Origin of the sequence: Pseudomonas lini, assembly GCF_001042905.1 — a bacterium.
GTDB lineage: Bacteria > Pseudomonadota > Gammaproteobacteria > Pseudomonadales > Pseudomonadaceae > Aquipseudomonas > Aquipseudomonas lini.
Genome location: NZ_JYLB01000005.1, coordinates 57,672 through 170,716, shown reverse-complemented (window position 1 = coordinate 170,716; position 113,045 = coordinate 57,672). Strand labels below are relative to the sequence as shown.

The following is a 113,045-nucleotide window of genomic DNA, read 5'->3' as shown; positions in this document are numbered from 1 at the left end:
GTCGAGGTAGCGGCGCACGTCAGCGATGTCGACTACGCGGCCGGCCAGCATGTAGGACAGCGCCGACTGGCCATTGAACGGCGCGGCGGTGTTGGGGCTGCTGACCCAGGTGTAGGCTCGCTCGCGGCTGTTGCTGAAGATAATGCTCAACGCTTTGTGGATACCCATCAAATACGAGATGCGTTCCAGGGTGTCGTGGGGCAGGCGCACGTTGGGCGGCAGGTGTTTGTACTTGTAGAAAGTGGTGTTGCCGACTTTACCCAAAAGGGTGCGTTGTTGCTCGGCGGTGCAGCCCCAGCGTTCCATTAGATTGAAGAAAAATTTGAGCGCGACTCGACCGGCTTCGGGAGTCTCGAGTTGTTGCTGTGGGCTGAGGACGATGGTTGAGGCGGGCATGGTGGAGGCCTCCTTGGATATGCGATGTGTTGATTTCAGGTTAGTACATATGCGAACAAATATAAAATTTTAATTCGCAAACGTATTAATCTCGAAAAGAGACTTCTCGCAGATTTTCCGCCCCCTGAAGACGCCGACACACGGTCCCAATACACCCGTTGACACCCGCCTATTACGGGCAGACAATTTAATCGAGAGCGCGAAACCGACTGCCATCAGGTGGCGATAGTCGATGTAGGAGCCCCGTTGATGACCTGAAAATCAGCGCTCGGGTAAACCTCTCCTCCCCTGCTTGAGGGAGCACAATATCAAGCACCTATTCATGAAAGCAGCCTGATCAGGCTGCTTTTTTTTGCGTTGGAAAAAGGTTTCGCTGATATCCAGAAAATGTCCACACATCCCCATTCAGGCCAATTTTTGACCCCGATCACCTACCCCCCACCAAAAAACCCGATCCTGTGTAAGCCTCCAACCATCGGACGCAGAATCATTTCGCTACTAAACTCGGGACAAGCATGCTCAGGTGCAGGATCATAGCCAGCACGCGACCGACGCCCACCGGGGCGATCAGGTACACAACAATAGCCAGCCCACTTTAGAGGGCATTACCCAAATGGATAGCAGAACCTTACGTAACCTCATGCGCATTGTGCAGACCGGCTCATTGTCGGCGGCGGCAGAGCATTCCTGTTTGACCGTGCAGGCATTGGCCGCGCAGTTGAACAAGGTCGAAGAGCAGTTCGGTTTTCGGTTGTTTCGTCGCTCCAACAAGGGGCTGACTCTGACAACGCAGGGCACGGAGCTCACGCCCTACATGGACAAAGTGTTGGTCGCTACGCGGCAACTGGAAGAGAAAGTCGCCGCGCTCAAGGTGCCTGGGCAGCGCACGCTCAAGGTTGCGCTTAATACCACGCTCTCGGCCGACTTCAACCGGCGCATGATCGGACGCCTTATTGAGGTGTTTCCTGATTATCAGCTGGAATTCAGCTACGCCGAGTCGATGGAAAACCTCAGCAAGCTGAAGAATGAGGACTTCGACCTGGCCGTGCTGATCGGGCCGCAGCAGCCGGGGTTACCCAGTATTGCCCTGCCCCATGTACAGGTGCAGGTGGTCGGTGCCCATTGCGGTCAGGAAAACGATCCGCTGATGCTGCTCGGCAATAAGTTTCAGGTTCGGCCTGCCGACGATTGTCCGTATTCCCACAGCTTCTTGCGTTTTCTCGACGCCGGCCTTGGTAATTACGAGTCAGGCAAGCGGATGATCTATTCCTGCAGCGAGACCCTGACCCTGTCGTTGATCACGCAAATGGACGGCCTCGGCATGGTTTCCCGTGAGGCAGCCCTGCGTAACGGCCTGACCATTTTCCCGGGTTTCGAAGATTCTCTCGAAGTGCGGTTGGCGGTCAATAACCCCGAGTTGTCGGGCCAGGCCCTGAACGACGTGGTCGCTCTGTCGCTACATGAACGATCCGAGCGCAATGTACGCAGCCGTCCCAACCGCCACACTGAGAAAGAGGTTTTTGCTGAAATACGCACATAACAACGTCGGAATCGCTGCATAGAATTCCGGGCGATCGAGCTGCACCTGTTGATCCTTGATCAACAGCGGCGTAAGGCTGATTGCAGCGACGATCGCCACCGGCAGGTATTCCAGCGCCCGGGCGACCAGGGGTGGCCAATGGTCAGTGCTCACCTGCAGCGGCAACGCGCGCGGCAGGAACGTCACGACCATCATCAGCACGACGACCAGGATCAGGAACGTTTGGTCAGGCATACACCCACCCCGCAGCCCACAAATGTGGCGATGAACACGTTGAAGGGTGAGCTGCCGATCAGGCTCAGGACACCCATGCAGGCGACCGCGGCCAATGCGGCGATCAGTTTGTTGCGGGTGTTGCACAGCGATACCAGCACGTAGAGCATCATTGCGGTGAGTGCATAGTCGAGCTGATATTTGATCAGGTGCGCCGCGTACTGCGCGCAGATCGCGCCCAGCAAACCGCCCAGCACCCACGACGTGTGGCAATACAGATTGAAGCCGATCAGGTAACGCACATTGACCGGCGTGCCCTTGCCCAGCTTGACGCTGTGGAAGGCAAACGATTCATCGGTCAGCCCGCCGGCATAACACCAGCGCTCGAGACGACTGAGCCCCATCGCCTGCAAGGCCTTGGCCATGTAGACCGACATCAGCATGTGCCTTGCATTGATCAGAAACGTGGTGAGGATGATGGTGGTCAGCGACGCGCCGCTGGAGATCAGCGCCAGGGCGGCGAACTGCGAGGCACCGGCGTAGACGAACAGGCACATCGCAACCGGCAGCCATACGGGCAATCCGGCATTGACGGCCATCAACCCGAACACAAACGACACTGTGAAGTAGCCCGCAATCACCGGGCTGGCTTCAGCGAACGTGCGCGAGGGCTGGGGCTCGACCATCAGCGGCTGGCTGCTGGACGTCTCATTCATAGGTCCCTCTCAAAGGTAGTTTCGCCGCATGGCTCGCAAAAGCCCTGGGCACTCCAAAAACGTTTGCCGGCAAGGTTAGCATCGTCAACGAACAGGAACATCCGCAGCACACCGACCCGTTTCATGTCTGCCGACGCCGCTTCAACCAGACGTTGACCAACACCCTGGCTGCGATAAACCGGGCTCACCGCCAGGTGATTGATGGTGCCACGGCTGCCGAGCATGCCGCCCAATACCGCGCCGACCACTTCGCCACAGACATCGAGCGCGAGGAACGCGGTGGTGGTTTTCTGCACCAACACACCGCGCAGGCATTTGGCGTCCTGCCATTCACAGAACGACACTTCTTCGAATTGCCGAAAGAAGCGCTCCAGGCGCTGGGCATCCTTGGCCGTCGCGCGCTGCAGCATCACCGGTGCAGGGCACTCGGCGATGTGCATGGGATCTAGCTGTTCAGCGAACAATGTCGAAAGCGGTCCCGGGCCGCGAGAAGGAAATTGCCAGAATCTGCCGATAGGCCATTTCGTGAGCGTGGGTGTTGCGTGCCGGTGTCACGTAGTGACGCATATCGCGATCGAGGAAGTAGGTGGTGTCGAGGATTTCCAGATAGGTCGTCGCCGCCAGTTGTTCCTCCTGGGCCGAATACAAACGACTCTCCGCCCCATCCACGTTGTTGCGGCCCCAGAAATGCACACCGCTGAACGGATAACCGTCGCAGTGAATACCTTCAGGGGTAATTTCCAGTTGCTTGCCTGGCTTGATTTCGATGCGGATCTGATGGATCTGGCATTGCCAGATTTCGTCGTGCAACTCTGGCGGCAATACGTTTTTGTACACCTCGAAATCCGCATCGATGAGGCTACGCATCACCGGCGAATTGATGACTTCATTGGAGAAGTCCTGGAAGTGCCGCTCCAGTCCGCCGACGTAGCTGTTGTTGGCCTTCGATTGCACGTAGGCGCGGTGTTCCAGCTGCGTCAAGTCACGGGTGACCGGGTTGTATTCAAAGTCGCTGTAACGACGGAAACGCATGCCCGCATCGGCCTGGCCGTAATAACTGTCCGGCTCCATGCTTTCCCAACTTTTGGTCAATCTGACGAAGTCGGAAAAATGACCGAAGAGATTGAAGTCGGCTCCCTGGACGTTGACATATTTGTCGCGCCGTAGCGATTCGCCAACTTCTCTGTTCAAAACGATCATTACTAGGTCTCCACTGCATTTAGCGGCTTAATCTAGTAGGTGCGGGATTTGCAGCCCATGAGAAAGAATTTCAGGCATATCAAGCGTTGATTGAAACGCGGTATGAAGTTGCTTCAATTCGACTTTTTACGATCGAAAACAGCCATTTTTCGTATTTTCTTACGGTCATGAGGCGAAAAAAACCCCGAGCCAGTCGGGGTCTTTATCGAGTTCGAACTCAGCCGATCATCAGAAGATGTTGATCGGGTAATCCACAAATACGCGCAGTTCGTTGCCGCTGACGTTGTACTCGCTGGATTTCTGCGACACGCGCAGGATCGAGCTGCGTACCTTCACGCTCAGGTCTTTGGCCGGGCCACTTTGCACGACGTACTTGAACTGGTTGAAGATTTCACGCTCGGTGCCGCCTTCGCTGGTGGAGGTGGTGATGTTGTCACCGCGCACGTAGGCAAAGTTGTAGCTCAGGCCAGGAACACCGAAGGCGCTGAAGTCCAGACCGTAGCCCAACTGCCAGCTGCGTTCGTCTTCGGCGTTGAAGTCGGACCAGTAGGAGTTCGCCAGGTAGATAGTGTTGCCGCCGTCGCCGACGCGACCTTGATCCTTCTGGTAGCCGCCGTAGGCGTAACCCAGGTTGCTGTCGCCGGTGCTGCGTTGGTGAGCGAGAGTGAACGAGTGCGGGCCGGTGGCGAAGGTCGCTGCCAGGCTCCAGATCTTGTTGTCGTCGCCGGTAGCACCGCTTTCGCGGACGTAGGAATCGTCCAGCTTGGTGCGGTAGCCATTGAAGTCCAGGGTCAGGGACTGATCCTTGTCGATCGGGAACACGTAGTTGGCGTTCACGTACTGTTTCTTCAGCACGTCTTCGACGTCGGACGCGTACAGCGCAGCCTTGAACTGTTCGGTGAACTGGTAGCTACCGCCCAACACGTTGATCGACTTCAAGCCACCGCTGTCACGGCCTTCAGCACTTTTGCGCGATTCGGCGGTGAAGCGACCTGCGTTCAGCTCCAGGCCTTTGATCTCCCTGGAGGTGATCAGGGTGCCGGTGTAGCTTTCTGGCAGCAGGCGCGAGTTGTCATAGTTCAGCACCGGCAGGGCCGGCATCTGGTCGCCATAGGCCAGCGTGGTGCTGGAGAGGCGGAACTTGACTGCCGCGCCACCCTTCGACAGGTCGTCAGCTGCGTTGCCGCTATCGCCCTGCTTAAAGAAGTCGATACCACCGGCGCCGCTGCGACCCTTGCCACCATCTAGACGCAGTGCGTACAGACCGAAGGCGTCCACACCCACACCGACGGTGCCTTGGGTGAAACCGGACGAGAAAGTACCGATGGCCGCTTGGCCCCATTCGGCTTTGTCCTGGTTGCCGTCTTTATAGTCACGATTGATATAGGCGTTGCGCAGCAGCACTTTGAGGCTGCTGTCTTCAACAAAACCCTTGGACTCGGCCTGGTCGTTAGCCATGGCCTGAGTGGCGCTCAACATCCCCAATGCGATCAGGCTGATTCGCTTGTTCAACATGTTATTTTCCTTATTACGGGTTGATACGCGCTGTGTCGAACAACTGAAATGGCGCTATCGCGCTCTTTTTTCACTCAAAAACAAAAAGGCCCGCCCACGAAAATTCGCGGGCGGGCCTTTTATTGTTTTGTGAGTCATGGCGGTTAGCCACAGGCGTGGGGCGCATCCTATCCGCGCCCTTAATAAGGTGTCAATTTCAGGAATCGTCTGTGAATAGGCGAAAATCGTCTAAGAAATCACTTGTCAACGATAGCCAATTGCACGGTGTGGCTGTCGACGAATTGTTCGAAATGCGTGACTTTGCCATCGGCCAGGGTCCACAAGTGAGCGACTCGAGCATTCATCGGGCGACCGGTGGTTTTGTAGATTCCGCTGTAATTGCCGTAGGCAAACACCTTGTCGCCCTGTGCGACGTAGTTCTCGACCTTGAACTGAAAATCTTCCCACTCGGTGGCCAGGCGCTTGAAGACATTTTCGACGATAGCGTCGAAACCGACGTAGGTCCCGGCGTAGGGGAAACCCGCCGCTTCTGTCCAGCGGGCGTCATCGGCCAGCGCCGCGGCGGTATTGCGAGCGTTCTCCTGGGAGTTGGCGCCTTCGTACGTGCTTTTGATCAGGCTCAGGTTATCCATGGTGACTCCAGCTGAATTCAATGGGCGCAGCCATCGAGGCCACAGGTTTGAAACGCGGATGAAGACTCTTTCGCCGCAAACGACTGACCCAGCCATTGGGCGAAAGCTTGCGGCTTGCCGAGCCACGGGCCGATGTCGACCAGGGTGAACTGGCCATCCTGTTCCAGCGCAAAAGTCGGGAAACCCTGTCCACCGACCTTGGCCAAAAGTGCGCGACTGTCCTTGATATGGTGCTCGATGTCGGCTTCATCAAATGCTTGTTGGAACGCCTCAGGTTCAAGGCCGGTCTGTGTGGCGAGTTCCAGCAGAACCGCTTCGTCAGTGATGCGTTGACCTTCCACGTAATGAGCCGTCTGCAAACGCCCCAGCAACGCTAACCCGCGGCCAGCGATCTGCTCGGCTGCCAGCACAGCGGCAATCGGCGGCGCGGAATCGAACACTGCCGTCTCATCGCGCAGCAGACCCTCAAAATACGCCTCGCCAAACGGCTGGCCGGTGTACTCGGCGATGCGTCGGTCATGGGGCATGACGTAATTGCGCAGTTGTGGCGAAACGGTCTGGCGGTTGGCGCCGGTCATCATGCCACCACCATGGGCGATCACCGGCAACACGCTTTGGGCGGCCTGCACCAGCGGTTTGGCGCCGTAACACCAGCCGCACAATGGGTCGTAAATGTAGTGAAGGATCATGGGAAGACTCCGGCAACAAAGTAGGAAAACTCAATGCCGGCAGATTAATCCCCAGACAGTTTCGGAAAAACGCTGGAATGGCTTTCAGTCTGTTTCATGAATCGGTCGAATGCTTTTCGTTTTCCGCCGGGTTATGGCCGTTAGCAAGATCAAGAGATCGCAGCCTGCGGCAGCTCCTACGCCGATCTATGTAGGAGCTGCCGCAGGCTGCGATCTTTTGATCCTGGCGTCATAACAAGCGCCAACATTTCCAACAGACAAAAAAAAGCGCCGCCTTCCCGGCAGCGCTTTTATCAATCCGTTGTTTTTCTTCTTATCCTTCCATCACATCCCACAGTGCTTCCAGTTCCGCCTCGCTGAATAAACCAGCGGGGTAGCGCTCGATCATCATCCGGCGCGGATCAGGTTCCCTGATCTGACGCGTTCCATTGGACTTCAACCACTGCGCCAAGACCTGGAGCGATTCGCTGTTAACTGCCAGGGGATGCATTGCGTGCTCGCTCACGACGTTCATTTCGGCGTTCATCTCAGCGCTCTCTCCTGGTTTGTGAGCGGCTAACTTATCCAAGGTTTATGACAGAACATCGAAGTTCTCTCCCTCCCCGTGTTACCCCATCGAAGATACAAGAGCTGTGCCAATGTTTTCGAAGTGTCGACAAGTGGATACAAAAAAGCCCGCGGTCCTGATGGGCTGCGGGCTTTCCGTGAAATAACGAGGTTAAATCGTTGCTCAATCGATTCTTCAATCAACTCAGGCTGTTACGACCTCACTCACTCCTTGTGCGGCGCGGGCTGTTGTTGGGTAAGGCAGTGGATGTTACCGCCCCCCAGTAACAGTTCGCGACCCGGCACCATGACCACTTCGTGCTGCGGAAACAAAGCCTGCAAAATCTCTTTGGCCGGACCATCCAACGGGTCGTCAAAGCTCGGCGCGATGATGCCGCCGTTGACGATCAGGAAGTTCACATAAGAGCCGGCCAGACGAACGGTTGGATTGCGTTCCTGAGTGCCATCCACCGGATCGACACCTGCGCACTCGTCTTCGGTGGCATACAGCGGCCCCGGAATCGGCATCTTGTGCACCGTGAATGGGCGCCCCTTGGCATCGGTGCTGTTTTGCAGCACGTTCATTGCCGCCTGGCAGCGCGGGTAGTTCGGGTCCTGCGGGTCATCGGTCCAGGCCAGAAGCACTTCGCCCGGACGCACGTAGCAGCAGAAGTTATCCACATGGCCGTCGGTTTCGTCGTTGAACAGACCGTCCGGCAACCAGATGATTTTATCCACAGCCAGATTGGCACCGAGCACCGCTTCGATCTGCGCGCGGTCCATGTGGGGGTTGCGATTGCGGTTGAGCAGGCACTCTTCGGTAGTGATCAGGGTGCCTTCGCCATCGACATGGATCGAGCCGCCTTCGAGCACAAAACCTTCGGTGCGGTAGCGCGGGCTGCGCTCGATTTCGAGGATCTTGCCCGCCACTTGGGAGTCACGGTTCCACGGCGAATACAGACCACCGTCGAAACCGCCCCAGGAATTGAAGTCCCAATCCACACCACGGACTTCGCCGCGATTGTTGATGACGAACGTCGGGCCAGTATCCCGAACCCAGGCGTCATCGCTGGACATCTCCACCACACGAATATTCGGCACATCGAGACGGGCACGAGCATTCTCGTACTGGCCGGCGGAAACCGCCACGGTCACCGGTTCGAAACGCGCGATGGCCTTGGCCACCGCTACATGCGCGGCTTGTGCCGGTTTGCCGCCCAGGCGCCAGTTGTCAGGGCGCTCGGGCCAGACCATCCAGGCCTGGGTTTGCGGCGCCCATTCGGCTGGCATGTAAAAGCCGTCGGTGCGAGGGGTGCTGTTCAAAGTGGTCATGGTTCAGGACTCCAGGGAACCGTCGAGGGTTTTGATCGCGCCGTACAGGTTCGGGCGACGGTCACGGAACGAGCCCCATGCGCTGCGGATGTGCTCCAGCTCATCGAGGTCGAAACTGTGAACCAGAATGCCTTCTTCTGTTTCGTTCAGCTCTTGGACTTTCTCGCCAAACTGGTTGGCAATGAACGACGAGCCGTAAAAGGTAATGTCGTAGCCGTCCTGCTCTTCGTTGCCGATGCGGTTGCTGGCAATCAGCGGCATCAGGTTGGCGCCGGCATGGCCCTGTTGCACGCGCTGCCAGTGGTCGCGGGACGAAATGGTCTTGTCGTGTGGCTCGCTGCCGATGGCAGTCGGGTAGAACAGGATTTCCGCGCCTTGCAGCGCCATGCTGCGGGCGCACTCAGGGAACCACTGATCCCAGCAGATGCCCACGCCGATTTTCGCGTAACGGGTGTTCCAGACTTTGAAGCCGGTATCGCCCGGGTTGAAGTAGTACTTTTCGTGGTAGCCAGGGCCGTCCGGGATGTGGCTTTTACGATAAATCCCGAGGTTGCTGCCGTCGGCATCGATGATTGCGATGCTGTTGAAACGTGCGCGGCCGGCCAGTTCGTAGAAGCTGATTGGCAAAACAACCTGCAGTTCTTTGGCGACTTTCTGGAAGTGCTTGATGGCGACGTTATCTTCAACGGTCGTGGCCAGCTGCAGGTAATCCGGGTTCGGTTTCTGGCAGAAGTACGGCGCCTCGAACAACTCCTGGATCAGGATGATTTGCGCGCCTTTCGCCGCAGCCTCACGGACCAGCTTCTCAGCGATCTCGATGTTGGCTTCAAGGTCCCAGGAACAGGCCATCTGGGTAGCGGCGACGGTAACGATACGGCTCATGAATCATCTCCTGGGCAAGTGCTTGAGGTCGAGGGTGGCATCGACCGATGACAGAAAGAGGCAGCACCGGGCGTGGTTCATCCACACCTTGGGCAATGGCGACTTTATAGCCGATAAAAATCGGCTTTTAAAGGGATAAACACTCAATCCGTAAAAAACTACTCACTTAACCCAGATAATAATCGAATTTAAATACAATCCCTGTGGGAGCGAGCTTGCTCGCGATGAGGCCAGACCAGCCAACATTGATGTTGAATGTAAGACCGATATCGCGAGCAAGCTCGCTCCCACAGGGGCCTCTGTTTACAGCCCTTCTTCGAGAACCTTCGACAGCATGTCGACAAAGAAATCCACGCTTTGACGCGACGTAACCATCGGCGGCTTGATCTTGAGAATGTTCAAGTAATCGCCAGTCGGCTGCATGAAGATCCCCAACTCACGAAGGCGATTGCACAACGCCGTGGTTTCTTCAGTCGCGGGCTCCAGGGTTTCTCGATTGCGGATCAACTCCACGCCCAGATAGAAACCAGAACCATGCACCGCCCCCACCAACGGATGCCGGTCGATCAACGCTTCAAGACGCTCCTTGAAATACCCGCCCACAACCTGGGCGTTTTCCCAAAGTTTTTCTTCTTCCATCACATCCAGCACTGCCATGCCGATCCGGCAACTGACCGGGCTGCCACCGGCCGACGAGAAGAAGTAGCCCTCCGCCTCCAGAGCTTCGGCAATTTCCCGACGGGTAATGACTGCGCCCAACGGCTGGCCGTTACCCATGCCTTTGGCCATGGTGATGATGTCCGGCACCACGCCCTGTTCTTCGAAGCCCCAGAAGAATTTGCCCATGCGGCCGTAACCGACCTGTACCTCATCGGCGATGCATACCCCGCCCTGAGCGCGGACCAGCGCATAGACCTGCTTCAAATAGCCCGGCGGCAGTGAAATACCGCCGGCATTGCCATACACCGGCTCGCAGATGAAGCCGGCCAATTGGCGCTTTTGCTCGGCGATTTTCGCCAAGTTGTGCTCTACGCTGCGCACGTAGTCCGGTGCGCTGTCGACGCCACGAAATTCACCGCGATAGGTATTCGGCGCAGTCACCGGATGCACCCAGTCCGGACGGCTGCTCAAGGCCTTGGGGTTGTCGGCAATCGAAGTCGAGACCGCATCCGCCGCCACCGACCAGCCGTGATAGGCCTCCAGCACACTGAGCATGTCGCGACCGCCGCTATAAGCCCAAGCCAGGCGAATCGCCAGGTCATTGGCCTCGGTACCGCTGTTGACCAGAAATACGCGATCCATGTTGTCCGGTGCCAGCTTCAGCAAACGCTCGGAAAACTCGGCAATCGCCGCGTAGTGAAAACGCGAGTTGGTGTTGAGCAACGACCACTGCCGGCTGGCAACGGCAGCCATCCGCGGATGGCCATGCCCCAGGACCGCGACGTTGTTGAGCATGTCGAGGTAAGAACGGCCCTGCATGTCGATCAGGTGATTGCGCCAGCCTCGCTCGATGCGCGGCGGGTCGACGTAATAGTACTTCTGGGAGCGAGCGAAACTCGCGTCACGGCGGGCCAGTAATGTCTGCGGGTCGAGTTCTTCTTCTGCATCACAGGCCAGGCCCAGCAACACGGCAGGTGACGGACACAGTGCCTGCCAGGCTGCCGCACGCGAAGGTGTGCAAAACAACGGCGCGTCTAGCTGAGCGCTTCGGCACAACTGCACGATCAACGGCCCGCTGACCGAGCCCAGCACCTGGCCTTTGACCAGCACCGCGCTACTGCGTACCGATGGGGCCACACCCCACAATCGGACGCTGAGCTCTGGACCGTCCAGTTGCAGCAGGTTCTCCCCTTCGATATGGATAACCCCGGCAAACGGCGCTTCGACCGCCGTGCCGTCGGGCACTCGCAATGCAACGTGTAACGGGAAAGTATCCGGTTCGCTGGCACAGTCCGGCCGAGTGCGGGAAAGACGATACTGGCCATATCGACTGGCCGCCAGACCGTGAGCCGAGGCGGCTTCCGTCAACAAACGCAGATCGATCCCTTGCTGCTCCCAGTTACCCGCGTCGAAATGCGGACTGAGCACACCCAGATCGATCAGCGCAAATTCACGCCCCACCAGACTCGGCAACAATGGCGCGAAGTTTTCACTGCCGATGCTCGGCAGGCTTTGAACGACGGCGGTAAGAATCGCCGCCTCCATCAATTCCAACGGCACCGACGTGGCCACACGGAAAATTTCCCACTCATGGGTCAGGTTGTCACGACTGTACTCATTGCCCGGATCGATGCTGACCTGCTGTTCGCCACTCAGCACCAGCACCGCCGAGCGCGCAACGATCAGCGGCCAGAGCGCCAGCAACTCTTCATGCTGTAACGGATTGACCGCGTGGTAAGCCCGAACCGCCGGCAAAATGTAGAACGGGTCGCCCTCGGCATGGTGCAGCAGCGCCGCGCAGGTCACCGACAGATCAGTGATCCGCCAGGTTCGGACCAGGTCGCCGAAATCGATGACGCCCTGCAACTGCCATTGCCGCTGCGAATCCCTCTGCCAGACCACGTTGTCGTCGGTGATATCCATATGAATCGCCTGCACCGCCAGCTTATCCACCAGCGGCTGCAAATGACGCTCGGCTTGTTCGGCCGCTTCAGCAATCAACGCTCGTTGCCGCTCATCCTTGATCACCGGCAGCAAATGCGCGATCAACGCGTTAGCGTGGCGGGCGTCCCATTGAAGGGTGCGCTCAAGCCCCGGATGATCGAAACCGGCCAGCGTCAGGTCCATTTCGCCGCAGAGCCGACCGAAACCGGCAACCACTGAATGATCTAGATGATCAAGGTGCGTCAGGGACTGACCTTCGATGTAATCGAGCAGGCGCACGTGCACCGCCTGGCCCCCAACCTCAAGGGAGAGCAGGTCGGCGCCGTTTTTAGCAGGGATAACTCGTGGCACCTGCACGCCTGGATGTTCAGCCAGATGCTTGAGCCCTGCGTGCTGAGCTTGTAGCTCCAGCGTCGAATAATCGCCACGGCAGATTTTCAGGACGAAACGCCCCTGACCACTGTCGACCCGGTAATTGAGATCCTGCTGGCTCCCAAGCGCCTGCAACCGCCCGCTCAGACCGTAATGCTCTTCCAGCAGCTCAAGCGCTTGCGCCGCAGACACCTGCGGGCTGGGCAGACTGGCGCGGTGAATCAAAGTGGCGAGCGGCATACAACGACCCCTGAAATTTTATTAGGCGCTTATATCGCCACTGCTTGGGGCGATACGCAACCCCCTTCCTGGTTGGCGCGAATCAAATGCCCGCGCAACTCTCTTCACCACACCACTCGCACCAACCACCACTTTGCGTGAGAATGCCGGCCATCACGCCTATAGCTGGAGAAACACCCATGAACGTAGTCACCACCGACCTGCCCGGTGTTCTGATCATCGAACCCAAGGTAATTGGTGACGAGCGCGGTTTCTTCTATGAGAGCTTCAACGCCAAGGCTTTCGAAGAGGCAACCGGCCTGAACACCCGGTTCGTTCAGGACAACCATTCCCGCTCGCAAAAAGGTGTACTGCGCGGCTTGCATTACCAGCTGGAGAACACTCAGGGCAAACTGGTCCGCGTCACCGCTGGTGAAGTGCTGGACGTGGCGGTGGACATTCGCCGCAGCTCGCCGCATTTCGGTAAATGGGTGGCGGTGCGCCTGTCCGCCGACAACCATCGCCAATTATGGGTACCGGAAGGTTTTGCCCATGGTTTCGTGGTGTTGAGCGATTTCGCCGAGTTCCTCTACAAAACCACCGACTACTACACCCCGTCGGCCGAGCGCAGCATTCGCTGGGACGATCCGGACCTGGGCATCGACTGGCAGCTGGACGAAGCACCGAAACTGTCCGCCAAGGATCAGTCCGCCGCGTTCTTCAAGGACGCTGAAGTCTTTTCCTGAATTTCTGTGTGAATTTTCACCGCCAGCGCGCACTTGATCCCAGGTGCGCAGACTGCGCCCGCAAGCCTAGGCATAATGCATCTGTACCCCCAGGCGCTTGATGCTCATGACTCCGACCCTCCCCCGCAGACCCCGCAGACCCCGCTGGCGCAGCCTGGCGCTGCTCGCGTTGTGCCTGGCGCCCTTGCTGTGGCCGCTGGAGCATCTGGCCGAGCGTTACTACCGCAGCGAACTGGCCGGGCAGAACCGTCAGACCCTCGACCTCTACGTCGCCAACCTGCTGGGCACCCTGCATCGGTATGAAGTGTTGCCGCAGATTCTCGGCGAGCTGCCCGCACTGCGCACGACGTTGGCCGCGCCCGACGAGGGCGTGATTCAGGGCAATGCCAATCGCCTGCTGAAAAACATCAGTGCCCAGACCGGCGCCGAAGTCATGTACCTGATGGACACCACGGGCAAGACGCTGGCGGCCTCCAATTGGGACAAACACGACAGCTTCGTTGGCCGCAATTTCGCTTTCCGTCCTTATTTCAGCGAGGCCATGGCCGGGCGTTTGGGGCGCTTCTTCGGCCTGGGCACGACCTCGGCCAAGCGCGGTTACTTCTTTGCGGCGGCGATACGTGATCGCGAAAAAATCATCGGCGTACTGGTGGTCAAGGTCGACCTCGACCACACCGAAAGCCTCTGGGGCAAAACCCCGGAACAACTGTTGGTGACTGACCACAATGGCGTGGTCATCCTCACGTCGCGGCCAGAGTGGCGTTTCCGCTCGACCCGCCCATTGAGCGACGCAGAGCGCGAGGCCATCACCGCGATTCAACCCTACCCGACCCGCGATCCCAAGCCGTTGAATCTCGACGCCAACGCCTGGCTGACCCAAACCCGGCAGATCGAAGAAACCGGCTGGAGCGTCAGTATCCTTGCGCCGCGTACCCTGATCGACCGCCCGGTACGCACGGTCGTGGCCATCGGCGGCGCAACGCTGCTGGTATTGATGCTGCTGCTCGGCCTGATGATGCAACGCCGGCGCCATTACCTGGAGCGGATCGCCTTCGAAGCCAAGGCCCGCCATGAACTGGAAGGCCGGGTCGCCGAACGGACCAGCGACCTCGAAGGCCTCAACCGTCGACTGAAGCAGGAAGTGCTGGAGCGCGAACATGCCCAGCAGGAGCTGGTGCGCGCTCAGGATGACCTGGTGCAGGCCGGCAAGCTCTCGGCGCTGGGGACGATGTCGGCGAGCATCAGCCATGAACTCAACCAACCGTTGGCGGCAATTCGCAGCTACGCGGAAAACGCCGAAGTGCTGCTCGATCATCAGCGCACCGAGGATGCTCGCGGCAACCTCAAGCTGATCAGCGAATTGACCGGGCGCATGGCCTCGATCATCGCCCACCTGCGCGCCTTCGCCAGGCGTGATCGCCACGCCCCGGAAAGCGTGGCCCTGCAACCGGCACTGGACGACGCGCTGGCGTTACTGGCCAAGCGTAGGCGCAGCATGGAGGTCGAGCTGATCCGTGACCTGCCGGCCGCCACTCTGTGGGTCGAGGCCGGGGAAACCCGTCTGCGCCAGGTACTCGGCAATCTGCTGGCCAATGCCCTCGATGCCCTGACGGAAAAAGGCCCGCCGCGTAAACTCTGGTTGAGTGCCGAATCCACCACCGACGGCGTCAATCTGTACATTCGCGACAACGGCCCCGGGTTCTGCCTGGAAGCGCTGGGTCGTGCCGGCGAACCCTTTTACACCACCAAGACCCGCACTCAGGGGCTTGGGTTGGGGCTGGCGATCTGCGACACCCTGATGCGCGCCTTCGGTGGTGAACTGTCGTTCTCCAACCACAAGGAAGGGGGCGCCCTGATTACCCTGAAACTGCGCGCAGGCGCACCGGGCGTGAGCCTGCAACCGTCCGAGGACCGAAGTGCATGACCATCGACAACCGCATCCAGGTCGTGTTGATCGACGACGATCCCCACCTGCGTCAGGCCCTGAGCCAGACCCTGGACCTGGCCGGCCTGAAGATCCTGCCGCTCGCTGAAGCCAAAGGTCTGGCCGGGCAACTGGAGCGCGACTGGCCGGGCGTGGTGGTCAGCGACATCCGCATGCCGGGCATGGACGGCCTCGAACTGCTGACCGAACTCCACGCCCAGGACCCGGAGCTGCCGGTGCTGCTGATCACCGGCCACGGCGATGTGCCGCTGGCGGTACAAGCCATGCGCGCCGGGGCCTATGACTTTCTGGAAAAACCTTTCGCCAGCGACTCCCTGCTCGACAGCGTGCGTCGTGCCCTGGATCTGCGTCGGCTGGTGCTGGACAACCGCAGCCTGCGTCTGGCCCTGAGCGATCGCAACGAACTCAGCGCTCGACTGGTCGGGCAATCAGCGCCGATGCTGCGCCTGCGTGAGCAGATTGGCGCACTGGCGGCGACCAAGGCCGACGTGCTGATCCTCGGCGAAACAGGTGCGGGCAAGGAAGTGGTGGCGCGCGCGCTGCACGACCTGTCGAGTCGGCGTAACGGTCCATTCGTGGCGATCAACGCCGGGGCCCTGGCCGAGTCGGTGGTGGAAAGCGAGCTGTTCGGTCACGAGCCCGGCGCCTTCACCGGTGCGCAGAAGCGCCGCATCGGCAAGTTCGAATTCGCCAACGGCGGCACGTTGTTCCTTGATGAAATCGAAAGCATGAGCCTGGATGTGCAGGTGAAACTGCTGCGTTTGCTGCAAGAGCGGGTGGTCGAGCGCTTGGGCGGCAACCAGCTGATCCCGCTGGACATTCGCATCATCGCCGCGACCAAGGAAGACCTGCGTCAATCCGCCGATCAGGGGCGCTTTCGTGCCGACTTGTATTACCGCCTGAACGTCGCGCCGCTGCGCATTCCGCCGCTGCGCGAACGGGGCGAAGATGTGCTGATGCTGTTCCAGCATTTCGCCGACGAAGCCAGCACCCGCCACGGATTGCCGCCTCACGAATTGCAACCGGGGCACCGGGCGCTGCTGCTACGTCACACCTGGCCAGGCAATGTGCGTGAACTGCAGAACGCCGCCGAACGCTTTGCCCTGGGCCTTGAACTGGCGCTGGACAACAACACGCCGGAAGGCGGCGTCGGCACCACGGTTGAAGTGGTCAGCGGCGGTCTGAGCGAGCAAGTGGAGAACTTCGAGAAGAGCCTGATTGCCGCCGAACTGACGCGCTCGCACAGTTCCGTGCGCAGCCTCGCCGAAGCGCTCGGGGTTCCGCGCAAAACCTTGCACGACAAACTGCGCAAGCATGGTCTGAACTTCGCCGACGCCGGCACCAGCAGCCCTACCGACGACCTTGATTGAGCTACCGTAAAATCATCCCCTTCAAACAAAAGGCCCGCGAATGAACCGCGACAGTCGTCACCTGGAATCGATCCTCCATTCCGACATCCCCCTCACGCGGAAGATGGGCCTCAAAGTGCTCGACTGGCACGACCAACAACTGCGCCTGCACCTGCCTCTGGAGGCCAACGTCAATCACAAGAGCACCATGTTCGGTGGCAGCCTGTATTGCGGCGCGGTGTTGGCCGGCTGGGGCTGGTTGCATTTGCGTTTGCACGAAGCAGGCATTGAAGACGGGCACATCGTGATTCAGGAAGGGCAGATCAGCTACCCGCTGCCGGTCACCATGGACGCGACGGCGATTTGCCAGGCACCGAGTGCGGCCGTGTGGAAGAAATTTTTGGCGATGTATGAGCGATATGGGCGGGCGCGGCTGACGCTGCATTCGCGGATCGTGAATACCGGGAGTGAAGAGGATGCGGTGAAGTTTACCGGGCAGTACGTCCTTCACCGGTAAAGCAAAAGATCGCAGCCTCGTTTCACTCGACAGCTCCTACACAGCTCCTGCAGGGGGCGCGTTTCGCTGTAGGAGCTGTCGAGTGAAACGAGGCTGCGATCTTTTGATCTTTTTGATCTTCAACCCCGAGCCAACGCCAACAACTTCTCCCGCCACGCCGCCTTAGCCGGTAGCGCCAGAAAGAATCCATTCAACAACGACTCCCGCGCCGGATAACAGAACGGCTCACCATTCAAATCCAACACCTCACCGCCCGCACCTTCCAGCACACCTTGCGCAGCCGCCGTGTCCCACTGCGAAGTCGGCGCCAACCGCGGATAACAATCCGCCGCCCCTTCCGCCAGCAGGCAAAACTTCAACGAACTGCCGATATTCGCCAGTTGCAGTTCACCCAGGCTGTCGCTCAACCCCGCGAGTAACCGTTCCTGCTCAGGGCTCGAATGCCGGCGACTGGCGACCACCGTGAACACTTCACCCGCAGCCGGAACCTCGCGAACCTGAATCGGCAACGGCTCGGCGCCTTTATCGCCACGCCAGGCACCCAACCCGGCACCGCCGACATAAAAGCGCCCGTTGGTCGGCATCGACACCACGCCAAACACCACACGCCCCTGCTCGATCAGCGCAATGTTGACGGTGAACTCTTCGCTGCCGGAAATGAACTCCTTGGTCCCGTCCAACGGATCGACCAGCCACCAGCGCTGCCAGCCAGCGCGCACGCTCTGGGGGATATTGGCGTCCTCTTCGGACAGCACCGGAATGCTCGGATCCAGCGCCGTCAGCCCGGCCAGAATCAGATGATGAGCGGCCATGTCGGCGGCGGTGACCGGGGAATCATCGGACTTTGCAGTCACGGCAACGTTGACGCGCCAGAACGGCAGGATCGCCTCGCCAGCCTTCAAAGCCAGTTCAACGACCGGCGCCATCAACGGATGGGGAAAATTCAGGTTCACGGCAAAAACACCCCACGTTGAGTCAGTAAGTCACGGGCCAGATACAGCGCCGCCAAGGCACGGCCCTCAGTGAATCGCGGGTTCTGCGCCAGGGCAGACAATTCACGCAGGTTGATCTTGTCCACCCCCATCGGCTCGGGCTCGTCACCCTCCAGGCGTTCCTCGTACAGGTCGGTGGCCAGCACCACCTGGATCTTCTGGCTCATGTAGCCGGGTGACAACGACAACTCGGTCAGATGTTCCAGCTGCCGCGCGCCATACCCGGCCTCCTCCATGAGCTCCCGCTCGGCCGCCGCCAACACGTCTTCGCCCGGCTCGATCAAGCCTTTGGGCAGGGACAGTTCATAGGCATCAGTGCCGCCGCAGTATTCTTCCACCAACACCGCGTGGTCCGCGTCGAGCATCGCCACGATCATCACCGCGCCATGACCGGTGCCTTTGCCGACCAGACGCTCGTAAGTACGCTCCACGCCATTGGAAAAGCGCAACTTCAGCTCTTCGACACAGAACAAACGGCTGGTGGCGACGATCTCGCGGGCGAGTACGGTGGGTTTCTGGCGCATGGGAGGCTCCTTGGCGTGAACGCGTTACTATACCCGGCCTATCCTGATTGTTTACCTCGGATATCTTTTTTACCGCTGGAGAAGTTTTTTATGTCCCTGCTGCCCTGGCGCGACATCGATACCGTTTTGCTGGACATGGACGGCACGTTGCTGGACCTGCACTACGACAACCATTTCTGGATGGAGCACCTGCCCCAGCGTTATGCCGAGCTGCATGGGGTGAGCCGGGCCATGGCGGAACTGGAATTGCAGCCGCTGTTCGAACGCAATGCCGGTCAGTTGCAGTGGTACTGCCTGGACTTCTGGAGCACCGAGCTGAAGCTGTCGGTGCGCGAACTGAAACTGGAAACCGCGCACCTGATCGCCCTGCGCCCGGATGCGGACACTTTTCTGGCGGCGATCAAACGGGCCGGTAAACGCGTGGTATTGATCACCAACGCCCACCGCGACTCGCTGTCATTGAAGCTGGAACGAATTGAACTGGCGCCGTATTTCGAGCGGTTGATCAGCTCTCACGATTACGGTTTCCCCAAGGAAAACCCGCAGTTCTGGGATGCCTTGCAGGCCGACATCGGCTTCGACCCGACGCGCAGTCTGTTTATCGACGATACGTTGCCGATTCTGCGCAGTGCGCGCAATTTTGGCGTGGCGCATCTGCTGGCCGTGAGCGAGCCGGACAGCCGCAAAGGGCCGAAGGACACGGCCGAGTTTGCGGCGGTGGGGGATTATAGAGACCTTATCGCAGGGCTATGATCCCCTGTAGGAGCTGCCGAAGGCTGCGATCTTTTGATCTTGATCTTCGGCAGCTTCAATATTGCCAAGATCAAAAGATCGCAGCCTTCGGCAGCTCCTACGGGCCTCACATTATTCGGGAATCCGCAACACTTGCCCCGGATAGATCTTGTCCGGGTGCGAAAGCATTGGCTTGTTGGCCTCGAAGATTTTGTTGTACTTGTTTGCGTCGCCGTATTCAGCCTTGGAAATCGCGCTGAGGGTGTCACCCTTTTTAACGGTGACGAAGCGCGCCGCCTGAGCAACCGGCCCAGTCACAGTGATCTGGTCATCCACGCTGCCAACACCGGCAATATTGCCCACAGCCAACAGAATCTTTTCCTTCTCTTCCTGACTCGCCACTTCACCGGTGACGATGACTTTGTCGCCCTCGATGGTCGCCTGAACATTCGGATTACCCAGGCCGACCTTGCTGATGTGTTCCTTCAGTTGCTCGCTGGCATTCGCATTGCCAGGTGTCAGCAGATCGATAAGTTTTTCGCCTGCTTCTTTCACAAAGCTAAAAATACTCATGGTGCACTCTCCTTGGGGTTTAGGTTCCAGACGCCAAAGACTAGACCAGCCTTGCGAAGCCCGGCTCCCAGCCGACCAATGACCCAACCCCGCGCAGGCGGTAGAATCGCAAACCTTGCCCACGCCCTGGAGCGAAGATGGACATCAAGCAGCTCAAATTCCTCATCGCTCTCGACGAAACCCGGCACTTCGGCCAGGCCGCCGCGCGTTGCCACATCACCCAACCGACCCTGTCCATGCGTCTGCGCAGCCTCGAAGAAGAACTCGAACTGCCGCTGGTCAACCGCGGCCAGCGCTTCGAAGGTTTTACCGCGCCGGGCGAGCGTGTGCTGGCGTGGGCGCGCACGGTGCTGGCGGCTTACGACGGTTTGCAGGCCGAGGCGGCAGCCTGTCGCGGCAACCTCGTGGGTACGTTGCGTCTGGGCGTGGTGCCGCTGTCGAGTTTCGACCCGGTACCGCTGATGCAGCGCCTGCACGCCGAGCACCCGAACCTGCGCTTCGAACTCTCGGCCCTGAGTTCCGAGCAGATCCTCGAACAGCTGGCGAACAATCGCCTCGATCTCGGCGTGTCCTACCTGGAACGCCTGGACGGTGAGCGTTTCGACTCCCTGGCCTTCAGCGAAACCCGTATGGGATTGCTTTACGACCAGCGTTTCTTCAGTTTCGGCGACGCACCCTTAAGCTGGAAATCGTTGATTGAACTGCCGCTGGGCATGCTCACCAGCGGCATGCATTTTCGCCAGTCCATCGACCATAACTTCCACAGTCGTGGCTTGGCCCCCCAACCGTTGCTGCAAACCGATTCAGTCCACCAATTGTTACAAGCAGTACACGGCGGTCTGTGTTGTGCCGTGATGCCGCTGGATGGTGGTCTCGAAAATCTCACCGATCACTTGCGCCTCCAACCCATCGAGAGTGCCCAGACCCTCGCCCGGCTGGGGCTGATCATGCGTCGCAGTGCTCCACGTTCGGCGCTCGCAGAAGCCTGTTTCGCGATCTATCAACAATCACTGACAGACTCTTGATCGACCCCATCTATCGGCAGATCAGTAATAGCAATTAGACGCGACAAGTTGACACGCCTAGGCTTAAAGCTGACCAAACCGTCGGTGATGCCTAATGAACGCCAAGCGCCCTGCCCGCGCGGCGCCTGCCGTTGAAACGCCCGCGACCGCCGCAAGCCAGACATACAGTTACTGCAACCTTGAATACACCGAGTCGGCCAGCACCGCGCTGGCCGAAGAAGTCGCATTGGCGATCGCCTATAACGGCATTAGCCAGGCGGTCATGCTGGTGACGCCAACGGACCTTGAAGACTTCATCGTCGGCTTCAGCCTCGGCAGCGGCATCATCGAAGACGCTTCAGATATCTACGACCTGCAACTCAGTGGCACAGGTTCGGCGCAATACGCGCAAGTGACCATCGCCAATCGCGCCTTCTGGAACCTCAAGCAGCAGCGTCGGCAACTGGCCGGCACCAGCGGTTGCGGGCTCTGTGGCGTGGAAGCGGTAGAGCAAGCGCTGCCCGAACTCAAAGTATTGCCCGGCGCTCCACTCCCCCCGGCCGAATGGCTGGACGGCCTGCGCCAGCGCATCGGCGAATTCCAGCCGCTGGGCCAACATTGCGGCGCGGTGCATGCGGCGGTGTTCATGAACGGCAATGGCGAATTGCTGCTGGGGCGTGAAGATATCGGTCGACACAACGCTCTCGACAAGCTGATCGGCGGGTTGATCCGCCAGAAGATTCCGACCACTGGCGGCCTGGCGATTGTCACCAGCCGTTGCAGTCTTGAATTGATCCAGAAAGTTTTACGCGCCGGCATCCAGACCCTGGTCAGCCTGTCGTCGCCCACGAGCCTTGCCGTGCAATGGGCCCGTCGTCACAACCTCAACCTCATCCACCTGCCGCAGAAAAATGCACCACGGGTCTACAGCCCAGCGTTGGAGAATCAAGCGTGAGTCAACACCGTCAAGCCGACCAGAAACCCGTCCCCCGCTACAAGCCCTACAAAGGCCCAGCCGGTGGCTGGGGCGCGCTGATCAGCGTCGCCCAGGCCTGGTTGACCAGCGATAACGCGCTGAAAAACCTCCGCATAATGCTCAAGACCAACCAGAACGGCGGCTTCGACTGCCCCGGTTGCGCCTGGGGCGATTCTCCGGAAAAAGGCATGGTGATGTTCTGCGAGAACGGCGCCAAAGCGGTGAACTGGGAAGCGACCAAACGGCGTGTCGACGGCGCGTTCTTCGCCAAACACAGCGTCAGCTCGCTGCTGGAGCAGAGCGACTACTGGCTTGAGTATCAAGGCCGATTGACCGAGCCGATGAGCTATGACGCCGAGACCGATCGCTACAAACCCATCAGCTGGGAAGACGCCTTCGCGCTGATCGGTAAACATTTGCAAGGCCTGTCGAGCCCGGATCAAGCTGAGTTCTATACTTCGGGCCGCGCCAGCAACGAAGCGGCGTACCTCTATCAGCTGTTCGTGCGAGCCTTCGGCACCAACAACTTTCCCGACTGCTCGAACATGTGTCACGAGGCCAGCGGTGTGGCTTTGGCGCAAAGTGTCGGCGTTGGCAAAGGCACCGTGACCTTCGATGATTTCGAACACGCCGATGCGATTTTCGTCTGGGGCCAGAACCCCGGCACCAACCACCCGCGGATGCTTGAGCCCCTGCGCGAAGCGGTGAAACGTGGCGCTCAGGTGGTGTGCGTCAACCCGCTGAAAGAACGCGGCCTGGAACGCTTTCAGCATCCGCAGCATCCGCTGGAAATGCTCACCAACGGCGACAAGCCGACCAACACGGCGTACTTCCGTCCGGCACTGGGCGGCGACATGGCGGTGCTGCGCGGCATGGCGAAATTTTTGCTGCAATGGGAGCGCGACGCGCAGAAGTCAGGTGCCCCGGCGGTGTTCGATCACGACTTCCTCAATGAACATGCGATCAACGTGCTGGAATACATGGGCGTCATCGACGACACCCCATGGGAGCAGATCGTCGAGCAGTCCGGCCTGACGCTGTTGGAGATCGAGCAAGCGGCGCGCATGTACGCCAAAGGCAAGAGCGTGATCATGTGCTGGGCCATGGGCATTACCCAGCATCGTCATTCGGTGCCGACCATCCAGGAAATCGCCAACCTGATGCTGCTGCGCGGCAACATCGGTCGGCCGGGCGCCGGTCTGTGCCCGGTACGTGGCCACAGCAATGTGCAAGGCGACCGGACGATGGGCATCAACGAACGTCCGCCGGTGGCGTTCCTCGATTCTCTGGAGCGCCGCTTCCAATTCAAAGTGCCGCGTGAAAACGGCCACAACGTGGTCGAGGCGATTCACGCCATGGCCGACGGCCGCTCAAAAGTCTTCATCGGCCTGGGCGGCAACTTCGCCCAAGCCACCCCGGACAGCCCACGGACCTTCCAGGCCTTGAGCAACTGCGACCTGACCGTGCAGATCAGCACCAAGCTCAACCGCAGCCATTTAGCCCATGGTAAAGACGCGCTGATCCTGCCGTGCCTCGGCCGTACCGACATCGACATCCAGACCGAAGGCGCCCAAGCGGTGACCGTGGAAGACTCGTTCAGCATGGTCCACGCCTCCAACGGTCAGCTGCAGCCGCTGTCGAACCAGATGCGCTCGGAGCCTGCAATCATCGCCGGCATCGCCGCCGCGACCCTGGGCAGCAAACCGGTGGACTGGAACTGGCTGGTGGCCGATTACAGCCGCATCCGCGATCTGATTGCCGACACCATCCCGGGCTTCCGGGACTTCAACGAGAAAATCCAGAACCCGGGTGGTTTCTACCTGGGCAACAGCGCCGGCGCACGTCGCTGGAATACCCCGTCGGGGCGGGCCAATTTCCGTCCGAACATTCTGCCCAAAGACCTGGTGCACGAACGCACCCGCGCCACCGGGGTATTGCCGGACCTGATCATGCAGTCGATGCGCTCCCACGATCAGTACAACACCACCATTTATGGTCTTGATGACCGTTATCGCGGGGTGAAAGGTCAGCGGGATGTGTTGTTCGTCAATGAGGCCGACATCATTCGCCTGGGCTTCAAACCGGGGCAGAAGGCTGACATCGTTTCGATCTGGGATGATGGCCGTGAGCGCCGGGTGAAGGGCTTCACGCTGCTGGCGTTTGATATTCCTGCCGGGCAAGCGGCCGCTTACTATCCGGAAGTGAACCCACTGGTGCCGCTGGAAAGCACCGGGGATGGCAGCCATACGCCGACGTCGAAGTTTGTGGCGATTCGGTTGGAGGCGGCGAGTGAGACTGGGTTGATCATGGCCAAGTCGGCCTGATCAAGATCAAAAGATCGCAGCCTTCGGCAGCTCCTACAGGATTGCGCACGACTGCGCTTTTGTAGGAGCTGCCGAAGGCTGCGATCTTTTAGCGATGTTGCTGACGCGACAACTATCAAACGCCCACAAAAAAGGCCGTTTCTGTACAGAAACGGCCTTTGCGAAGTAGTTAAAGACCGGCGAAAAACACTTAAGTTCCACCCAAAAAACAGTAACTTATAGAATTGTGCTCAAGTCGTGTTACTCGTCGGATTTCGGTTGTCACAACCATGACTCAGCCTCAGGATCGCGCCGTCATCCCCTTGAGGTTCCTCTATGAAGTTCTCCTCGATTCTCTTGTTGTCCCTTGGCCTGGTCAGTGGCTTCGCTTCTGCAGGCGGCACCACCGAAGCAGGTGTGGGCGGCGCATTGGGCGGGGTTCTTGGCTCGGTCGTCGGTCAATCGCTAGGCGGCAGTACAGGTTCAACCATTGGCGCGGCCCTGGGCGGTGCGGGTGGTAGCGCAGTCGGCGCAGACAAACGCAGCCGTGGCGAAGCCGCCATTGGCGGTGCGTTGGGCGCAGCAGGCGGTAACGTGGTCGGCCGCAGCATGGGCGGCACCACGGGCAGCCTGATCGGCTCCGCAGCAGGCGGCGGCGCCGGTGGCGCGCTGGGTAACTACATGGGCAACAAGAGCGATGACGATGATGATCGTCGTTCCTATCGTCGTGGTCATGATGATCGTCGCTACTACCGTGACGGCCACCCGGGTCGCGGCCATGCCTATGGTCATCGCAAGCATAAACATCGCTATCGCGACTGAGGCTTGAATCGCCCCGTTTACCGGTAGATCAAAAAATCGCAGCCCTCGGGCTGCGATTTTTTTTGCCCCTCAAACCACCAGGCGCTCCAACGCCCCGCGCAATCCGGCAGGAATCGCCACTGGTTGATTCGACGCCCGATCCACAAACACGTGCACGAACCGCCCCGCCGCACAGGCTTCATCTTCGCCTGTCTTGAACACCGCCAATTCGTATTGCACCGAGCTGTTACCCAATTTGCCGACCCGCAGGCCGACCTCGATCCGGTCCGGGAAAGCGATAGAGGCAAAGTAGTCGCAGGCCGAACTGACCACAAAACCCACCACTTCGCCGTCATGGATATCCAGGCCGCCGATTTCGATCAGGTAGGTGTTCACCGCCGTGTCGAAAAAACTGTAGTAGGTGACGTTGTTGACGTGACCGTAGGCGTCATTGTCGTGCCAGCGGGTGGTGATGGGCTGGAAGTGGGGGTAGTCGGTGCGTTGGGGCATCGGAGCGGGTCCTTTCATGATCGTTCCCACGCTCTGCGTGGGAATGCAGCCCGTGACGCTCTGCGTCACATTCAGGAGCGGACGCAGAGCGTCCATCGAGGCGTTCCCACGCAGCGTGGGAATGATCAGTATCACATGCCGGCAAACCCTTTACCCTGCGCCGCCAGCTCACCAATCAACCGCGCCGGCGCCCAGTGATCGCCCTGCTTGGTTTCAAGCTGCAACAACCGCAGATGAATATCTTCCAACCCTTGCTGATCTGCCCAGGCCATCGGCCCGCCCTTCTCCGCCGGGAAGCCATAACCGTTGAGGTAGACCAGATCAATGTCGTGCGCCGACGTCGCAATACCTTCCTGAAGAATCTTCGCCCCTTCGTTGACCAGCGCCAGCAAGCAACGCTCCAGAACCTCTTCAGGGCCGATCTGGCGACGCTGGAACCCCAACCCTTCGCTGACTTCCAGCACCAGCGCATCGACCTCCAGATCGTGCTCAGCCTGGCGACTGCCCGGTTCGTAGTGGTAATACCCGTCGCCACTCTTCTGACCGAAACGCCCCAGCTCGCACAAGCGATTGTCCACTTGAACCTCCGGCGCATCCTGACCTTTGCCAGCCAGCTCCCGAGCACGCCACTCCAGGTCGATGCCAACCACGTCGTACATGCGAAACGGCCCCATGGCGAAACCAAAACCTTGCAGCGCCGCATCCACCTGATAAGGCAAAGCGCCCTCCAGCAGCATCTTGCGCGCTTCGAGCACGTACGGATGCAGCATGCGGTTGCCAATGAAGCCATGGCAGTTGCCCGACACCACGCTGACCTTGCCCATGCGCTTGCCCAGCACCAGCGCCGCATCAAGCACCGCCGGCGCCGTCTGGGCGCCGCGCACAATTTCCAGCAATTTCATGATGTGCGCCGGGCTGAAGAAATGCAGGCCCAGGACCTGCTGCGGACGGCGAGTGGCAGCAGCAATCGCGTCAATGTCCAGTGCCGAGGTATTGCTGGCCAGAATCGCTTCAGGTTTCATCAAGCCATCAAGTTCGCGGAAGATCTTCTGCTTCAACTCGAGGTTTTCGTAGACTGCTTCGATGACCAGATCGACATCGCGGATCGCTGCGTAATCAGCAGCCGCCGTCACCTGTGCAATGCGCGCATTCGCCTCGGCCTGATCGATCCGTCCCTGACGCACGTTGTGGGCGTAAGTATCTGCCACGCTGATCAGCGCCTGCTCAAGCATCTGCGGATTGTTATCGACCCATTGCACTGGCACCCCGGCGTTGGCCAGGCACATGACAATGCCACGGCCCATGGTGCCCGCGCCGATCACGGCGGCGCGCTGAATATCGAACGGTGTCTGGCTCATGGTTGTTCTCTTGTTAGCGATCCAAAGACAGTCCTCACCATAGTCAGGCGCCGGGCTTTTTTGAAATTTATTCCTGTGATGAGCGACATTCAGGGGATGGATGTACTTTCAAAAACACCAACTCCCCCGTAGGAGCTGCCGAAGGCTGCGATCTTTTGATCTTGATTTTCGGCATGTTCAATTCCGCAAAAAAATCAAAAGATCGCAGCCTTCGGCAGCTCCTACAGTTAGAGGTGCGCCTCGGTCCACGTCCGCACGTCGCCATACGGATAATCCTCCAACGCCGCAAACCCGGGAATCGACCGCGCCTTGAGCTTGGTAAACAGCGGCACGCTGATCCCGCACAGAAATCTTGTTACGCGTTCAGCTGACGGGACGTTGCCCGTGTGCTGCTCGTGCCTGTGGATAAAATCACCACACAGCGCCTCGAAATTTTTATCCACAAGCGCTGGCAATTCCGGTGGTGCTGGCAGCCGCGCCACCTGACCGTGACACACGGAACAATGCCCACACTGCTTCGGTGCGTTTTCGTCGCCGAAGTATTCCGCTAGGCGATAGCCCAGGCAGTGGTCAGTGGCAAACAGATCCAGCATGGCGTGAATCCGTGCGATCTCGGTGCGCTCGTGTTGGGTGAAGTAGGCGTGCAATTCAGCGCTCAGGTTTGAGGGATCAAAGTTCGCTTGCTGCAGGCTGTAGACCTCAGTCATCTGCTTGCTTTCGACCTCGACCCAGCCCTTTTCCTGGAAGTAATCCAGCGCCTTGACCACCCGACTGCGCTCGGCGGAATACTGCTCATACAGCGCATCGAAATTCACCGTGGCCCAGGTCCGTGCGCGGCTGGAGGTCTGGATGATCGCCGAGACGAAGTCCTTTCTCTCACCTTCAAATCGGGCAAGCAATGCTTCGGGCTCCTGCAAATACTTGAAGCGGTATTCGGCGTAATAGGCATAACGCGGTGCGATTATTCCGCGCAACTCCAGTTGTACCAGCAAGGTCTTGAGCGGCAACTGGCGAATGTTGCTCTGATCGGCCAGCGGCCCCAGCAGAAACTCCCACTGCCCCTCGGGCACAGCGGCTTGCAACTCCTCGAGCACGCAACGAATGCCGTCCCGTTCCGGCGTGTCGCCGTAGACGAAGTTCTCCAGCACGTTGAGGCTGTCGCGGTTGGCCAGCACCAGGCAATCGGATGGCTGCCCGTCACGCCCGGCGCGGCCGATCTCCTGGCTGTAGTTTTCGATGGATTTAGGCAGATCGAAATGCACCACGTTGCGAATATCGCTTTTGTCGATGCCCATGCCGAAGGCAATGGTGGCAACGATGCAATTGGATTGCCCGCCCATGAACCGTTTCTGTATCCCTTCCCGCTGCTCATGGGGTAAACCGGCGTGATAGGCCTCGGCCTGGATGCCGTTGCGTCCCAGATGTTCGGCGATGTGCTCGGCGGTTTTCTGCAGGGTCACGTAGACGATGCTCGGCTGACCGGGACGCTGGCTCATCCACTCGACAAGGCGTCGGCGCTTGTCCTGGCCGCGTACTGGTTCCACCAACAGATTGAGGTTGGGCCGGTAAAAACCGGTGGTCACCACATCCTCGGGGGCGATGGCGAATTTGGCCTCCATGTCGGCGATCACCTTGGGTGTCGCGGTAGCGGTCAGCAGCAAGGCCTGAGGGATGTTGAACTGGCGCTGGTAGTCCGGCAGCTTGAGGTAGTCGGGGCGGAAGTTGTGACCCCATTCAGAGATGCAGTGGGCCTCGTCCACCACCAGTAGCGAGATCGGCACCTGCTGCAAAAAATGGCGGAAGCGCTCGTTTTTCAGACGCTCCACGGAAATCATCAGAATCTTCAACTCGCCAGACTTGGCCCGGGCCATCACATCGCTGGCGTCATCGCGGCTCTGGGCCGAATCGATGCTGCCCGCCGCAATGCCGTGGCGCTGCAAAAACGCTAACTGATCCTGCATCAGCGCCAACAGGGGCGAGACAACCAACGTCAGGTGCGGCAGCAACAAGGCCGGTAATTGATAGCAAAGAGACTTGCCCGAACCGGTAGGGAAAATCGCCGCCGCCGAACGCCCGGCCAACACCGCACTGACCGCCGCCTCCTGGCCGGGCCGAAACTGTGGATAACCGAAAACCTGTTCCAGGGTGTTGTGCATAAGCTGTCACTCCGTTGACCGCTGCGAAGCCCAAAGCCTAGCCGGCGAACGCAGCGAGTCGAGAAAAGGTCGGGGGCAAAAACGATACGGGATGATACAGCGGATAGAACCAGGGCATGGTAAGGCTTAAGGAAAGCGGCGTCTGTCAGATCGCTTTCGCGAGCAAGCCCGCTCCCACATTAGACCGAGTCGCCAAGCAAGAACTCGGTCAACTGTGGGAGCGCGAAGAGGCCAGCACAATCACCACAAAACTATCAGCGAACTCAGGGCACCAACACCGCCACCCGCAGTTGTTCATCCAACGCCTGCTCATGAAACACCTGGCTCTTGCTCGCCCAAACTGCATAAGCCGGGCTGATTTCGCCAGTGAACGCCGCCGCCAACTGACGCAAATCCGCGACACTTCGCACACGGGGGCAAAAGGGTTCACCGTCGCAGTTCTGACTGGCGTTGCGGTAGGTGAGCAGCAGCCGATCCCACAACCCCTCACGCACTTGCCTGACCGACTTGAGCTTCACAGCCTGCACACCCAGTCGCTGTTTCAGACCCTGTTCATCCAGCGCTTCGCTGGCCAACAGCGCCTTGCCCACCATCAACACCTCGGCGCGGGACGCAGTGTCGACGTCTGCCTGAGTGGTCAGCGCCTGTGGCCAACCGTTACGGTCCATGTTGGCGAGAACCAGCGAATGAGCGACGTCAGCAGCGCCCGCCATCCGACAAACACCAGCCCACAACAACAAAATCGAGGCCATACGCAGCCATTGCATACCTAATTCCCTTTAAGAGTCGACTCAGACGCTTCGAAACGTCCTACAAATTCTGGCGCGCACCATGCAGAGCTTTGATGCGCTAAGCCTGACAGGCCCGTAGGAATATCGACCTCTAAGGGAAAAGCTTAAAAAATAGTTGGCGTGTGCGTAGGCAAAGGCCGATAGCGCCGGTAAATCCCCTACAAAACCTGTCCATTTGCGCCACCTTGCGACGCGTCATCGTGGCCCTCTATAGTTTTCGACGCGGCTGAAAACATTGTGTCGGCCTGCCGGCGAAATTGCCCGACTTCCCACAGGACTGACCTCGATGACCACGTTCCACCCGTTAACAGACCGCTATCGCCCGCTCAAAACCAGCTACAGCGATACCCCCGTGTTGGTCATCGACACCGAAGCCAATCCTCACGAGATTCTCGACGCCTCCCTGCAACGCATCCGCGCCGCCAGCGACCTGCTCGAAACGCTCTATTGCCTGTGCTTCAAACAGGCTGACGTGAAAGACATACCCAATATCGTCAACGCACTTTACTTGCTGACCCAAGATGGCTGCGAACTACTTGAAGTCGCCAAACAGCGAATTAAATAAAAAAGACCAACAACTAACAACCCTTACAAAAACAGCAACAACTAATCACTTCACTATTCAAACAACACAAACTAACGTGCCAGCTCTTACATCAAACAAGAGCAACACAAATGACTGCACTAACTATTTTCTTCTGCGGCACTGGCTCAACTAAATTCGACGACATCAATGCAAATTACTGGGACGGCGAATTGGTGTCGACACTCGCATCCCATCATCTCGGCAGGGAGTTCGCCGAATGGATCGTGGTCGACGGCCCCGGCAGCGGTAACCTGCAAGCCGACGACCTCTTTACCAAGTCCGAAGAGTACGGCCTCAGCGGCACACTGTTCGGCAAAGGCTGGGAGCAAAACGTCCAGCACGCGATCAACATCATCAAAGGCCAGTGCGACTGGCAGCGCGAGCAACTGACCGAAGAGGAATACAACCGCCTCAAAGCGGCCGGCATCCCCATCGAAGACGTGAAAGTTGAAGGCTCGTGGTTCTGGCGCAAATACAACTATGGCGATCGCAGCGTGACCCAGCAGGCGCTGCAAGAACAGATCATCAAAACCTTCCGCAAGGACGGTGTTATTCCCACCCAGGTAAACCTGGTGGGCTGGAGCCGCGGCGGCATTAGTTGCCACATGCTGGCCAACGCCATGTTCAAGGACAGCGAACTTAAAAACATCCCGGTTAATATCTTTGCGATTGACCCGGTGCCTGGCATTGGCAACTTTCAGGATGACAAAGTCAAACTCGGTCCCAACGTCAAAGAGTATGTAGGTTTCTATGCCCGGGACGAACGCTCGAAAGGTTTCAGCTGCGTTATTCCGCAAACCGCCACTGGCACCAAAACCCACATCTACCCCATACCCGGCCGTCACGCCACCATGGCCGGTAACGCCACCTCCACCGGCGGCGTCCCCAACGGCGCCGGCGACCTGAAAATCCTGGTCGAACCCGGCCGCATCGTCCGCCACTTTGCCGAAGTCTGCCTCAAGCGTTGGGGCGTGCAACTGGACAAGTCGTTGAACCTGACCCATGCCGATCTGGAGAACCTCGGCAAAGCCATGGTCGACAACGAAGCGAAGTACCGCCTGATGCACAAATACTCTTACACCTACTTCAGCGAACTGGATCAAGGCGAACGCTACGTTTCGCTGGGCAGCCAAGGGGTCAACTTCTCGGCGGTGAAGGGTGCGATCTATGCGCCGGCGACCGGGTTGACGACTAGCGTGCTGGATGTGGATTCGTACCAGCATATTCGTTGAAGTCGATGGGCGCGGGATGACGAAAAAATACGAAAAATTGCGTCGCGGAAAATTCCTATAGAAACGGCCTAGCCAAGGCTCATCCGGTTCCTACAAGCGGGGACTCCTTGTCGTCTATCGTTGCCCGGAGCTCGCACCTATAGTCGTGACTGTCGCTGCCAAATCAGTGACTCGGGCTTGGTCACCCGAATAGAGAACTCATTTCGCTTCCGTTGTATGCTGCGGCACCTCAAGTGCTGCACGCTATATGGTGGCTGTGTTCGGGACGCCTTCGGGCGTACCGGCAAAGTGAGTTCTCACCGGTTTGACCAACCCGAACACAGTCCGCCTCCCATCGCTTGGTCACGATGGCGGCGGTTTCTCCCGATGCACTTGAGAATTCTCACTATGAATAAATGGAATCCGCTTACAGATATTCGCTACATCCCTCTCAACACCAATCTCACTGATTCCCCGCCCCTGATCATCGACACAGAGGCAAATCCCCAAGACATCCTAGAAGCCGCCCTCCAGCGAATCCGAGCCTCCAGCGATCTCCTCAAAACCCTGCACTGCGTTTGCTTCAAACACGGCGACATCGAAGACATTCCCCACATCACCCACGCGCTCTTCCTGCTGACCCAAGACGGCTGTGACCTGCTGAAAGTCGCCCAGCAACGCATGATGGGCTGGAAAGCCCCCGTCTGACGCACTCCCAGGCAGGCATCACTCGAGTAGAGCTGCCTGCCCCGAAGACCATCAATGATGTATTTCCGCCTTCCGGCAATAGGAACCGAATCTTGCAAACTATTATTGATTGCGTAGCATGTGAGCCATTGTTCAACAATGGACTCATTCTCATGACAGCCGAAACCATTGATCACAGCACCCTCACACAATTGGTCGTGAAGGGCTATGTAAACAGCGCACATATCGTCGCGAAACCAGGTGGATGGTCGATTCAAATCCCATACGGGAACAAAGAGTGCTCCCTGGCGGCGCAACGCAGCCGACAGGTTCGCCTGTTCAAACGACTAGAAACGCTGGTGACTTATCTGCAAGACATAGGCATCACCCGCTTCGATGTAGACACGTCGAACTATGATCCGCTCCAGATCAAAACCTACACTCGTCCTGATCGTTCCGAAGCAATGAAACAAGCACATGAAGCCGTAGCGTACGAGGAGTGGTTCAAGGAGCAGGTACAAATTGGTCTTGATGATTCGAGACCGACAGTGACCGATGAAGAGGCCCGCCGAATATTCGCCGCCAAACGGGATGCCATACGTCAGAGAGTGCGCTGATGAGGTTGGTCTGGCGTCAAACGGCGCTTAATGACCGAAGCAAAATCATGGATCACATCATTCTGCACAATCCTGAAGCAGCCATTGCCCTCGACGAAATTTTCGAATTGAAAGCGGAAAACGCTCGGCAGCGTCCGACCCTTTACAGAAAAGGCAAAGTCCCTGGAACGCGGGAGATAGTTGCAACCTCTAACTACGTCATGATCTATCTGATCGCAGATGAGGCAGTGGAAATGGTGAGACTGATTCATGCCAGACAAAGATGGCCGTGAAACTCTTTGGTACTGCCCATGAGCGACAGATCGAAACACAGTGATCGACGAGAGGCTCCCGACGAAAAGACTTCGCCTCTCTTATCGTGAGCACATCAAGAATTTTTTCCGCACCGCGGAGCCTTATTAAACAGTTACTAACTACCAGGCATCGCGGTAGTCGAAAGACACCTGATAGTCGTAGGAAGACAACTCAATAGTGTGAACAAAATACAACTGCAGAATCACAGCCCAGTCACCGTCGACATCGAACCCCCCATTATTGATATTGTTTTCTGACTCAATCCCGAGCTCATCCATAAACGAAGCATCATCCCCAAAGTCTTTTGAGTACTCTCGCCCTACGCCTATCTCGGTTTTTTTGTCGTACCAATTCAATCGAATCTTCAGTCCCATGGGTCCTCACAGAAATTTCTTGATGTTACGACGCGGTTTCGGATCGTCGATCCGCTCCCCCGTAACGTGATTGAAGGAACCTAAGTGGCTACCATCGCTGGCGCGATAAACTTCCAGCTCACCATGCATAGAATCCCACTCGTAAACTGTTCGACCTTTTGCATCCGTCCAGCGCTCTCGAAGCCCTCCACCACCCTGTTGAGGCGTTATTTTTTTGGCCTCTTTCAAACCTGGAAATCCAGTTATTTCTTCAATCATAGGTGAGGGGTGGTAACTGTGACCTATTCCCGGAAGCCCTTTACGTCGCACGCTCAGAACGACGTACAGCGGCCGAACCCCAGAATCCGCCGGAAATACCAGAATAAAATCCTGATACTCCGGCGGATAAACCGGGCTGACGATAATGTTGTCCGCCTGTTCCGCCGGCGGAAAAATCCAGACTTGGGGCGCTTGCGGTGCCGCTTCCAGCGCCGGAATACCCATCGTATCTGCTAGGTTTTCTGCGGGAGTCCAAATCAACTCAACCCCGCTACCAAAGTCAGCCACCTGTTGAGATCCGCGCGTTTCAAACGTCACGATAGGGACCATCTCCCAATCACGCCGGCTCTGGGTGTTATAGCCGTAGCCCTTGAGCGTTCCGTCAGCCTGCTCCTCTACCCGCAAACGAACCCGTGTTCGAGCTTGTTTGAGTGATCTGAGTTGATCGTCGGTATACAACGCACCATCGCCCAGACTCGATGGCGCAAGCAAAGCAACCAACCCCACTAATGCACCCGCAGCAACTCCGGCAGTGACGACTCCGGCGCCAGTACTTGCGATGGATGCCGGAGCAATTGCTACACCACCCAACGCCAAAGAGCCGATACCAGCAGGTAAAACTCCGCTGATTTTCTTGAGCGGTAAGCAGCCGGAATCATCGGCCTGACGACCTCCCAACAAGGTGAGCTCACCATACTCACCGACGCTGTCCGTCGGCACGAACCCGGATGGGCAGGTGTAGTCGATGATTGAATCCGGCAACTTACAAGACTTGGCAAAGACACAACCGGTGAGCGACTGACGCTTTTTCTGAAACGCCACTTCCCGGCACTTTTCGAATGCGTCCTGCCTGGCGAGCATGGCCTCGTAGGCGTTTTGCCTGGCCTCTCTCTCTGCCAATTCAGTGGTGGTCATGTCCCGTAGCCGACGGTAACCACCTCCATCGTTATCGTAGTGCTGCCACACTTGCGGTGTGTCCTTGCCCATCCGTTCCCCTCTCGGTCACCAATAAAACCACGGCTCAATGCCGAGGCCGGTGAAGTTACCGAGTGTTGGAAAGTGCGGTTGTAGGGCTAATCTGATCCTGCCGTGCGATCCTTCTTGATCGTCTATTGCGGATGATTCCGCTCCAAACTTGCCGCAAAATCCGGCCCGAGCCGACTCATCGGCATGCCCCTAATGGAAGATGCACCATGAACCTCGCCCCCAACTTCCCCGACGACCACGCCATGCACCTGCTGATGCAGCTGCTGCATGAAGAACTCGGCCTGCCTGAACGCAAAACCATCAGCCTCACCACCTCGATCAACTTCGACCTGGGCTGCGACGGTGCGGATGCGCGGCAGCTGATGGAAGCGCTGGAGGAACAGTTCGCCATCGACTTCGTGGACTACGACGCCTATCGCTACTTTCAGCCCGAAGGCTTTGATGTGTTTCTCAAGCGTCGGGCGAAGGGGCGTGGCGAGAAAGTGCCGTTGACCATTGGCATGCTCTACCAAGCGATCAAGGCGCAACGGTGGGATACGCAGGAGCTGGAGAACATCTGTCTGAACGCGTAAGTGGCATTATTCTGGCTGTTTAACGCTTTTTCAGCTGGAATATTGGCAGTTGTATTTCTGATGGTCTAAATCGCGCCCATAAAAAAAGCCGCCCCAAAGGACGGCTTTCTCATTACATCAAACCAACACTTACAACTTCGGCCCAGCAGCCTTGATCGCATCGCTCACTTCAAACTTCTTGAAGTTCTCAACAAACAACCCAGCCAACGCTTTAGCAGCTTCATCATAAGCAGCCTTGTCAGCCCAGGTGTTACGTGGGTTCAACAGGCCAGTCTCAACGCCCGGCACAGCCAACGGCACGTCCAGGTTGATGGTGTCTAGGTGTTCAGTCTCAGCACCGATCAACGCGCCGCTCTGGATCGCTGCGATCACACCACGAGTGGTCGGGATGTTGAAGCGCTTACCGACGCCGTAGCCGCCGCCAGTCCAGCCGGTGTTGACCAGGTAGACCTTGGAGCCGAAGCCGCGGATGCGTTTGATCAGCAGTTCGGCGTATTCGCCAGCCGGACGCGGGAAGAACGGTGCGCCGAAGCAGGTGGAGAAGGTCGACTTGATGCCGCTGCCGGAACCCATTTCGGTCGAGCCCACCAGTGCGGTGTAGCCGGACAGGAAGTGGTAGGCCGCTTGTTCTTCGCTGAGGATCGAGACTGGCGGCAGGACGCCGGTCAGGTCGCAGGTCAGGAAGATCACAGCGTTTGGCTCGCCACCGAGGTTCTTCTCGGAACGCTTCTCGACGTGCTCCAGCGGGTAGGCTGCGCGGCTGTTCTGGGTCAGGCTGCCGTCGGCGTAGTCAGCTTTCTTGGCGTCGTCCAGCACAACGTTTTCCAGGACTGCGCCGTGCTTGATGGCTTTCCAGATGACCGGCTCGTTCTTCTCGGACAGGTCGATGCACTTGGCATAGCAACCGCCTTCGATGTTGAACACCACGCCCTCGCCCCAGCCGTGCTCGTCGTCACCGATCAGGTAACGGCTTTCATCGGCGGACAGGGTGGTTTTGCCGGTGCCGGACAGGCCGAAGAACAGGGTCACGTCGCCCGCTTCGCCGATGTTGGCAGCGCAGTGCATTGGCAGCACGTCGGCGGCCGGCAGCAGGAAGTTCTGCACCGAGAACATGGCTTTCTTCATTTCACCGGCGTAGCGCATGCCGGCAATCAGCACTTTCTTCTGGGCGAAGTTGAGGATCACGCAACCATCGGAGTTGGTACCGTCACGCTCTGGAACACATTCGAAGTTGGCAACGTTGAGGACCTGCCACTCGTCACGACCAGCCGGGTTGTACTGGGCCGGGTTGATGAATAGGCAACGACCGAACAGGTTCTGCCAGGCAGTCTGGGTGGTCATCTTCACGGCCAGGTAGTGCTCTTCGGCAGCACCTACGTGCACGTGGGAAACGAAATGCTCTTGCGCGTTGTTGAAGGCCTCGACGCGAGCCCACAGGGCATCGAACTTGTCGGCCGGGAACTTGCGGTTGATCGGGCCCCAGGCGATGGCGTCCTGGGTGGTCGGCTCTTCAACGATGAAACGATCGACTGGCGAACGGCCGGTACGGTGACCGGTGCGAACAACCAGCGCGCCGGTATCGGCAAGCTCGCCTTCACCGCGATTCAGGGCTTCTTTAACCAGATCATCAACACTCAGATCGGTGTACACGGCGTTATTGGCTTGCGTCATGAGGTTCCCCGTCGGCCAGTGGCCGAGTGCTCCAAACGTTTTGTAGTAGAAAGTCGTGCACTACTACCGCGAAAAAAGTGGGCCGGATTATGCCAGAAAAGCCCAAAAAGTGTAGGGCCCTCCCGTCAGAACGGCGTTATTCCGGCGCAAAGCAGTGAATTTACCTGCACTGAAACGTTTTAGTGACGGGTATCTGACGGCGTATCGACCCCTGCACCCGCAAACAATTGGGTGATATCGGCCGCGTCGAACAGGTAACGTTCGTTGCAAAACTGGCAATCGATCTCCACGGCGCCACCGTGTTCGATAACGAGTGCCTGGGCATCATCCAGACCCAAACTGACCAACGCATTGCCCGAGCGTTCCCGAGAGCAGCTGCAATGGAAACGCAGGTTCTGCACGTCAAACAGGCGAACCTGTTCTTCATGATAGAGGCGATGGAGCACGGTTTCGTTGTCCAGGCTCAGCAATTCATCGGCCGTCAGCGTGCTGGCCAGGGCGGTGATGTGCTGCCAACTGGCGGCGCGTTCTTCTTCGTCTTTCAGACGGTCGGCAGGCAATTGCTGCAGCAACAAGCCACGAGCACGACGGCCATCGGCGTAGAGCCAGAAGCGCGTGCCGACCTGCTGAGACATGACGAAGTAGTTAGTGAAGCACTCCGAGAGAGTTTCGCCGTCGAGGTCGACGATGCCTTGGTAACGCTGGCCCTGAGTCGGGTCGACAGTCAGCGCCAGCACGCCATTGGGCATCAGGTCGGCGAAGGTCGCGTCGGGGGCAATCTTGTCGGCTTCGTAACGCGCCAGGCCGCGGATTTCACGCTCACTGGAGCACTCGATCATCAGCAACGGCACCGGGCCTTCGGAACGGGCCTGCAGAATCAGCAAGCCATCGAACTTCAAGGTGCCAACCAGCAACGCTGCCGCCGCCATCAGCTCGCCCAGCAGTTGTGCGACCGGCTCCGGATAGGCGTGTTTGGCGAGGACTTCGGCATAGCTACGCTCCAACCCAACCAGCTCGCCGCGGGTGTCGCTGTCATCGAAGATGAAGCGTTGGGTGTAGTCGTTATCCGATAGATTGGTCATAGGTCTGGGTATCTGAAAGGGTGACAAAAAAAGAAAATCGCGCCATTTCCGCTTTTTGGGGCGGGCAAGGTTCAGCCGTAAGGGCATTTTATGAACAATCCGGGGCTGTTCCAAGCAAGGTCAAACCTCGCTTTTCGACGAACGGCGTTTTCATTTCGCCGCGTCGAGTACACCCATATGGCTGCACGGGTGCGCGATTGCAAGTCTGCGCCCGACGGCGATCACTACTCGTCGTTGCTGTTACCGCGAAACTTGAACAGATCCCGGCGCTGCTTCTTGCTCGGTTTGCCATCGGTGCTCACGCCCAACGCCCCGGCCTTGCGCATGGCCGCAGCCGCTTCACGTATGGCGACGCTGGCTTCGGTTTCGGCATACAGGGCCTGAGCCTCCGGCGCGCCACGGCGCACGATCGACAGCGCCTGGACTACCACCGTACGCTCCTCGAAGCCGGTGCGAATCTGAAACTCATCGCCGACCCTCGGTTCCTTGCCTGGCTTGCAGCGCTCGCCCCGGCAATGCACCTTGCCACTCTCAATCGCGGCCTTGGCCAAGGCTCGTGTTTTATAAAAACGCGCGGCCCACAACCATTTATCGAGACGGACCTTGTCGTCCTCTTCGCTTTTTTGTGCCATTGGATGACCTCATTCTGAAATATCGATGAACTGTACTACCGTTTCTGTCGTGCCATGAATCACCACGCTGTGGATTAGAATGCAGGCATTCCCTCGCACATTGAGGGATGGAAATTCGGGCAGTAGATATCTGTCGCCTTTTACCCATTATTCTGCGTGAATACCGCGAATTCGGCCGCACGCGGTCTGAGCGGTTTTTGCCGGTTGAGCACTTTTGAAGACATTTGACCATTTGACCGTTATCGGTCTGCGCGAGTGGGTGGCGCTCCCGGATTTGGGAGTCGCGGGCCTTCGGGCAAAAATCGACACCGGCGCCAGCACCTCCAGTTTGCACGCCACCGACATCGAGCCGTTCGAGCGCGATGGGGAACAGTGGGTGCGCTTTACCGCGCACCTGGGCACGGTGGTGCAACTGCGGCACCGGCGCTGCGAAGCCCCGCTGGTAACGAGGAAAACCATTAAAAGCTCCAATGGCCATGCGCAGATGCGCTATGTGGTCAGCACCACCCTGGCCCTCGGTGATCGGGTCTGGCGGGTCGAATTCACCCTCGCCTGCCGCAAGTCCATGCGTTATCGCCTGTTACTCGGTTCCAAAGCCCTGATCGATGGCCAGTTGGTGGTCAATCCGGGCATTAAATATGTACAAGACAAGCCGGTGTTCCCGGTATCTACCTTCTCCACAGGTGTTGCATGAAGATCGCTGTGCTGTCGCGGAACCCGCGTCTGTATTCCACCCGTCGTCTGGTCGAAGCCGGTATGGAGCGTGGCCATGAAATGGTGGTGATCGACACCCTGCGCGCCTACATGAACATTGCCAGCCACAAGCCGCAGATCCACTACCGTGGCAAACCGCTGGAGGGTTTCGATGCAGTGATCCCGCGGATCGGCGCATCGGTGACGTTTTATGGCTGCGCGGTGCTGCGCCAGTTCGAAATGATGGGGGTGTTTCCGCTCAACGAATCGGTGGCCATCGCTCGTTCGCGAGACAAACTGCGCTCGTTGCAATTGTTGTCACGCCGGGGAATCGGTTTGCCGGTCACCGGTTTTGCCCACTCCCCGGATGACATTCCCGACTTGATCGAGATGGTCAATGGCGCGCCGCTGGTGATCAAGGTGCTGGAAGGCACCCAGGGCATCGGTGTGGTGCTGTGTGAAACAGCGACGGCGGCGGAATCGGTGATCGAGGCGTTCATGGGCCTGAAGCAGAACATCATGGTTCAGGAATACATCAAGGAAGCCGGCGGTGCGGACATTCGTTGTTTCGTGGTCGGCGACAAGGTGATCGCGGCCATGAAACGCCAGGCCAAGCCGGGGGAGTTTCGCTCCAACCTGCATCGCGGTGGCAGTGCGAGCCTGATCAAGATCACGCCGGAAGAACGCATGACCGCGTTGCGTGCGGCGAAGGTCATGGGGTTGGCGGTGGCGGGGGTGGATATCCTGCGCTCCAATCATGGGCCACTGGTGATGGAAGTGAACTCATCGCCGGGGCTTGAAGGGATTGAAACCACCACCGGGAAGAACGTGGCGGGGATCATCATTGAGCATCTGGAGAAGAATGGCGGGCCGAATATGACTCGGACCAAAGGGAAGGGTTGAGCCTGAAAGATCGCAGCCTCGCTTCGCTCGACAGCTCCTACAGGGGGATCGCATTTTTCTGTAGGAGCTGTCGAGCGGAGCGAGGCTGCGATCTTTTCAGCCGTTAAACCGCATCCCTTGGCAACATCAATCCAAGCGGCAACCGCACCCGCGCTTCCAGCCCACCACCGGACCGATTGCGCAACTCGACATTTCCGCCATGCATCGAAGCAATCCGCTTCACGATCGCCAACCCCAACCCGGTCCCCTTCCCGCCCCGGGCCCGATCGCCACGGGTGAACGGGTTGAAGATCGCCTCCAGTTCCGACGGATCGATCCCCGCGCCACGGTCCATGACGCTCAGCACCACATACGGCGCACTGGTATCCCCGGACACATAGGCCGCCACTTCGACGCCGCTGCCGGCGTGATGCAGAGCATTGCCGATCAGGTTGTTCAGCAGCCGCTTCATCGACACCCGACGCAACGGGAACGGCTGGATCGGTTCCAGGCGCAAGTGCACTTTCTCTTCGTTCTGGTTGTACGGCGCGGCGACTTCGCGAACCAGATCGCTCAGGTCCACTTCTTCCACCGACTCGTCACGCCCGTCACGAATGAACGCCAGGAACTGATCCAGAATCGCGTCCATATCTTCGATGTCGCGGATCATGTCGTCTGTCAGGTCGCTGTGGTCACCCATTAGCTCCAGGGACAGCCGCAAACGGGTCAGTGGCGTGCGCAGGTCGTGGGAGACCCCGGCTAGCATCAGTTCGCGTTCGCGCCCGGCCTGTTCGACGTCTTCAGCCATCTGGTTGAAGGCGCGATAAACCTCGGTCATCTCGCTCGGTGTATCGCTGATTGGCAGGCGCACGCTGCGGCCCTGACCCAGTTGCCTCGCGGCATAGACCAGACGTTTCAGCGGTTGATTGAGCTGGCTGACGAAGATCCACGCCGAGGCGGTGGACAGCAGACCAATGGCGAGGAACCAGCCGAGCACGTTCCAGATTTTCTGGCCGCGCAACGGATGCGGGTACAGCGGCACTTTCAGCCAACCATCGCCCAGGCTGGGCGCCCGGACCCACAGCGCCGGTGGTGAGTGCATGCGTAATCGCACTTCGGTGTCGGCACCCAGTTCGGCCTGCATTTGTCGTTGGTAGATCTCGCTGTAGGGCCAGTGCTGTTCGCCTTCCGGCACACCGGCACCCACCACCCGGATGAGGGTCGCGGCATCGGCGATTTTGGTGCGGTTTTCTTCGTCGGCGGCCCAATAGGCACGTAGCGTCAGGGCGACGCCGTGGCTGTATTGGCGATCCACCAGCACATCTTCGTTCATCAACAGATAAACCAGGGTCAGCGCCTTGGAGAACAGGACGACGATCAGCACCAGCCACAGGGTGCGGGAGAAGAAGCTCTGGGGGAACCAAACAGGGGTTTTCATGGGTAACCGCTACACACTTGCAGGAGCGAGCATGCTCGCATATTGCGGATCACGGGTCTGCGGGAAAGGTCATCTAACCCCTTGCCCGCAAGACCCGCGCCTACAAATCACCAATCACTTCGTGGCGGCGCCATCCGGAACGAACACGTAACCCACGCCCCAGACGGTCTGGATGTAGCGTGGTTTGGACGGATCGGGCTCGATCATCCGGCGCAGACGGGAAATCTGCACGTCGATGGAACGCTCAAGGGCATCCCACTCGCGGCCACGGGCCAGGTTCATCAGTTTGTCGCGAGTCAGTGGCTGACGCGCGTTCATGACCAGCGCCTTGAGTACCGCAAACTCACCGGTGGTGAGCATGTGCACTTCGTCGCCGCGCTTGAGTTCGCGGGTGGCCAGGGACAGTTCGTAGTCACCGAAGGTCACGCTTTCGTCTTCGCTGCCCGGAGCGCCTGGCACCGGTGCCGCCTGACGACGCAGAACCGCTTTGACCCGAGCCATCAGCTCGTCCGGGTTGAACGGCTTGGCCAGGTAATCGTCGGCGCCCAGTTCGAGGCCCTTGATGCGGCTAAGCTCATCGCCCTTGGCGGTCAGCATGATGATCGGAATCTGATTGTTCGCCGTGCGCAGGCGGCGGCAAGCGGTCAGGCCGTCTTCGCCGGGCAGCATCAGGTCGAGGACGACCAGGTTGAACACTTCACGCGCCAGCAGGCGGTCCATTTGTTCGGTGTTCGGTACGGCGCGGGCACGGTAGCCCTTGCTGACGAAAAAACGTTCCAGCAGGCTGCTCAGCCCAGGATCGTCGTCAACAATAAGAATTTTTTCGCCTTCAGCAATGTTTGCAGTGCTGCTCATTGGATGCTCCTTTGATCTCGGCGCGCATTATGGCGTAGCTGCCGTTATACGCACCGTGTGCATTGTTAGCAGATTTTTCCTTCCCCGCCAGAAAACCGGGCATTGTGCCTACAACCCGCGATGCCCCCGAATGGACAGAACGCTGGTTATAATGCGCGGCCTTTTGTGTCAGGCAACGTCTGATCGTTACTGTAAGCAGCCGCTTTTTTTTCATGGCGCTGGCAGTAATTGTTCGATTTCACGGGTCAACGGGAAGCCTGTTGGCTCAGGTAGCGGCGCACGCCAGGCCGCTCAACCAGACTCGCCGAGCCCTTATCTCTGCGCCTGCGAGCCTGCTTTCACAATTTGTCAGGTGGTTTTATGGACAGCATCAACAGCCGCATCGCCGAGGAACTCGGTGTACGCCCACAACAGGTCGAAGCGGCCGTCGCGCTACTCGATGAAGGCTCTACCGTTCCCTTCATCGCCCGCTACCGGAAAGAAGTGACCGGCAGCCTCGATGACATCCAGTTGCGTCATCTGGAAGAGCGTCTGCGCTACCTGCGAGAACTCGACGAACGGCGGATCAGCATCCTCGCCAGCATTCAAGAGCAGGGCAAACTGACCCCGCAACTCGAACGCGACATCAAACTCGCCGACACCAAGACCCGTCTCGAAGACTTGTACCTGCCGTACAAGCAGAAGCGCCGCACCAAGGGCCAGATCGCCCTGGAAGCCGGCCTCGGCGCGCTGGCCGACGGCCTGTTCAACGACCCGACCCTGAACCCTGAAGCCGAAGCCGCGCGCTTCATCGACGCCGAAAAAGGCGTGGCCGATGTTAAAGCCGCCCTTGAAGGCGCCAAGTACATCCTCATGGAGCGCTTCGCCGAAGACGCGGGCCTGCTGGACAAGTTGCGCAGCTACCTCAAGCAGGAAGCCACCCTCAGTGCCCGCGTGATCGCTGGCAAGGAAGAGGAAGGCGCCAAGTTCCGCGACTATTTCGAACACGACGAACCGCTGAAAAGCATGCCATCGCACCGTGCGCTGGCGATTTTTCGTGGCCGCAACGAAGGCATTCTCAGCTCCGCACTGAAAGTCGGCGATGAACTGCCGGGCACCATGCACCCGTGCGAAGGCATGATCGGCCAGCAATTCGGCATCCAGAACCAGAACCGTGCCGCCGACAAATGGCTGGGCGAAGTGGTGCGCTGGACCTGGAAGGTCAAGCTCTACACCCACCTGGAAACCGACCTGCTGGGCGAGCTGCGCGACGGCGCGGAAACCGAAGCGATCAACGTGTTCGCGCACAACCTGCACGACTTGCTGCTGTCGGCCCCGGCCGGCCCGCGCGCCACCCTGGGCCTCGACCCGGGCCTGCGCACCGGTTGCAAGGTCGCCGTAGTCGATGCCACCGGCAAGCTGCTGGATCACGCCACGGTTTACCCGCACGTGCCGCACAACAAGTGGGACCAGACCCTCGCTGTGCTCGCCGCCCTGTGCGCCAAGCATTCGGTCGACCTGATCGCCATCGGCAACGGCACCGCCAGCCGTGAAACCGACAAGCTCGCCGCTGAGCTGATCAAAAAGTATCCAGCGATGAAGATGACCAAGGTCATGGTCTCCGAGGCCGGTGCATCGGTGTACTCGGCGTCGGAACTGGCCTCCAAGGAATTCCCGGATCTCGACGTATCGATCCGTGGCGCGGTGTCGATTGCCCGTCGCTTGCAGGATCCGCTGGCTGAGCTGGTGAAGATCGATCCGAAATCCATCGGCGTCGGCCAGTACCAGCACGACGTGTCGCAGCTGAAACTGGCACGCGGCCTGGACGCGGTGGTCGAGGACTGCGTGAACGCCGTGGGCGTCGACGTCAACACTGCCTCCGTGGCGCTGCTGGCCCGTATCTCCGGCCTCAACGCGACCCTGGCGCAGAACATCGTCAGCCACCGCGACGAGCACGGCGCGTTCAAAACCCGTGCGGCGCTGAAGAAAGTCGCGCGTCTGGGTGAAAAAACCTTCGAACAGGCGGCGGGCTTCCTGCGCGTGATGAATGGCGACAATCCATTGGATTCGTCCGCGGTTCACCCGGAAGCCTATCCGCTGGTGCAGCGCATTGCCGCTGAAACCGACCGTGACATTCGCTCGCTGATCGGCGACGCGAGCTTCCTCAAGCGTCTCGATCCGAAGAAGTACACCGACGAAACGTTCGGTCTGCCGACGGTCACCGACATCCTGCAAGAGCTGGAAAAACCCGGTCGCGACCCACGTCCCGAGTTCAAGACCGCCGAGTTCCAGGAAGGCGTCGAAGACCTCAAGGACCTGCAACTGGGGATGATCCTCGAAGGTGTGGTGACCAACGTGACCAACTTCGGCGCGTTCGTCGACATCGGCGTGCATCAGGACGGTTTGGTGCACATCTCCGCGCTGTCGGAGAAGTTCATCAAGGATCCGCGCGAAGCGGTGAAGGCCGGTGATGTAGTCAAGGTGAAAGTCATGGAAGTCGACATCCCGCGCAAACGCGTTGGCCTGTCGATGCGCATGAGCGACACCCCGGGCGAGAAGATCGACGGTGCTCGCGGTGCGCGTCCAGGTTCGGCACCACGCCAATCCCAGAACACCGCACCGCGCAAGGAAACCACGGCAGCAGCCCCGGCCAACAACGCCATGGCCTCGCTGTTCGCTAACGCCAAACAGTTGAAAAAACGCTGATGGAGATCCCGGTCGGCTTGACCGAAAGCGCGTTTTTCAAGCTGCTGGGGTGTCGCTTGCACAGTCTGGAAACCGGGGTGGCGCAAGTCGCCCTGGCGCTTGAGCCAGAACTGCGCAATCGCGGCGGCAAGCTGCATGGCGGCGCTTTGTTCAGTCTGGTGGACATTGCCATGGGGCTGGCCTGTTCCAGCACCCACGGCTTTGACCAGCAGAGCGCAACCATCGAGTGCAAGATCAACTACATCCGCGCCGTCGCTGACGGTGAGGTGATGTGCACGGCCCGGGTGATCCATCCGGGCCGCCGCACGCTGGTGGTCGAAGCCGATGTGATGCAAGGCGACAAACTCGTCGCAAAAGCACAAGGCACGTTCGCTGTCCTGTAGCTAGAAGCCATCAATTTGAGTTAATTTCAACGCAAAGCAACCTGTGGGAGCGGGCTTGCCCGCGATGGCGGTGTGTCAGACGACATAAACGGTGACTGACACTCCCTCATCGCGGGCAAGCCCGCTCCCACAGGGATCGTGCAGTTCTTGAATAATCGGCATATGGCCTGTCAGGCCCGAAAACCAGGCGAAAACGCCAGTTTTAACTTCACCCTTGTAGACCGTCTTGCCCACCCCCATATTGGGGCGACTGACGCGTGAAGGAATCCAACTTGAGCGAACTTCTCAACCGCCGCCTGGCTCTGCTTGGCGAGCGCGCTAACCTCTCTCTGCTCGAACAGTGCCTTCACGGCATCGAACGTGAATGCCTGCGCGTGACAGGCGAAGGGCGCCTGGCGCAAACGCCGCACCCTGAAGCATTGGGTTCCGCGCTGACCAATGAACAAATCACCACTGACTATTCCGAGTCGCTGTTGGAATTCATCACGCCAGCTCTGCCAGACCCGGCGGATACGCTGGCGAGCCTGGACAAAATTCACCGGTTTGCCTACAGCAAGCTCGGCAATGAGTACCTGTGGAGTCCATCGATGCCGTGCCCGTTGCCGGCCGAGGAAGACATCCCGATCGCTTATTACGGCACCTCCAACATCGGTCAGCTCAAGTACGTCTATCGCAAGGGCCTGGCTCTGCGTTACGGCAAGACCATGCAGTGCATCGCCGGGATCCACTACAACTTTTCCCTGCCGGAAAAGCTCTGGCCGCTGCTTAAAGAGGCTGAGGGCTTTGACGGCACCGACCGCGACTATCAGTCGTCGGCCTACATCGCGCTGATCCGCAACTTCCGTCGCTACAGCTGGCTGCTGATGTACCTGTTCGGTGCCTCGCCTGCGCTGGACGCCGGTTTCCTGCGCGGTCGCTCGCATCAGTTGGAACAGCTGGACCCGGACACGTTGTACCTGCCGTACGCCACCAGCCTGCGCATGAGCGACCTGGGTTACCAGAGCAACGCCCAGGCCGGTCTGACGCCGTGCTACAACGATCTGACCAGCTACACCGACAGCCTGCGCAAAGCGGTGGCCACGCCGTATCCGGCGTACGTCGAAGTCGGTACGCACCAGGACGGCGAGTGGGTTCAGCTCAACACCAACATCCTGCAGATCGAAAACGAGTACTACTCCAACATCCGCCCGAAACGCGTGACCTACACCGGCGAACGGCCGATCCAGGCGCTGGTGGCCCGTGGCATTCAGTACGTCGAAGTACGCTGCCTGGACATCAACCCGTTCCTGCCGATGGGCATCGACCTCACCGAGTCGCGGTTCCTTGATGCGTTCCTGTTGTATTGCGCGCTGAACGACAGCCCGCTGCTGACCAGTACCAGCTGCGGTAACGCGACCTCGAACTTTCTCAGCGTGGTCAAGGAAGGTCGTCGTCCGGGCCTGCAGTTGCAACGCGACGGGCACCCGGTAGACCTGAAAGAATGGGCCGGCGAATTGCTGGAAAAAATTGCGCCATTAGCGGCATTGCTGGATCAAAGCCATGGCGGCGATGCTCACAGCAAGGCGCTGGACGCACAACTGGCCAAGGTCAAGGATTCGTCCCTGACGCCATCGGCGCAGGTGTTGGCAGCGATGGCCGAGCACAAGGAAAGCTTTGCTCAGTTCTCTTTGCGTCAGAGTCAGGTGCACGCGGAATTTTTCCGTAGCGAGCCGCTTTCAAGCGAAGAACAGGCTAGATTTGAAGAATTGGCGCGTTCGTCGTTGGCTCAGCAGATGGAGCTGGAACAGAACGAAGTTGGCGATTTCGATGTGTTTGTCGGGTCGTATCAGGCGAGTATTCTGGCGATCAGCAACTAAACTGCCAGAGCAGCCCCCCTGTGGCGAGGGGGCTTGCCCCCGTTGGACTGCGGAGCAGTCCCAAAACCGACACACACAATATTTCGGGTAAACCGCGTCGCCTGCATTACGACTGCTTCGCAGCCGAACGGGGGCAAGCCCCCTCGCCACAACGGTCTCTCTTAGAATTTTCCGCTCATAAGGTAATTCGAAAAAGTTATTTATTTTCGGATTCTTATATCATTTAGTCTCCTTTTCACGCCGACTCTCGGTCGCCTGACAAGGAGCTCCCCGATGAAACTGACTTCCCCTCTTCGCCTTCTGGCCGCCGCGTTTCTGGCTTCGGCGAGTTTCCTGGCTCAGGCGGCAGATGTGACCGTCGCCTACCAGACCACCGTTGACCCGGCCAAAGTCGCCCAAGCCGACGGCACCTACGAAAAAGCCACCAAAGCCAACATCGACTGGCGCAAATTCGACAACGGCGCCGACATCATTGCCGCCATCGCTTCCGGCGATGTGCAAATCGGCTACCTCGGTTCCAGCCCCCTGACCGCGGCAATTACCCGCAAAGTCCCGGTGGAAACCTTCCTCATCGCCACCCAGATCGGTGCCGCCGAAGCGCTGGTCGCTCGCGACGGTTCCGGAATCAAGACTCCGCAAGACCTGATCGGCAAGAAAATCGCCGTACCGTTCGTTTCCACCGGCCACTACAGCCTGCTGGCCGCGCTGAAACACTGGAACATCGACCCCTCGAAAGTCACCGTGCTCAACCTCGCGCCGCCAGCGATCATTGCTGCGTGGAAACGCGGTGATATCGACGCCACCTACGTCTGGGACCCGGCTCTCGGTGTGGCCAAGGAAAACGGCAAAGTGCTGATCACCTCGGGCGAACTGGCCAAGTTCGGCGCGCCGACTTTCGATGCCTGGATCGTGCGTAAGGATTTCGCCGAGAAGCACCCGGAAATCGTCACCGCGTTCGCCAAAGTGACCCTCGATGCCTACGCCGACTACCGTAAAGACCCGAAAGCCTGGCTCGCCAACCAAAGCAATGTCGACAAACTGGTGAAGCTTTCCGGTGCCAAGGCCAGCGACATTCCATTGCTGCTGCAAGGCAACGTCTTCCCGCTCGCAGCTGATCAGGTAATCACCCTCGGCGCGCCGACCACCAAGGCCATCACCGACACCGCGGTGTTCCTCAAGGAACAGGGCAAAGTCGAGGCCGTGCTGCCGGACTACGCGCCGTACGTCAGCGCCAAATACATCACCAATTGATCAGGAGTTAACCGCGATGGCTTTGCTACAGCTGGAGCGCATCAGCGCACAGTATCCCGGCGCAGCGGAGCCTGTGCTGACGGATATTTCCCTGAGCCTGGGGCCTCAGCAGTTGCTGGTCGCCCTCGGCCCGTCCGGCAGTGGCAAGACTTCGCTGTTGAACCTGATTGCCGGTTTCGTCGAGCCCACTGCCGGGCGCATCACCCTTGACGGCGTGCCAGTCAAAGGCCCGAGTGCCGAGCGCGGCGTGGTGTTCCAGAACGACGCCCTGCTGCCCTGGCAGGACGTGCTGGCCAACGTTGGCTTCGGTCTGGAACTGGCCGGCATTGCGCGGGAAAAACGTGAACTGCGCGCCCGGGAAATGCTCGCGCTGGTGGACCTTTCCGGTTTCGAAAACCGCCGAGTCTGGCAGCTCTCGGGCGGGCAGAAGCAACGTGTCGGCCTCGCTCGCGCCCTCGCAGCAGACCCTCGGGTTTTGCTGATGGACGAGCCCTTCGGTGCCCTCGATGCCTTCACCCGCGAACAGATGCAGGAGCTGTTGCTGCAAGTCTGGCAGCGCACCGCCAAACCGGTGTTCCTGATTACCCACGACATTGAAGAAGCGGTGTTCCTCGCCACGGATCTGATTCTGCTGGCACCCAACCCCGGGCAAATCGTCGAGCGTCTGAGCCTGGACTTCGGTCAGCGTTACGCCGCCGGCGAATCTGCGCGGGCAATCAAATCCGATCCACGCTTTATCGAAACCCGCGAACACGTGCTCGCCAAAGTGTTCTCCCAACGCAGTGCCGTCCAGCGGCAGGAGCGCGCATGAGCACCTATGAAATTCCCGCCGCGACGGTGAAGTCGAGCTCGGCGGCAATTCCGCTGCGTCGCAGTTTGAACACGCGCTGGATCAGCGTGCTGACCCTGATCGCGTTGTTGGCAATCTGGTGGGCCGTCACGGCCACTGGTTTGATCGAACCACTGTTCCTGCCGCCGCCGTCCGCCGTGCTGCAAAAAGGTTGGCTGCTGGTGACCACCGGCTACATGGATTCGACCTTGTGGCAGCACTTGGGCGCGAGCCTCAGCCGTATTGGCCTGGGCCTTGGTTTCGCCGTGCTGACCGCCGTGCCGGTGGGCATTGCCATCGGCCACAACCGCATCGCTCGCGGCATTCTTGATCCGCTGATCGAGTTCTATCGCCCGATTCCGCCGCTGGCTTATCTGCCGCTGATCGTGATCTGGTGCGGCATCGGTGAGTTATCAAAAGTGCTGCTGATCTACCTGGCGATCTTCGCGCCGATCGCGATTGCCACTGCCACTGGCGTACGCACGGTCGACCCGGCGAAATTACGCGCCGCGCAGTCGCTGGGCGCGACTCGGGCGCAGTTGATTCGGCATGTGATTTTGCCCAGTGCCTTGCCGGACATTTTGACCGGCGTGCGGATTGGTCTGGGCGTGGGTTGGTCGACGTTGGTGGCCGCTGAATTGATCGCCGCCACCAGCGGTTTGGGCTTCATGGTGCAGTCGGCCGCGCAATTCCTGGTCACCGATGTGGTGGTGTTGGGGATTCTGGTGATCGCATTGATCGCCTTCGTCATGGAAATGGGCTTGCGTGCGCTACAACGCAAACTGGTGCCATGGCACGGCCAGGCTCACTGAAGCATTTGAATGTGGGAGCAACTGCCTTGATACCCCCTTTTTTGGATCAACCCTGTAGGAGCTGTCGAGTGAAACGAGGCTGCGATCTTTTGATCTTGCTCTTCAACATCAAAAGATCGCAGCCTTCGGCAGCTCCTACAGGTGCGGTGTCGTTCACAAAATTCATGTACGGCCCCCAGAATTGAAGAGAACACCATGAGCCACCTGACCATCGTCCCTCTAAGCTCCGCACTCGGCGCGCAAATCAGCGGTATCGACATCAGCCAGCCGCTGAACCTGCAACAACACGACGCTATCGAGCAGGCGCTGCTTAAGCATCAAGTGCTGTTCTTCCGCGACCAGCCGATCGAGCCGCAGCAGCAAGCGCGATTCGCCGCCTATTTCGGCGACCTGCACATTCACCCGATCTACCCGAACGTGCCGGAACAGCCGGAAGTGCTGATCCTCGACACTGCCGTCACCGACGTGCGAGACAACGCGATCTGGCACACCGACGTGACCTTCCTGCCGACCCCGGCCATGGGCGCGGTGCTCAGCGCCAAACTGCTGCCGGAGTTTGGCGGCGACACGCTGTGGGCCAGTGGTATTGCGGCATATGAAGCGCTGTCCGCGCCGATGAAAACCTTGCTCGAAGGGCTGACCGCCACTCACGATTTCACCCGCTCGTTCCCGCTGGAGCGCTATGGCAATACACCAGAAGCCTTGGTCCAGTGGGAAGAAGCCCGACGCAAGAACCCGCCGTTATCGCACCCGGTAATTCGCACGCACCCGGTAAGCGGGCGCCGCTCATTGTTCGTCAATGAAGGGTTCACGTCGAAGATCAATGAGCTGTCGGAGACGGAAAGCGAAGTGATTCTGAAATTCTTGTTCGCCTACACCACACGGCCGGAGTTCACCATCCGCTGGCGCTGGCAGAAAGACGACATCGCGTTCTGGGACAACCGCGTGACCCAGCATCACGCGGTGGATGATTACCGCCCGGCGCGGCGGGTGATGCAGCGGGCGACCGTGTTGGGGGATGTGCCTTTCTTCCGGTGAGCCGATCGTTCCCACGCTCCGCGTGGGAATGCCTCAACGGACGCTCTGCGTTCGGCTTTGGATGGGACGCGGAGCGTCCCGGGCTGCGTTCCCACGCGGAGCGTGGGAACGATCAGTACGGAGTTACTCAGCCGTCGAAGGCTTCTCCCAAAGATTGACCCCACCCTCCTGGGCAAACCGATCAATCTCCGCCAACTCCTCTACGCTAAAACTCAGGTTCTTCAACGCCCCGACGTTCTCGATGATCTGCTCCGGTCGGCTCGCGCCAATCAGCGCCGAGGTCACCCGTGGATCTCGCAGGGTCCAGGCCAGCGCCAACTGCGCCAAGCTCTGACCACGGCGCTTGGCGATTTCATTGAGCGCCCGCACATGGGCGATGTTGGCTTCGGACAGATGAGACGCTTGCAACGAACCACCGCCCGGACGATTAACCCGCGCATCCGCTGGCACACCATTGAGGTACTTGTCGGTCAACAGCCCTTGCGCCAATGGCGTGAAGGCGATCACGCCGGTGCCGAGTTCATCGGTGGTGTTTAGCAGGTCCTTTTCCACCCAGCGATTCAGCAGGTTGTAAGCCGGTTGATGAATCAGCAACGGCACTTTCCACTCCTTCAGCAACCCGGCGATTTCACGGGTTTTCACCCCGGAATAGGACGAGATGCCGATGTACAGCGCCTTGCCCTGCTGCACGGCAGTGGCCAGTGCGCTGGCGGTTTCTTCCAGCGGCGTGTCCGGGTCGAAACGGTGAGAGTAAAAGATATCTACGTAATCCAAGCCCAGGCGTTGCAGGCTCTGGTCGAGGCTGGCCAGCACGTATTTGCGCGAACCACCGCCCTGACCGTAAGGGCCGGCCCACATATCCCAACCGGCCTTGCTGGAGATGATCAACTCGTCGCGGTACTGCTTGAAGTCTTCACGCAGCAAACGACCGAAGTTGATCTCGGCGCTGCCGTACGGCGGGCCGTAGTTGTTGGCCAGGTCGAAGTGGTTGATGCCCAGATCGAATGCCGTGCGCAGCAACGAACGCTGGGTATCGATTGGTGTGCTGTCGCCGAAGTTGTGCCACAAGCCCAGGGACAGTGCCGGCAGCACCAACCCGCTGCGGCCTACACGGCGGTAAGGGATGGAGTCGTAGCGATTTTCGGCAGCGGTGTAGGTCATCGAATCCTCTCTTGTCTGTCTTGAATGTGGTATCGACTGCTTTGCAAGTTGCCCAGCATACGCCCGGACAAACGCCGATAAACCTGGGGCTCGAGAAAATGCTGAAACGTTTCACAGATTGTTAAATCTGACCCACCGCATAGCGCCGATATCCACTCCCAACGTTTACGCCGACAACTCACGCAACGCGGCAGCCGCCAAAAAACCAGATCTTGAGCTGTATCGCTGATCTCGTCTGACCGTCTGGTCGATGCGTTCAAGTAATTGCTCAGGGAGCGTGGCATTGAAGCGCACCGACTTGCCGAAGTAAGGCGTGATATCGAAGTCGACCACACCCCATACACCGCCAGCGTAATCAGGGTTATCAAGATGAGCGTCAATCTCACGCACCTGCGGCAGTGGATCTCCATCGGCGACCAAGCCTTCATAGTGCAAAGCCAACGCTTCTTTCACGTTTTCAAATGCCTGCGCCACAGTAGCGCCCGCGGAGAAGCAACCCGGCACGTCCGGGATAATCACTCCGTATTCTGAGTCGGCATCCTTGTGCAGAACGACCGGGAATTTCATTTCGATGAGTCCTTCCTGTGATGTGGCCCCTTCGAGGCTCTCGTTTCCGATGTCGGGTCTCATTTCAGACCCGCCTGTTTCAATATGCTGTTGATCGTTCCTTTTGGAAGATCCGAATCAGGGTGCTTTATCGTCACCCTGCCCGACTTGCACGAATGCTTGTACTGATGGTGGCTACCTTTCACGGCCACCAGATACCAACCATTCTCCTCGATCATCCTGATCATTTCCCGACTTCGCATCACCTTCGTCCTTGTGGGCAGCATCTGCTGAGCACATTACGTGATGATCACATCCTTAATACACACGATACACACTCTGATAAATATTAGCCGAACTCAAGCAAGCCAGATTGCCCGCGGACCATCGGTAATGGGCAAATCCTGCGGGTGAATGGTGGGTTGGTTTAACTATGCTCGATGTATTGGGTTGAGCAATGAGGACGTCTTCGCGGGCAAGCCCGCTCCCACAGGGATCGTGTGGTTCACGGAAATTACCGTTCGACACAAACCCTGTGGGAGCGTGGCTTGCCCGCGAAGGCGGCCTCAAGGGCAATACACATCTGAAGGGCGGAACTCCACCATGCACACGGCAATCATCATCTTCTTCGGCCTGATCCTGCTGGCGCTGATGCTGTTCATCGGCGAGAAAATCGGTTTCCCCCGCCAGACCCTGGCCTACAGCTTTGTCGTGCTGTGGCTGGCGTTGACCTTGATCAACGGCGCGGTCGGCATGGTCAACGCCGGCCAGCCGTTGAGCACGGAACTGGTGGTGGGTAGCGCGGTGTTCGGCGTACCGGTGGCGGCGCTGGTGTTGTTCATGACGATGAGCACTGACGCCTGACCAGACGTCAGCCCCCCTCCTCAATCAACGCACCAGGTGCAAAAACTGCATGTGCCGTTCGTACTGGTCGAGGATGTCGTTGATGACCTGTTCCTTGGTGTAGCCCACCAGATCGTAGTCCTGACTGCCCTCGCTCAAATGCACTTCGGCGCGGTAATAACGACGATTGTTGAGTTCCTTGGAACCCATGCCGCCACGGGCGAAGGACGGCGTGAAGTAGCCGCGCATTTGCACCTGATAGATGAACGGATGCAGTTCACCGTGACCGATCTCCAGGCTGACGTTGTCATTGGCCGGATCGGGCTGAGTGACCACGTGCAAGCCCTTCTCGACGAACACTGCCGTCACCTCTTCAATCGCCGGGCGCACCGTGGTATCGAGGAAGCGATAGACCTCATCGCGCGACGGGAAATGCACCGCCTGACTCAAGCGCTGACGCCATCCGCCGCGCCGTGCTCCAGACACTGGCGCCAGAGAATGCAGTTGCGCGATCTGCTTCTGCGATTCCAGATAAAACGCCTTGTGCAGCCCCCACATCATCAGCAGCAAAATCATCGAGAACGGCAACGAGGTCAGCACCACCGCTGACTTCAATGCGTCGATGCTGCCGGAGAACAACAGCGCGCTGGTCACCAACGCCGTCATCGCGCCCCAGAACACTCGCAGCCATTTCGGCCCGTCTTCATCCGGGTTACCGCCCTTGGCGGACAACGTCGACAACACCACAGTGCCGGAGTCGGCGGAGGTCACGAAGAATACGAAGCTGATGAACACCGTGACCGCAATCACGGTTTTGCTCCACGGATAGGTTTCCAGCAGCAGGTACAGGGTCATCGACGGGTTGTCGATGGCCGACATGCCGAGCGCGCTCATGCCGTGGTTGAGGACTTGGTCGATGGCGCTGTTGCCGAAGATCGACATCCACGCCAGGGTGAAACCGAGCGGGATCAGCAGCACGCCGAAGACGAATTCACGGATGGTCCGGCCACGGGAAATCCGTGCGATGAACAGGCCCACGAACGGCGACCATGCAATCCACCAGGCCCAGTAGAACACCGTCCAGCCGCCCAGCCAGTCGCTGGGTTTGTCGTAGGCGTAGAGGTCGAAACTCTTCATCGGCAAGGCGCCGAGGTAATCGCCGATGTTCTGGATCAGCGTATTGAGCAAGTGCTGGGTGGGGCCGGCGAACAACACAAACAGCAGCAGCGCACAGGCCAGCAGCATGTTGATGTCGGACATCACCCGCACGCCTTTATCGACGCCGGACACCGCGACGATAATCGCCGCGCCCATCATCAACGTGATCAGGCCGACCTGAATCCACTGGGTGTGAGCGATGCCGAACAGGTAGTCCAGGCCCGAGTTGAGGTGCAATACGCCAAAGCCCATGTCGGCGCCGAGGCCGAATACCGTAGCGATGATGCCGAAGCCGTCCACCGCGTAGCCGATCGGGCCGTTGATGCGTTTGCCGATCAGCGGGTACAGCGCCGAACGCAGGGCCAGCGGCAGGTTATGGCGATAGGCGAAATAGGCCAGCGCCATGCCGACGAAAGCGAACACGCCCCAGCCGTGCAGGCCCCAGTGCAGAAACAGAATCTGCATCGCCTGACGCGCCGCATCCGCCGTGCCAGCCTCGCCTTGCGGCGGTTGTGCCAAGTGCGTCAGCGGTTCGAACACGCAAAAGAAAAACAGCGTGATGCTGATCCCGGCGGCGAACAGCATGCCGGCCCAGGACAGGTAGCTGAATTCGGGCTCGTCGTGGTCGGCACCGAGCTTGATCTTGCCGTAGCCAGACAAGGCGGTGACCACCACGAAGACCAGATACAGCGTCATCGCGAGCATGTAGTACCAGCCGACCGTATTGGCCGCCCAGTTTTGCGCTTGCAACAGCCAGGCACCGGCCTGCTCGGGTATCGCCATGACCACGACGGCGAACAACAAAATAAAGGTCGCCGCGAAATAAAACACCGGCGGATTCATGCGGACCTGGCCGCTTGCGGGGGTGGACGATGCACTCATGAAAGGTGCACCTCAAGGGGGTGAAACAGGGCAATCAATAACGGACTCGGCAAAGGCAAGCCTCCTGTTGTGAGCGGGCAGCAAACCGGCGGTTTAACTTGAATGAGCGTTCAAGTTAAACATGGATAGGGGGCTAAGGACTAATCGCAGGGCTCGGCGGTAGCTTTTCTGTGCTAGCTCAAGGGAGGGTATAAGGTGGGATTTGCGGGATTCATTCGGCGGGAAATTAGCTAAATGCCATTATCTGGGCCTGGCTTGAAACCATCGCGGGCAAGCCCGCTCCCACAGGTTTTCGTGTCGTTCACGGAAATACCGTTCGACACAAACCCTGTGGGAGCGTGGCTTGCCCGCGATGGCGTCAGAAAGACCACTAGAGATTTTTGCCCCCTACTTCTGCGTCCCATCATCATGCTGCAGATTCGCCTGGGTCAGGTTGCACCCTGCCGGCACGCTGCGGGTCAGCCAGACGTTGCCGCCGATGGTCGAGCCCTTGCCGATGGTGATCCGCCCCAGAATCGTCGCGCCGGCATAGATCACCACATCGTCCTCGACGATCGGATGCCGCGGATGGCCCTTCTGCAACTGGCCGTCTTCGTCCGCCGGGAAGCGCTTGGCACCGAGGGTCACCGCTTGATAAATCCGCACGCGCTCGCCGATGATCGCGGTCTCGCCGATCACCACACCCGTCCCGTGATCGATGAAGAAACTGCGCCCGATCTGCGCCCCCGGATGGATGTCGATGCCGGTGGCCGAGTGGGCGATTTCCGCGCTGATCCGCGCCAGCAGCGGCAAGCCGGCACGATACAAATGATGGGCCAGGCGATGGTGAATCACCGCCAGAATCCCCGGATAGCAGAGCAACACTTCATCGACACTGCGAGCCGCCGGGTCGCCGTGATAGGCCGCCAGTACGTCGGTGTCCAGCAGAGTGCGCAGCCCCGGCAAAGCGAGGGCGAAGTCCTGAATGATCTGGATGGTTTTGGCCTCGACTTCAGTGTCGGCCTGGGCACTGTGGCGCGCGGCGTAACGCAGTTCGAGCCGCGCCTGGGCCAGCAACGCGTTCAGTGCCACATCGAGTGTATGGCCGACGTAGAAATCTTCACTTTCCTCACGCAAATCCACCGGCCCCAATCGCATCGGGAACAGCGCACCGCACAAGGCTTCGAGAATGTCCGCCATGGCCGCTCGGGACGGCAACTCGCGACCGCCCTGCTCGCCGCTGGCCCGGCCGTTTTGTGCGCGCCACTGGTCGCGCGCCGTACGCAGTTGGCTGACGATGGTCTGCAATTGCCAATGGCTGGAACGCTCGCTCACGGTAAAAACTCCTCACGGGCGGCCGGACTGTCTGGCCGCGTTAACCGCGATTACTTTACGGCAACGGCTTGCAGCCGAATTAAGAACCAATAGTGCTGTACTCAATACTTTTGGCTATAAGCGATTGGCAGTTGCCCCACTAAATACCCGTGCCTATAGTCCTGACATCTTCCTCCGCCAGTACGGACCCATGATCAAACAACAGCTTGCCCGCTTTAACCGCCTCGACCTGCTCGGTCATCCTACTCCCCTGGAAAAACTCGAACGCCTGTCGACCTGGCTGGGCCGCGATGTGTACGTCAAACGCGATGACCTGACGCCATTGGCACTGGGCGGCAACAAGCTGCGCAAACTCGAATACCTGGCCGCCGATGCCTTGGCCCAGGGCGCTGACACGTTGATTACTGCTGGCGCGATCCAGTCCAACCACGTGCGCCAGACCGCCGCCATTGCGGCCAAGCTTGGCCTGGGCTGCGTGGCCCTGCTGGAAAATCCACTCGGCACCGACGACAGCAACTATGTCGGCAATGGCAATCGACTATTGCTGGACCTGTTCGATGCCAAGGTCGAACTGGTGGAAAACCTCGACAATGCCGATGAGCAATTGGAAGCGCTGGCCGGGCGTCTGCGCAGTAACGGTAAAAAGCCGTATCTGGTGCCGATTGGTGGCTCGAATGCATTGGGCGCGTTGGGTTATGTCCGTGCAGGCCTGGAACTGGCTGAACAGATCAAGGACACCGGGCTGAATTTCGCCGCGGTGGTGTTGGCATCTGGCAGTGCCGGCACCCACAGCGGTCTGGCGCTGGCATTGAGCGAAGTACTGCCAGATTTGCCAGTGATCGGCGTGACCGTTTCCCGTAGCGATGAAGCACAACGACCGAAAGTCCAGGGCCTCGCCGAGCGCACGACCGAACTTCTCGGCGTGAGCCTGCCGGCGAGTTTCAAAGTCGAACTGTGGGACGAATATTTCGGTCCGCGTTATGGCGAGCCGAATGCAGAGACATTGTCCGCGCTGAAGCTGCTGGCGAGTCAGGAAGGGTTGTTGCTGGATCCGGTGTACACCGGCAAGGCCATGGCCGGTTTGCTCGACGGCATCGGGCGCCAGCGTTTCAATGACGGCCCGATCATCTTCCTGCACACCGGTGGGGCGCCGGCGTTGTTTGCCTATACCAGCTTTTTGTAAGAATCGAAGATCAAAAGATCGCAGCCTTCGGCAGCTCCTACAGGGAGTACGCCGATCCATGTAGGAGCTGCCGAAGGCTGCGATCTTTTCGATGACACCTCATATTTTAAAAAAGAATAACAAACTGAATATTTAGTATTTTCCTATCTAAAGGCAACATCATATAGTCGCGCCGCAGGCGAATTTGCAGCAAGACGCATAAGCTGCTTTAAGGCAGGATATCGCAGTCGTTCAAATCCCGAATTTGCCAACTTTCCTTAAGCGTCTTCCATAAGAAAACAGGGGCTTGTCATGAATTTTTCCGCATTACGTCGAAATCTGCTGGTGGGTTCGCTGGGCCTGGCGCTGAGCGCCGGCCTGCTCGGGCAGGCGGTTGCCGGTGAGCAGCTGCAAAAAATCAAGGACGCAGGCGTGATCAACGTCGGTCTGGAAGGCACTTACCCACCGTTCAGCTTCGTCGACGCCGATGGCAAACTGAGCGGCTTCGAAGTCGAGTTCTCCGAAGCCTTGGCCAAAGAGCTGGGCGTGAAGGTCAAACTGCAGCCGACCAAATGGGAAGGCATCCTCGCAGCCTTGGAATCCAAGCGTCTGGACGCGGTGATCAACCAGGTGACCATCACCGAAGAGCGCAAGAAAAAGTACGACTTCTCCACGCCTTACACCGTTTCCGGGATTCAGGCGCTGACCCTGACCAAAAACAAAGACACCATCAAGACCGCCGCCGATCTGGCCGGCAAGAAAGTCGGCGTAGGTCTGGGCACCAACTACGAGCAGTGGGTGAAAGAGAATGTGCCCAAGGCTGACGTCCGCACCTACGAAGATGATCCGACCAAGTTCCAGGACCTGCGCGTTGGCCGCATCGACGCCATTCTGATCGACCGCCTGGCCGCGCTGGAATACGCCAGGAAGGCCAAGGACACTGCCGCCGCCGGCGAAGCGTTCTCCCGCCAGGAAGCCGGTATTGCCCTGCGCAAAGGCGAGCCTGAGCTGCTGGCCGCGGTGAACAAGGCCATCGACAAGCTGCGTGCCGACGGTACGCTGAAAAAGCTGTCGGAAAAATACTTCAGCGCTGACGTCACTCAATAATGGGAGAAGCTTTCCAACTTGCGCTGGACTCCGCGCCCTTTCTGCTCAAGGGCGCGTACTACACGGTCATCCTGAGCCTGGGCGGAATGTTCTTCGGCCTGCTGATGGGCTTCGGCCTGGCGTTGATGCGGCTGTCGCGCTTCAAACTGGTGGGCTGGATCGCCCGCATCTACGTGTCGTTCTTTCGCGGCACGCCGTTGCTGGTGCAACTGTTCGTGATCTATTACGGCTTGCCGCAACTGGGTATCGAACTTGATCCGCTGCCGGCGGCCCTGATCGGCTTCTCGCTGAACATGGCTGCCTACGCCTGCGAAATCCTGCGTGCCGCCATCAGCTCCATCGAGCGCGGCCAATGGGAAGCCGCCGCCAGTATCGGCATGACTCGCGCGCAAACCCTGCGCCGGGCCATCCTGCCGCAAGCGGCGCGCACGGCCCTGCCACCTTTGGGCAACAGCTTTATCTCGCTGGTCAAGGACACCGCACTAGCAGCCACCATCCAGGTGCCGGAACTGTTCCGCCAAGCGCAGTTGATCACCGCTCGCACCTTCGAAATTTTCACCATGTATCTTGCCGCTGCGCTGATCTACTGGGTTCTGGCGACTGTACTGTCGCACCTGCAGAACCAGTTGGAAGCGCGGGTCAATCGGCACGACCAGGAGTCCTGACCCAATGATTGTCGTGGAAAAACTGACAAAGCAGTTCAAGGGTCAGGTGGTGCTCAATGGCATCGATCTGCAGGTGAAGGAAGGCGAGGTGGTGGCGATCATCGGCCCCAGCGGCTCGGGCAAGACCACCTTCCTGCGCTGCCTGAATTTTCTCGAGGAGCCTAGCAGCGGCCGGATCAAGGTCGGTGACATCGAGATCGATGGCAGCCGCCCTCTGAACCAGCAGCAGAGCCTGGTACGGCGCTTGCGTCAGCACGTGGGTTTTGTGTTCCAGAACTTCAACCTGTTCCCCCATCGCACCGCGCTGGAAAACGTGATCGAAGGCCCGTTGGTGGTGAAAAAGATCCCACGCGCCGAAGCCGTTGCCCTGGGTAAAAAGCTGTTGGCCAAGGTCGGTCTGGCGGGCAAGGAAGACGCTTACCCGCGACGTCTGTCCGGCGGTCAGCAACAGCGTGTGGCGATTGCCCGAGCGTTGGCGATGGAACCGGAAGTGATCCTGTTCGATGAACCGACCTCGGCGCTGGACCCGGAGCTGGTGGGCGAAGTGTTGGCGACCATCCGCGGCCTGGCCGAGGAGAAACGCACCATGGTGATCGTTACCCACGAAATGGGCTTTGCCCGGGACGTGGCCAACCGCGTGGTGTTTTTCGACAAGGGTGTGATCGTCGAACAAGGCGAAGCCAAGGCACTGTTTGCCAATCCGAAAGAGGAACGGACGAAGCAGTTTCTCAGCAAGTTTCTTAATAACGCCTAGTGCGGCCCCGCTCGAAAACTGTCAACTTCCATGGAAGGAAGTGACATTAACTCCGCTTTAAAAACCGTACAGCAGCTTTCAACGACCCACATGTTTTCCTCCATCCTAAATAACTTCCCGCCATCCCATGCGGTACATATATATGTCCTGCAACAGATTCACATCGCCTAAAATCTATAAAACACCTCATTGCCCACGCTCAAAGGGTTGCTGCCTCAGAGGCCTAAAACCCATTAAATACCGGACTATATTCGACAGAGCGATGAGGTTTATTAACCACACCGCGTAGGAGTTTTCTGAATCACGCAAGAACTAACCTTTAACCAACCAACGCTATTGACACCTATTCAAGCGCACTCTTATCTAGTCCCCAACCGGCAACAGCCACCCCACTCAATCATTGTTTAAGCGCGCAAATAGTGAATCGTTTTGTTGCTTGGTAATTCACGCCTTTCGATCTTTCAGAAATGGACTTCGCGGCAAAGCTTCAAGGAGAGAAACCCATGACAAGCACTTCAAACAAACCTGAACTTGCAGCCCCGACCCTGGCGCAAAGCCACAAGGCCGGTATCAACATCACCTCGGCCGCGCATCTTATGATCGAGGTGCCACCCTACCCCGGCATGGACGAAGGCGATCTGATCGAGTTGTTTTGGGACAACTGCTATGTCGCCTCCAGCGTGTTGGGGTCCGACCATGACAGCAAAGCCGTGAACCTGCGGGTGCCGGAAAGCTTCATTGCCAATGGTTCTGCCCGCGTCCATTACAAGGTCATGCAGGTCGGGCAAGGGACCGCGGTATCACCGGCGGCGCGCGTCCAGATCAAACTCGATTGCCCGGGTGGCCTGCTTCTTTGCGATGAGGAAAACCAGAGCCTGGCGCCGGTGTTCATCCCTGAAACCATTCGTCGTCAGGGGGTCAATCCGAACCAGATCAAACGCGGTGTCCCGTTGACCATCGAACCGTACCTGAACATGGCCGTCGACGACGAAATCACCTTGCGCTGGGGTGATGTGCGCATGGACCTGCCAAAGCTCAAGGCTTGCGATGTGGGTCAGCCGATTCAGGTCTGGGTGCCCCCGGCGATCATTCTCGAAGCCGGCGAAGACCTTCGACTGGAAGTGACCTACTGCATCCTCGACCGCGTGGGTAATAACTCGCGGTGGGCACCGGCACGCACACTGAAGATCGGCTGTGCCAATCCCTACCTGAAGGTGCCGCCGAAAGAAGCACTCATGGCTGCTGAATCCCGAAAGCGATGAGCCCCCTTAGCAGCTGTCGAGCCTGCGAGGCTGCGTTCGGCTGCTACAAGATCAAAAGATCGCAGCCTTCGGCAGCTCCTACGCCGAACGCATTCCCCTGTAGGAGCTGCCGAAGGCTGCGATCTTGGCGGCTTAAAGGGTAACGACCTTCTATACATATTCCTAAAAGTTAGTTCATAAATTATTTATACACGTTTAGGGTATATGCACCGGACCACCGGACATTCTTGTTTTCGTTCGCCGCAACGATCGCGGCGCTTCCATGAGATGTGAGGTAGGTATGGTCCGGAACACAATCACCCCAGTGCAAATCGCCAGGGCATTGCGTGCAGCCAAGGAGCGGCACTGATGTCCAGTCTGGCAGATGCAATCGTCCAGAGTGATCTGGACATCGCCCCATTGTTGTTGCCCGCGCAGGTCTTGCGCAACGATGCACAAGCCATCAAGGCTGCCCATGAGCTGGCGCAAGTCGCCCGCCTGCAAGCAGCCAAACGTGACCAGCAGCGCAAGCTGCCGTGGTCGGAAATCGAACAGTTCACCCGCAGCGGCCTGGGCAGCATTGCTGTCCCGCGTGAGTACGGTGGCCCGCAGGTTTCATTCGTCACCTTAGCCTCGGTGTTCGCGATCATTTCCGCGGCCGACCCGGCCCTGGGGCAGATCCCGCAGAACCAGTTCGGGATTCTCAACCTGATACTCGGCAGCGCCACCGAGTCGCAGAAAAAACAGCTGTTCAAAAGCGTGCTCGAAGGCTGGCGAATCGGTAACGCGGGGCCGGAGCGCGGGACCAAAAATACCCTCGAACTCAAGGCGCGGATCACCGCCGACGGCGATGGCTTCGTCATCAACGGGCAGAAGTTCTATTCCACCGGCGCCCTGTTCGCCCACTGGGTGGCCGTCAAGGCGCTGAACGACGACGGCAAGCAAGTGCTGGCCTTTGTTCGTCGTGGCACACCGGGGCTGCGCATCGTCGATGACTGGTCGGGTTTCGGCCAGCGCACCACTGCCAGCGGCACCATTTTGCTCAACAACGTGCGGGTCGACGCCGAGCTGGTGGTGGATAACTGGAAGATCAACGACAGCCCGAATACCCAAGGCGCGGTGTCGCAGTTGATTCAAGCAGCCATCGACGCCGGCATTGCCCGGGGCGCCATCGATGACGCCATCGAGTTCGTAAAAACGCGTGCACGGCCTTGGATCGACGCCAAGGTCGACCGGGCAAGCGACGACCTCTACGTGATCGCCGACATCGGCAAGCTGAAAATCGAACTGCACGCCGCCGAAGCGTTGTTGCGCAGGGCCGGGCAAGTGCTCGATCAGGTCAACGCCGCGCCGCTCACCGCCGAGTCCGCTGCGCGCGCCTCGATTGCCGTGGCTGAAGCCAAAGTGCTGACCACCGAGATCTCGCTGCTGGCCAGCGAAAAGCTCTTCGAGCTGGCCGGCAGCCGCGCCACCCTCGCCGAATTCAACCTCGACCGCCACTGGCGCAATGCCCGGGTGCACACGCTGCACGACCCGGTGCGCTGGAAGTATCACGCCGTCGGCGCTTACCACCTCAACGGAACTTTGCCTGCGCGCCATTCCTGGATCTGACGACCAGAACCTTTTTGACCAGATCTCTGGAGAAACACATGACTCTTTCTCACCACGTCGCGGTCATCACCAGCGATGAGCAAGCCCTGATCGTCGCCAGTGACCTGGCCGACGATTTCAAACGCGACAGCGCCCTGCGCGACCGCGAGCGTCGTTTGCCATACCCGGAACTGGAAGTGTTTTCCCGTTCGGGTCTTTGGGGCATCAGCGTGCCAACAGAATACGGCGGCGCTGGAGTTTCCAACGTCACCTTGGCCAAGGTCATCGCGTTGATCGCCCAGGCCGACGGCTCCCTCGGACAAATCCCCCAGAACCATTTCTATGCCCTTGAAGTGCTGCGCGTGAACGGCACCGATGAGCAGAAAAAACGCCTGTACGCAGAAGTATTGGCCGGCCAGCGCTTCGGTAATGCACTCGCGGAACTGGGCACCAAAACCGCCCATGATCGAGTCACCAGCCTGACTCGAGATGGCAACGGCTACCGCATCAACGGCCGCAAGTTCTACGCCACCGGCGCGATTTACGCCCAGCGCATCCCGACGTCAGTCGTGGACGAAAACGGTGTGCAGCAATTGGCTTTCGTCCCGCGCAACAGCAAGGGCCTGACGGTGATCGACGACTGGAGCGGCTTCGGCCAGCGCACCACTGGCAGCGGTTCGGTGGTGTTCGAGGATGTCTACGTCGCCGCCGAGGACGTGATTCCGTTTCAAAGCGCGTTCGAGCGCCCGACCACTGTCGGCCCGTTGGCGCAGATTCTCCACGCCGCAATCGATACCGGCATAGCCCGCGCGGCGTATGAAGATGCCCTGCATTTTGTGCGCACCAAGACTCGGCCGTGGATTGATTCCGGCAACGAAAAAGCCACCGAAGACCCGCTGACGATCAAGAGTTTCGGCCACCTGGCTATTCGCCTGCACGCCACCGAAGCCCTGCTGGAACGTTCCGGCGAATTCCTCGACCAGGCCCAGGCCGACACCAATGCTCAGACCGTCGCCGCCGCATCAATTGCCGTCGCCGAAGCCCGGGCCATCAGCACCGAAATCTCTCTCGCCGCCGGCAGCACCTTGTTCGAACTGGCCGGCAGTCAGGCGACCCTGGTCGAACACGGCCTGGATCGCCACTGGCGCAACGCTCGGGTACATACCCTGCATGACCCGGTGCGCTGGAAGTATCACGCTGTCGGCAACTACTACCTCAACGATGAAAACCCTCCATTGCGAGGGACCATCTGATGGCTGATGCCAAAAAGAAAATCCTGCTCAACGCGTTCAACATGAACTGCATCGGGCACATCAACCATGGCTTGTGGACGCATCCACGGGACAATTCCACTCAATACAAAACCATCGAATACTGGACTGAACTGGCGCAGTTGCTGGAGCGCGGACTGTTCGACGGTCTGTTCATCGCCGACATCGTCGGTGTGTACGACGTCTATCAAAACTCGGTGGACGTGCCGCTCAAAGAGTCGATCCAGTTGCCGGTCAACGACCCGCTGCTACTGGTCTCGGCCATGGCTGCGGTCACCAAAAACCTCGGCTTTGGCCTGACCGCCAATCTGACCTACGAACCGCCGTACCTGTTCGCCCGACGCCTGTCGACCCTCGATCATCTGAGTCGCGGGCGGGTCGGCTGGAACATCGTCACCGGCTACCTCGACAGCGCCGCCAAGGCCATGGGCCTGAGCGAACAGGTGGAACACGACCGCCGCTACGACCAGGCCGATGAATACCTGCAAGTGCTCTACAAACTCTGGGAAAGCAGTTGGGAAAACGGCGCGGTGCTCAACGACCGCGAACAACGGATCTATGCCTTGCCTGCGAAAGTGCACAAGGTCGAGCACAAGGGCGAGTTCTATCAGGTCGAGGGTTATCACCTCTGCGAACCCTCGCCGCAACGCACGCCGGTGCTGTTCCAGGCCGGCAGTTCCGATCGCGGTTTGCTGTTCGCCGGTCGGCATGCCGAGTGCGTGTTCATCAGCGGTCAGAACAAGCCGGCGACCCGGGTTCAGGTGGACAAGGTTCGCGCCAGTGCCGTCGAAGCCGGGCGCAACCCCTCGGACATCAAGGTGTTCATGGGCTTGAACGTGATCGTCGGTGAGACAGAAGAGCAGGCCTGGAAGAAGCACGCCGAGTACCTGAGCTACGCCAGCGCCGAGGCCGGTGTGGCGCATTTTTCGGCGTCCACCGGGATCGATTTTTCCGAGTACGAACTCGACGAACCGATCCAGTACGTGAAGAGCAACGCCATCCAGTCCGCCACCAAAAACCTGCAAAACAACGACTGGACCCGCCGTAAATTGCTGGAACAACACGCCCTCGGTGGCCGCTACATCACCGTGGTCGGCTCGCCGCAGCAGGTGGCTGACGAACTGGAATCGTGGATCGCCGAAACCGGACTGGATGGTTTCAACCTGACACGGATTGTTACGCCGGAAAGCTATGTGGATTTCATTGAACTGGTGATTCCGGAGTTGCAACGCAGAGGGTCGTACAAGACCGCTTACGACAATGGCAGCCTGCGGGAAAAACTGTTTCACGGCGAAGCGCATTTGCCCGAGCAACATACCGGATCCCACTACCGACACTAACCCCCGACCCTGATCGTTCCCACGCTCTGCGTGGGAATGCAGCCAGTGACGCTCTGCGTCATCGCCGCAGGGACGCGGAGCGTCCCGGGAGGCATTCCCACGCAGAGCGTGGGAACGATCGGCCTTAACTTGACTGGAAAACTCATCATGACCAAGACCTACCTCTCTCACCCAGCCAAAGCACTGGCCCTGGCCCTCGGCCTCTTCAGCTCCATCACCTTCGCCGCCGACGCACCACTGAAAGTCGGCACCACCGCCGCCTTCGCCATTCCCCTGGAAGCCGCAGTAGAAGAAGCCAACAAACAAGGCCTGAAAGTCGAACTGGTGGAGTTCAGCGACTGGATCGCCCCCAACGTCAGCCTCGCCTCGGGCGACATCGACGTGAACTATTTCCAGCACATCCCGTTCCTGGAAAACGCCAAGGCCGCCGCCGGTTTTGACCTGGTGCCGTTCGCCCCGGGGATCATCAACAACGTCGGCCTCTACTCGAAAAAATACAAAAGCTTCGACGAGTTGCCCATCGGTGCCAGCGTGGCCATCGCCAACGACCCGATCAACAGCGGTCGTGGCCTGCAACTGCTGGCCAAGGCCGGGCTGATCACCCTCAAACCGGGCGTCGGCTACAAGGCCACCGAAGAAGACATCATCGCCAACCCGAAGAAAATCAAAATCCTTCAAGTCGAAGCCGTGCAACTGGTGCGCGCCTACGACGACGCCGATCTGGTCCAGGGTTACCCGGCCTACATTCGCCTGTCGAAGACCTTCGATGCCAGTTCCGCCCTGCTGTTCGACGGCCTCGATCACAAGGAATACGTGATCCAGTTCGTGATCCAGCCGAAAAGCAAAACCGACCCACGCCTGATCAAATTCGTCGACATCTACCAGCATTCGCCGGCCGTTCGCGCGGCGCTGGATAAAGCCCACGGCAAGCTCTATCAAGCCGGCTGGGAAAGCTGAGTATGACGGCCGCTATCCAAAGGCGACTGGAACTTTCGGAGCCACATAACGCCACACAAACCGAGCTGCACCCAGACCTCAATCGCGCTCACGTGCGCTTCATCGGCCTGGGCAAAACCTACAACGGCCAGCAAGGTCCGGTGGCGGCCCTGCACGGTATCGACCTGGCGATCCAGCGCGGCGAAGTGTTCGGCATCATCGGTCGCAGTGGCGCGGGCAAGTCGTCGCTAATCCGCACCATCAATCGCCTCGAACAACCGAGCAGCGGGCGGGTGCTGATCGATCAGGTCGACATCGGCGAGTTCGATGAAGACCGCTTGGTGGCGCTGCGGCGGCGGATCGGCATGATCTTTCAGCACTTCAATCTGATGTCGGCCAAGACGGTTTGGCAGAACGTCGAATTGCCGCTAAAAGTCGCCGGCGTGCCCAAGGAACAGCGCGAACGCAAAGTCCGCGAACTGCTGGAACTGGTCGGCCTGCAGGAGAAGCACAAAGCCTACCCGGCGCAACTTTCCGGCGGGCAGAAACAACGCGTCGGTATCGCCCGCGCGCTGGTGCATGACCCGGAAATTCTGCTGTGTGACGAGGCGACGTCGGCGCTGGATCCGGAGACCACGCAATCGATCCTCGGCTTGCTGCGTGAGATCAATCAACGCCTGGGCCTGACCATCGTGCTGATCACCCACGAGATGGCGGTGATCCGCGATATCTGTGATCGGGTGGTGGTGCTGGAACACGGGCGAATCGTCGAGCAAGGGCCGGTCTGGGAAGTATTCGGCAACCCGCAGCATGAGGTCAGCAAGACCTTGCTCGCACCATTGCAACACGGTCTGCCGGAAGAGCTGCAAAGCCGCTTGCGGGAGCAGCCGCAGTCTTCGGACGCCGCCGTGGTGCTGCGTTTGCAATTCACCGGCAGCGCCAGCGACGAGCCAGACCTGGCGGCGCTGTTCAGCGCTCTCGGTGGCCGCGTGCGTTTGCTGCAAGGGGGCGTGGAACGGATTCAGGGGCATGCGCTCGGGCAATTGTTGCTGGCGGTGACCGGTTCCTCCCTCGGCGCCGAGGAGTTGCGTCAGCGCACCGGCAACTGGACGCAACAGGTGGAGGTGCTGGGTTATGTGGTTTGATCGGTTGCTTCAGGGTTTTATTGACACGTTTTTGATGGTGGGTGTGTCGTCGTTGATTGCGCTGTTGGCGGGCATTCCGTTGGCGGTGATTCTGGTCACCAGTTCCAAGGGCGGGATCTACGAAGCACCAGCGCTGAATCGCGCGTTGGGTGCGTTTGTGAACCTGTTTCGCTCGATTCCGTTTTTGATTTTGATGGTGGCGTTGATTCCGTTTACCCGGTTGATCGTTGGCACCACTTACGGCGTGTGGGCTGCCGTGGTGCCGCTGACCATAGCGGCCACGCCGTTCTTTGCGCGCATCGCCGAGGTCAGTTTGCGCGAGGTCGACCATGGGTTGATTGAAGCGGCGCAGGCAATGGGCTGCCGACGCTGGCATATCGTCTGGCATGTGCTGCTGCCCGAAGCGCTGCCGGGGATTGTCGGTGGTTTTACGATTACGTTGGTGACGATGATCAACTCTTCGGCCATGGCCGGAGCGATTGGGGCCGGTGGGTTGGGGGACATTGCTTATCGGTATGGGTATCAGCGCTTTGATAGCCAGATCATGTTGACGGTGATTGTGTTGCTGGTGGTGTTGGTGGCGATGATTCAGTTGGGTGGGGATCGGTTGGCGCGGGGGTTGAATAAACGTTGAGTGAAGATCAAAAGATCGCAGCCTTCGGCAGCTCCTACAGGGTTTGGCATTAACAAGGAATTTGCGTCGGGCACGGTCCCTGTAGGAGCTGCCGAAGGCTGCGATCTTGGCGCCATCAAATTCACCGCTCAAAGGGAAGTTTTCGCACAAGAAAATCAGAGTGCCAGCAGGCTCGATCCCTTTCATTTGCAGGACGTTTCCTAGATCATTCCGCTCGCTTGCGCCGGCGGAATCTCGTGGCTAGTCTCGGTTCGTCCCTGCTCATCAGTGATCGGGTTTAGTAGCCCGGATCAATAGGCGCATAGCGATTCCATGCTCATGTCCGGCAATGTTTGCCGCATGCAGAATATGGTGGCTGTGCGTGGGGCACCTTCGGGTGCACCGGTTTTCCTATTGACCGGCCTACTAACCTGCGCGCAGCCGCCACCCAATCGTTTAGTAGGCGATAAGTGATGGCTCCCATGTAGCAATAGGAGCAACACATGAAAAAATCCGTACCCGATCCACCTCCCGAAACACCCACCAACGAAACCGCAACTGAAGACCCGCTCAGGGATCGATCGGCGCTCTACCGTGCGATTGATTTCTACCTCACCGGCGATCAGCCCTCACCGCCCGACGAATTTCGCTTCTACAACGTCAGCAAGGACGTGAGCTTCGAGGATACCCAGCTCTACGTCGCTGATCTGCTGCGCTGTGCCTCGGTCACGGCCTATCAGTGTGGCGATCAACTCAAGGGTGCCGATCGGGCATTGGTGTTCTCCGTCTGGCATTTGCTGGAGATTGCCAAGGCGATGGTTGATCGGTCCATTAAATGCCTGGGGATGAAACAGAGCTGAGCGAAGATCAAAAGATCGCAGCCTTCGGCAGCTCCTACACGGGATTTGCATTCACCCTGTAGGAGCTGCCGCAGGCTGCGATCTTTTAAAGCGCGAAAGCGCTTATAGTCAGCACATCTACTTTTACCTGCGCAGCCGACCATGAAACAGACTCCCGACGACCTGGAGCAAATCACCACCACCACTCTGGGCCATTACAATGCGGTGGCCGAAGACTTCCGTGAAGGCACTCGCGATCACGATGTCAGCCAGAACATCGATGCCCTGTTGCGGCATCTTCAGGGTGAGGCGCCGTTCAGCATTCTCGACTTTGGCTGTGGCCCTGGCCGTGACCTGAAAACCTTCACCCGCATGGGCCACACCGCCGTCGGGCTCGACGGTTCGGAAAAGCTCGCGCAGATGGCCCGCGAGGACAGTGGTTGCGAAGTCTGGCAGCAGGACTTTCTGAAACTCGATCTGCCGGCCGAGCGGTTTGACGGGATTTTTGCCAATGCGGTGCTATTCCACATACCGAGTCAGGAATTACCTCGGGTGTTGAAGCAGCTGCGCGAGGCGTTGAAACCGGGTGGGGTTTTGTTCAGCTCCAATCCGCGTGGCGAGAATCAGGAGGGCTGGAACGGGCCGCGGTATGGGGCGTATTACGATCTTCACGTGTGGCAGGAAATGCTGACCGAGGCGGGGTTTGTGGAGCTTGAGCATTATTACCGGCCGGCGGGGCTGCCGCGGGAGCAGCAGCCTTGGTTGGCCAGTGTCTGGCGTCGAGCCGACTGATCGTTCCCACGCTCTGCGTGGGAACGATCATTAGGCAGACTCATTCTTCGGTTCGCGGATTTTGTACCAGGCCACGTACAGCGCCGGCAAAAACAGCAACGTCAGCAAAGTCGCAATGATGATCCCGCCAATCATCGCGTAGGCCATCGGCCCCCAGAACACTTCCCGGGCAATCGGGATCATCCCCAGGCTCGCCGCCGCCGCCGTCAGCAAAATCGGTCGGCGACGATGTTCCGTGGCCTGCACCACCGCGTCCCAGGGCGTGTAGCCGCTCTTCTCGAAAGAGTCGATCTGGGTCACCAGAATCACCGAGTTGCGGATGATGATGCCGATCAACGCGAGAATCCCGAGGATCGCCACGAAGCCCATCGGCGTGCCCGTCGGAATCAGCGCAAGCACCACGCCGATCAGCCCGAGCGGAGCCACGCTGGCCACCAGGAACAGCTTCTGCACGCTGTGCAACTGGATCATCAGGAAGGTCGCCATCAAAAACAGCATCAACGGCACGACCTTGGCAATCGGCCCCTGGGCCTTGCCGCTTTCCTCCACCGTACCGCCGGTGGCGACTTTGTAGCCCACCGGCAAACTGGCGGCGAATTTGTCGATGTCCGGTTTCAGCTGTTGCACCAGGTCGGTCGGCTGAATCTCGTCGCGCACCGCGGCCTTGATGGTGATGGTCGGTTTGCGATCACGACGCCACACCAGCGGCTGTTCGAGTTCATACCGCACCGTGGCAAACGCCAGCAGCGGAATCGACGTGCCGCCGGGGGTAACGATCTGCAAGTTCTGCAGCGTTTCCGGACTTCCGCGTTCGGCATCTTCAGCGCGGCCGACCACGTCGATCAGGTAGATATCGTCATCGACCTGCGTCACCGGCGAGCCGACGACGATGCTGTTCATCAGGTTCGCCACGTCTTCCGACGACAACCCAAGTTGCCGCGCCTTGTCTTGCGCGATGTCAATGCGCAGCACTTTGCCCGGCTCGTTCCAGTCGTAAATGATTTCGCCGATGTGCGAGTTTTTATCCAGTTCGGTGGCCAGGGCGATGGCGTGTTTACGCACCTGATCGATGTCCTTGCCGCTGACCCGGTACTGAATCGGCCGTCCCACCGGCGGGCCCATTTCCAGGGCCTGGACGTAACTGCCGACACCGACAAACTCTTCACGCAGGCGCTTTTGCAGGCGAGCAGTCAAGGCCGTGCGTGACTGGCCTTTGCTGACGATCACCAGTTGCGCGTAGTACGGGTTCTGCAATTGCTGGTCGAGGGGCAGGTAGAAACGGATCGCACCCTCGCCGATGTAGGTGCTCCAGCGCACGATGTCCGGGTCGTCTTTGAGCGTTGCTTCGAGCTTATTCACGACCATGCGGGTTTCGGCGATAGAGGCGTTTTGCGGCAGGTTCAGATCGACAAGGATTTCCGGGCGGTCCGAGGACGGGAAGAACTGGTTCTGCACGAACTGCATGGAAAACACCGAGAGCACAAACAGCGCCACGGTGATGCCGATGGCCCACCAGCGATTGCGCATCGCCCAGAGCAAGCCACCATTGAACGCCCGACCGATGCGCCCGGGCTCTGCGTCGTGAGGCTTCACCTTGGCGCTCAGAATGTGCACACCGAGCACCGGGGCGAACAACACGGCGACGATCCATGACACCAGCATGGCCACCGCGATCACCGCGAACAGCGTGAAGGTGTACTCACCGGCGGAGCTTGCGTTCAAGCCGATCGGCACGAAACCGGCCACGGTGACTAACGTGCCGGTGAGCATCGGGAATGCGGTCGAGGTGTAGGCGAAAGTCGCCGCCTGCTCTTTGGTTTCGCCCATTTCCAGGCGCGTGACCATCATCTCGACCGTGATCATCGCGTCGTCCACCAGCAGACCGAGGGCGATGATCAGCGCACCAAGAGAAATCCGCTGCATGGTGATGCCGCTGTATTCCATGAAGAGGAAGACCATCGCCAGCACCAACGGAATCGAACACGCCACCACCAGCCCGGCGCGAACCCCGAGACTGACGAAGCTGACAATCAGCACGATCACCACCGCTTCGAACAACGCACTGGTGAAGCCGCCGACGGCTTCTTCCACCACTACAGCCTGGTCGGAAACGGTGTGTACCCCGACGCCCACCGGCAGGTCCGCCGTCAGCTCATCCATGCGCAGGTGCAGCGCCTTGCCGAAGTCTTGAATGTTGCCGCCCTTCTTCATGGCGATCGCCAGGCCGATGGCTGGCTGACCGTTGAAGCGAAACTCCGGGGTCGACGGATCGACGTAGCCACGGCTGATGTCGGCGATATCGGCCAGTCGGTAGAAGCGGTCGTTGAGCTTAAGGTTGACGTTGGCCAGGTCTTTCTCGGAGGCAAACTGCCCCGAGGTCCGCACCGAAATTCGCTCCGGACCGGCCTCGATCACCCCGGCCGGGGTCACGGCATTCTGCGATTGCAGGGTCTGCACCACCTCGCGCCGATCAATGCCGAGGGCGGCCAGTTTGCGGGGGGAGAAGTTCAGGTAAAGGACTTCATCCTGCTCGCCGACCATCTCGACCTTGCCCAACCCCGGGACTTCGCGAATTTCGGCACGCACCTGTTCCACGTAATCGCGCAACTGGCGCATCGACAGGCCGTCGGAGGTAAAGGCATACACCGAACCGAATACGTCGCCGAACTCATCGTTGAAGCCCGGCCCTTGCAGGCCTTGCGGGAAGTCACCGCGAATGTCGTTGATCTTCTTGCGCACCTGGTACCAGATTTGCGGGATGTCCTTGGCACTGGTGGTGTCGAGCAGGTTAACGAAGACCGTCGATTCGCCGGGGCGGGTGTAGCTTTTCACGTAGTCGAGCGAGTCGAGTTCTTCGAGTTTTTTCTCGATTCGGTCGGTGACCTGCTTGAGGGTTTCTTCCTGGGTCGCGCCGGGCCAGCGGGTCTGGATCACCATGGTTTTGATGGTGAACGAGGGGTCTTCTTCGCGGCCCAGGTTCAGGTACGAGAACACGCCCATCAGCAGCGCGACGAACATCAAATACCAGACAAACGACTGATGCTTGAGGGCCCATTCGGATAAGTTGAAACTCCCTTTCATTGCGGGCTGCCCTCGTCAATTTTCACTTTCTGCCCCGGTTTGAGGCTGTTCACACCGGCACTGACCACCCGCTCGCCGGACTTCACGCCGTTAGCCAGGACCACCGTGGCATCGGTCCGGCTGATCAGGCTGACGTCCCGTGGGGAAACGGTTTGCGTCTGCGGATCAACGATCCAGATCCGCAGCTTTCCATCGACCTCCTGCAGCGCGCTCACCGGCAGTTCGAGGCGTGGCTTGATCGCGGAGCTGAGGGTCACGCTGATCGCCGTGCCGAGGCGAAAGCCCGGCGGCGTATCGGTCAGGCTCAGACGAGCGCGCCGGGTTCGGGTTGCGCTTTGGGCCTGGGGTTCGATTTCGCGCACGATGGCGGTACTGGTGATGCTCGGGTCCAGTTGTGAGGCGACCTGGAACACCACGTCGGCGGGCAACCGATCGACCAGGGTGTCGGGCAAGTCGATCACCGCTTCCTTGATGTCCGGCTGCGCCAGGGTCACCACTTGCTGGCCGGCCGTGACCACCTGTCCGGCTTCGGCATTCCACGCGGTGACAATGGCTTTGTGATCGGTGCGCAACTCGATGTAATCGAGTTGATCCTTCGCCTGATCGACCGCGGCCCTGGCTTGATCGAGGGACGCCTGAGTGGTTTTCAGATCGGTCTGGGCGATGTCCAGTTGCGCCTGCGCGCCAACCCCGCGATTGAACAGTTCCTGCTGACGCCGAGCGTTGGCCTGAGCATTGATGAGCTGCGCCTGAACGCGCGCCAGATCACCCTGAGCCGAGCGCAACTGGTTCTGCTGATCGGAGGGGTCGAGAGTGGCGAGCAAGGCGCCCTTCTGGACTTCGGCGCCGACATCGACATTACGGCTGGCGATACGCCCCGGCACCCGGAAACCGATATTGCTTTCGTAACGGGCCTGAATGCTGCCGGCAAACCGGCCGAGGTCTTCTTGATTGAGCGCTTTCACCTCCACGGACAATACCGGCCGAACCGGTTCTGGCGGCGCTTCCTCATCAGAGCAAGCGACCAGTAGTGCAGCGGCGGACAACAGCAACAGGCGCTTCATGGCTGGGCTCCTGTCATTGGCGTCTTATAGGTGTTTTCGACGATCTCCACCTTCACGCCCGGATGCAGTAATTGGCCGCCTGCGATGACGACTTTTTCGCCACCGTTGAGGCCGGCGCTGACGATGACTTTGCCGGTCAGGTAACGACCGACGGTGACCGTGTGCAATTGCGCCTTGCCCTCGGCATCCACCAGCCACACGGCAGGGTCACTGAGGTTTTTGGTCAGGGCCGACCAGGGCAGCTCCACTGCGGTTTTGCCGACTGGCTTGGCGGTGGCGCTCACCACCGACCCGAGTTGCATGCCCTCGGGGAGCCTGTCGAGGCTGACTTTGACTTGCACTGTGCCGGTCTGCGCCGAGACTGCCGGCGTGACTTCCCGAACGGTGCCCGTGGTCTTGATCTTCGGGTTGTCGAGCAGGCTGACCACAATCGATCTATCCGCCGGCGGCTCAGCCAGCAGCGATTCATAAACGTTGAAAACCGCGTCACGCTCGCCGTCCCGGGCCAGGCTGAAAATCGGAACCGTGGCTTGCACGACCTGGCCGACTTCGGCCTGGCGCGCGGTAATCACCCCCGGCGCGTCGGCAATCAACGCGGTATAGCTCAGTTGATCTCGGGCGTTGGCCAACTGCGCCTGAGCAGCAGTCAATGCACTCTGACTGCTGCGCAAGGCGGCTTGGGCGGAGTCGTATTCGCTCTGGCTGGTGTAGCCCTTGGGCAGGAGTTTTTGTTGGCGAACGAAGGCCGCGGCGGTTTGTTTGACCCGAGCCTGTTCGGCAACGACCTGAGCCTGGGCCGAGTCGACAGTGGTTTGCAGGTCTTTCGGGTCGAGTTTGGCCAGCACTTGTTTGGCCGAAACCCGGTCACCGACATCGACCATACGCTGGATGATCTTGCCGCCCACGCGGAACGACAGTTCGGTTTGTACTCGCGCCTGGACGTCGCCGGTGAGTGTCACCGAGGCGGCGTAATCCGATGGTTTGACCTCTTGCACGAAGACTCGTGGGCGGTCCTTCTCGACGGGCTTTTTATCGCCACAGGCGGTCAGCAAGGCGATGAGGCTCAGGCCAACCATTAATTTCAATCCGGGACCCGCCATGCAGACTCCTTTGCGTTGTACGAACGTGCCAGTGACGATACGACTGAGAGCTTAGATCAGGGTTCCACGTCTGCACGTGCGATCCTTATACTCCATTGATCGTTCCCACGCTCCGCGTGGGAACGCCGCCATGGACGCTCTGCGTCCACTGTGACGCGGAGCGTCACGGGATGCATTCCCACGCGGAGCGTGGGAACGATCAATGAGGAACTCATGCTCAAAACCCTCGCAGTGGCCAATTACCGCTCGATCAATAAATTGGTGATTCCGCTTGGCCGGTTGAACCTGATCACCGGCCCCAACGGCAGCGGTAAATCCAACCTCTACCGCGCCTTGCGCCTGCTGGCGGAAACCGCTCAGGGTGGGGTGGTCAATGCGTTGGCACGCGAGGGTGGGCTGGATTCGACGTTCTGGGCCGGGCCGGAAAATATCAGCCGACGGATGCGCAACGGCGAAGTCCCGGTCGAGGCAACGGTGAGACACGGCGTCAAACGACTGCGGCTGGGATTTGCCGGTGAGGATTTCAGCTATTCGATCAGCCTCGGGCTGCCCGATTCCAACGGCCACTTCATGCTGCCCGAACACAGTTCACCTATTCCGTCACGCTTCAACCTCGACCCGCAAATCAAGCGTGAATGCGTCTGGGCCGGGCCGATTTATCGTCCGGCCAGCCTGCTGGTGGATCGCGACGGCCCGATGATCCGTGCCCGAGCCAATCGCAGCTGGGACGTACTGGCCCAGCACACGCCGAATTTCGACAGCCTGTTCGATCAGGTCGGCAGTTTGCGTTCTTCGCCGGAAGTTCTGGAATTACGCGAGTTCATCCGTCGCTGGCGCTTCTACGATCACTTTCGCAGTGACGCCGACGCGCCAGTGCGCCAACCGCAACTGGGCACCCGCACGCCGGTGCTGCACCACGACGGTCGCGACCTGGCGGCAGCCTTGCAGACCATCATCGAAATCGGCGATCCCGAAGCCTTGCAGGCGGCTATCAGCGATGCCTTTCCCGGCGCGCGACTGAACATCGAACCGCTGCAAGGCGGACGGTTTGCGATCGAGTTTTATCAGGAAGGGTTGTTGCGACCGTTGTCCGCCGCCGAGTTGTCGGACGGGACGTTGCGCTATCTGCTGCTGGTCGCGGCATTGCTGACCCCTCGACCGCCGACGTTGATGGTGTTGAACGAACCGGAAACCAGTCTGCATCCGGACCTGTTGCCGGCGTTGGCGCGGTTGATCATTCGAGCGTCCGAGCAGTGTCAGGTGTGGGTGGTGTCCCATGCGCGGCGCTTGATCTCGGCGTTGCAGCAAGACCCGGAATGCAATTGCATTGTGCTGGAGAAGAATTTCGGCCAGACCGGGATGGTCGGGCAGCGGATGCTGGATGAGCCAGCGTGGTATTGGCCGGATTAGGTGGTGTCTGATAAACCGCCATCGCGGGCAAGCCCGCTCCCACAATGATCTTCAGTGAACACAAAATCTGCGTCCACACCAAACCCTGTGGGAGCGGGCTTGCCCGCGATGACGGCCGCGAGATCACCGCAAAGGTTAGAGACTCACCCCTGCCACTTCCCACCCTCGACAATCACGCTCTCAGGCTTGGTGTCATCGCTCAATTCTTTACGCACATACTGGTCGTACAGTTTGAGCAAAAACTTCTCCTCCCCCAACTTCGCCAATTCCACGTTCACCCAATCACGCAGTTCGATATTGCCCTTCTTCACCGCCGGCGCAATCGGTGCTTCGGCACCCAGTTTTTCCTCCAGCACACGGTAGCCCGGGTTCTGCTTGGCCCAGCTGAACAGCACCAGATTGTCCTGCGCATAAGCGTCGCCGCGACCATTGGCCAGGGCCTGCAGGGACTCGGAGTTTTTCTCGAACTTCAGCAGTTTCCAGTCCGGATGATTCTTGGTCAGCCAGATATCCGCCGTGGTGCCCGTGGTCACGATGGTGGTGCGGGTCGCCAGGTCATCGAGGCTCTTCACCGAACTCGCCTGCGGCACCAGTGCCTGCACCGCAACCTTGAGGTTCGGGTTGGTGAAGTCCACGGCTTCCTTACGCTCCGGGGTGACGGTCATGTTGGCCAGGATCAAATCGACCTTGTCGCTTTGCAGGAACGGAATCCGGCTTGCCGGCTCCACCGCAACGAATTCCACTTTGTTCTCATCGCCCAACAGATCCTTGGCGAATTGGCGACCGATGTCAGTATCAAACCCCACGTAGCGCCCGGCTTCATCAACAAAACCGAACGGCGGTTTATCCGTGAAAACGCCGACGACCAGCTTGTCCCGGGCTTTGATTTTTTCCAGGTAACCGGCTGGTGCGGTGCTGACGCTTGCGACTTTCGGCTTCGTCGGTTCTTCGGTTTTGTTGCAGCCGGCGAGCAGCGCCAGGCCGAACAGCGGGAGTAACAGCAGAGAAGACTTGGCAGTTTTCATGACAGTTCCAGTTCCTTTGTTTGAGTCGTTTTGGGTAGTGCGGCGACGTAGGAGAACTTCTCCAGGAACTGCTGCGCTCGTGCGGTTTGCGGGTTCGTAAAGAAAATCTCGGGTGGGTTTTGCTCAAGGATGCGCCCGGCATCCATGAACACGATGCGATCGGCCACGGCGCGGGCGAAGGCCATTTCATGGGTGACAATCAACAACGTCATGCCTTCGCGGGCCAAGCCCTGAATCACCTCGAGCACTTCCTTGACCATCTCCGGATCGAGGGCGGCGGTGACTTCGTCGAAGAGCATGACCTTGGGGTTCATGCACAGCGAACGAACGATGGCGATGCGTTGTTGCTGGCCACCGGAGAGCTGGCGCGGGAAGGCGTCGCGCTTGTCCAGCAGACCGACACGCTCAAGCAGCGCTTCAGCCTGAGCGCGGGCTTCGCGGCGTTCGCGTTTCTGCACCTTGAGTGGGCCGAGCAATAGATTGTCGAGCACGCTCATGTGCGGGAAGAGGTGATAACTCTGGAACACCATGCCGATCTGCTGACGCACTTCGCGCCAGTCAGTGCTCTTGCCCAGCAACTCACGACCGGCAAAATTCAAGCTGCCGCTGTGAGCCACTTCCAGGCCGTTGAGGCAGCGCAGCAACGTGCTTTTGCCACAACCGCTGGGGCCGAGGATGACGATCACTTCGCCCGGCTTCACCTTCAGATCAATGCTGTCGAGCACCTGCTGCTCGCCGAAAAACTTGTTGAAACCCTTGAACTCGATCAATGCACTCATGCTTGCGTCCAGCGCCGCTCCAGCACACGCGAGGCGGCTGACAGCGGGTAGCAGATGAAAAAGAAAAACAGGAACAGCGCGCCGTAGATCAGCACTGATTCGTAGGTGCGTTCGATGATTTGTTGACCGACTTTGATCACATCCACTACGCCGATCAGCACCGCCAGGGAGCTGGTCTTGATGATGCGCGTGTAGACGTTGATGGTCGGCGGCGTCATGCGTTTCAGCGCTTGAGGCAGCAGCACGTAGCCGTAGAGTTGCGGACCGTCCAGGCCAATCGACAACCCGGCCTCACGCTGCCCGCGCGGTAACGAATGCAACGCGCCGCGCACCACTTCACCGACCTCGCTGGCGCCCCACAGCGACAACACCAGCACCGCGCACCAGAAGCTTGGAATGCTCAGCCCGAAAAAAATCGGCAGACCGAAGAACAGCAAATACAGCCAGACCAGCACCGGGATCGCTCGGAACAGTTCCAGATAAACCCGCAGAATCGCGCTCAGCCATTTCGAATTCAGCGTGCACAACACGCCATAGAGCACGCCGCCCACCGTGCTGATGGCGATACTCAGAAAAGAGATCGACAGGGTTTGCGCCGCGCCCTTGCCCAGTTGCGGCAACGACACCCAGAGCAACTCAAGACCCGAACTGGCCATGCTGGAGCCTCCTTTCCAGACGACGGAGCAGCAGCGACAACGGCAAAAACAGCAGCACGCAAATCAGCGTCAGCACGGCGAGCATTTCGTAGGTTTTGTAGTAGAGCGCGATGTAGCTCTTGGTGGTGTAGAGAATCTCCGGCACCGCCACCGCCGAAACCACGGTGGTTTCCTTGAGCAGGAAGATGAAATTGGCGAACAGCGACGGCAGGCTGAGGATGCCGGCTTGCGGCAGGATCACGTAACGCAGCAATTGCCCGTGAGACAGCCCAATGGAACGGCCGGACTCAAGTTGCGCCTGGGGCACCGCATCCACGCCGGCGCGCAGCACTTCGGTGAGGTAAGCGCCGCCAAGGAAAGTCATGGTGATGATCGCCGCCGCGAAACCCGAGACTTTGATACCCAGGGCCGGCAAGGCGAAGTAGACGAAGAATAGCTGAATCAGCAGTGGCGTGTTCCGCGCCAACTCCACATACAGCCCGACCAAGCGTTGAAGGTAGGGTGTGCGAAACACCAGAATCGTCGCGTTGATCAGCGCTACCAGTAACGAAGTACCGATAGCGATGAGGCCGACCTGCAGCGTCACGCCCACGGCTTTGAGAAACGCCGGCAGGGTGCTGAGGATAAAAGCGTAATCGAAAGTCATTGAACATCCCTGGACGCCGCTCGGTAAGCGACGATGGCGCAGTCCATGGGCAGTGGATAACCACCCGGCAGGCACCAACTTTAAAGGTATAAAAAGAAGAATTTAAATACCGTTAAAGAATATTGATATCACGCAAAAAACTATCCTGCGGATTTGCGGCGGCAGTGGAAGACGACTATTTTTCTTTGCGCTGTAGGAAGGATCTTTTTTTCAAAATACCCCTCCAAGGACGTGCAGCTTTTGGCCAGACTCCCGGCCGAACCATCACAAGGAAGAGAAAAATGGCTGACGTAAACGTGCCACAGCGGCTGGATCCACAGGACATCGTGAAATTGCTGGTGGCGTTGCGCAAGGCGCTGAAAACGCAGCCTCTGTAGGCTGCCCGCGAAGGCGTCCTCCCAGGCAGACCGAGTCGCCTGAAGAAGCCCGCGATCTGATCGTTCCCACGCTCTGCGTGGGAATGCAGCCCGGGACGCTCTGCGTTCCCTTCAGAGCCGAACGCAGAGCGTCCGTTGAGGCATTCCCACGCAGAGCGTGGGAACGATCACGCCGACGCTGTACTAGCCGTCGGCGTTGAAACCTTGAAGAGGTTCGAGATTGCGTTCAATCAGAACGCCGGCAGTACCGCGCCGCTGTATTTCTTCTCGATGAACGCCTTCACTTCCGGGCTGGTCAGGGCCTTGGCCAGTTTCTGGATAGCGACGCTATCCTTGTTGTCTGGACGAGCCACCAAGAAGTTCACGTAAGGCGAATCGGCACCTTCGATCACCAACGCATCTTTAGCCGGGTTCAAACCTGCTTCCAGTGCGTAGTTGGTGTTGATCATGTCCAGGTCGACCTGATCCAGAACACGCGGCAGCATGGCCGATTCCAGTTCCTTGAACTTGAAGTTGTGCGGGTTCTTGGCGATGTCTTTGGGGGTGGACACGGCATTTTTCGGGTCTTTCAACTCGATCAGGCCAGCCTTCTGCAGCAGAATCAGGGCACGACCGCTGTTGCTGCCTTCGTTCGGGATGGCGATGGTTGCGCCGTTTGGCAGGTCAGTCAGTTTTTTGTACTTCTTCGAGTAGCCACCGAATGGTTCAACGTGAACGCCGATCACGGTCACCAGGTTAGTGCCTTTACCCTCGTTGAAATTTTTCAGGTACGGCAGGGTCTGGAAGTAGTTGGCGTCCAGACGCTTCTGGTCGACCTGCACGTTAGGCTGAACGTAGTCGGTGAAGACTTTGATCTCCAGGTCGACGCCTTCTTTGGCGAGGGCAGGCTTGATCAGTTCAAGAATCTCGGCATGTGGAACCGGGGTCGCCGCAACCACCAGTTTCTCGCCAGCCTGGGCCAGGCCCGCAGTCAGGGCAGCCGCCAATGCGGTGAACAACAGAACCTTTTTCATGCAGTGTCCTTATCGAAATTCGCGGCCATCATCGACGACGGCTGATTAGTACGAGTGCCAGTGATGTGCTATCGCTGACGTGACGCGGACAATACCGGGATTTTTTATTCCCGAACAATATCTTTTATTCACTTTCATATTCCAATTTGTTTGCATCGCCCGCCCGATGTAGGAGCTGCCGAAGGCTGCGATCTTTTGATCTTGATCTTCGGTGAGTCCAACATTGCCAAGATCAAAAGATCGCAGGCTGCGCCAGCTCCTACAGAAGCCCGGCGTCTTTGAGCAATTTTTTCAAGGCGTCTTTCTCGGCAACGGAACCGTTGCCAAGAATCTGTTTGAGTTGTTGCTCGATCGTCACCAGCGAAACAGCCGCCTCGGGCAGATTCAAATGCTCCGGCAAAATCTCGTCGCCGGTACTCACCAACAGCGCAAAGTGAATGACGTTCTCCAGTTCCCGAGTGTTGCCCGGCCAACTGTGCTGCTCCAGCAGATGCTGCGCGGCTTCGCTGATCAATGGCACCGGCAGGTCAAGGCGTTGGCTGTAGATGCCGAGGAAGTATTCGGCCAGCGACAAAATATCGCCCACCCGCTCACGCAAGGCCGGCAGTTCGAGCTGACCTTCGCTGAGGTAGTGATAAAGCCGTTCATGGAATTTTCCGGCAGCCACGGCCTGAGCCAGATCGATGCTGGTGGCGGCCACCAGACGTACGTCCACCGGGCTTGGCTGCTGAGCGCCAACGCGAGTGACTTCGTGGTTTTCCAGGGCTGCGAGCAACTTGATCTGGATCGGCAGCGGCAGGTCGCCGATCTCATCCAGATAGAGCGTGCCGCCATTGGCCGAACCAAACCAACCGGCACGGCTGCTAGCCGAACCGCTGTAGCTGCCGGCGGCGTAGCCGAACAGTTCAGCGTCGGCATAGGTCGGGCTGATCGCCCCGCAATTGACTGACACGAACAACCCGCCGCGATCACTGGCACGATGGATGTGTCGCGCCAGCAGTTCTTTACCGCTGCCGGTTTCACCGCGGATCAATACCGAAATCGAACGTGGCGCCAGTTGTTCCAGCTCCTGGCGCAACTGCCGGGAACGCGGATCGACGAACACCAACGCCTTGGCGCGAATGCTCAGCGGGCTTTTTTCCGCATCGGGAAAGGTCAGTAGCGGCTGACCGAATGTTTCATGCAAGCTCATGGCAGACTCCCGCCCAAAACCGCCGGGGAGACGGGGGCGTTCAATAAAATAAAGGTTCAAGCTCGACGCAGGGCGTGCTGTTCCATGCGGTTTTGCAGACGATAGAGGTACGCAAAACCTTGCTCCCAGCGCTGGTGACCGGACTTCACATTGATGTGCCCGGCACCCGATAAAATCCCCGCCTCGGCGCCCCACTGACGCGCCAGTTCAAGCGCTCGTGGCGCGCTCACGGCGCTGTCGTTGTCGGAGCTGACGACCTGGCTCGGGAATGGCAGCAAATGGGTCGGGATCGGTGCGAAGTTGCGCAAGGCCGGCGCGCAAGCCGGGCGCTCGACATCCGCTGGCGCGACCAGCAACGCGCCGCGCACCTGACGCAAAAATGGCAGCGGTGCCGTGGCCGCCCAATGGGCGACGGTGATGCAGCCCAGGCTGTGGGCGATCAGAATCACGGGCGTACTGTCGGCGGCAATCGCCTCGGCCAGTGCCGCGACCCAGTCCTCACGGCGAGGCGTCAGCCAGTCTGCCTGCTCCACCCGCGCACTGTTGGGCAGGCTGTTCTGCCAATGGGTTTGCCAATGATCTTCTGGCGATCCTTGCCAGCCCGGCACAATCAGGTAGCGAATTGATTCGTTGCGCATGGGGGAGCTCTCCTGCTGCGTGTCTGTTCCTGATCGAGTATAGGGAGGAGAGTTATATTCGTTAAGGAATAAGAAGCTATTTGTTAAGATCAGTATCGAATATACAAATCACCTGTGGGAGCGAGCTTGCTCGCGATAGCGGTAGATCAGTCACCATCAATGTTGAATGTGACGACGCCATCGCGAGCAAGCTCGCTCCCACAGGGTTTGGTGTTTGCCCGGAATAAAAAAAGGGGCCGCACCCTGCCAAGGAGACGGCCCCGGAAATCAAAAATCTGTTAACGCGCCGCGGAGCCTGCCGCACTGATGCCCTCGTGCAAAATGTTTTAGCGCGAAAAGGTTTCGGTTCAATGAACCTTGAGAACGATGGGCACATCGTCCGAGCGCCGCCGGTGGCTGCTCGGCCACTTTGGGAACCGGTTTTTTGGCTTGGGGTGAATCATTAGGTCAAATGCTTATTTCCTAAAGGAATATTTAAATCTATAAATATATCAATATAGAATATAAAAAAACACACCAAAGCCACGTCCTACAAGGCTTGTAGCCAAACAGGCGAAAGGCTATGTTTTTTCAAGTATTGAAATTGTTCGTGAATGGCGTGAGATTTACGAGAGAACCGAGGCCGCACACAATCAAAAGCAACTAAAATTTTGGCGAAAGCTAGTTGAATTATGTTCATAACGACAGGCTGATGCATCTTTCAATTCATCAGCCTGTCGATAACTACCTCAAGGCTTACTGTTTGACGAATTCACCAGCCAATCCCACTACGTCCCCATCAAAGTTATTGCGCGAACCCACAGCCCGGAGTCGGGAATAGTTGTGGTCCGGCGAGAACAATGTCCAGGCCTGGTAGCCGGTGCCATCATTCAAAGCGGCCAAGGTGATGATGGTCGGTTGTCCGGTACTATTCTGGAAGTGGTAGTGCCCATAACTGACATCGTAATTCACACCGCCCTGGCTCAGTTTTCCACTGAAGGTGCCATTCGAATCATTACCATCGGTAATAACCAATTGGGCGCCAGAGTTGGAGTTCACATAAGTACCATTAATGCTCGACATGGTTCGAATTCCTTTATCGTTTAATAAGTATCTTCCGATGAGAGCAAGTTTCCTCCTGGAAACTCACGACACTGAGCATGGTTCGCCCCTTGGACTTTGTCCACGCAAAAAGATGTTATTTACCTACAAAAATGCAATAAGCACTATGCATACACTTCATAACTTATTCCAATCCAAGTACCCGTTATTTCTCTTGGCACTAAGTCAACAGTCATAACGATCGGTCGCATACCTCAAGTACCCATCATCAAGTCCGAACAGTGCGCAACTCATCCCCCACCACTCCATTCTTGCGAACAAACCGGTTCGCCCGCCCGAACGTCCCGAAATCATTGAACCGCACGCCCATCTCGCGCATCACTTTATGCGCCACCGGCACGGTCATCTGCCGGATGTAGAACGGCTCCTTCACCACAAAGTGATGGATCCCGTGGCTGCTGCCGAAGTTGAAGCAGAACGCCTGCAACGGCCACATCCACCAAGGGTTCAACACCTGGGTTTGCTGAATCACATTGCCCGGCTCCACGTCACCGTAGTAGTGCATGTTCGAGCTGACAAAGTGCAGGCAGAACGTGCGCAACACATTCGGACCGATGATCACCACGGCAGCGATGTCGATCACTTGCATCACCGCCAACATAGTCGCCGACCACTCGACAGGCGCACCCAACAAATGCGCAATGCCGTTGGCGGCGTGAAAACCGAGAAACACATACCATGCCCCCCAATGCACCAGCGCCAGCGGTGCGTAAACCTTCAGAAAACGCTTGATGATGCTGAACTTGTGCGCGCGGGTCTTGGCCCGCAGCATGCGGATGAACGCCGACATCACGTTGTCGCCGACCATCAACAGCCGCGCGATGCCCCAGGGCTCACCGTTGGTGATCGCTCGCTCTTCCATGTCGGCTTCGGTGCCGGACACCTTGTGGTGGTTGAGGTGCAGATGACGGCGGATCCAAGGGTTGATGGTGCTCGGTCGCGCCAGCCATACCAGGCCCATCATCAGGTTGTGCGGAACGCGCTGTTTGCGGAAATACATGCTGTGGATCAGGTCATGCTCCAGCTCGTGGGTCAGCGAGGCGAAAAACGCGTTGAGCAACAGGCATACCCACCAGGCCATGTACCCGGTGATGTACAGCGCTGCCGAACCGATCATCCCGGACAACGCGAAGGCCAGAATGCCCGCACCCAAGGCATCCTGATGGTTGAGAATCGGGTAGCGCTGACGCAGTTCGACGCCCTTGGCCAATACCACCTGGCGAATATGCGCTGATCGCTGTGCTGCATTCAGTCGCTGGGGACTTGCAGAAATACCGTCCATGCTTCCATCCTCTGGTTATTGATGTTCGCATCCTGCCCTGTGATGATTTACAGAGCGGTAGCCGTGAACGCCAACCTGTTGACCGGACGCGCCAATCAACATGACTGAACCGACCTCCCTCGCCAGCTGGACCCGCGCCCTGCGCAAGCAGCTCGATGCGCTGGGGCTCGACAGCACCGCCCTGTGCCAACAGGCGGGGCTCGACCCGCAGTTGATGGACGACCCGAACGCCCGTTACCCGTTGTCCGCTACCACGCGCCTGTGGCACATCGCGGTGCAGGTCAGCGGCGATCCGGCGATTGGCTTGCGGGTGTCGCGGTTCGTCAGCCCCACCACGTTTCATGCGTTGGGTTATGCGTTGGTGGCCAGCGGCAGCCTGCGGGAAGTCTTCGAGCGCATCGTGCGTTATCACCAAGTGGTCAGTAACGCGCTGGATCTGGAGTTGATCCGCGCTGAGGATCGCTACTACTTCCGCCTGAAAATCCCCCAAGGCAACCCCGCGCCAGCCTTCGAAGCCATTGATGCCTTCGCGGCGATTTACGTGCGCACTTGCCGCAATCGCCTGGGCCGTGACTACGCCCCGCTGGCGGTTTACCTGCGCCGTCCGGAACCTGCCGACCCGCATCAATGGCACAAAGTGTTCCGCTCGCCGGTGTATTTCAACGCCGATGAAGACCGACTGGAGTTCGCTCTGCTGGACTTCGACAGCCATCTGGACGACGCCAACCCGGAACTCGCCGAGCACAACGAAACCGTGCTCAAACGAACCCTGGCGCAACTCAAACTCCTGACCTGGGAGCGCAAGGTTCGCGACGCCATTGAAGAGCAATTGCCGGAAGGTGAACCGTCGGCCGAATGCATTGCCCATGCGCTGCACTTGAGTCTGCGCAGCCTGCAACGGCACCTGGCGGACGAAGGTTGTCGGTTCGATACGCTGCTCAACGAAAGTCGGGAGAACCTGGCGCTGCTGCATCTGCGCGACCCGCTGTGTTCGTTGGGTGAGATCAGTTATCTGCTGGGTTTCGCCGACACCAGTAGCTTCAGCCGCGCGTTCAAACGCTGGACCGGAATGACGCCGGGGCAATTTCGGGATGGGTTGCAATGACAGATCCGAGAGGTGTTTTGTATGTTCCGGCCTCTTCGCGGGCAAGCCCGCTCCCACAGGGTTTTCGGTTGTTCACAACATTTGTGATTCACACAGGTCCACTGTGGGAGCGGGCTTGCTCGCGAAGGCGGTAGTCCATACGCCGCAAACCTTCAGCGTCCCCGATCTCGCCGCAACAGCTTGCGCACCCGCTTCACCAGTTCACTGACGGCAAACGGCTTGAGCAGGTAATCATCCTCATGCAATTCCAGCCCGCGCAGGCGATCTTCGATGCCGTCCCTGGTGGTGAGGAGCAGCACCGGCGTGTCGCCAAGCTTGCGGATCTGCTGCAGCAACTGCCAGCCGTTGAGCCCCGGCAGCATCACGTCGAGGATGATCAGTTCGTATTCGCCGGACTCGATAAAGCGCCGGCCGTCCATGCCATTGAGCGCCACATCCACCACGTAACTCGCTTCGCTCAGGCCTTTGGCCAGGAGACTGGCGGTCTCGGGTTCGTCTTCCACTAGCAACACACGCATGGCACACCTCGATTGTCGTCGTCACAGGCTAGGCGCGTTCGCGGATAAAGCCCACCAATACCGTGGCGATCATTTTTCAAATCACCGCCAACGCTCGCAACCGCTCGGCATCCAGAATCTCGATCTCGCCATACTTGAGGTCCAGAATCCCTTGCCCCTGCAAATCCTTGAGGAGCTGGTTGGTGGTCTGGCGCGACAGCGACAACATCGACGCCAGTTGCTCCTGAGGCAGTTGCAGAACACGGCGCGGCGGGTCAAATTCGCCATAGCCCTCGGCGATCATCAGCAAGCGATGCGCCAAGCGTGCCGGGGCGGGCATAAGGCTGAGCTGTTCGAGGTTGATGAAGGTCAGGCGCAGTTTGTGACTCATCAACAACGCCAGTTGCCGCCAGTAAACCGGTTGTTGGTCGAGCAACTTCAACAGCGTCGCCTGCGGGATGTGCAACAGGGTGCACTGGCCAATGGCGTAGGCATCGTGGGTTCGCGGCTGGCCATCGAACAGGCAGATTTCGCCGAACCAGTGCGGTGCTTCCACCAGGCTCAGCAGCGCTTCCTTGCCCTGCTCGCTCACCGCGCCAATGCGCACCGAACCTTCGAGCACTGCATACAGCCCGCACGGCGGATCACCGCGTTTGAACAGCAGTTGCCCCGACGGCAGGCGCCGCACTCGGGCCGCAGCCAGCAGACTATTCTGTAAGGGAACAGGTAAATGACTGAACCACTGCCCCGTATCCAGGCGCGAACGCCAAACCTGCATGTCCATGAAAACTCCTGGAGATTGTCGCCTGGCTGACAGAGCGAGAGATGAAACCGGGGCATCATCCATCACCCTACAGGAGGAATAACAATGAAAAGCCTCGTTGACCATCTCAGTCAATACGCCGCCTACCACCGTGACCCGCGCAATATCGCCAGCCACTTTATCGGTATCCCGCTGATTGTAGTGGCGGTCGCGGTGTTGCTGTCACGGCCGCAATGGGGTGGAGGCTGGGTTTCGCCGGCGGTGCTGGTCGCAATGGCATCGGCGTGGTTTTACCTGCGCCTGGAGGTGCGTCTTGGGGTATTGATGACCGTGTTGCTCGGTCTGTGCATCTGGGCGGGTCAGGTTCTTGCGCAGCACAGCACGCTGGTTTGGCTCGCAAGCGGTATCGGGATGTTTGTGGTGGGGTGGGCGATTCAGTTTGTCGGTCATCATTATGAGGGACGCAAACCGGCGTTTGTCGATGATGTGACGGGGTTGATTGTCGGGCCGTTGTTTGTGGTGGTTGAGTTGGCGTTTTTGCTCGGGATGCGGCACGAGCTGAAAGAGCAGATCGAGGCGCGGGTGGGGGGTGTGCGTTTGCGTCAGAAAAACGCAGCGGTGTAGGACGCCATCGCGGGCAAGCCCGCTCCCACAGTGATCTGTGTCGTTCACAAATCCCCTGTGGGAGCGGGCTTGCCCGCGATGCTTTTGCTTTAGATGTTGGCGACTTTCTGCCAGACCTTGGGCTTGAAGAACAACGTCTCTCCCTTCGCCAAGCCAACCAGGCTGTCGTGATCCTTAACCACTTCAGCTTCGATCAGCTCGCTCTGGCCTTCGACCTTCAGCGTCACCCGCGTGGTGGCGCCCAGCGGACGAATATCCCGCACTTCAGCCGCGTGGTGGTCTTCCAGTTCATGCCGCGACAGCGACACTTCGTGTGGACGGAACAGCACGTGCCGGTCTTCGCCCAAATGCAGACGGTTCGAGTCGCCAAGGAAGTGATAGACGAAATCGCTGGCCGGATTTTCGTAGACGTCGCCCGGTGAGCCGATCTGCTCGATCACGCCCTTGTTCATCACCACGATACGGTCGGCGACTTCCATTGCCTCTTCCTGGTCGTGGGTCACGAACACCGAGGTCAGGTTGATGTCTTCGTGCAGACGCGCGAGCCAGCGACGCAGCTCTTTACGGACCTTGGCGTCGAGCGCGCCGAAGGGTTCGTCGAGCAGCAAAACTTTCGGCTCCACCGCCAAGGCACGGGCCAGCGCGATGCGCTGACGCTGGCCGCCGGAGAGTTGTTCCGGGTAGCGATCGGACAACCAATCCAGCTGCACCATGTTCAGCAGTTCGTGGACTTTCACCGCGATCTGGCTTTCATTCGGACGCTGGTTTTTCGGCTTCATGCGAAGGCCGAAAGCAACGTTGTCAAACACCGTCATGTGCCGGAACAAGGCGTAGTGCTGGAACACGAAACCGACATTGCGATCCCGCACGTCGTGGCCGGAAACGTCTTCGCCATGGAACACAATGCTGCCCTGATCCGGGGTTTCCAGGCCGGCGATGATTCGCAGTAATGTGGTCTTGCCGCAGCCGGACGGCCCCAGCAGCGCCACCAGCTCGCCGCTTTGAATGTCCAGGCTGATGTTGTCCAGCGCCTTGAACGCGTGGAAGTTCTTGCTGACGTTACGCACTTCGATCGACATGACTTATTCCTCCGCGGCGCTGGCGCGCAGGCGGTTAATACGGTTTTCGCTCCACTGCTTGAGCAGCAGGATGAAGAGCGCCAGGATCAGCAACAGGCTCGCCACAGCGAACGCGGCCACGTGGTTGTATTCGTTGTAGAGGATCTCGACGTGCAACGGCAGGGTGTTGGTCACCCCGCGAATGTGCCCGGAAACCACCGACACCGCACCGAACTCACCCATGGCCCGGGCCGTACACAGCACCACGCCATAGATCAGGCCCCATTTGATATTGGGAACGGTGACGTGCCAGAACATCTGCCAGCCATTGGCACCGAGCAGGCGCGCGGCCTCCTCTTCCTGGGTGCCTTGTTCCTGCATCAGCGGGATCAGCTCACGCGCCACGAACGGCACGGTGACGAAAATCGTCGCCAGCACGATGCCCGGCAAGGCGAAGACGATCTGGATGTCGTGATCCTGCAACCACGGCCCGAACAGGCCTTGGGCGCCGAACATCAACACGTAGACCAGACCCGCAATCACCGGCGACACCGAGAACGGCAGGTCGATCAGGGTCACCAGCATGCTCTTGCCACGGAACGAGTATTTACTCACGCACCACGCCGCGCTGACACCGAATACGAGGTTCAGCGGCACCGAAATCAGCACGGCGATCACGGTGAGTTTCAACGCCGACAAGGCGTCTGGCTCGAAGATCGCGGTGAAGAACGCCCCCAGGCCCAGCTTCAGGCCCTGGGACACCACGATGAACAACGGCAATAACAAAAACAGCGCGAAGATCAGCCAGCCGAGGCCGATCAAGACTCGCCGCGACGTGGCACTGCCACGGCGGGCGGCGTTCGAGGAGGCAGCTGCAATAGACGATTGGGACATTTTTTGCGCCTCCTTATGGGGTTTCGATGCGCCGCTGCAGCAAGTTGATCAGCAGCAACAGGACAAAGGAAACCATTAGCATCAGTACACCAATGGAGGTGGCGCCGGTGTAATCGTACTGGTCGAGTTTGACCATGATCAGCAGCGGCAGAATTTCTGTTTTCATCGGCATGTTGCCGGCGATGAAGATCACCGAACCGTACTCGCCGACCCCGCGGGCAAAGGCCAAAGCGAAACCGGTCAGCCAAGCTGGCAACAACGCCGGCACCAGAATATGGCGGAAAACCTGTAACGGCTTGGCACCGAGGCACGCCGCCGCCTCCTCCACTTCACGGGGAATATCGGCCAGTACAGGCTGTACGGTACGTACTACGAATGGAAGCGTCACAAAAGTGAGCGCCAGCGTGATGCCCAGGGGGGTATACGCGATCTTGAACCCCAGGTCCGCCGCGAACTGACCCACCAGCCCGGTGGGGGTGTACAGCGCTGTCAGCGCGATACCGGCCACCGCCGTGGGCAATGCGAACGGCAAGTCGATCATCGCGTCGATGACTTTGCGTCCCGGGAAGGTATAGCGCACCAGCACCCAGGCCAGCAGCGTGCCAATGATGCCGTTGATGATCGCGGCATACAGCGCGGTGCCGAAGCTCAGCTTCAACGCCGCCAGCACTCGAGGCGCCGAGATGATTGCCCAGAACTGATCCCAGGTCAGTTGAGCGGCATGCACGAACATTGCCGCCAGTGGAATGAGCACAATCAGGCTGAGGTACACCAAGGTGTAGCCCAGCGTCAGCCCGAAGCCGGGTATGACGGGGGAGATACGACGCGACATAAAAGTCCTTGGTTGAGAACGCGCAAAGCCTCGAATCGGAATTCGAGGCTCGTTTATGGCTTATTTCAGGTTATTGCGCCTGATAAATCTGGTCGAACACGCCGCCGTCATTGAAGAATTTCGGTTGCGCGGCTTTCCAGCCACCGAAGTCCTTGTCGATGGTCACCAGTTCCAGTGTCGGGAACTGTTTGGCGTACTTGGCGGCCACGTCCTTGTCCCGTGGACGATAGAAGTTTTTCGCCGCGATTTCCTGGCCGGCCGGGCTGTACAGGTGCTTGAGGTACGCTTCAGCAATGTCGGTGTTGCCCTTTTTCTCGGCGTTCTTGTCGACCACGGCCACCGGTGGTTCGGCCAGGATCGACAGCGAAGGCACGACGATGTCGAACTTGTCGGCGCCGCCGTCTTCTTTCAACGCCAGGAACGCTTCGTTTTCCCAGGCCAGCAACACGTCGCCCTGACCGTTGTTGACGAAGGTGATGGTCGAACCGCGAGCACCGGTGTCCAGCACTGGCACGTGTTTAAACAGCGTCTGCACGTACTCTTTGGCCTTGGCTTCGTTACCGCCGTTGGCTTTCAGGCCATAGGCCCAGGCCGCGAGGAAGTTCCAGCGTGCGCCGCCGGAGGTTTTCGGGTTCGGGGTGATGACTTCCACGCCGTCTTTGGTCAGATCGCCCCAGTCCTTGATGCCTTTCGGGTTGCCCTTGCGCACCAGGAACACGATGGTCGAGGTGTAAGGCGTACTCGCTTCCGGCAGACGCTTCTGCCAGTCGACCGGCAAGCTCTTGCCGAGCTTGGCAACTTCGTCGATGTCACCGGCCAGGGCCAGAGTCACCACGTCGGCCCGCAGACCGTCGATCACCGCCCGGCCCTGCTTGCCCGAACCACCGTGGGACTGCTGGATTTTCACGTTGTCGCCAGCGTGGTCCTTTTTCCAGAAGTTGATGAACTCGGCGTTGTACTCCTGGTACAGCTCACGGGTCGGGTCATACGACACGTTGAGCAACTCGTAATCCTTGGCAACCGCGGAACCAGCAAAAAGGGCACTGGCCAGGGCGGCCAAAGCAAAATGACGAATCGACGACATGGTGAAAGCTCCTGGAATTCTTGATGTATTGGCTTTTTCTTATGGTCTGGAACGGGTTGCCTGTTCTTTTGATCTTTCGCTTCAGCTCGGCTTGTTGCCCGGCTGCTGCAAACGGAATTTCTCTTTGCGTTCGATCTGAACCACCTGGGCGTTGTGCACAGTGATTTCCACCGCGCCAAAGCGCAGATCGCGCAAAGCGCTCTGGATCTCACGCAAAATGGTGGCTTCGTCCTGCCCGTCAACACTACGTAGGGATGCGCTCATGGTGCTGCTCCTTTAATGAGATATGCCTGGCAGTGGCGGGCACTGCTTACGGCGTAGGGCAATAGTAGATAGGCGCGGATATTCTTAAAAAGACTATTTAAGAATGTTTATATAACCAAAATAGATTACTTGCTGAGACAAGGGTTTGCGGGGAGTTAATGGCCGGAAGATCAAAAGATCACAGCCTTCGGGGGTCTGAGTACGCATCGGATATCCGGTCGAGCCTAAACCTGTGTCACCCAGGCATAACCGTTGATCCGCTACCAGCGCAGCAGGTCGGTGGAACTATCGAAGAACCTGTTCAATAAATAACCACTAAACTGGAGCCAGGCTACGGAAAGCACCAGATAGAGCAGCGCTGCACGCAAAGCATCGCGATAGGTGGCTGACATTAGAGCGTCCATGTCCCTACAAAAAGGCTGGAGTTGTAGATTAAAGACACATCCAGCCACTCTTATCTGAAAGGGCGACTGGTTTTATCTGTGAGCTAAGTGATAATGCGATGGCTGTTTTTTTCTTTATCGAGGGTCCTATAGGCTATGTGGTACGAAGGTTTTCTTGGCTTATCGCCCTGGTCACTGGTGGCAGTCACCCTACTGATGACCCACGTGACTATCGTCGGCGTCACGGTTTATCTGCATCGCTATTCAGCCCATCGCTCGCTCGAGCTCAATGCTGGCCTGAAACATTTTTTCCGCTTCTGGCTGTGGTTGACCACGGCGCAGAACACCCGCGAGTGGACAGCTATCCACCGCAAGCATCACGCCAAATGCGAAACCGTCGATGACCCGCACAGCCCGGTCATCAAGGGGTTGTCCACCGTTCTGCGCAAAGGCGCCGAGCTGTACCGCGCCGAAGCGGAAAACCCCGAGACCCTGCGCATCTACGGCAAAAACTGTCCCGAAGACTGGATCGAACGCAACCTCTACAGCCGCTTCCCGCTGCTGGGCGTGGCAATCATGGGCGTCATCGACCTGCTGCTGTTCGGCACCATCGGCATCACCATCTGGGCCATCCAGATGATGTGGATCCCGGTGTGGGCCGCCGGCGTGGTCAATGGCCTGGGCCATGCCATCGGCTACCGCAACTTCGAATGCCGCGATGCGGCAACCAATCTGGTGCCCTGGGGCATCCTGATCGGCGGCGAAGAACTGCATAACAACCATCACACCTACCCTAACTCCGCCAAACTGTCGGTGAAGAAGTGGGAATTCGACCTCGGCTGGGCCTGGATCCAGGTCTTCAGCTTCCTGCGTCTGGCCAAGGTCCAGCGGGTCGCGCCGATCGCCCACCGTGTCGAAGGCAAAGGCAGCCTGGACATGGACACCGCCATGGCGATCCTCAACAACCGCTTCCAGATCATGGCCCAGTACCGCAAGTTGGTGATCGCGCCGCTGGTCAAGCAAGAGCTGGAAAAGGTCGATCACTCGGTCCGCCACCAGTTCTACCGGGCCAAGCGTTTGCTCTCGCGGGAAACCAGCCTGCTGGACGAAAAACACCATATGCGCATCCAGACCATGCTCGAGCATAGCCAGGCGCTGAAGGTAATTTACGAGAAGCGCCTGGCCTTGCAACAGATCTGGGTCAAGACCAGCTCAAATGGTCACGACATGCTGGCTGCCATCAAGGATTGGGTACACGAGGCCGAGGCCAGCGGGATTCAATCCCTGCGTGACTTCGCCGACCAGTTGAAAACCTACTCCCTGCGCCCTGCCAACGCCTGATCCTCTGTGGCGAGGGGGCTTGCCCCCGTTCGGCGGCGAAGCCGTCGCAAAACCTGACGACGCGTTTCACCCGTAAAAACGCGTCGTCAATTCAAGCAGCCATACCGCCCAGCGGGCCCCTTCCCCCCAAGCGGGAACTTCGCTCCAAATCCCCTATCTCAAAGACACTTCGCCATCCAGGCGGGCTTTGTTCTTGGCCGCTGTCGACATAGCGGCACGCCCTTTGAGATTTGTGCCGATGGTTAATAAAAGCCTACAAGACACATCCCTTCCGCAGTGGCCCGAGGCCGCGCAAACGCTGATGGCGCTGATGCATGCCCAGGGTGAAGTGGCACGCCTGAGCGAACGCGAACAGCTGTTCAGCTCGCTGCTGGTCAGCGTCAACGCCGTGCTTTGGGCATTCAACTGGGAAACCCGTCAGGTGCTCTACGTCAGCCCGGCCTATGACCGGATTTTCGGCCGCCCCGCCGGCCTGTTGCTGTCCGACTTCAACCACTGGCGCGACAGCGTCTACCCCGACGATCTGGACTACGCCGAGCGCAGCCTCGCCCAAGTGCTGGTCAAAGGCGCCGTCGAAGATCGCGAATACCGCATCATCGCGGCAGACGGCCAAGTGCGCTGGCTCAGCGACAAGTGTTTCATCAACCGTCAGGCCGAGCCGGGTCAACCGGTGATCATCGTCGGCATTGCCGAAGACATCACCGAGAAAAAGCAGATGGAAGCCGAGCTGCAACGCCTGGCCAGCACCGATGTGTTGACCCAAAGCAGCAATCGCCGACACTTCTTCGAATGCGCGAATCACGAATTCGAGCAGGCGCGGTTGAACGGCGCGCCGATGGCGTTCCTGTTGCTGGACATCGATGACTTCAAAGTGGTCAACGACACCTACGGTCACCAGGAAGGCGATAAGGTGCTGCAACGCATCGCCGAGAGCGGTCGCGCGGCCCTGCGGCGTGGTGATCTGTTCGGACGGATCGGCGGTGAGGAATTCGCAGCGGTGTTTCCCGGCTGTGCACCGGACATGGCCATGCAAGTGGCCGAGCGCCTGCAACGGGAAATTCAGCGGTTAAGCTTCAGCCATGACGACCAGACCTTCGGCATCACCGTCAGCCAAGGCCTGAGCAGTCTCACACACGAGGATGAAAGCATCGACACCCTGTTCGCCCGCGCCGATGCGGCGATGTACCAAGCCAAGCGCCAGGGCAAGAACCGGATTATCTCTGGCTGATTTGATTTGCGGGAATACCAAAAAACCCGCCGAAGCGGGTTTTTTGTCGATCAGATCACAAATGGATCAGAGCTCGGCGAAGCACTCTTCGATGATCGCCAGGCCTTTGTCCAGTTGCTCGTCCGGCGAGGTCAGCGGTACCAGTACGCGCAGAACGTTGCCGTAGGTGCCACACGACAGCAGGATCAGGCCCTTGTCGCGCGCCTTGGCCACAACCGATGCCACAGCAGCAGCGTTCGGCTTGTGGCTGTCGCCGTCGACGAACAGCTCGACCGCGATCATCGCGCCCAGGGCACGCACTTCACCAATGACCGGGTACTTGGCCTGGATGGCTTTCAGGCCAGTCACCAGACGCTCGCCGACCGCTTTGCAGCGATCCAGCAGGTGCTCTTCTTCGAACACTTCCATCACGGCCAGGGCCGCGGCGCAAGCGATCGGGCTACCGGCGTAAGTACCGCCCAAGCCGCCTGGAGCGATAGCGTCCATGTATTCGGCCTTGCCGCACACACCGGCCAACGGGAAACCGCCGGCGATGGATTTGGCGAAGGTGGTCAGGTCGGCGGCAACGCCCATCTGTTCCATGGCAAAGAAAGTGCCGGTACGGCCAGCGCCAGTCTGCACTTCGTCAGCGATCAACAGAATGCCGTGCTGGTCGCACAGGGCGCGCAGACGCTTCATGAACTCTTTAGGCGCGACGTAGAAACCACCTTCGCCCTGAACCGGCTCGATGATGATGGCCGCGATGTCACGCGGCTCGGCGTCGTTCTTGAAGATGCGCTCGATGCTGGCGATCGAGTCGTCGATGCTCACACCGTGCAGCTCGTTCGGGTACAGCGCGCGGAAGATGCCGCCTGGCATCAGGCCCATGCCGGCCGAGTAAGGCACGACTTTACCGGTCAGGCCCAGAGTCATCATGGTGCGACCGTGGTAAGCGCCGGTGAACGCGATCACGCCGGCACGGCCAGTGGCGGCGCGGGCGATCTTGATGGAGTTTTCCACGGCTTCGGAGCCGGTGGTTACCAGCAGGGTTTTCTTGGCGAAATCACCTGGCACCTTGGCGTTGATTTTTTCGCACACTTCCACGTACGGTTCGTAAGCCAGGACCTGGAAGCAGGTGTGGGTCAGCTTGTTCAGCTGTTCGGTGACGGCGGCGATGATTTTCGGGTGCACGTGACCGGTGTTCAGCACAGCGATACCGCCGGCGAAGTCGATGAACTCGCGACCTTCAACGTCGGTCACGGTGGCGTTCTTCGCGGACTCGGCGAAGATCGGGTGAATCTGGCCAACACCGCGCGGTACAGCGGCTTCGCGGCGTTTCATCAGGGATGCGTTAGTCTTGCTCATAGTGTCCTCATTCACCGCTCATCGGGCGGCGTGGTTCAAGGAAAATGCGGCGGGAGGCAACTACGGCAGCATGCGATGATCGACTGCCACAGCTTTCCCGGCCACAGAGAAAATTCCGTTTGAAGCGTCGCAAAGGGACAGCGCTCTCGTGCCCTTTGCGCTTGAAGCAATGCCTTGCCGGGCCGAGCTTAGATACCCAGGCAGAGGTATTTGATTTCCAGGTAATCTTCGATGCCGTACTTGGAGCCTTCACGGCCCAGGCCCGACGCCTTGATGCCGCCGAACGGCGCGACTTCGTTGGAGATCAACCCGGTGTTGACGCCGACCATGCCGTATTCCAGGGCTTCAGCCACACGGAACACACGGCCCAGGTCGCGAGCATAGAAGTACGAGGCCAGACCGAACTCGGTGTCGTTGGACATCGCGATCACGTCAGCTTCGTCTTTGAAGCGGAACAGTGGCGCCAATGGACCGAAGGTTTCTTCCTTGGCCACGGCAGCGTTGTTCGGCACGTTGGTCAGGATGGTCGGCTCGAAGAAGTTGCCTTGCATGCTCTTGCCACCCGCCAGCACGGTAGCGCCTTTGCTCACGGCGTCAGCAATGTGCTCTTGAACCTTGGCCACGGCTTTTTCGTCGATCAGCGGACCAGTAGTGGTGCCGTCTTCCAGGCCGTTGCCGATCTTGAGTTTGGCCACGGCCACTTTCAGTTTTTCGGCGAACGCGTCGTAGACCGAATCCTGAATGTACAGGCGGTTGGCGCAGACGCAGGTCTGGCCGTTGTTGCGGTACTTGGAAATGATCGCGCCTTCGACGGCCTTATCCAGGTCCGCGTCGTCGAACACGATGAACGGCGCGTTGCCGCCCAGTTCCAGCGAGACTTTCTTGATGTCCTTGGCGCACTCGGTCATCAACTGACGACCGATTTCGGTCGAGCCGGTGAACGACAGTTTGCGCACGATCGGGTTGCCGGTCAGCTCGCTGCCAATGTCGCCGGCGCTGCCGGTCACCACACTGAACACACCGTTCGGAATACCGGCACGATGAGCCAGTTCAGCCAGGGCGAATGCAGAGAACGGCGTTTGCGAAGCAGGCTTGAGCACCATGGTGCAACCGGCGGCCAGGGCCGGGCCGGCTTTACGGGTGATCATCGCGGCCGGGAAGTTCCACGGGGTGATCGCAGCGGTCACGCCGATCGGCTGCTTGATCACAATCAGGCGCTTGTCTGGCTGGTGGCCCGGAATCACGTCACCGTAGATGCGCTTGGCTTCTTCAGCGAACCACTCGATAAAGGAAGCGGCGTAAACAATCTCGCCCTTGGCTTCAGCCAATGGCTTGCCCTGCTCCAGGGTCATCAGGCGAGCCAGGTCGTCCTGGTTCTCGATGATCAGCTCGAACCAGCGACGCAGTTTGTTCGCGCGATCCTTGGCGGTCAGTGCGCGCCAGGCCGGCAGCGCTTTGTCTGCGGCTTCGATCGCACGGCGGGTTTCGGCAGCGCCCATTTTCGGCACAGTGCCCAGAATTTCGCCCGTTGCCGGGTTGTTAACCTTGATCGTCTGACCGTTGTCCGCATCGACCCAAGCGCCATCGATAAAGGCTTGCTGGCGGAACAACTGGGTGTCTTTAAGCTGCATGTCGGCTTTCCTTAACAGCACCGCGGCACGCGCGGAGCGAATTATGATTATAGAAAGGCGCCTTATAGGCTGCCGTCAGGGAAATCATTCACCGGGCTGAAGCACATAAATAGCGCACTGATCGAACTCGTGCGGTTCAGCACCCAGACAAGAGCGTTTGAAATCTCAAACGAATCCTAGGATCAAAGGGGGTAAAGGACAATAGGCTGTTCGAAAAAAAGAACGAAAACGCCGCATTTGCCTATTTTTTCAGATCAGCGTAGCAATCGTAGGTTACGCTTTGGAAAAAGGCAGACGATTCAGCAGCATGGACGCCCGCAGTGCATATGAGTATCATGGCGCCCGCATTGCACCAGTAGCTCAGCTGGATAGAGTACTGCCCTCCGAAGGCAGGGGTCGTGGGTTCGAATCCCGCCTGGTGCACCATACGTAGAAACGAGAAAGCCTCAGATCTTAGGGTCTGGGGCTTTTTTGTGGGTACAAAAAAACCGCCGAAGCGGTTTTTTCATTCTGTCGTCCAGTCAAACTCGTCGTAGTCATCATCCGCTTCGTCCTCGACCACTTCATCATCAAGAACGTCTTCCTCAAGCGCTTCTTCTGCCTGTTTCGCCAGTAGAAACTCCTTACGACTCTCAGTCACTGCTCGCCGCAATTCCTCACCCTTGACCGGGCAGTTGAGCATTTGGGCGATGCGGTCGATTTTTTGTGCCACGGCATCCTCCAACGCATCGGCTATGAGCTGATAGTGCGCGCTTTCGGGTGTCGATGCCAAATTTGCCGACCGCGTCTCACCTCATTTCTTCTGCAAATCCTTGAGTCGGGCGGTGAGGTTTTCCTTGGGGTAGCGTTTGTGCAGTGTCGTCAGCAGCGCCTCGGCGGCTTGGCTTTGACCGGTCTCTTGCAGGCGTATCACTTCACGTAATTGATCATCCAGTGACTTGGCCGGCGCGGCTAAGCGTTTGCTGACTTTGGCTTCGTCCGCCATTTCGCTATTGATCGACTCGCGCTGCATCGGTGCAGAAAACTCCGCCATGGGTGCAGCAGGTTCGGGAGCGGAGATCGCGCCGGCCGGTGCAGCCTGGGAGCGAACAGCGGCTTCCGGTTTGGCCAGCGGCGCGGACGCTTTGGGCGCAGGCGCGAAGTCATAGCTCGGCAGCTGTTCCGGCGTGCGTTGCACCAGTGCCAGCATCAGGGCCACGCCGACGAGGCTGGCGAATGCCACTTGCCAGCGGGGTTGCTGGCAGGCGCGGAGCCAGCGTTGCCACAGGTTCGGCTTCGGTGCGGGGGCTTCGCGATGCGCAGTGGCCAGGATGAAGGCGTCGAGATGCGCCGGTGGTTCACCGTTGCTGTGATCGCGAAAATGCTTGAGCATTTCATCGTCAGGCGATGGCGGTGTTTGTCGGGCGTCAGTCATGTCAGTACCTCCTCGGCCAGCAGCCGACGCAGTTTTTGCTGGGCGTAGCGCAAGCGACTTTTGACGGTTTCCAGCGGTGTTTCGGTGAGGGTGGCGATCTGCGGCAGGTCGAGGTCGCCATGGGCGCGCAGCAGGAACACTTCGCGCTGATCGGCGGGGAGGGTTTGCAGGGCGGCTTCGAGGCGTTGACCATCGCGGCTCAGGCTCAGCAGTTGTTCGGGGTCGGCCGTGTCATCGATCAGGGCGTGGGTTTGTTCGTCATAGCTGTCGTGCAAGGGGTTGTGGATTCCGTGTTTGCGCCAGTGATCGATCAGTCGGTTGCGGGCAATCTGGTAGAGCCAGGTACGAAAGTTCGCCCGGCCTTGTGGCTGACTGGTGCTGCGGATCAGGCTCAGCCAGGTTTCCTGATACACCTCTTCGGCCAGTTCGGGCTTGCCGCTGAGGCCGAGGAGGAATCGATAAAGGCCCTGGCGATGACGGGCGTACAAAACTTCGAACGCCGGCCCGTCGCCGGAGCGGTAGCGCGCCAGCAGCGATTCGTCGCTGCCGGCGGCTGAGCTGATTGCAGAATCGGACATGTCAGCGCTGGCCTCTTTCACTCTATCCGGTTGTCGTTGGGCTGTTGATTGGAGGCGGTCGGGGTTCGCAGGCTCTGCGCCAACTCCACCAACTGTACGAATTCACTGCGCAGGCCGAATTGATCATCGCCCCGTGCGCCACGGGCCAGGGCTTCGGTGTCTTTCAGGCTGAACTCACCGGTATAGCGCCCGTCCTTGAGTTGCTGAGAAAATGCGGCAACGGCGGCGGCAAATCTCAGGTCATCGCTGGCGGTCGAAAGCTTGCCGGCCTCACCATTCAGTATTGGCCGCTCGATCAAGCGACTATTCCCACCTTCCGGCAACTGATAACGCACCCGCAGCATCGCCATTTCCCCGTTTTTTACGGAAACATCGGCCCCGGAATTGCCATACCGCAGCGGTTCCAGCCAGCCCTTCTCGCCCTTGGGCACAATTTCGTACAACGCTGTCACCGTATGCCCTGCGCCGATTTCTCCGGCGTCGACTTTGTCGCTGCTGAAATCCTCACGCTTCAAGGCGCAATTCTCATAACCCAGCAGCCGATATTCGCTGACCTGCGCCGGGTTGAACTCCACCTGCAGCTTCACGTTTTTCGCCACTACTGCGAGGGTCGAGCCGAGCTGATCCACCAGTACTTTGCGCGCCTCGCGCAGATTATCGATGTAGGCATAGTTGCCATCGCCAGCGTCGGCCAGTTGTTCCATCAGGTGTTCATTGTAGTTATCCACACCAAAACCCAGGGTGGTCAGGGACACGCCGGTCTTGCGTTTATCCACAGCCATTTGCTTGAGGCTGTCGAAGTCGCTGATGCCGACGTTGAAGTCACCGTCGGTGGCCAGCAGGATGCGGTTGATGCCTTTGGGGATAAACGCCTGTTGGGCCATTTGATAGGCCAGTTCGATACCCGACGCTCCGGCGGTCGAACCGCCTGCGGTCAATTGATCGATCGCGGTACGAATTTTCGCTTTTTCCCGTCCGGAAGTCGGCTCCAGTACCACGCGAGATTCTCCGGCATACACCACCAGCGAAACCCGGTCCTGCTCGCGCAATTGATCGACCAGCAATTTCAGCGTGCTTTTGACCATGGGCAAACCTTCGCGCCGGTCCATCGAGCCGGAGACGTCCACCAGAAACACCAGATTCGCCGGAGCCAGTTCCGCCACTGCGCGATCAGATGCCTTGATGCCGATGCGCAGCAAGCGGGTATGCGGGTTCCAGGGCGACGGCGCCAGCTCGGTGGTCACGCCGAATGGCGAGCCATCGGTGGGCAAGGCGTAATCGTAGGGGAAGTAATTGACCAGTTCTTCCAGCCTCACCGCCCCTTCGGGAGGCAAGCGCCCCTGATTGAGCAAGCGCCGGACATTGGCGTAAGCGCCAGTATCGACATCGGCACTGAAGGTCGAGACCGGTGCCTCGGTCACGCTGTGAATCGGGTTATCGGCCAGCGCCTGATATTGCTCCCGCTGCTCATCCCGATAGCCTTGTGGATAAGCCTCGCCTGCCGGCATTGGCGCGAAAGCGACTAATGGGGCCGGTCGCGCGCTGCGTTTGGCCTGCGCGGTGTCCGCCATGGCCGCCTCACGCACCAACGCTTCAGTTTTCAGCTCACCTTGAGCCGGGGGCGCAACCACCGCCGGATCAGACGTGGATGAAGCGCCGCAACCGGCGATGGCCAGCAACAACCCGGCGGCGAAACCCTGGGCGGCCGGGCGCAAGTAATACAGTGGGAGGGACATGGGGGCTGACCTCAGGAGGAAATTGACTCATTCATCCTCTGAGACGGACAGCCCGATCAGTTCGGGTTAAGCCGAAGTGAATAATCTTCAGCGGTGATAACGCCGCACCACACTGCTGTTTTTCAGCACATGGCCTTTGATTTGTTCCATCAACTGCGCGCGGGTCAGGCCGGCGGGCAAGGCGTCTGGCGCCAGGTCCAGGGCGTAAAGCTGAATGAGGTAGTGATGGGAGCTGTCGCCAATGGGCGGGCAAGGGCCTATGTAGCTGGTGGTGCCTTTGCTGTTGCTGCCGCCCACGCCTTCGAGGGCGGATTTGGCGCCGACACCGGCCGGAATCTGCCGCGTGGTGGCCTTGATGCCGTAATGAATCCAGTGATCAACGCCAAGGCCTTTCTGGCCGTCCGGGTCGTGCATGACGATGGCGTAGCTGAGAGTGCCCGGGGGGCCGGCGTTCCAGCTCAGGGCCGGGGATTGGTTCTTACCGCCACAACCGCTGGCATCGCTGGCCGCCGCCGACGTGAACAGGCGATTGTCCGAAACACCGGGAATGCTGAGGGTGAAACGCTCCTGGGCCTGTGCCGGAAACTGCACGCAAAGGGCGACTGCAACGGCCGCCAGCCAAGGGTTCAAAGAGGTCAATCGGGTCATACCGGAGCACCTTGTGCGGGTGGGGCCGTGGTCGGCTGGCAAACTATAGCCGGACCGTTCGTGCGGTGGCAGCGGGAATTGGCTGAACCTGGGAATAGGCGCCAAACTCTTAAGTGAAACACCTCCCTGGAGATCGATCATGGCACTGCATCGCGTCGCCCGTTTCGCCGATGTGCCCCAAGACCGTGGCCTTGAAGTCCGGATCGATAAGACGAAAATCGTCTTGCTGCGGGTCGGCGATCAATTGCGCGCCTATCAGGGCAAATGTCCCCACGCCGGGGCTCCCTTGGCCAAAGGTGCGCTGTGTGAGGGACGACTGATCTGCCCGTGGCACAAGGCGGCGTACCGGCTCGAAGATGGCGCGTTATGCGAGCCACCGTCGCTGGACAGTCTGCGACGCTACCCGCTTGAAATCCGCGACGATGAGGTCTGGGTCGACGACCAGCCGATGCCTACTCCCAGCAGCCCGCCGGCGGACGATAAGCGGACCTTTGTGATCATCGGTGCCGGTGCCGCAGGTACGGCTTGTGCGGCGGCGTTGCGGGAGAAAGGTTTCGGCGGCCGGGTGTTGTTGATCGACCGTGAGCCCGAGGCCGGTTACGACCGTACGGTATTGAGCAAATTCGTGATTGCCGGGGAGATGCCGCCGGACGAAGTGCCGCCGCTGCGCGATGAAAGCTTTTATAGCGAACAGCGCATTGAACGGATAAACAGCGATGTAATGGGCCTGGATGCACCGAACCGTGCCCTGCGCCTGGCCGATGGTCAATCGTTGAACTATGACGCCGCCGTGATCGCCACCGGTGGCATACCCAAATCCCTGTCGCTGCCGGGCGCTGATCTGCCGCAGGTGTTCGTGCTGCGCTCGAGGGCACAGGCGCAGCAGATTCTGACGACTGCAAAACCCGGTCAACGAGCAGTGATTGTCGGCGACAGCTTCATTGGCCTGGAGTCCGCTTCATCCCTGCGTCAGTACGGCCTGGACGTCACCGTCCTGGCCCGCCATGCCATCCCTTTCCAGGCGCAATTCGGCGAAGCTGTCGGCAAGGCAATTCGTGCCCTGCACGAGGTCAACGGCGTGGTGTTTCATACGGATGGCGAAGCCGCGCAGATCGAAGGCACAGGCAAGGTCGAAGCGGTGCTGCTGGATAACGGTCAGCGCTTGCCGGCAGATCTGGTGTTGGTCGGCATTGGCGTCACCCCGGCAACGACCCCGTTTGCTGATCTGCCAAAAGAAAAGGATCAGTCTCTGAAGGTGGATGGCGGGATGCGCGTGACCGATGGGCTCTGGGCCGTCGGCGACATCGCGACCTTCCCGCTCAACGGCCAGCCGCAACGGATCGAGCATTGGCGCCTGGCCCAGCAACAGGCGCGAATTGCAGCGGCGAATATGCTCGGCGGTGACGAGCGCTACCTCGATGTACCGTATTTCTGGACCTGGCACTTCGGCAAAAATTACGACTACCTCGGACACGCCGAGGCCTGGGACGAGGTCGAGTTCAAGGGCGATCCTGACCATCCACCGTTTATCGGCCTGTTCGGCAAGAACGGCGTGGTGGCGGCGGCCGTTGCCTGCGATCAGGAACGGACCATGGCGATGCTCGCCGAACGAATGAAACAACCGCTGTCGGTGGATGAGGCCTGGCGCCTGATTCGGGATTTTGCCTGACCGATCTCTCCAATCCTCCGTTCCCCTCGTAGGAGCTGCCGCAGGCTGCGATCTTTTGATCTTTGGCATTTTCGAAACCGCTGAAAATCAAAAGATCGCAGCCTGCGGCAGCTCCTACAAAGAGCGGGTCAAGCGATGCTTATCGGCTCTCGATTGTCGTCATCTTCGGCCGGTAAGCGAATCACGAACGGATGCTCCAGCGGCGCCAAAGGCGGCGGCAGCTCGGCCGGGTCGACCGGGAAGTAATGCGTAACAACATGGCTGACATCACCATCCTGATCGTTATGAATGGTCATCGAGCCCGGCGTGCGCAATTTCGCCAAGCGGTCGCCGGTCAGCTTGAAGCTTTTGCTGAGCCCCTGATCATCCACCACCGGCGCCGGCAAACGGCGCTGGGCGAAGCTCTTGCTTTTGCTCTGTTGATAACGCGCCCACGTGATCAGGATCACCGCATTCAACAACGCCACCCACAGGTAAATCTGCAACGTGCCGAGGGCGTCGAAAAATGACGCATCAATGCGCGGGCCGTCATGGGTATCGATCAACGGCCACAAACCCCGCGCCAGTAGATACAGCAGACCTACCCAGGCGAGCACGGTGAGAAAAACATCGATCACGACCAGAAAGGGCCGCTGCCGGGTTCTGATGATTTTCATTTGATGATTTCCTCTTCATCGTCATTCAGCGGCTTGATGCCCCGGTCCGGGCTGACCCAGCGCGCGCGCTTCTGATGTTGGCCGAACAGCACTTTGGGAAAACTGACCAGGGTGGTGAACAAGCTGATAAGCCAGAACACCAGCGGATACCAGACCACCCAGAACATGGTCTTGCCGAGGCCCTTTTCATAACGGCGGTCGATCAGGATGCTGACCGCGAATTGCACCAGGCAGACCACTGCCAACAGCAGCCCGGTAAACGCCGGCGGCATCAGGTGATCGACGGCAATGGCTGGCGGCATTTCGACGAATTTGCCGACGCCCCAAAAAATCACCGACAGCAGAAAGGTGAACGCCCAGCCGGTGGACAGGCAGTATTCGAACAGCAGCGGCCAGAGGTAACGATGACGGTATTGCCAGATGCCACGGATGTTCTTGAACAGCACCTCGGCGCCGCCCTGGGCCCAGCGCAGACGCTGCTTCCACAGGCCGCCGAGGGTTTCCGGCATGAGGATCCAGCACAACGCGCGGGGCTCGTAGAAAATGCTCCAGTGATCCAGTTGCAGCTTCCAGCTGATGTCGATGTCTTCGGTGATCATGTCCGGGCTCCAGTAGCCGACCCGGTTCAGCGCTGTGCGGCGGAAGGCGACGATCACCCCGGAGACGGTAAAGATCCGCCCGAACACCCGTTGGGTGCGCTTGATCAGGCCGATGATCGACGAGAACTCGCCGACCTGCACGCGGCCGATCAAGGTCGAACGGGTGCGGATTCGCGGGTTGCCGGTCACCGCGCCCAGTCGCGCATTGTCGAGCATCGGCGCCACCAGATACGCCGCGGTATTCGGCGCCAGCAGCGCGTCACCGTCGATGCACACCAGATATTCGCTGCGCGCCGCAATGGCGCCCATGCGCAGGGCCACGGCCTTGCCCTGGTTCTCCGCCAGGTGCAGCACCCGCAAACGCGGATCCTGCAATGCCAGTGCATCGAGCACCGCGGCAGTGTTGTCCTTGGAGCCGTCGTTGATCGCGATCACTTCGATGTTCGGGTAATGCTGGGCCAGCGCCGCGTGGATGGTATCGGCCGCGTTGTCGCCTTCGTTGTAGCAAGGGATCAGGATCGAGATCAGCGGCTCGCCGGCCAGCGGTGGCGGCAAAGTGTCGTCCTGCCACGGCCAGTGCCGCTCCCAGTGCAGCCAGAAATACAGGCCGCCGGCAATCCACAGTCCCGACATGAACAGTGGATAGAAGAACACGAAGTCCATCAGGAATTGCCCGGTGAGCAGGAAGATCAGCCCAAGGGGAACCCCAAGGACGATCGCCAGAACCAGCAGGGCTAAAAGTCTGTCCAGCATGTTATGGATTCCACTTGTTGGAGAGCGCGGGCCGCACGGTTTTCAGGTCCGGCTGGTTCTCGAGGAAGTTGTCCGGGTAGTAGCCGAAACTGGTGGCGCCCTGACGCTTGAGGCGGCCCATCCAGTCAGCCAACTGCTCGCCGTCGATGTCGGCGTCGGCGTCGGCGTTTTTCGTCCAGTCGCGGGCCTGCAATTCGAACACCGTGCGGTCGAGTGCGCCGGGGCGCGATTTCACCGTCGCCACCAGCGTTTCGAGCCAGGGGCCGGATTGCTGGAGACTCTGTTTTTCCATGAGTGGCATGGCCATCGGCGCCGTCCAGTCGTAGGCGCCCAGGAAGTCGTCGAGGTTCTGTGCGAACCAGGCTTCGCTCTCGGGGTTGAGCATCGGCTCGGCGAAAATATTGCGTGCCGTTTTCACTTGCGGGCCACGAATGGCGCGGACCTTGGCGGTCAGTTCGTGAGTGAAATCGATCAGGTAGCGGCTCTTGAACCGCGTCCAGCGTTGCAGGGTAGCCGGATCGTCGCGCAGGGTGGCGATCGAACCGGGCAGACCGTTGGCGGCATAGACCTTCAGGGCTTCAGGCCCGGCGTCTTCGAAGTCCGACAGCACCGCATCATCGTGATAGAGGATGCCGTCGACCGAGGTCAGGCGTGCCACGTCTTCGTAGATTTCACCGATGATGCGCCGCACATTTGGATCGAATGGCGACAAGCGCTTGTACTGATCCGGATCGATCGACGTGGTAGCGGTTTTCGGGTCCCAGCGAGTGACTCGTGGCAACTTCGAGTCCAGGGCAAAACTCAGCACCGGCATCCACGCGAAGACCTTGACGTTAGCCCGAGTACGCAACTGCCAAGCCACGCGGTCGAAGAGGTCGGCGCGCACCGGCAGGTGCCGGTTGGGGAAGTACAGCGAATGCACCAGGCCATCGCCCGCTGGGTCGGCGAAGGCTTGCAGGAACACCGTATTGGCGCCCATGTCGGCCATGCGCTGGATCAGTTTGCCGAGGTTGATTTCCTGTTGGGCCGGGTCCGCGTCGTAGACGTTGTCCAGGTCCACATGCACCACGCGCATCGGCGATTCGGCCTGCACCGAGACGATGCTGTTGGCGAAGTGTTCGCCATTCGGGTCCGAGGCCACCAAAAAGCGCGGGCTACTCATCAGGTTGTCGAGAGAATCGAGGCCGTCTTGCAGGGTCAGGGCCATCTGATAACCCTGTTCGTTGACCACTTGCAGCGAGGTGCCGTCCGCCGCGCCGTATGGCCAGACCCAGACACGCGGTTTGTAACCGGTGACCTTGCGGATCTTCTCCGAGATGGCCGCCACGTCGGCGCGCATCCGGGCCTGGAATTCGGCTTCGGTTTCATAGCGGCCGGTTGCAGCGTCATAACGCCGAGTGGCGGCCGCCGGTTGCAGGTTGCCTTGCGGGTTGGCCAACACGCCTTTGTGGCTGGCGTCGGTGTGGGCGGCGATTTCCACCAGACCGGATCGGGAAATCTCGCGGATCTGCTCCCAGGTCAGGAAGTCCGAACGCTTGCGTGGTGTACCGGCGAAATCCACCGGCTGGTTCAGCGGCGTATCGATCCACACCCCGACCGGCGCCAGCAAGGCATGCCAGTTATAGGCGCGCAGCACTGGCAACACGCGAGTGTAGAAGCTCGAATAGCCATCGTCGAAACTCAGCATGATCGCCCGTGGTGGCAGTTCAGGGCCGCCGTTGCGAGCCGCCATGACTTGGTCGACGGTAACCGGCTTGTAGTTGTTCTCCCGCAGCCATGCCAGTTGCTCGAGCAGGCGCTCGGTGCGCACGGCCACTACCGCCTGATCGGGGTCACGGTCTTCGACATCGTGGTAAGAGATCCCGAGCACGTGGTTTTTCGGCCACGGCTTTTCATTGGCCGACACCGGGCGTTCGGACGGCGGTGCGAAGGCCGGGGCTTGCTGGGCGCAGGCGCTGATCAACAGCGCTCCCAGCAGAAGGATGAAACGCGAAATAAAAGGCATCTTCAAACTCTTCTAGAAGCGGTAAGTGAGGTCGACGAGCAGGCGCAGATCGGTTTCGCGGTCGCCGTCATAAGGCCGATTGATCACGCTCAGCAGGCCACCCACCTCGAATACGTCGTTCCAGCTGTAGCGCTGGCCGTAACCCAGCAGGCCGACGCCGCCGGTCCCGTGATCACGCTGGCTATAAGTGCCCGCACCGGCCTGGAACTGCTGGCTCCAGGAGGTTTCGTAACGGTGATAGAGCACGTGGTTGACGTTCACCGTCGGCAGCACGCTGAAGTCGGATTTGGGATTGAAGTACGGCACGTCGTCGGACTTGGAGTTATGGCTGGTGCCGACCTCCAGGCCGAGGTCGACTTGCAACCCTGGCGCGCGGTAAACACCCTCGCGACCGGTGAGCAAGGCTTCGACACGATTGTTGCCATCACTGAAGTGCGAGGGGCTGACCGCCAGCCTCCACTCGCGGCTCTCATTGGCGCGCCAACGGATGAAACCGCTGCCGCCGTTGGCGGTGATGTCGCTGTTCAAGGCCCGCAACGGCGTTTGCGCCGACAGGTATTCGAGGCTGCCGCCGTACTGCCAGTGATCGTCGATGTCTCGGGCAATCGCCAGGCGCGCGCCCTGTTTGTTACCGAAACCGTAGGAATGGTTGGAGACCTCCGCTTCCAGGGTCATGTCGCGGGTCCGACGTTCAAGCCCGACGCGCTGAAAACGATGGTGGCCGGTGCCTTCCTGGAAGTCGCCGGTGGCGTAACCGGCACCGGCGAACACGCGCCAGTCTTCATCTATGGGCGGGCTGTACAACGTGGTTTCGATGCCGAAATCGCGACTGCCGTTAACCGCCCCGGCGTCGCCGTTGCCACCGCCATAACTCTTGCCGCCATAGGCCTCCACTCGCAGCTCGGCCATGTCGTGGACTGCACGCTGACGCTGCAAACGCTGGACCTGACGGTTGTCTGGAAAACGCGCGACCACATCGTCGGTCAGCGCATCCATCTGCCGCCATTCCTGCAGCTCCATGGCGGTGTGGCCTTGCGCAACTTCCAGGCCGATGTCCCGCGGCGCCATGCTCTCGGTTTCCTTGAGCTGATTCTCGGCACGCCGTGGCCAGTCCCGGGCCAGGTACAGATCGGCCTGGGCCAGACGCAGACCGAGGTTGCCCGGGGCCTGATCCACCAGCGTCTGCAAACGCTGCTCACCCGACGGCAGATCAGCGCCGTAGGTGCCGGCCTGGGCGGCGAGTTGCTGCGCGTCCATCCATTCATCGTTGGGATTGCCCATCGGCAAGCCCTTGAGCTCGACCCGCGGCTTCTGGGTCTTGGCCAGGTCTTCAGCGACCTGACGCGCTTCATCGGCCTTATCGCTTTCGAGCAAGGCGTAATAGAGCGCGGTGCTGTCTTCCAGGCGGTCGCCGACATCGGCATCCGGCGCCACCAGCACCTGACGATACAAATCGGTGGCGATTTCCGGCTGACGCTGGTCCAGATAGGACGACGCCACCCAACGCAGGGCGTAGGTCGGAATCTTCACGCCTTCGGCGAGCAGCTTCTGGTATTCGGCGATCACATCAGCAGTGCGCGCACGGGCCTTGAGGGCGCCCATGCGATCGATTCGCCAGCGGATGACGTCATCGTGGGCCTGAGGATCCGGCGTCCAGGTCGTCAGCAACTGGTCATAATCGGCCAGCGCCCGATCGGCGATCACATAACGTTCTTTTTCGCTGCGAGTGGCCAGCTCGGCCAGGCGCACACGTTCTGCGGCCAGGTCACCTTCAAGACGTCGTAGCGTGACCGGATCCAGCAGCCCCGGTCGCTGACGCGCCAGGCGCAAGGCCGGTTCCGGCAGGCGGGCGCGTTGCAGGGCAATCACGTATTCCCGAGCGACGTCGGGCTTGCTGCCAGCGCGGATGAAGGCCTGGTCGTATTCAAACAATGCATCGTAGGTGGCGCCGGCGCGGGTCAAGGCATAGGCCAGGGCCAAGCGGCGGGAAGCATCATCCGGTTTCGCCGCCACCAGCGCCCTGGCGCGGGCAACGGCCTCGTCAGGTTTACCGGCGTCGGCCTGGGTCATCGCCAGCCCCAGCTGCAGGTCGGCATTTTGCGGTTCAAGGGCCAGGGCCTTGTTGTACACCCGGGTCGCCGAGTCCCAGCGCTTGAGGTTGCGATAGGCACGCGCGGTGGCGGTCAGGGCCTGAACCGGCATCGCCCGATTGTGCCCTTGGGTTTCATAGACCTGGACCACTTCGGCGTCCAGACCCGCCCAGCTGGCGATCTGCAAGTGATCGCTGATCTGACCGGTGGTGGCCTGGTTTACCGGTACCTGGCGCAATACGGTCAGTGCAGGCGTGTAGTTGCCGGCCCGTGCATCGCGAACCATTTGGTCGTAGGGGGTGTCGGCGAGCGCCTGCATCGGCCACAGCAACTGGCCGCACAGCGCAACGCGAAACAAGGGGCGCAAACCACGATGAATCAAGGGACCAGCAATACACGGCATTCGTCAGCATCCTTACATGGCCAGCCGGGTCGCAATGTCCCTTGCCCATTCGTAGCGGAAAGCCGGATCGAAAGACCCAGCCAAGCTTTATCGGCGCAGTCTTGCATGCAAGCGTAGTCGACTATTCAGAACACAAGAATTATTCAGATTCGTGACGCTCGGGTCTTCTCTGATACCAGCTAGTCAAACGCAAATCGGACCTGTAGGAGCCAGGCTTGCCGGCGAAGGCGTCCTTAAGAGCGCCTTCGCCGGCAAGCCTGGCTCCTACAAAAAGCGGTTCCTCTCCTCACCTCCTTTCGAAACCCCAGACAGCAAAACGCCCGGCGTCTGCGTGTTGCAGAGGCCGGGCGTTGCGGTGAAGGCCTGCGGTTTTACTGGAGGGTGACGTCGCCCGTGCCGCCGAGTTTGCTCATCACGAAGCCGACAAATTCTTCGAGGGTCATTTTCTGGCCGTTGAAGTCCACCTGATTGTTGGCGTAGTGCAGCTTGGTGACGACGTTGTTACCGTCCAGTTTCGCCAATTGTGTGCCGACCGCCATGCTGCCGAACATGTCAGCGGTTGCGCTCGCCTGATCGGCAATGAGCTTGGCGTCGGTCTGGCCGTCGATTTGCGACTGCACGGTGAGCACGTCAACCAGCATTGGCTTGGACACCAATAGGTTGAAGTCCAACAGAGCGATCAACTGCTTGACCAACTGGTCTGGCGGCAGGTCCATGGACTGCGGTTTGGTCAGGTCCAACACCAGATTGGCGCGGCTTTCGCCGTTACTGGTGTTGAACGACAGATTTTCCAGAGCCACCTGCGGGCCGGCGGCCAGCAGTTTCTCCAGGCCGGTCTTGACCTGTGCCTCTTCGGCCGGGGTCAGGTTCAGCTCCGGCGCCGGTAGACCAGCGGCA

At 59.2% G+C, this 113,045-nt stretch carries 108 protein-coding genes and 1 tRNA gene (2 of these 109 cut by a window edge); 46 read left to right on the top strand and 63 right to left on the bottom strand.

Annotated features, from left to right (window positions below):
* Positions 1-396: the 5' portion of an MbcA/ParS/Xre antitoxin family protein gene (locus TU81_RS16190; protein ID WP_038978528.1), read on the bottom strand. 15 nt of this gene lie to the left of the window's left edge; the window shows 396 of its 411 coding nt (coding positions 1-396); the start codon lies at positions 394-396; its stop codon lies off the left edge, out of view.
* Positions 397-1,009: 613 nt separating this feature from the next.
* On the opposite strand from TU81_RS16190, the gene TU81_RS16185 reads away from it, so the two are divergent.
* Positions 1,010-1,936, top strand: a complete 927-nt coding sequence (locus tag TU81_RS16185) for a LysR family transcriptional regulator (RefSeq protein ID WP_038978527.1) — start codon at positions 1,010-1,012, stop codon at positions 1,934-1,936.
* On the opposite strand, the gene TU81_RS16180 is transcribed toward TU81_RS16185, so the two are convergent.
* The 11 genes from TU81_RS16180 to TU81_RS16130 form a co-directional block, all read right to left on the bottom strand.
* Positions 1,853-2,170, bottom strand: coding sequence for an AzlD domain-containing protein (locus TU81_RS16180; protein WP_048396038.1), 318 nt, complete (start codon positions 2,168-2,170; stop codon positions 1,853-1,855). The two genes, TU81_RS16185 and TU81_RS16180, sit on opposite strands and share 84 nt — an antisense overlap.
* Positions 2,149-2,865 carry an AzlC family ABC transporter permease gene (locus TU81_RS16175; RefSeq protein WP_008068738.1) on the bottom strand — a complete coding sequence of 239 codons (717 nt, stop codon included), beginning with the start codon at positions 2,863-2,865 and terminating at the stop codon, positions 2,149-2,151. The genes TU81_RS16180 and TU81_RS16175 overlap by 22 nt, the downstream gene beginning before the upstream one ends.
* Entirely contained in the window at positions 2,862-3,275 is a 414-nt protein-coding gene (locus TU81_RS16170) for a GNAT family N-acetyltransferase (protein ID WP_173667532.1), read from the bottom strand. Before TU81_RS16170 ends, TU81_RS16175 begins: the two co-directional genes overlap by 4 nt.
* Before the next feature lie 43 nt (positions 3,276-3,318).
* On the bottom strand, positions 3,319-4,065 hold the full coding sequence (locus tag TU81_RS16165) for a 2OG-Fe dioxygenase family protein (protein ID WP_008005252.1): 747 nt from the start codon (positions 4,063-4,065) through the stop codon (positions 3,319-3,321).
* 228 nt (positions 4,066-4,293) lie between these two features.
* Positions 4,294-5,580: an OprD family porin gene (locus TU81_RS16160; protein ID WP_048396037.1), complete on the bottom strand. Its 1,287-nt coding sequence runs from the start codon at positions 5,578-5,580 to the stop codon at positions 4,294-4,296.
* A 236-nt stretch (positions 5,581-5,816) separates the two neighbouring features.
* Positions 5,817-6,212, bottom strand: a complete 396-nt coding sequence (locus TU81_RS16155; RefSeq protein ID WP_048396036.1) for a nuclear transport factor 2 family protein — start codon at positions 6,210-6,212, stop codon at positions 5,817-5,819.
* Between the two features lie 17 nt (positions 6,213-6,229).
* A complete protein-coding gene (locus tag TU81_RS16150) occupies positions 6,230-6,901 on the bottom strand; it encodes a DsbA family protein (RefSeq protein ID WP_048396035.1) in 672 nt (223 codons plus the stop codon).
* Between the two features lie 313 nt (positions 6,902-7,214).
* Positions 7,215-7,427, bottom strand: a complete 213-nt coding sequence (locus TU81_RS16145) for a hypothetical protein (RefSeq protein WP_007895252.1) — start codon at positions 7,425-7,427, stop codon at positions 7,215-7,217.
* A gap of 245 nt (positions 7,428-7,672) precedes the next feature.
* Positions 7,673-8,779, bottom strand: coding sequence for an agmatine deiminase (aguA, locus tag TU81_RS16140; protein WP_048396034.1), 1,107 nt, complete (start codon positions 8,777-8,779; stop codon positions 7,673-7,675).
* 3 nt (positions 8,780-8,782) lie between these two features.
* Complete coding sequence (aguB, locus tag TU81_RS16135; RefSeq protein WP_038978521.1) at positions 8,783-9,661, bottom strand: N-carbamoylputrescine amidase; 879 nt, start codon at positions 9,659-9,661, stop codon at positions 8,783-8,785.
* A gap of 303 nt (positions 9,662-9,964) precedes the next feature.
* Positions 9,965-12,877, bottom strand: coding sequence for an aminotransferase (locus TU81_RS16130; RefSeq protein ID WP_048396033.1), 2,913 nt, complete (start codon positions 12,875-12,877; stop codon positions 9,965-9,967).
* Between the two features lie 179 nt (positions 12,878-13,056).
* On the opposite strand from TU81_RS16130, the gene rfbC reads away from it, so the two are divergent.
* The 4 genes from rfbC to TU81_RS16110 all read left to right on the top strand — a co-directional run bounded on the left by rfbC (position 13,057) and on the right by TU81_RS16110 (position 17,413).
* Positions 13,057-13,602, top strand: coding sequence for a dTDP-4-dehydrorhamnose 3,5-epimerase (gene rfbC, locus TU81_RS16125; RefSeq protein ID WP_038978519.1), 546 nt, complete (start codon positions 13,057-13,059; stop codon positions 13,600-13,602).
* Positions 13,603-13,708: 106 nt separating this feature from the next.
* Positions 13,709-15,526 (top strand): sensor histidine kinase, encoded by a 1,818-nt coding sequence (locus TU81_RS16120; RefSeq protein ID WP_048396217.1) that lies wholly within the window; start codon positions 13,709-13,711, stop codon positions 15,524-15,526.
* A complete protein-coding gene (locus TU81_RS16115) occupies positions 15,523-16,917 on the top strand; it encodes a sigma-54-dependent transcriptional regulator (protein ID WP_048396032.1) in 1,395 nt (464 codons plus the stop codon). Before TU81_RS16120 ends, TU81_RS16115 begins: the two co-directional genes overlap by 4 nt.
* A gap of 40 nt (positions 16,918-16,957) precedes the next feature.
* Positions 16,958-17,413 (top strand): thioesterase domain-containing protein, encoded by a 456-nt coding sequence (locus tag TU81_RS16110; RefSeq protein WP_038978517.1) that lies wholly within the window; start codon positions 16,958-16,960, stop codon positions 17,411-17,413.
* Between the two features lie 119 nt (positions 17,414-17,532).
* On the opposite strand, the gene cysQ is transcribed toward TU81_RS16110, so the two are convergent.
* Both cysQ and nudE read right to left on the bottom strand, forming a co-directional pair.
* Positions 17,533-18,366: a 3'(2'),5'-bisphosphate nucleotidase CysQ gene (cysQ, locus tag TU81_RS16105; RefSeq protein WP_048396031.1), complete on the bottom strand. Its 834-nt coding sequence runs from the start codon at positions 18,364-18,366 to the stop codon at positions 17,533-17,535.
* Positions 18,363-18,929, bottom strand: coding sequence for an ADP compounds hydrolase NudE (nudE, locus tag TU81_RS16100; protein ID WP_038978515.1), 567 nt, complete (start codon positions 18,927-18,929; stop codon positions 18,363-18,365). The genes cysQ and nudE overlap by 4 nt, the downstream gene beginning before the upstream one ends.
* A gap of 90 nt (positions 18,930-19,019) precedes the next feature.
* On the opposite strand from nudE, the gene yrfG reads away from it, so the two are divergent.
* Complete coding sequence (gene yrfG / locus TU81_RS16095; protein WP_038978514.1) at positions 19,020-19,682, top strand: GMP/IMP nucleotidase; 663 nt, start codon at positions 19,020-19,022, stop codon at positions 19,680-19,682.
* Between the two features lie 111 nt (positions 19,683-19,793).
* Here the strand turns inward: yrfG and lysM are convergent, their stop codons facing one another.
* Positions 19,794-20,234: a peptidoglycan-binding protein LysM gene (lysM, locus tag TU81_RS16090; RefSeq protein WP_038978513.1), complete on the bottom strand. Its 441-nt coding sequence runs from the start codon at positions 20,232-20,234 to the stop codon at positions 19,794-19,796.
* Between the two features lie 137 nt (positions 20,235-20,371).
* Here lysM and TU81_RS16085 point away from each other — a divergent pair, with 137 nt between their 5' ends.
* From TU81_RS16085 to TU81_RS16070, 4 genes are all read left to right on the top strand, one after another.
* The gene (locus tag TU81_RS16085) at positions 20,372-21,259 is read left to right on the top strand and encodes a LysR family transcriptional regulator (RefSeq protein WP_048396030.1); all 888 of its coding nucleotides are present in this window, start codon (positions 20,372-20,374) and stop codon (positions 21,257-21,259) included.
* Positions 21,260-21,353: 94 nt separating this feature from the next.
* Entirely contained in the window at positions 21,354-22,193 is an 840-nt protein-coding gene (gene fdhD / locus TU81_RS16080; protein WP_038978511.1) for a formate dehydrogenase accessory sulfurtransferase FdhD, read from the top strand.
* Positions 22,190-24,538, top strand: coding sequence for an FdhF/YdeP family oxidoreductase (locus TU81_RS16075; RefSeq protein ID WP_048396029.1), 2,349 nt, complete (start codon positions 22,190-22,192; stop codon positions 24,536-24,538). The genes fdhD and TU81_RS16075 overlap by 4 nt, the downstream gene beginning before the upstream one ends.
* Positions 24,539-24,853: 315 nt before the next feature.
* Complete coding sequence (locus TU81_RS16070) at positions 24,854-25,339, top strand: glycine zipper domain-containing protein (protein ID WP_048396028.1); 486 nt, start codon at positions 24,854-24,856, stop codon at positions 25,337-25,339.
* A 69-nt stretch (positions 25,340-25,408) separates the two neighbouring features.
* Here TU81_RS16070 and TU81_RS16065 read toward each other — a convergent pair whose 3' ends face one another.
* The 4 genes from TU81_RS16065 to TU81_RS16050 all read right to left on the bottom strand — a co-directional run bounded on the left by TU81_RS16065 (position 25,409) and on the right by TU81_RS16050 (position 30,109).
* A complete protein-coding gene (locus TU81_RS16065; RefSeq protein WP_390176092.1) occupies positions 25,409-25,846 on the bottom strand; it encodes an acyl-CoA thioesterase in 438 nt (145 codons plus the stop codon).
* A 113-nt stretch (positions 25,847-25,959) separates the two neighbouring features.
* Entirely contained in the window at positions 25,960-27,186 is a 1,227-nt protein-coding gene (locus tag TU81_RS16060; RefSeq protein WP_048396026.1) for a 3-hydroxyacyl-CoA dehydrogenase, read from the bottom strand.
* A gap of 227 nt (positions 27,187-27,413) precedes the next feature.
* Positions 27,414-29,342, bottom strand: a complete 1,929-nt coding sequence (locus TU81_RS16055; RefSeq protein ID WP_048396025.1) for a RecQ family ATP-dependent DNA helicase — start codon at positions 29,340-29,342, stop codon at positions 27,414-27,416.
* A 263-nt stretch (positions 29,343-29,605) separates the two neighbouring features.
* Positions 29,606-30,109: a hypothetical protein gene (locus tag TU81_RS16050; protein ID WP_038978505.1), complete on the bottom strand. Its 504-nt coding sequence runs from the start codon at positions 30,107-30,109 to the stop codon at positions 29,606-29,608.
* A gap of 310 nt (positions 30,110-30,419) precedes the next feature.
* Between TU81_RS16050 and TU81_RS16045 the strand changes: the two genes are divergently transcribed.
* The 5 genes from TU81_RS16045 to TU81_RS16025 all read left to right on the top strand — a co-directional run bounded on the left by TU81_RS16045 (position 30,420) and on the right by TU81_RS16025 (position 33,506).
* A complete protein-coding gene (locus tag TU81_RS16045; RefSeq protein WP_038978504.1) occupies positions 30,420-30,698 on the top strand; it encodes a hypothetical protein in 279 nt (92 codons plus the stop codon).
* Positions 30,699-30,808: 110 nt separating this feature from the next.
* Positions 30,809-31,951: a hypothetical protein gene (locus tag TU81_RS16040; RefSeq protein WP_048396024.1), complete on the top strand. Its 1,143-nt coding sequence runs from the start codon at positions 30,809-30,811 to the stop codon at positions 31,949-31,951.
* Positions 31,952-32,338: 387 nt separating this feature from the next.
* Entirely contained in the window at positions 32,339-32,638 is a 300-nt protein-coding gene (locus tag TU81_RS16035; protein WP_048396023.1) for a hypothetical protein, read from the top strand.
* 152 nt (positions 32,639-32,790) lie between these two features.
* Complete coding sequence (locus TU81_RS16030; RefSeq protein ID WP_038978501.1) at positions 32,791-33,234, top strand: hypothetical protein; 444 nt, start codon at positions 32,791-32,793, stop codon at positions 33,232-33,234.
* Positions 33,234-33,506 (top strand): type II toxin-antitoxin system RelE/ParE family toxin, encoded by a 273-nt coding sequence (locus TU81_RS16025; protein WP_038978500.1) that lies wholly within the window; start codon positions 33,234-33,236, stop codon positions 33,504-33,506. Before TU81_RS16030 ends, TU81_RS16025 begins: the two co-directional genes overlap by 1 nt.
* Before the next feature lie 141 nt (positions 33,507-33,647).
* Here TU81_RS16025 and TU81_RS16020 read toward each other — a convergent pair whose 3' ends face one another.
* Both TU81_RS16020 and TU81_RS16015 read right to left on the bottom strand, forming a co-directional pair.
* Entirely contained in the window at positions 33,648-33,902 is a 255-nt protein-coding gene (locus TU81_RS16020) for a colicin E3-like toxin immunity protein (protein WP_038978499.1), read from the bottom strand.
* 6 nt (positions 33,903-33,908) lie between these two features.
* The gene (locus TU81_RS16015; protein ID WP_048396022.1) at positions 33,909-35,147 is read right to left on the bottom strand and encodes a colicin E3/pyocin S6 family cytotoxin; all 1,239 of its coding nucleotides are present in this window, start codon (positions 35,145-35,147) and stop codon (positions 33,909-33,911) included.
* 206 nt (positions 35,148-35,353) lie between these two features.
* Here TU81_RS16015 and TU81_RS16010 point away from each other — a divergent pair, with 206 nt between their 5' ends.
* Positions 35,354-35,719, top strand: a complete 366-nt coding sequence (locus TU81_RS16010; RefSeq protein WP_038978497.1) for a DUF1493 family protein — start codon at positions 35,354-35,356, stop codon at positions 35,717-35,719.
* Between the two features lie 129 nt (positions 35,720-35,848).
* Here TU81_RS16010 and TU81_RS16005 read toward each other — a convergent pair whose 3' ends face one another.
* From TU81_RS16005 to TU81_RS15995, 3 genes are all read right to left on the bottom strand, one after another.
* Positions 35,849-37,390, bottom strand: a complete 1,542-nt coding sequence (locus tag TU81_RS16005) for a phosphoenolpyruvate carboxykinase (protein ID WP_048396021.1) — start codon at positions 37,388-37,390, stop codon at positions 35,849-35,851.
* Positions 37,391-37,569: 179 nt separating this feature from the next.
* Entirely contained in the window at positions 37,570-38,472 is a 903-nt protein-coding gene (hslO, locus tag TU81_RS16000) for an Hsp33 family molecular chaperone HslO (RefSeq protein WP_048396020.1), read from the bottom strand.
* A 224-nt stretch (positions 38,473-38,696) separates the two neighbouring features.
* A complete protein-coding gene (locus TU81_RS15995) occupies positions 38,697-39,104 on the bottom strand; it encodes an RNA-binding S4 domain-containing protein (RefSeq protein ID WP_048396019.1) in 408 nt (135 codons plus the stop codon).
* 214 nt (positions 39,105-39,318) lie between these two features.
* On the opposite strand from TU81_RS15995, the gene rimB reads away from it, so the two are divergent.
* On the top strand, positions 39,319-39,798 hold the full coding sequence (gene rimB, locus TU81_RS15990; protein WP_007903080.1) for a retropepsin-like aspartic endopeptidase RimB: 480 nt from the start codon (positions 39,319-39,321) through the stop codon (positions 39,796-39,798).
* Positions 39,795-40,700: a 30S ribosomal protein S6--L-glutamate ligase gene (rimK, locus tag TU81_RS15985; RefSeq protein WP_008005189.1), complete on the top strand. Its 906-nt coding sequence runs from the start codon at positions 39,795-39,797 to the stop codon at positions 40,698-40,700. The genes rimB and rimK overlap by 4 nt, the downstream gene beginning before the upstream one ends.
* 103 nt (positions 40,701-40,803) lie before the next feature.
* On the opposite strand, the gene TU81_RS15980 is transcribed toward rimK, so the two are convergent.
* Together TU81_RS15980 and ompR are read right to left on the bottom strand one after the other, a co-directional pair.
* Complete coding sequence (locus tag TU81_RS15980; RefSeq protein ID WP_038978493.1) at positions 40,804-42,117, bottom strand: ATP-binding protein; 1,314 nt, start codon at positions 42,115-42,117, stop codon at positions 40,804-40,806.
* Between the two features lie 114 nt (positions 42,118-42,231).
* Positions 42,232-42,972 (bottom strand): osmolarity response regulator transcription factor OmpR, encoded by a 741-nt coding sequence (gene ompR, locus TU81_RS15975; RefSeq protein WP_007903084.1) that lies wholly within the window; start codon positions 42,970-42,972, stop codon positions 42,232-42,234.
* A 360-nt stretch (positions 42,973-43,332) separates the two neighbouring features.
* On the opposite strand from ompR, the gene TU81_RS15970 reads away from it, so the two are divergent.
* The 7 genes from TU81_RS15970 (at position 43,333) to tauD (ending at position 51,826) form a co-directional block, all read left to right on the top strand.
* On the top strand, positions 43,333-45,657 hold the full coding sequence (locus tag TU81_RS15970; RefSeq protein ID WP_038978492.1) for a Tex family protein: 2,325 nt from the start codon (positions 43,333-43,335) through the stop codon (positions 45,655-45,657).
* On the top strand, positions 45,657-46,040 hold the full coding sequence (locus tag TU81_RS15965; protein WP_050681815.1) for a PaaI family thioesterase: 384 nt from the start codon (positions 45,657-45,659) through the stop codon (positions 46,038-46,040). The genes TU81_RS15970 and TU81_RS15965 overlap by 1 nt, the downstream gene beginning before the upstream one ends.
* A 272-nt stretch (positions 46,041-46,312) precedes the next feature.
* Positions 46,313-47,896, top strand: coding sequence for a glutamate--cysteine ligase (gshA, locus tag TU81_RS15960; RefSeq protein WP_038978491.1), 1,584 nt, complete (start codon positions 46,313-46,315; stop codon positions 47,894-47,896).
* A 273-nt stretch (positions 47,897-48,169) separates the two neighbouring features.
* Entirely contained in the window at positions 48,170-49,147 is a 978-nt protein-coding gene (gene tauA / locus TU81_RS15955) for a taurine ABC transporter substrate-binding protein (protein ID WP_038978490.1), read from the top strand.
* 16 nt (positions 49,148-49,163) lie between these two features.
* Positions 49,164-49,958: a taurine ABC transporter ATP-binding subunit gene (tauB, locus tag TU81_RS15950; RefSeq protein ID WP_038978489.1), complete on the top strand. Its 795-nt coding sequence runs from the start codon at positions 49,164-49,166 to the stop codon at positions 49,956-49,958.
* Positions 49,955-50,788 (top strand): taurine ABC transporter permease TauC, encoded by an 834-nt coding sequence (gene tauC / locus TU81_RS15945; protein WP_048396018.1) that lies wholly within the window; start codon positions 49,955-49,957, stop codon positions 50,786-50,788. The genes tauB and tauC overlap by 4 nt, the downstream gene beginning before the upstream one ends.
* 195 nt (positions 50,789-50,983) lie before the next feature.
* On the top strand, positions 50,984-51,826 hold the full coding sequence (tauD, locus tag TU81_RS15940; RefSeq protein ID WP_048396017.1) for a taurine dioxygenase: 843 nt from the start codon (positions 50,984-50,986) through the stop codon (positions 51,824-51,826).
* A gap of 123 nt (positions 51,827-51,949) precedes the next feature.
* On the opposite strand, the gene mgrA is transcribed toward tauD, so the two are convergent.
* The 3 genes from mgrA to TU81_RS15925 all read right to left on the bottom strand — a co-directional run bounded on the left by mgrA (position 51,950) and on the right by TU81_RS15925 (position 53,796).
* Positions 51,950-52,987: an L-glyceraldehyde 3-phosphate reductase gene (mgrA, locus tag TU81_RS15935; protein ID WP_048396016.1), complete on the bottom strand. Its 1,038-nt coding sequence runs from the start codon at positions 52,985-52,987 to the stop codon at positions 51,950-51,952.
* A 165-nt stretch (positions 52,988-53,152) separates the two neighbouring features.
* Positions 53,153-53,617, bottom strand: a complete 465-nt coding sequence (locus TU81_RS15930; RefSeq protein WP_173667514.1) for a type II toxin-antitoxin system HicB family antitoxin — start codon at positions 53,615-53,617, stop codon at positions 53,153-53,155.
* Entirely contained in the window at positions 53,614-53,796 is a 183-nt protein-coding gene (locus TU81_RS15925; protein WP_038980189.1) for a type II toxin-antitoxin system HicA family toxin, read from the bottom strand. The genes TU81_RS15930 and TU81_RS15925 overlap by 4 nt, the downstream gene beginning before the upstream one ends.
* 340 nt (positions 53,797-54,136) lie before the next feature.
* Here TU81_RS15925 and TU81_RS15920 point away from each other — a divergent pair, with 340 nt between their 5' ends.
* A complete protein-coding gene (locus TU81_RS15920; RefSeq protein ID WP_038978485.1) occupies positions 54,137-54,397 on the top strand; it encodes a hypothetical protein in 261 nt (86 codons plus the stop codon).
* A gap of 24 nt (positions 54,398-54,421) precedes the next feature.
* On the opposite strand, the gene betT is transcribed toward TU81_RS15920, so the two are convergent.
* Together betT and epsC are read right to left on the bottom strand one after the other, a co-directional pair.
* Positions 54,422-56,377 carry a choline transporter BetT gene (gene betT, locus TU81_RS15915; protein WP_167344823.1) on the bottom strand — a complete coding sequence of 652 codons (1,956 nt, stop codon included), beginning with the start codon at positions 56,375-56,377 and terminating at the stop codon, positions 54,422-54,424.
* Between the two features lie 426 nt (positions 56,378-56,803).
* The gene (epsC, locus tag TU81_RS15910) at positions 56,804-57,730 is read right to left on the bottom strand and encodes a serine O-acetyltransferase EpsC (protein ID WP_008005160.1); all 927 of its coding nucleotides are present in this window, start codon (positions 57,728-57,730) and stop codon (positions 56,804-56,806) included.
* Between the two features lie 190 nt (positions 57,731-57,920).
* Between epsC and TU81_RS15905 the strand changes: the two genes are divergently transcribed.
* The 13 genes from TU81_RS15905 (at position 57,921) to TU81_RS15845 (ending at position 71,185) form a co-directional block, all read left to right on the top strand.
* Positions 57,921-58,913, top strand: coding sequence for a D-cysteine desulfhydrase (locus TU81_RS15905; protein WP_048396014.1), 993 nt, complete (start codon positions 57,921-57,923; stop codon positions 58,911-58,913).
* A 291-nt stretch (positions 58,914-59,204) separates the two neighbouring features.
* A complete protein-coding gene (gene tcyJ / locus TU81_RS15900; RefSeq protein WP_038978482.1) occupies positions 59,205-59,999 on the top strand; it encodes a cystine ABC transporter substrate-binding protein in 795 nt (264 codons plus the stop codon).
* Entirely contained in the window at positions 59,999-60,664 is a 666-nt protein-coding gene (tcyL, locus tag TU81_RS15895) for a cystine ABC transporter permease (protein ID WP_038978481.1), read from the top strand. Before tcyJ ends, tcyL begins: the two co-directional genes overlap by 1 nt.
* Before the next feature lie 4 nt (positions 60,665-60,668).
* The gene (gene tcyN, locus TU81_RS15890) at positions 60,669-61,418 is read left to right on the top strand and encodes an L-cystine ABC transporter ATP-binding protein TcyN (protein WP_008068688.1); all 750 of its coding nucleotides are present in this window, start codon (positions 60,669-60,671) and stop codon (positions 61,416-61,418) included.
* Positions 61,419-61,921: 503 nt separating this feature from the next.
* Positions 61,922-62,680 carry a hypothetical protein gene (locus tag TU81_RS15885; protein WP_048396013.1) on the top strand — a complete coding sequence of 253 codons (759 nt, stop codon included), beginning with the start codon at positions 61,922-61,924 and terminating at the stop codon, positions 62,678-62,680.
* A gap of 348 nt (positions 62,681-63,028) precedes the next feature.
* Positions 63,029-64,270 carry an SfnB family sulfur acquisition oxidoreductase gene (locus tag TU81_RS15880; RefSeq protein ID WP_048396012.1) on the top strand — a complete coding sequence of 414 codons (1,242 nt, stop codon included), beginning with the start codon at positions 63,029-63,031 and terminating at the stop codon, positions 64,268-64,270.
* 38 nt (positions 64,271-64,308) lie between these two features.
* Positions 64,309-65,502, top strand: coding sequence for an SfnB family sulfur acquisition oxidoreductase (locus tag TU81_RS15875; protein WP_048396011.1), 1,194 nt, complete (start codon positions 64,309-64,311; stop codon positions 65,500-65,502).
* The gene (locus tag TU81_RS15870) at positions 65,502-66,860 is read left to right on the top strand and encodes an LLM class flavin-dependent oxidoreductase (RefSeq protein ID WP_048396010.1); all 1,359 of its coding nucleotides are present in this window, start codon (positions 65,502-65,504) and stop codon (positions 66,858-66,860) included. Before TU81_RS15875 ends, TU81_RS15870 begins: the two co-directional genes overlap by 1 nt.
* 147 nt (positions 66,861-67,007) lie before the next feature.
* Positions 67,008-67,817 (top strand): MetQ/NlpA family ABC transporter substrate-binding protein, encoded by an 810-nt coding sequence (locus TU81_RS15865; RefSeq protein ID WP_048396009.1) that lies wholly within the window; start codon positions 67,008-67,010, stop codon positions 67,815-67,817.
* Positions 67,818-67,819: 2 nt separating this feature from the next.
* Positions 67,820-68,941 carry a methionine ABC transporter ATP-binding protein gene (locus TU81_RS15860; protein WP_048396008.1) on the top strand — a complete coding sequence of 374 codons (1,122 nt, stop codon included), beginning with the start codon at positions 67,820-67,822 and terminating at the stop codon, positions 68,939-68,941.
* Positions 68,931-69,575: a methionine ABC transporter permease gene (locus tag TU81_RS15855; RefSeq protein ID WP_038978474.1), complete on the top strand. Its 645-nt coding sequence runs from the start codon at positions 68,931-68,933 to the stop codon at positions 69,573-69,575. The genes TU81_RS15860 and TU81_RS15855 overlap by 11 nt, the downstream gene beginning before the upstream one ends.
* A 482-nt stretch (positions 69,576-70,057) precedes the next feature.
* A complete protein-coding gene (locus TU81_RS15850; RefSeq protein WP_038978473.1) occupies positions 70,058-70,414 on the top strand; it encodes a DUF6124 family protein in 357 nt (118 codons plus the stop codon).
* Positions 70,415-70,555: 141 nt separating this feature from the next.
* Positions 70,556-71,185: a class I SAM-dependent methyltransferase gene (locus TU81_RS15845; protein WP_038978472.1), complete on the top strand. Its 630-nt coding sequence runs from the start codon at positions 70,556-70,558 to the stop codon at positions 71,183-71,185.
* A 30-nt stretch (positions 71,186-71,215) separates the two neighbouring features.
* On the opposite strand, the gene TU81_RS15840 is transcribed toward TU81_RS15845, so the two are convergent.
* From TU81_RS15840 to TU81_RS15830, 3 genes are read right to left on the bottom strand one after another with little or no spacing between them, the layout of a single operon-like run.
* A complete protein-coding gene (locus TU81_RS15840; protein WP_048396007.1) occupies positions 71,216-74,266 on the bottom strand; it encodes an efflux RND transporter permease subunit in 3,051 nt (1,016 codons plus the stop codon).
* Positions 74,263-75,330 carry an efflux RND transporter periplasmic adaptor subunit gene (locus TU81_RS15835; protein WP_048396006.1) on the bottom strand — a complete coding sequence of 356 codons (1,068 nt, stop codon included), beginning with the start codon at positions 75,328-75,330 and terminating at the stop codon, positions 74,263-74,265. Before TU81_RS15835 ends, TU81_RS15840 begins: the two co-directional genes overlap by 4 nt.
* Positions 75,327-76,430, bottom strand: coding sequence for an efflux RND transporter periplasmic adaptor subunit (locus tag TU81_RS15830; RefSeq protein WP_038978469.1), 1,104 nt, complete (start codon positions 76,428-76,430; stop codon positions 75,327-75,329). Before TU81_RS15830 ends, TU81_RS15835 begins: the two co-directional genes overlap by 4 nt.
* 213 nt (positions 76,431-76,643) lie before the next feature.
* Between TU81_RS15830 and TU81_RS15825 the strand changes: the two genes are divergently transcribed.
* Positions 76,644-77,840 carry an AAA family ATPase gene (locus TU81_RS15825; protein ID WP_048396005.1) on the top strand — a complete coding sequence of 399 codons (1,197 nt, stop codon included), beginning with the start codon at positions 76,644-76,646 and terminating at the stop codon, positions 77,838-77,840.
* A 143-nt stretch (positions 77,841-77,983) separates the two neighbouring features.
* On the opposite strand, the gene TU81_RS15820 is transcribed toward TU81_RS15825, so the two are convergent.
* The 9 genes from TU81_RS15820 to TU81_RS15780 form a co-directional block, all read right to left on the bottom strand.
* Positions 77,984-78,865, bottom strand: a complete 882-nt coding sequence (locus TU81_RS15820; RefSeq protein WP_048396004.1) for a transporter substrate-binding domain-containing protein — start codon at positions 78,863-78,865, stop codon at positions 77,984-77,986.
* Positions 78,862-79,644, bottom strand: a complete 783-nt coding sequence (locus TU81_RS15815; protein WP_048396003.1) for an amino acid ABC transporter ATP-binding protein — start codon at positions 79,642-79,644, stop codon at positions 78,862-78,864. The genes TU81_RS15820 and TU81_RS15815 overlap by 4 nt, the downstream gene beginning before the upstream one ends.
* Positions 79,641-80,300, bottom strand: a complete 660-nt coding sequence (locus TU81_RS15810; protein WP_038978465.1) for an amino acid ABC transporter permease — start codon at positions 80,298-80,300, stop codon at positions 79,641-79,643. The genes TU81_RS15815 and TU81_RS15810 overlap by 4 nt, the downstream gene beginning before the upstream one ends.
* Positions 80,281-80,946 (bottom strand): amino acid ABC transporter permease, encoded by a 666-nt coding sequence (locus tag TU81_RS15805; protein ID WP_048396002.1) that lies wholly within the window; start codon positions 80,944-80,946, stop codon positions 80,281-80,283. Before TU81_RS15805 ends, TU81_RS15810 begins: the two co-directional genes overlap by 20 nt.
* Positions 80,947-81,553: 607 nt before the next feature.
* Positions 81,554-82,336, bottom strand: coding sequence for a MetQ/NlpA family ABC transporter substrate-binding protein (locus TU81_RS15800; RefSeq protein WP_048396001.1), 783 nt, complete (start codon positions 82,334-82,336; stop codon positions 81,554-81,556).
* Between the two features lie 259 nt (positions 82,337-82,595).
* Entirely contained in the window at positions 82,596-83,528 is a 933-nt protein-coding gene (locus tag TU81_RS15795) for a sigma 54-interacting transcriptional regulator (protein ID WP_038978462.1), read from the bottom strand.
* A 56-nt stretch (positions 83,529-83,584) separates the two neighbouring features.
* Complete coding sequence (locus tag TU81_RS15790; protein WP_030131588.1) at positions 83,585-84,166, bottom strand: alpha/beta hydrolase; 582 nt, start codon at positions 84,164-84,166, stop codon at positions 83,585-83,587.
* Between the two features lie 735 nt (positions 84,167-84,901).
* A complete protein-coding gene (locus tag TU81_RS15785) occupies positions 84,902-85,228 on the bottom strand; it encodes a hypothetical protein (protein ID WP_038978461.1) in 327 nt (108 codons plus the stop codon).
* Positions 85,229-85,475: 247 nt separating this feature from the next.
* Positions 85,476-86,549 (bottom strand): fatty acid desaturase, encoded by a 1,074-nt coding sequence (locus TU81_RS15780; protein WP_038978460.1) that lies wholly within the window; start codon positions 86,547-86,549, stop codon positions 85,476-85,478.
* Between the two features lie 100 nt (positions 86,550-86,649).
* Between TU81_RS15780 and TU81_RS15775 the strand changes: the two genes are divergently transcribed.
* Positions 86,650-87,654, top strand: a complete 1,005-nt coding sequence (locus TU81_RS15775; protein ID WP_038978459.1) for an AraC family transcriptional regulator — start codon at positions 86,650-86,652, stop codon at positions 87,652-87,654.
* Positions 87,655-87,806: 152 nt separating this feature from the next.
* On the opposite strand, the gene TU81_RS15770 is transcribed toward TU81_RS15775, so the two are convergent.
* Both TU81_RS15770 and TU81_RS15765 read right to left on the bottom strand, forming a co-directional pair.
* Positions 87,807-88,172, bottom strand: a complete 366-nt coding sequence (locus TU81_RS15770) for a response regulator (RefSeq protein ID WP_048396000.1) — start codon at positions 88,170-88,172, stop codon at positions 87,807-87,809.
* 76 nt (positions 88,173-88,248) lie between these two features.
* A complete protein-coding gene (locus TU81_RS15765; RefSeq protein WP_048395999.1) occupies positions 88,249-88,935 on the bottom strand; it encodes a Crp/Fnr family transcriptional regulator in 687 nt (228 codons plus the stop codon).
* 84 nt (positions 88,936-89,019) lie between these two features.
* On the opposite strand from TU81_RS15765, the gene TU81_RS15760 reads away from it, so the two are divergent.
* Positions 89,020-89,538: an Mpo1 family 2-hydroxy fatty acid dioxygenase gene (locus TU81_RS15760; RefSeq protein ID WP_048395998.1), complete on the top strand. Its 519-nt coding sequence runs from the start codon at positions 89,020-89,022 to the stop codon at positions 89,536-89,538.
* A gap of 89 nt (positions 89,539-89,627) precedes the next feature.
* On the opposite strand, the gene TU81_RS15755 is transcribed toward TU81_RS15760, so the two are convergent.
* The 6 genes from TU81_RS15755 to TU81_RS30955 form a co-directional block, all read right to left on the bottom strand.
* Complete coding sequence (locus tag TU81_RS15755; RefSeq protein WP_048395997.1) at positions 89,628-90,617, bottom strand: sulfate/molybdate ABC transporter ATP-binding protein; 990 nt, start codon at positions 90,615-90,617, stop codon at positions 89,628-89,630.
* Positions 90,618-90,620: 3 nt separating this feature from the next.
* Positions 90,621-91,490 (bottom strand): sulfate ABC transporter permease subunit CysW, encoded by an 870-nt coding sequence (cysW, locus tag TU81_RS15750; RefSeq protein WP_008068643.1) that lies wholly within the window; start codon positions 91,488-91,490, stop codon positions 90,621-90,623.
* A gap of 13 nt (positions 91,491-91,503) precedes the next feature.
* A complete protein-coding gene (gene cysT / locus TU81_RS15745; RefSeq protein ID WP_048395996.1) occupies positions 91,504-92,322 on the bottom strand; it encodes a sulfate ABC transporter permease subunit CysT in 819 nt (272 codons plus the stop codon).
* A gap of 70 nt (positions 92,323-92,392) precedes the next feature.
* On the bottom strand, positions 92,393-93,406 hold the full coding sequence (locus TU81_RS15740) for a sulfate ABC transporter substrate-binding protein (RefSeq protein WP_048395995.1): 1,014 nt from the start codon (positions 93,404-93,406) through the stop codon (positions 92,393-92,395).
* An 81-nt stretch (positions 93,407-93,487) separates the two neighbouring features.
* Entirely contained in the window at positions 93,488-93,670 is a 183-nt protein-coding gene (oscA, locus tag TU81_RS15735) for a sulfur starvation response protein OscA (protein ID WP_022643503.1), read from the bottom strand.
* A 260-nt stretch (positions 93,671-93,930) separates the two neighbouring features.
* A complete protein-coding gene (locus TU81_RS30955) occupies positions 93,931-94,062 on the bottom strand; it encodes a hypothetical protein (RefSeq protein ID WP_267885929.1) in 132 nt (43 codons plus the stop codon).
* Between the two features lie 147 nt (positions 94,063-94,209).
* Between TU81_RS30955 and desA the strand changes: the two genes are divergently transcribed.
* Together desA and TU81_RS15725 are read left to right on the top strand one after the other, a co-directional pair.
* Positions 94,210-95,394, top strand: a complete 1,185-nt coding sequence (gene desA, locus TU81_RS15730) for a delta-9 fatty acid desaturase DesA (protein ID WP_048395994.1) — start codon at positions 94,210-94,212, stop codon at positions 95,392-95,394.
* Between the two features lie 238 nt (positions 95,395-95,632).
* The gene (locus tag TU81_RS15725) at positions 95,633-96,622 is read left to right on the top strand and encodes a GGDEF domain-containing protein (RefSeq protein ID WP_048395993.1); all 990 of its coding nucleotides are present in this window, start codon (positions 95,633-95,635) and stop codon (positions 96,620-96,622) included.
* A 66-nt stretch (positions 96,623-96,688) separates the two neighbouring features.
* Here TU81_RS15725 and gabT read toward each other — a convergent pair whose 3' ends face one another.
* Both gabT and gabD read right to left on the bottom strand, forming a co-directional pair.
* Positions 96,689-97,966 (bottom strand): 4-aminobutyrate--2-oxoglutarate transaminase, encoded by a 1,278-nt coding sequence (gene gabT / locus TU81_RS15720; protein WP_008068635.1) that lies wholly within the window; start codon positions 97,964-97,966, stop codon positions 96,689-96,691.
* 188 nt (positions 97,967-98,154) lie between these two features.
* Positions 98,155-99,597: an NADP-dependent succinate-semialdehyde dehydrogenase gene (gene gabD, locus TU81_RS15715; protein ID WP_038978451.1), complete on the bottom strand. Its 1,443-nt coding sequence runs from the start codon at positions 99,595-99,597 to the stop codon at positions 98,155-98,157.
* Between the two features lie 349 nt (positions 99,598-99,946).
* On the opposite strand from gabD, the gene TU81_RS15710 reads away from it, so the two are divergent.
* A tRNA-Arg gene (locus TU81_RS15710) sits at positions 99,947-100,023 on the top strand.
* Positions 100,024-100,102: 79 nt separating this feature from the next.
* On the opposite strand, the gene TU81_RS15705 is transcribed toward TU81_RS15710, so the two are convergent.
* The 5 genes from TU81_RS15705 to TU81_RS15685 form a co-directional block, all read right to left on the bottom strand.
* A complete protein-coding gene (locus TU81_RS15705; RefSeq protein ID WP_217450493.1) occupies positions 100,103-100,369 on the bottom strand; it encodes a hypothetical protein in 267 nt (88 codons plus the stop codon).
* Positions 100,370-100,390: 21 nt separating this feature from the next.
* Positions 100,391-101,011 carry a hypothetical protein gene (locus TU81_RS15700; RefSeq protein WP_048395992.1) on the bottom strand — a complete coding sequence of 207 codons (621 nt, stop codon included), beginning with the start codon at positions 101,009-101,011 and terminating at the stop codon, positions 100,391-100,393.
* Entirely contained in the window at positions 101,008-101,589 is a 582-nt protein-coding gene (locus TU81_RS15695; RefSeq protein WP_048395991.1) for an RNA polymerase sigma factor, read from the bottom strand. Before TU81_RS15695 ends, TU81_RS15700 begins: the two co-directional genes overlap by 4 nt.
* Positions 101,590-101,606: 17 nt before the next feature.
* The gene (locus TU81_RS15690; protein ID WP_048395990.1) at positions 101,607-103,325 is read right to left on the bottom strand and encodes a vWA domain-containing protein; all 1,719 of its coding nucleotides are present in this window, start codon (positions 103,323-103,325) and stop codon (positions 101,607-101,609) included.
* A gap of 87 nt (positions 103,326-103,412) precedes the next feature.
* Entirely contained in the window at positions 103,413-103,973 is a 561-nt protein-coding gene (locus tag TU81_RS15685; protein WP_048395989.1) for a YbhB/YbcL family Raf kinase inhibitor-like protein, read from the bottom strand.
* A gap of 139 nt (positions 103,974-104,112) precedes the next feature.
* On the opposite strand from TU81_RS15685, the gene TU81_RS15680 reads away from it, so the two are divergent.
* Positions 104,113-105,642, top strand: coding sequence for an apoptosis inducing factor family protein (locus tag TU81_RS15680; protein WP_048395988.1), 1,530 nt, complete (start codon positions 104,113-104,115; stop codon positions 105,640-105,642).
* Positions 105,643-105,770: 128 nt separating this feature from the next.
* Here TU81_RS15680 and pgaD read toward each other — a convergent pair whose 3' ends face one another.
* The 5 genes from pgaD to TU81_RS15655 all read right to left on the bottom strand — a co-directional run.
* On the bottom strand, positions 105,771-106,298 hold the full coding sequence (pgaD, locus tag TU81_RS15675; RefSeq protein WP_048395987.1) for a poly-beta-1,6-N-acetyl-D-glucosamine biosynthesis protein PgaD: 528 nt from the start codon (positions 106,296-106,298) through the stop codon (positions 105,771-105,773).
* Positions 106,295-107,650 (bottom strand): poly-beta-1,6-N-acetyl-D-glucosamine synthase, encoded by a 1,356-nt coding sequence (gene pgaC / locus TU81_RS15670; protein WP_038978426.1) that lies wholly within the window; start codon positions 107,648-107,650, stop codon positions 106,295-106,297. The genes pgaD and pgaC overlap by 4 nt, the downstream gene beginning before the upstream one ends.
* A gap of 1 nt (position 107,651) precedes the next feature.
* Entirely contained in the window at positions 107,652-109,655 is a 2,004-nt protein-coding gene (gene pgaB, locus TU81_RS15665) for a poly-beta-1,6-N-acetyl-D-glucosamine N-deacetylase PgaB (RefSeq protein ID WP_048395986.1), read from the bottom strand.
* A gap of 12 nt (positions 109,656-109,667) precedes the next feature.
* A complete protein-coding gene (gene pgaA, locus TU81_RS15660; RefSeq protein WP_048395985.1) occupies positions 109,668-112,148 on the bottom strand; it encodes a poly-beta-1,6 N-acetyl-D-glucosamine export porin PgaA in 2,481 nt (826 codons plus the stop codon).
* A 371-nt stretch (positions 112,149-112,519) separates the two neighbouring features.
* On the bottom strand, positions 112,520-113,045 hold the end of the coding sequence (locus TU81_RS15655; protein ID WP_048395984.1) for a YdgA family protein. 986 nt of this gene lie beyond the right edge of the window; 526 of the gene's 1,512 nt are visible here — the last part of the coding sequence; the start codon falls outside the window, past its right edge — the gene reads right to left on this strand; it ends in the stop codon at positions 112,520-112,522.

Excerpts from the sequence above, each read along its gene's own strand:
- TU81_RS16185 (WP_038978527.1), top strand. The coding sequence starts at position 1,010 with ATGGATAGCAGAACCTTACGTAACCTCATGCGCATTGTGCAGACCGGC.
- TU81_RS16180 (WP_048396038.1), bottom strand. The coding sequence starts at position 2,170 with ATGCCTGACCAAACGTTCCTGATCCTGGTCGTCGTGCTGATGATGGTC.
- TU81_RS16175 (WP_008068738.1), bottom strand. The coding sequence starts at position 2,865 with ATGAATGAGACGTCCAGCAGCCAGCCGCTGATGGTCGAGCCCCAGCCC.
- TU81_RS16170 (WP_173667532.1), bottom strand. The coding sequence starts at position 3,275 with ATGCTGCAGCGCGCGACGGCCAAGGATGCCCAGCGCCTGGAGCGCTTC.
- TU81_RS16165 (WP_008005252.1), bottom strand. The coding sequence starts at position 4,065 with ATGATCGTTTTGAACAGAGAAGTTGGCGAATCGCTACGGCGCGACAAA.
- TU81_RS16160 (WP_048396037.1), bottom strand. The coding sequence starts at position 5,580 with ATGTTGAACAAGCGAATCAGCCTGATCGCATTGGGGATGTTGAGCGCC.
- TU81_RS16155 (WP_048396036.1), bottom strand. The coding sequence starts at position 6,212 with ATGGATAACCTGAGCCTGATCAAAAGCACGTACGAAGGCGCCAACTCC.
- TU81_RS16150 (WP_048396035.1), bottom strand. The coding sequence starts at position 6,901 with ATGATCCTTCACTACATTTACGACCCATTGTGCGGCTGGTGTTACGGC.
- TU81_RS16145 (WP_007895252.1), bottom strand. The coding sequence starts at position 7,427 with ATGAACGCCGAAATGAACGTCGTGAGCGAGCACGCAATGCATCCCCTG.
- aguA (WP_048396034.1), bottom strand. The coding sequence starts at position 8,779 with ATGACCACTTTGAACAGCACCCCTCGCACCGACGGCTTTTACATGCCA.
- aguB (WP_038978521.1), bottom strand. The coding sequence starts at position 9,661 with ATGAGCCGTATCGTTACCGTCGCCGCTACCCAGATGGCCTGTTCCTGG.
- TU81_RS16130 (WP_048396033.1), bottom strand. The coding sequence starts at position 12,877 with ATGCCGCTCGCCACTTTGATTCACCGCGCCAGTCTGCCCAGCCCGCAG.
- rfbC (WP_038978519.1), top strand. The coding sequence starts at position 13,057 with ATGAACGTAGTCACCACCGACCTGCCCGGTGTTCTGATCATCGAACCC.
- TU81_RS16120 (WP_048396217.1), top strand. The coding sequence starts at position 13,709 with ATGACTCCGACCCTCCCCCGCAGACCCCGCAGACCCCGCTGGCGCAGC.
- TU81_RS16115 (WP_048396032.1), top strand. The coding sequence starts at position 15,523 with ATGACCATCGACAACCGCATCCAGGTCGTGTTGATCGACGACGATCCC.
- TU81_RS16110 (WP_038978517.1), top strand. The coding sequence starts at position 16,958 with ATGAACCGCGACAGTCGTCACCTGGAATCGATCCTCCATTCCGACATC.
- nudE (WP_038978515.1), bottom strand. The coding sequence starts at position 18,929 with ATGCGCCAGAAACCCACCGTACTCGCCCGCGAGATCGTCGCCACCAGC.
- yrfG (WP_038978514.1), top strand. The coding sequence starts at position 19,020 with ATGTCCCTGCTGCCCTGGCGCGACATCGATACCGTTTTGCTGGACATG.
- lysM (WP_038978513.1), bottom strand. The coding sequence starts at position 20,234 with ATGAGTATTTTTAGCTTTGTGAAAGAAGCAGGCGAAAAACTTATCGAT.
- TU81_RS16085 (WP_048396030.1), top strand. The coding sequence starts at position 20,372 with ATGGACATCAAGCAGCTCAAATTCCTCATCGCTCTCGACGAAACCCGG.
- fdhD (WP_038978511.1), top strand. The coding sequence starts at position 21,354 with ATGAACGCCAAGCGCCCTGCCCGCGCGGCGCCTGCCGTTGAAACGCCC.
- TU81_RS16070 (WP_048396028.1), top strand. The coding sequence starts at position 24,854 with ATGAAGTTCTCCTCGATTCTCTTGTTGTCCCTTGGCCTGGTCAGTGGC.
- TU81_RS16065 (WP_390176092.1), bottom strand. The coding sequence starts at position 25,846 with ATGAAAGGACCCGCTCCGATGCCCCAACGCACCGACTACCCCCACTTC.
- TU81_RS16060 (WP_048396026.1), bottom strand. The coding sequence starts at position 27,186 with ATGAGCCAGACACCGTTCGATATTCAGCGCGCCGCCGTGATCGGCGCG.
- TU81_RS16055 (WP_048396025.1), bottom strand. The coding sequence starts at position 29,342 with ATGCACAACACCCTGGAACAGGTTTTCGGTTATCCACAGTTTCGGCCC.
- TU81_RS16050 (WP_038978505.1), bottom strand. The coding sequence starts at position 30,109 with ATGCAATGGCTGCGTATGGCCTCGATTTTGTTGTTGTGGGCTGGTGTT.
- TU81_RS16045 (WP_038978504.1), top strand. The coding sequence starts at position 30,420 with ATGACCACGTTCCACCCGTTAACAGACCGCTATCGCCCGCTCAAAACC.
- TU81_RS16040 (WP_048396024.1), top strand. The coding sequence starts at position 30,809 with ATGACTGCACTAACTATTTTCTTCTGCGGCACTGGCTCAACTAAATTC.
- TU81_RS16035 (WP_048396023.1), top strand. The coding sequence starts at position 32,339 with ATGAATAAATGGAATCCGCTTACAGATATTCGCTACATCCCTCTCAAC.
- TU81_RS16030 (WP_038978501.1), top strand. The coding sequence starts at position 32,791 with ATGACAGCCGAAACCATTGATCACAGCACCCTCACACAATTGGTCGTG.
- TU81_RS16025 (WP_038978500.1), top strand. The coding sequence starts at position 33,234 with ATGAGGTTGGTCTGGCGTCAAACGGCGCTTAATGACCGAAGCAAAATC.
- TU81_RS16020 (WP_038978499.1), bottom strand. The coding sequence starts at position 33,902 with ATGGGACTGAAGATTCGATTGAATTGGTACGACAAAAAAACCGAGATA.
- TU81_RS16015 (WP_048396022.1), bottom strand. The coding sequence starts at position 35,147 with ATGGGCAAGGACACACCGCAAGTGTGGCAGCACTACGATAACGATGGA.
- TU81_RS16010 (WP_038978497.1), top strand. The coding sequence starts at position 35,354 with ATGAACCTCGCCCCCAACTTCCCCGACGACCACGCCATGCACCTGCTG.
- TU81_RS16005 (WP_048396021.1), bottom strand. The coding sequence starts at position 37,390 with ATGACGCAAGCCAATAACGCCGTGTACACCGATCTGAGTGTTGATGAT.
- hslO (WP_048396020.1), bottom strand. The coding sequence starts at position 38,472 with ATGACCAATCTATCGGATAACGACTACACCCAACGCTTCATCTTCGAT.
- TU81_RS15995 (WP_048396019.1), bottom strand. The coding sequence starts at position 39,104 with ATGGCACAAAAAAGCGAAGAGGACGACAAGGTCCGTCTCGATAAATGG.
- rimK (WP_008005189.1), top strand. The coding sequence starts at position 39,795 with ATGAAGATCGCTGTGCTGTCGCGGAACCCGCGTCTGTATTCCACCCGT.
- TU81_RS15980 (WP_038978493.1), bottom strand. The coding sequence starts at position 42,117 with ATGAAAACCCCTGTTTGGTTCCCCCAGAGCTTCTTCTCCCGCACCCTG.
- ompR (WP_007903084.1), bottom strand. The coding sequence starts at position 42,972 with ATGAGCAGCACTGCAAACATTGCTGAAGGCGAAAAAATTCTTATTGTT.
- TU81_RS15970 (WP_038978492.1), top strand. The coding sequence starts at position 43,333 with ATGGACAGCATCAACAGCCGCATCGCCGAGGAACTCGGTGTACGCCCA.
- TU81_RS15965 (WP_050681815.1), top strand. The coding sequence starts at position 45,657 with ATGGAGATCCCGGTCGGCTTGACCGAAAGCGCGTTTTTCAAGCTGCTG.
- tauA (WP_038978490.1), top strand. The coding sequence starts at position 48,170 with ATGAAACTGACTTCCCCTCTTCGCCTTCTGGCCGCCGCGTTTCTGGCT.
- tauB (WP_038978489.1), top strand. The coding sequence starts at position 49,164 with ATGGCTTTGCTACAGCTGGAGCGCATCAGCGCACAGTATCCCGGCGCA.
- tauC (WP_048396018.1), top strand. The coding sequence starts at position 49,955 with ATGAGCACCTATGAAATTCCCGCCGCGACGGTGAAGTCGAGCTCGGCG.
- tauD (WP_048396017.1), top strand. The coding sequence starts at position 50,984 with ATGAGCCACCTGACCATCGTCCCTCTAAGCTCCGCACTCGGCGCGCAA.
- mgrA (WP_048396016.1), bottom strand. The coding sequence starts at position 52,987 with ATGACCTACACCGCTGCCGAAAATCGCTACGACTCCATCCCTTACCGC.
- TU81_RS15930 (WP_173667514.1), bottom strand. The coding sequence starts at position 53,617 with ATGAGACCCGACATCGGAAACGAGAGCCTCGAAGGGGCCACATCACAG.
- TU81_RS15925 (WP_038980189.1), bottom strand. The coding sequence starts at position 53,796 with ATGCGAAGTCGGGAAATGATCAGGATGATCGAGGAGAATGGTTGGTAT.
- TU81_RS15920 (WP_038978485.1), top strand. The coding sequence starts at position 54,137 with ATGCACACGGCAATCATCATCTTCTTCGGCCTGATCCTGCTGGCGCTG.
- betT (WP_167344823.1), bottom strand. The coding sequence starts at position 56,377 with ATGAATCCGCCGGTGTTTTATTTCGCGGCGACCTTTATTTTGTTGTTC.
- TU81_RS15905 (WP_048396014.1), top strand. The coding sequence starts at position 57,921 with ATGATCAAACAACAGCTTGCCCGCTTTAACCGCCTCGACCTGCTCGGT.
- tcyJ (WP_038978482.1), top strand. The coding sequence starts at position 59,205 with ATGAATTTTTCCGCATTACGTCGAAATCTGCTGGTGGGTTCGCTGGGC.
- tcyL (WP_038978481.1), top strand. The coding sequence starts at position 59,999 with ATGGGAGAAGCTTTCCAACTTGCGCTGGACTCCGCGCCCTTTCTGCTC.
- tcyN (WP_008068688.1), top strand. The coding sequence starts at position 60,669 with ATGATTGTCGTGGAAAAACTGACAAAGCAGTTCAAGGGTCAGGTGGTG.
- TU81_RS15885 (WP_048396013.1), top strand. The coding sequence starts at position 61,922 with ATGACAAGCACTTCAAACAAACCTGAACTTGCAGCCCCGACCCTGGCG.
- TU81_RS15880 (WP_048396012.1), top strand. The coding sequence starts at position 63,029 with ATGTCCAGTCTGGCAGATGCAATCGTCCAGAGTGATCTGGACATCGCC.
- TU81_RS15875 (WP_048396011.1), top strand. The coding sequence starts at position 64,309 with ATGACTCTTTCTCACCACGTCGCGGTCATCACCAGCGATGAGCAAGCC.
- TU81_RS15870 (WP_048396010.1), top strand. The coding sequence starts at position 65,502 with ATGGCTGATGCCAAAAAGAAAATCCTGCTCAACGCGTTCAACATGAAC.
- TU81_RS15865 (WP_048396009.1), top strand. The coding sequence starts at position 67,008 with ATGACCAAGACCTACCTCTCTCACCCAGCCAAAGCACTGGCCCTGGCC.
- TU81_RS15860 (WP_048396008.1), top strand. The coding sequence starts at position 67,820 with ATGACGGCCGCTATCCAAAGGCGACTGGAACTTTCGGAGCCACATAAC.
- TU81_RS15855 (WP_038978474.1), top strand. The coding sequence starts at position 68,931 with ATGTGGTTTGATCGGTTGCTTCAGGGTTTTATTGACACGTTTTTGATG.
- TU81_RS15850 (WP_038978473.1), top strand. The coding sequence starts at position 70,058 with ATGAAAAAATCCGTACCCGATCCACCTCCCGAAACACCCACCAACGAA.
- TU81_RS15845 (WP_038978472.1), top strand. The coding sequence starts at position 70,556 with ATGAAACAGACTCCCGACGACCTGGAGCAAATCACCACCACCACTCTG.
- TU81_RS15840 (WP_048396007.1), bottom strand. The coding sequence starts at position 74,266 with ATGAAAGGGAGTTTCAACTTATCCGAATGGGCCCTCAAGCATCAGTCG.
- TU81_RS15835 (WP_048396006.1), bottom strand. The coding sequence starts at position 75,330 with ATGAAGCGCCTGTTGCTGTTGTCCGCCGCTGCACTACTGGTCGCTTGC.
- TU81_RS15830 (WP_038978469.1), bottom strand. The coding sequence starts at position 76,430 with ATGGCGGGTCCCGGATTGAAATTAATGGTTGGCCTGAGCCTCATCGCC.
- TU81_RS15825 (WP_048396005.1), top strand. The coding sequence starts at position 76,644 with ATGCTCAAAACCCTCGCAGTGGCCAATTACCGCTCGATCAATAAATTG.
- TU81_RS15820 (WP_048396004.1), bottom strand. The coding sequence starts at position 78,865 with ATGAAAACTGCCAAGTCTTCTCTGCTGTTACTCCCGCTGTTCGGCCTG.
- TU81_RS15815 (WP_048396003.1), bottom strand. The coding sequence starts at position 79,644 with ATGAGTGCATTGATCGAGTTCAAGGGTTTCAACAAGTTTTTCGGCGAG.
- TU81_RS15810 (WP_038978465.1), bottom strand. The coding sequence starts at position 80,300 with ATGGCCAGTTCGGGTCTTGAGTTGCTCTGGGTGTCGTTGCCGCAACTG.
- TU81_RS15805 (WP_048396002.1), bottom strand. The coding sequence starts at position 80,946 with ATGACTTTCGATTACGCTTTTATCCTCAGCACCCTGCCGGCGTTTCTC.
- TU81_RS15800 (WP_048396001.1), bottom strand. The coding sequence starts at position 82,336 with ATGAAAAAGGTTCTGTTGTTCACCGCATTGGCGGCTGCCCTGACTGCG.
- TU81_RS15795 (WP_038978462.1), bottom strand. The coding sequence starts at position 83,528 with ATGAGCTTGCATGAAACATTCGGTCAGCCGCTACTGACCTTTCCCGAT.
- TU81_RS15790 (WP_030131588.1), bottom strand. The coding sequence starts at position 84,166 with ATGCGCAACGAATCAATTCGCTACCTGATTGTGCCGGGCTGGCAAGGA.
- TU81_RS15785 (WP_038978461.1), bottom strand. The coding sequence starts at position 85,228 with ATGTCGAGCATTAATGGTACTTATGTGAACTCCAACTCTGGCGCCCAA.
- TU81_RS15780 (WP_038978460.1), bottom strand. The coding sequence starts at position 86,549 with ATGGACGGTATTTCTGCAAGTCCCCAGCGACTGAATGCAGCACAGCGA.
- TU81_RS15775 (WP_038978459.1), top strand. The coding sequence starts at position 86,650 with ATGACTGAACCGACCTCCCTCGCCAGCTGGACCCGCGCCCTGCGCAAG.
- TU81_RS15770 (WP_048396000.1), bottom strand. The coding sequence starts at position 88,172 with ATGCGTGTGTTGCTAGTGGAAGACGAACCCGAGACCGCCAGTCTCCTG.
- TU81_RS15765 (WP_048395999.1), bottom strand. The coding sequence starts at position 88,935 with ATGGACATGCAGGTTTGGCGTTCGCGCCTGGATACGGGGCAGTGGTTC.
- TU81_RS15760 (WP_048395998.1), top strand. The coding sequence starts at position 89,020 with ATGAAAAGCCTCGTTGACCATCTCAGTCAATACGCCGCCTACCACCGT.
- TU81_RS15755 (WP_048395997.1), bottom strand. The coding sequence starts at position 90,617 with ATGTCGATCGAAGTGCGTAACGTCAGCAAGAACTTCCACGCGTTCAAG.
- cysW (WP_008068643.1), bottom strand. The coding sequence starts at position 91,490 with ATGTCCCAATCGTCTATTGCAGCTGCCTCCTCGAACGCCGCCCGCCGT.
- cysT (WP_048395996.1), bottom strand. The coding sequence starts at position 92,322 with ATGTCGCGTCGTATCTCCCCCGTCATACCCGGCTTCGGGCTGACGCTG.
- TU81_RS15740 (WP_048395995.1), bottom strand. The coding sequence starts at position 93,406 with ATGTCGTCGATTCGTCATTTTGCTTTGGCCGCCCTGGCCAGTGCCCTT.
- oscA (WP_022643503.1), bottom strand. The coding sequence starts at position 93,670 with ATGAGCGCATCCCTACGTAGTGTTGACGGGCAGGACGAAGCCACCATT.
- TU81_RS30955 (WP_267885929.1), bottom strand. The coding sequence starts at position 94,062 with ATGTCAGCCACCTATCGCGATGCTTTGCGTGCAGCGCTGCTCTATCTG.
- desA (WP_048395994.1), top strand. The coding sequence starts at position 94,210 with ATGTGGTACGAAGGTTTTCTTGGCTTATCGCCCTGGTCACTGGTGGCA.
- TU81_RS15725 (WP_048395993.1), top strand. The coding sequence starts at position 95,633 with ATGGTTAATAAAAGCCTACAAGACACATCCCTTCCGCAGTGGCCCGAG.
- gabT (WP_008068635.1), bottom strand. The coding sequence starts at position 97,966 with ATGAGCAAGACTAACGCATCCCTGATGAAACGCCGCGAAGCCGCTGTA.
- gabD (WP_038978451.1), bottom strand. The coding sequence starts at position 99,597 with ATGCAGCTTAAAGACACCCAGTTGTTCCGCCAGCAAGCCTTTATCGAT.
- TU81_RS15700 (WP_048395992.1), bottom strand. The coding sequence starts at position 101,011 with ATGACTGACGCCCGACAAACACCGCCATCGCCTGACGATGAAATGCTC.
- TU81_RS15695 (WP_048395991.1), bottom strand. The coding sequence starts at position 101,589 with ATGTCCGATTCTGCAATCAGCTCAGCCGCCGGCAGCGACGAATCGCTG.
- TU81_RS15690 (WP_048395990.1), bottom strand. The coding sequence starts at position 103,325 with ATGTCCCTCCCACTGTATTACTTGCGCCCGGCCGCCCAGGGTTTCGCC.
- TU81_RS15685 (WP_048395989.1), bottom strand. The coding sequence starts at position 103,973 with ATGACCCGATTGACCTCTTTGAACCCTTGGCTGGCGGCCGTTGCAGTC.
- TU81_RS15680 (WP_048395988.1), top strand. The coding sequence starts at position 104,113 with ATGGCACTGCATCGCGTCGCCCGTTTCGCCGATGTGCCCCAAGACCGT.
- pgaD (WP_048395987.1), bottom strand. The coding sequence starts at position 106,298 with ATGAAAATCATCAGAACCCGGCAGCGGCCCTTTCTGGTCGTGATCGAT.
- pgaC (WP_038978426.1), bottom strand. The coding sequence starts at position 107,650 with ATGCTGGACAGACTTTTAGCCCTGCTGGTTCTGGCGATCGTCCTTGGG.
- pgaB (WP_048395986.1), bottom strand. The coding sequence starts at position 109,655 with ATGCCTTTTATTTCGCGTTTCATCCTTCTGCTGGGAGCGCTGTTGATC.
- pgaA (WP_048395985.1), bottom strand. The coding sequence starts at position 112,148 with ATGCCGTGTATTGCTGGTCCCTTGATTCATCGTGGTTTGCGCCCCTTG.